The sequence below is a fragment of the Pseudomonas sp. S49 genome (genome assembly GCF_009866785.1).
Classification (GTDB): domain Bacteria; phylum Pseudomonadota; class Gammaproteobacteria; order Pseudomonadales; family Pseudomonadaceae; genus Aquipseudomonas.
Map to the genome: position 1 here is coordinate 1,280,275 of NZ_CP019432.1, position 115,343 is coordinate 1,395,617.

The 115,343-nt window shown below is 59.4% G+C and carries 103 protein-coding genes and 1 pseudogene (2 of these 104 only partly in view); 71 read left to right on the plus strand and 33 right to left on the minus strand.

Going from position 1 to position 115,343, the window contains the following annotated elements; translation table 11 throughout:
- A protein-coding gene (ccsA, locus tag PspS49_RS05480; RefSeq protein WP_150749483.1) for a cytochrome c biogenesis protein CcsA crosses the window boundary here: on the minus strand, positions 1-356 show its start. It extends 457 nt beyond the left edge of the window; the window shows 356 of its 813 coding nt (coding positions 1-356); its start codon is at positions 354-356; its stop codon lies off the left edge, out of view.
- Positions 357-566: 210 nt separating this feature from the next.
- Here ccsA and ffh point away from each other — a divergent pair, with 210 nt between their 5' ends.
- From ffh to PspS49_RS05510, 6 genes are all read left to right on the plus strand, one after another.
- Complete coding sequence (gene ffh / locus PspS49_RS05485; protein WP_008081630.1) at positions 567-1,943, plus strand: signal recognition particle protein; 1,377 nt, start codon at positions 567-569, stop codon at positions 1,941-1,943.
- Between the two features lie 251 nt (positions 1,944-2,194).
- A complete protein-coding gene (rpsP, locus tag PspS49_RS05490) occupies positions 2,195-2,446 on the plus strand; it encodes a 30S ribosomal protein S16 (protein WP_003198088.1) in 252 nt (83 codons plus the stop codon).
- Positions 2,447-2,451: 5 nt separating this feature from the next.
- Positions 2,452-2,988: a ribosome maturation factor RimM gene (gene rimM, locus PspS49_RS05495; protein WP_064393256.1), complete on the plus strand. Its 537-nt coding sequence runs from the start codon at positions 2,452-2,454 to the stop codon at positions 2,986-2,988.
- Positions 2,989-2,990: 2 nt separating this feature from the next.
- Complete coding sequence (gene trmD, locus PspS49_RS05500; RefSeq protein WP_008081628.1) at positions 2,991-3,743, plus strand: tRNA (guanosine(37)-N1)-methyltransferase TrmD; 753 nt, start codon at positions 2,991-2,993, stop codon at positions 3,741-3,743.
- Positions 3,744-3,788: 45 nt separating this feature from the next.
- On the plus strand, positions 3,789-4,139 hold the full coding sequence (gene rplS / locus PspS49_RS05505; RefSeq protein ID WP_003175895.1) for a 50S ribosomal protein L19: 351 nt from the start codon (positions 3,789-3,791) through the stop codon (positions 4,137-4,139).
- Positions 4,140-4,230: 91 nt separating this feature from the next.
- Entirely contained in the window at positions 4,231-4,644 is a 414-nt protein-coding gene (locus PspS49_RS05510) for an acyl-CoA thioesterase (protein ID WP_127925953.1), read from the plus strand.
- Between the two features lie 118 nt (positions 4,645-4,762).
- On the opposite strand, the gene PspS49_RS05515 is transcribed toward PspS49_RS05510, so the two are convergent.
- A complete protein-coding gene (locus PspS49_RS05515; protein WP_160038447.1) occupies positions 4,763-6,571 on the minus strand; it encodes a sodium:proton antiporter in 1,809 nt (602 codons plus the stop codon).
- Positions 6,572-6,679: 108 nt separating this feature from the next.
- On the opposite strand from PspS49_RS05515, the gene xerD reads away from it, so the two are divergent.
- The 7 genes from xerD to PspS49_RS05550 all read left to right on the plus strand — a co-directional run bounded on the left by xerD (position 6,680) and on the right by PspS49_RS05550 (position 13,984).
- On the plus strand, positions 6,680-7,576 hold the full coding sequence (gene xerD, locus PspS49_RS05520) for a site-specific tyrosine recombinase XerD (protein WP_038357750.1): 897 nt from the start codon (positions 6,680-6,682) through the stop codon (positions 7,574-7,576).
- 255 nt (positions 7,577-7,831) lie between these two features.
- The gene (dsbC, locus tag PspS49_RS05525; RefSeq protein ID WP_007908974.1) at positions 7,832-8,563 is read left to right on the plus strand and encodes a bifunctional protein-disulfide isomerase/oxidoreductase DsbC; all 732 of its coding nucleotides are present in this window, start codon (positions 7,832-7,834) and stop codon (positions 8,561-8,563) included.
- A gap of 131 nt (positions 8,564-8,694) precedes the next feature.
- A complete protein-coding gene (locus PspS49_RS05530) occupies positions 8,695-9,999 on the plus strand; it encodes a homoserine dehydrogenase (protein WP_007908972.1) in 1,305 nt (434 codons plus the stop codon).
- Positions 10,000-10,108: 109 nt separating this feature from the next.
- Positions 10,109-11,518 (plus strand): threonine synthase, encoded by a 1,410-nt coding sequence (thrC, locus tag PspS49_RS05535; RefSeq protein ID WP_038357752.1) that lies wholly within the window; start codon positions 10,109-10,111, stop codon positions 11,516-11,518.
- Between the two features lie 120 nt (positions 11,519-11,638).
- Positions 11,639-13,012 carry a transporter substrate-binding domain-containing protein gene (locus tag PspS49_RS05540; protein ID WP_150749481.1) on the plus strand — a complete coding sequence of 458 codons (1,374 nt, stop codon included), beginning with the start codon at positions 11,639-11,641 and terminating at the stop codon, positions 13,010-13,012.
- Positions 13,013-13,128: 116 nt separating this feature from the next.
- Complete coding sequence (locus PspS49_RS05545) at positions 13,129-13,536, plus strand: response regulator (protein WP_127925956.1); 408 nt, start codon at positions 13,129-13,131, stop codon at positions 13,534-13,536.
- A gap of 166 nt (positions 13,537-13,702) precedes the next feature.
- Complete coding sequence (locus PspS49_RS05550) at positions 13,703-13,984, plus strand: DUF3509 domain-containing protein (RefSeq protein WP_127925957.1); 282 nt, start codon at positions 13,703-13,705, stop codon at positions 13,982-13,984.
- Positions 13,985-14,160: 176 nt separating this feature from the next.
- Here the strand turns inward: PspS49_RS05550 and PspS49_RS05555 are convergent, their stop codons facing one another.
- Both PspS49_RS05555 and PspS49_RS05560 read right to left on the minus strand, forming a co-directional pair.
- Positions 14,161-15,141: a TIGR02285 family protein gene (locus PspS49_RS05555; protein ID WP_174245044.1), complete on the minus strand. Its 981-nt coding sequence runs from the start codon at positions 15,139-15,141 to the stop codon at positions 14,161-14,163.
- Positions 15,068-16,267 (minus strand): CaiB/BaiF CoA-transferase family protein, encoded by a 1,200-nt coding sequence (locus PspS49_RS05560; protein ID WP_150749480.1) that lies wholly within the window; start codon positions 16,265-16,267, stop codon positions 15,068-15,070. Before PspS49_RS05560 ends, PspS49_RS05555 begins: the two co-directional genes overlap by 74 nt.
- 146 nt (positions 16,268-16,413) lie before the next feature.
- Between PspS49_RS05560 and PspS49_RS05565 the strand changes: the two genes are divergently transcribed.
- From PspS49_RS05565 to PspS49_RS05575, 3 genes are all read left to right on the plus strand, one after another.
- Positions 16,414-16,956, plus strand: a complete 543-nt coding sequence (locus PspS49_RS05565) for a YaeQ family protein (RefSeq protein WP_007908961.1) — start codon at positions 16,414-16,416, stop codon at positions 16,954-16,956.
- Positions 16,957-17,011: 55 nt separating this feature from the next.
- Positions 17,012-18,721, plus strand: coding sequence for a single-stranded-DNA-specific exonuclease RecJ (gene recJ, locus PspS49_RS05570; RefSeq protein ID WP_160038449.1), 1,710 nt, complete (start codon positions 17,012-17,014; stop codon positions 18,719-18,721).
- Between the two features lie 268 nt (positions 18,722-18,989).
- Positions 18,990-20,096, plus strand: coding sequence for an NADH:flavin oxidoreductase/NADH oxidase (locus PspS49_RS05575; protein WP_095119340.1), 1,107 nt, complete (start codon positions 18,990-18,992; stop codon positions 20,094-20,096).
- 208 nt (positions 20,097-20,304) lie between these two features.
- Here the strand turns inward: PspS49_RS05575 and PspS49_RS05580 are convergent, their stop codons facing one another.
- On the minus strand, positions 20,305-21,933 hold the full coding sequence (locus PspS49_RS05580; protein WP_127925960.1) for a glucan biosynthesis protein D: 1,629 nt from the start codon (positions 21,931-21,933) through the stop codon (positions 20,305-20,307).
- Positions 21,934-22,336: 403 nt separating this feature from the next.
- Here PspS49_RS05580 and PspS49_RS05585 point away from each other — a divergent pair, with 403 nt between their 5' ends.
- Positions 22,337-22,522 (plus strand): hypothetical protein, encoded by a 186-nt coding sequence (locus tag PspS49_RS05585; RefSeq protein ID WP_102357616.1) that lies wholly within the window; start codon positions 22,337-22,339, stop codon positions 22,520-22,522.
- 55 nt (positions 22,523-22,577) lie between these two features.
- On the opposite strand, the gene PspS49_RS05590 is transcribed toward PspS49_RS05585, so the two are convergent.
- Complete coding sequence (locus PspS49_RS05590; protein ID WP_160038451.1) at positions 22,578-23,084, minus strand: Bro-N domain-containing protein; 507 nt, start codon at positions 23,082-23,084, stop codon at positions 22,578-22,580.
- 346 nt (positions 23,085-23,430) lie between these two features.
- Here PspS49_RS05590 and PspS49_RS05595 point away from each other — a divergent pair, with 346 nt between their 5' ends.
- A complete protein-coding gene (locus PspS49_RS05595; RefSeq protein ID WP_064120575.1) occupies positions 23,431-24,012 on the plus strand; it encodes a hypothetical protein in 582 nt (193 codons plus the stop codon).
- 5 nt (positions 24,013-24,017) lie between these two features.
- Positions 24,018-24,575, plus strand: coding sequence for a hypothetical protein (locus PspS49_RS05600; RefSeq protein WP_150775851.1), 558 nt, complete (start codon positions 24,018-24,020; stop codon positions 24,573-24,575).
- A 153-nt stretch (positions 24,576-24,728) separates the two neighbouring features.
- Here the strand turns inward: PspS49_RS05600 and PspS49_RS05605 are convergent, their stop codons facing one another.
- From PspS49_RS05605 to PspS49_RS05635, 7 genes are all read right to left on the minus strand, one after another.
- Positions 24,729-26,153 (minus strand): gamma-aminobutyraldehyde dehydrogenase, encoded by a 1,425-nt coding sequence (locus tag PspS49_RS05605; RefSeq protein ID WP_160038453.1) that lies wholly within the window; start codon positions 26,151-26,153, stop codon positions 24,729-24,731.
- Between the two features lie 167 nt (positions 26,154-26,320).
- Positions 26,321-27,130, minus strand: a complete 810-nt coding sequence (locus PspS49_RS05610; protein ID WP_160038455.1) for an ABC transporter permease — start codon at positions 27,128-27,130, stop codon at positions 26,321-26,323.
- Positions 27,120-28,055 carry an ABC transporter permease gene (locus tag PspS49_RS05615; protein ID WP_160038457.1) on the minus strand — a complete coding sequence of 312 codons (936 nt, stop codon included), beginning with the start codon at positions 28,053-28,055 and terminating at the stop codon, positions 27,120-27,122. Before PspS49_RS05615 ends, PspS49_RS05610 begins: the two co-directional genes overlap by 11 nt.
- Before the next feature lies 1 nt (position 28,056).
- Positions 28,057-29,094, minus strand: a complete 1,038-nt coding sequence (locus tag PspS49_RS05620) for an ABC transporter ATP-binding protein (protein WP_127925966.1) — start codon at positions 29,092-29,094, stop codon at positions 28,057-28,059.
- 278 nt (positions 29,095-29,372) lie between these two features.
- On the minus strand, positions 29,373-30,524 hold the full coding sequence (gene ydcS, locus PspS49_RS05625) for a putative ABC transporter substrate-binding protein YdcS (protein ID WP_150650210.1): 1,152 nt from the start codon (positions 30,522-30,524) through the stop codon (positions 29,373-29,375).
- Positions 30,525-30,607: 83 nt separating this feature from the next.
- Complete coding sequence (locus PspS49_RS05630) at positions 30,608-32,065, minus strand: gamma-aminobutyraldehyde dehydrogenase (RefSeq protein WP_160042468.1); 1,458 nt, start codon at positions 32,063-32,065, stop codon at positions 30,608-30,610.
- Positions 32,066-32,196: 131 nt separating this feature from the next.
- Positions 32,197-33,111, minus strand: coding sequence for a LysR family transcriptional regulator (locus tag PspS49_RS05635; protein WP_160038459.1), 915 nt, complete (start codon positions 33,109-33,111; stop codon positions 32,197-32,199).
- Positions 33,112-33,287: 176 nt separating this feature from the next.
- Here PspS49_RS05635 and PspS49_RS05640 point away from each other — a divergent pair, with 176 nt between their 5' ends.
- The 16 genes from PspS49_RS05640 to PspS49_RS05715 all read left to right on the plus strand — a co-directional run bounded on the left by PspS49_RS05640 (position 33,288) and on the right by PspS49_RS05715 (position 50,255).
- On the plus strand, positions 33,288-34,010 hold the full coding sequence (locus PspS49_RS05640; protein WP_160038461.1) for a tellurite resistance TerB family protein: 723 nt from the start codon (positions 33,288-33,290) through the stop codon (positions 34,008-34,010).
- Between the two features lie 292 nt (positions 34,011-34,302).
- On the plus strand, positions 34,303-35,925 hold the full coding sequence (locus PspS49_RS05645) for a methyl-accepting chemotaxis protein (RefSeq protein WP_160038463.1): 1,623 nt from the start codon (positions 34,303-34,305) through the stop codon (positions 35,923-35,925).
- Complete coding sequence (locus PspS49_RS05650) at positions 35,925-36,461, plus strand: chemotaxis protein CheW (RefSeq protein ID WP_127925971.1); 537 nt, start codon at positions 35,925-35,927, stop codon at positions 36,459-36,461. The genes PspS49_RS05645 and PspS49_RS05650 overlap by 1 nt, the downstream gene beginning before the upstream one ends.
- Entirely contained in the window at positions 36,458-37,729 is a 1,272-nt protein-coding gene (locus tag PspS49_RS05655) for a CheR family methyltransferase (RefSeq protein ID WP_160038465.1), read from the plus strand. Before PspS49_RS05650 ends, PspS49_RS05655 begins: the two co-directional genes overlap by 4 nt.
- Entirely contained in the window at positions 37,726-38,409 is a 684-nt protein-coding gene (locus PspS49_RS05660) for a chemotaxis protein CheW (protein WP_150749471.1), read from the plus strand. Before PspS49_RS05655 ends, PspS49_RS05660 begins: the two co-directional genes overlap by 4 nt.
- The gene (locus tag PspS49_RS05665) at positions 38,406-40,694 is read left to right on the plus strand and encodes a hybrid sensor histidine kinase/response regulator (RefSeq protein ID WP_160038467.1); all 2,289 of its coding nucleotides are present in this window, start codon (positions 38,406-38,408) and stop codon (positions 40,692-40,694) included. The genes PspS49_RS05660 and PspS49_RS05665 overlap by 4 nt, the downstream gene beginning before the upstream one ends.
- On the plus strand, positions 40,691-41,701 hold the full coding sequence (locus PspS49_RS05670; RefSeq protein ID WP_150749469.1) for a chemotaxis response regulator protein-glutamate methylesterase: 1,011 nt from the start codon (positions 40,691-40,693) through the stop codon (positions 41,699-41,701). The genes PspS49_RS05665 and PspS49_RS05670 overlap by 4 nt, the downstream gene beginning before the upstream one ends.
- A gap of 48 nt (positions 41,702-41,749) precedes the next feature.
- Positions 41,750-42,751 carry a PleD family two-component system response regulator gene (locus tag PspS49_RS05675; RefSeq protein WP_077571285.1) on the plus strand — a complete coding sequence of 334 codons (1,002 nt, stop codon included), beginning with the start codon at positions 41,750-41,752 and terminating at the stop codon, positions 42,749-42,751.
- 106 nt (positions 42,752-42,857) lie between these two features.
- Positions 42,858-43,274 carry a hypothetical protein gene (locus tag PspS49_RS05680; protein WP_160038469.1) on the plus strand — a complete coding sequence of 139 codons (417 nt, stop codon included), beginning with the start codon at positions 42,858-42,860 and terminating at the stop codon, positions 43,272-43,274.
- A gap of 51 nt (positions 43,275-43,325) precedes the next feature.
- Positions 43,326-44,421, plus strand: a protein-coding gene (gene prfB, locus PspS49_RS05685) for a peptide chain release factor 2 (RefSeq protein WP_105707287.1) whose coding sequence is annotated in 2 segments (ribosomal slippage) — positions 43,326-43,397 and positions 43,399-44,421 — 1,095 coding nt in all. Because the reading frame shifts where the segments join, the coding sequence is not laid out codon by codon here.
- A 113-nt stretch (positions 44,422-44,534) separates the two neighbouring features.
- Positions 44,535-46,037 (plus strand): lysine--tRNA ligase, encoded by a 1,503-nt coding sequence (lysS, locus tag PspS49_RS05690; RefSeq protein ID WP_016983551.1) that lies wholly within the window; start codon positions 44,535-44,537, stop codon positions 46,035-46,037.
- A gap of 105 nt (positions 46,038-46,142) precedes the next feature.
- Positions 46,143-46,856 (plus strand): TetR family transcriptional regulator, encoded by a 714-nt coding sequence (locus PspS49_RS05695; protein ID WP_127925976.1) that lies wholly within the window; start codon positions 46,143-46,145, stop codon positions 46,854-46,856.
- Positions 46,857-47,013: 157 nt separating this feature from the next.
- Positions 47,014-47,568: a hypothetical protein gene (locus PspS49_RS05700; RefSeq protein WP_127925977.1), complete on the plus strand. Its 555-nt coding sequence runs from the start codon at positions 47,014-47,016 to the stop codon at positions 47,566-47,568.
- Positions 47,569-47,601: 33 nt separating this feature from the next.
- Positions 47,602-48,879, plus strand: coding sequence for a flavohemoglobin expression-modulating QEGLA motif protein (locus PspS49_RS05705; RefSeq protein WP_127925978.1), 1,278 nt, complete (start codon positions 47,602-47,604; stop codon positions 48,877-48,879).
- 144 nt (positions 48,880-49,023) lie between these two features.
- Entirely contained in the window at positions 49,024-49,929 is a 906-nt protein-coding gene (locus tag PspS49_RS05710) for an alpha/beta hydrolase (RefSeq protein ID WP_127925979.1), read from the plus strand.
- The gene (locus PspS49_RS05715) at positions 49,926-50,255 is read left to right on the plus strand and encodes a hypothetical protein (protein ID WP_127925980.1); all 330 of its coding nucleotides are present in this window, start codon (positions 49,926-49,928) and stop codon (positions 50,253-50,255) included. Before PspS49_RS05710 ends, PspS49_RS05715 begins: the two co-directional genes overlap by 4 nt.
- Positions 50,256-50,717: 462 nt before the next feature.
- Here the strand turns inward: PspS49_RS05715 and PspS49_RS05720 are convergent, their stop codons facing one another.
- From PspS49_RS05720 to PspS49_RS05730, 3 genes are all read right to left on the minus strand, one after another.
- Positions 50,718-51,506 (minus strand): OmpA family protein, encoded by a 789-nt coding sequence (locus PspS49_RS05720; protein WP_038357819.1) that lies wholly within the window; start codon positions 51,504-51,506, stop codon positions 50,718-50,720.
- 54 nt (positions 51,507-51,560) lie between these two features.
- Positions 51,561-51,965, minus strand: coding sequence for a DUF4398 domain-containing protein (locus PspS49_RS05725; RefSeq protein ID WP_034154861.1), 405 nt, complete (start codon positions 51,963-51,965; stop codon positions 51,561-51,563).
- Positions 51,966-52,342: 377 nt separating this feature from the next.
- Positions 52,343-52,687, minus strand: coding sequence for a pilin assembly protein (locus PspS49_RS05730; protein ID WP_160038471.1), 345 nt, complete (start codon positions 52,685-52,687; stop codon positions 52,343-52,345).
- Positions 52,688-52,900: 213 nt separating this feature from the next.
- Here PspS49_RS05730 and ppc point away from each other — a divergent pair, with 213 nt between their 5' ends.
- The 7 genes from ppc to PspS49_RS05765 all read left to right on the plus strand — a co-directional run bounded on the left by ppc (position 52,901) and on the right by PspS49_RS05765 (position 60,200).
- Positions 52,901-55,531, plus strand: coding sequence for a phosphoenolpyruvate carboxylase (gene ppc, locus PspS49_RS05735; RefSeq protein ID WP_160038473.1), 2,631 nt, complete (start codon positions 52,901-52,903; stop codon positions 55,529-55,531).
- 300 nt (positions 55,532-55,831) lie between these two features.
- Positions 55,832-56,482 (plus strand): adenylate kinase, encoded by a 651-nt coding sequence (gene adk / locus PspS49_RS05740; RefSeq protein WP_034154864.1) that lies wholly within the window; start codon positions 55,832-55,834, stop codon positions 56,480-56,482.
- A gap of 93 nt (positions 56,483-56,575) precedes the next feature.
- The gene (gene tsaB / locus PspS49_RS05745) at positions 56,576-57,250 is read left to right on the plus strand and encodes a tRNA (adenosine(37)-N6)-threonylcarbamoyltransferase complex dimerization subunit type 1 TsaB (RefSeq protein WP_160038475.1); all 675 of its coding nucleotides are present in this window, start codon (positions 56,576-56,578) and stop codon (positions 57,248-57,250) included.
- Between the two features lie 214 nt (positions 57,251-57,464).
- Positions 57,465-57,776, plus strand: coding sequence for a hypothetical protein (locus tag PspS49_RS05750; protein ID WP_127925983.1), 312 nt, complete (start codon positions 57,465-57,467; stop codon positions 57,774-57,776).
- Positions 57,776-58,636, plus strand: coding sequence for a DUF72 domain-containing protein (locus PspS49_RS05755; RefSeq protein WP_160038477.1), 861 nt, complete (start codon positions 57,776-57,778; stop codon positions 58,634-58,636). The genes PspS49_RS05750 and PspS49_RS05755 overlap by 1 nt, the downstream gene beginning before the upstream one ends.
- 32 nt (positions 58,637-58,668) lie before the next feature.
- Positions 58,669-59,505 carry an isocitrate lyase/phosphoenolpyruvate mutase family protein gene (locus tag PspS49_RS05760; RefSeq protein ID WP_127925985.1) on the plus strand — a complete coding sequence of 279 codons (837 nt, stop codon included), beginning with the start codon at positions 58,669-58,671 and terminating at the stop codon, positions 59,503-59,505.
- A 2-nt stretch (positions 59,506-59,507) separates the two neighbouring features.
- The gene (locus PspS49_RS05765; RefSeq protein ID WP_150776122.1) at positions 59,508-60,200 is read left to right on the plus strand and encodes an extensin family protein; all 693 of its coding nucleotides are present in this window, start codon (positions 59,508-59,510) and stop codon (positions 60,198-60,200) included.
- Between the two features lie 3 nt (positions 60,201-60,203).
- Here the strand turns inward: PspS49_RS05765 and PspS49_RS05770 are convergent, their stop codons facing one another.
- On the minus strand, positions 60,204-60,824 hold the full coding sequence (locus tag PspS49_RS05770) for an energy transducer TonB (protein ID WP_127925987.1): 621 nt from the start codon (positions 60,822-60,824) through the stop codon (positions 60,204-60,206).
- Positions 60,825-60,919: 95 nt separating this feature from the next.
- On the opposite strand from PspS49_RS05770, the gene PspS49_RS05775 reads away from it, so the two are divergent.
- On the plus strand, positions 60,920-61,699 hold the full coding sequence (locus tag PspS49_RS05775) for a class I SAM-dependent methyltransferase (protein WP_174245099.1): 780 nt from the start codon (positions 60,920-60,922) through the stop codon (positions 61,697-61,699).
- 105 nt (positions 61,700-61,804) lie between these two features.
- Here PspS49_RS05775 and PspS49_RS05780 read toward each other — a convergent pair whose 3' ends face one another.
- The gene (locus PspS49_RS05780) at positions 61,805-62,440 is read right to left on the minus strand and encodes a TetR/AcrR family transcriptional regulator (protein ID WP_127925989.1); all 636 of its coding nucleotides are present in this window, start codon (positions 62,438-62,440) and stop codon (positions 61,805-61,807) included.
- Positions 62,441-62,534: 94 nt separating this feature from the next.
- Between PspS49_RS05780 and PspS49_RS05785 the strand changes: the two genes are divergently transcribed.
- The 3 genes and pseudogenes from PspS49_RS05785 to PspS49_RS05795 all read left to right on the plus strand — a co-directional run.
- A complete protein-coding gene (locus tag PspS49_RS05785) occupies positions 62,535-63,635 on the plus strand; it encodes an efflux RND transporter periplasmic adaptor subunit (RefSeq protein WP_160038481.1) in 1,101 nt (366 codons plus the stop codon).
- A 6-nt stretch (positions 63,636-63,641) separates the two neighbouring features.
- Complete coding sequence (locus PspS49_RS05790) at positions 63,642-66,710, plus strand: efflux RND transporter permease subunit (RefSeq protein ID WP_160038483.1); 3,069 nt, start codon at positions 63,642-63,644, stop codon at positions 66,708-66,710.
- Positions 66,711-67,872: 1,162 nt separating this feature from the next.
- A pseudogene (locus tag PspS49_RS05795) lies at positions 67,873-68,088 on the plus strand (DUF6124 family protein); the annotation flags it as partial.
- Positions 68,089-68,148: 60 nt separating this feature from the next.
- Here the strand turns inward: PspS49_RS05795 and PspS49_RS05800 are convergent.
- The 3 genes from PspS49_RS05800 to plsB all read right to left on the minus strand — a co-directional run bounded on the left by PspS49_RS05800 (position 68,149) and on the right by plsB (position 71,909).
- Positions 68,149-68,838 (minus strand): DUF4197 domain-containing protein, encoded by a 690-nt coding sequence (locus PspS49_RS05800; RefSeq protein WP_150749455.1) that lies wholly within the window; start codon positions 68,836-68,838, stop codon positions 68,149-68,151.
- Positions 68,839-68,878: 40 nt separating this feature from the next.
- Positions 68,879-69,277 (minus strand): YbaY family lipoprotein, encoded by a 399-nt coding sequence (locus PspS49_RS05805; RefSeq protein ID WP_160038487.1) that lies wholly within the window; start codon positions 69,275-69,277, stop codon positions 68,879-68,881.
- A gap of 130 nt (positions 69,278-69,407) precedes the next feature.
- On the minus strand, positions 69,408-71,909 hold the full coding sequence (gene plsB / locus PspS49_RS05810; RefSeq protein WP_150749452.1) for a glycerol-3-phosphate 1-O-acyltransferase PlsB: 2,502 nt from the start codon (positions 71,907-71,909) through the stop codon (positions 69,408-69,410).
- Positions 71,910-72,147: 238 nt separating this feature from the next.
- Here plsB and PspS49_RS05815 point away from each other — a divergent pair, with 238 nt between their 5' ends.
- Positions 72,148-72,357 (plus strand): cold-shock protein, encoded by a 210-nt coding sequence (locus tag PspS49_RS05815; protein WP_007908870.1) that lies wholly within the window; start codon positions 72,148-72,150, stop codon positions 72,355-72,357.
- A 126-nt stretch (positions 72,358-72,483) separates the two neighbouring features.
- Here the strand turns inward: PspS49_RS05815 and PspS49_RS05820 are convergent, their stop codons facing one another.
- From PspS49_RS05820 to PspS49_RS05835, 4 genes are all read right to left on the minus strand, one after another.
- Complete coding sequence (locus tag PspS49_RS05820) at positions 72,484-72,861, minus strand: hypothetical protein (protein WP_127925994.1); 378 nt, start codon at positions 72,859-72,861, stop codon at positions 72,484-72,486.
- Positions 72,862-72,936: 75 nt separating this feature from the next.
- Positions 72,937-73,746, minus strand: a complete 810-nt coding sequence (locus tag PspS49_RS05825; RefSeq protein ID WP_160038489.1) for a putative RNA methyltransferase — start codon at positions 73,744-73,746, stop codon at positions 72,937-72,939.
- A complete protein-coding gene (dapE, locus tag PspS49_RS05830; protein ID WP_122591327.1) occupies positions 73,746-74,897 on the minus strand; it encodes a succinyl-diaminopimelate desuccinylase in 1,152 nt (383 codons plus the stop codon). Before dapE ends, PspS49_RS05825 begins: the two co-directional genes overlap by 1 nt.
- A 238-nt stretch (positions 74,898-75,135) precedes the next feature.
- Complete coding sequence (locus PspS49_RS05835; protein WP_160038491.1) at positions 75,136-77,727, minus strand: glycosyltransferase; 2,592 nt, start codon at positions 77,725-77,727, stop codon at positions 75,136-75,138.
- A gap of 213 nt (positions 77,728-77,940) precedes the next feature.
- Here PspS49_RS05835 and tcdA point away from each other — a divergent pair, with 213 nt between their 5' ends.
- Complete coding sequence (tcdA, locus tag PspS49_RS05840; protein ID WP_160038494.1) at positions 77,941-78,759, plus strand: tRNA cyclic N6-threonylcarbamoyladenosine(37) synthase TcdA; 819 nt, start codon at positions 77,941-77,943, stop codon at positions 78,757-78,759.
- Between the two features lie 119 nt (positions 78,760-78,878).
- Here tcdA and PspS49_RS05845 read toward each other — a convergent pair whose 3' ends face one another.
- From PspS49_RS05845 to PspS49_RS05860, 4 genes are all read right to left on the minus strand, one after another.
- A complete protein-coding gene (locus PspS49_RS05845; protein WP_127925999.1) occupies positions 78,879-79,283 on the minus strand; it encodes a SufE family protein in 405 nt (134 codons plus the stop codon).
- Positions 79,280-80,485 carry a cysteine desulfurase gene (locus PspS49_RS05850; RefSeq protein ID WP_160038496.1) on the minus strand — a complete coding sequence of 402 codons (1,206 nt, stop codon included), beginning with the start codon at positions 80,483-80,485 and terminating at the stop codon, positions 79,280-79,282. The genes PspS49_RS05845 and PspS49_RS05850 overlap by 4 nt, the downstream gene beginning before the upstream one ends.
- Before the next feature lie 107 nt (positions 80,486-80,592).
- Entirely contained in the window at positions 80,593-81,627 is a 1,035-nt protein-coding gene (gene dapD, locus PspS49_RS05855) for a 2,3,4,5-tetrahydropyridine-2,6-dicarboxylate N-succinyltransferase (RefSeq protein ID WP_160038498.1), read from the minus strand.
- A gap of 33 nt (positions 81,628-81,660) precedes the next feature.
- A complete protein-coding gene (locus PspS49_RS05860) occupies positions 81,661-82,023 on the minus strand; it encodes an ArsC family reductase (protein ID WP_003222107.1) in 363 nt (120 codons plus the stop codon).
- Positions 82,024-82,317: 294 nt separating this feature from the next.
- On the opposite strand from PspS49_RS05860, the gene PspS49_RS05865 reads away from it, so the two are divergent.
- Positions 82,318-83,949: a Na+/H+ antiporter gene (locus PspS49_RS05865; protein WP_150749447.1), complete on the plus strand. Its 1,632-nt coding sequence runs from the start codon at positions 82,318-82,320 to the stop codon at positions 83,947-83,949.
- Here PspS49_RS05865 and PspS49_RS05870 read toward each other — a convergent pair.
- The 4 genes from PspS49_RS05870 to map form a co-directional block, all read right to left on the minus strand.
- A complete protein-coding gene (locus PspS49_RS05870; RefSeq protein WP_160038500.1) occupies positions 83,942-84,649 on the minus strand; it encodes a M12 family metallopeptidase in 708 nt (235 codons plus the stop codon). The genes PspS49_RS05865 and PspS49_RS05870 overlap by 8 nt on opposite strands.
- A 187-nt stretch (positions 84,650-84,836) precedes the next feature.
- Positions 84,837-86,036 carry a succinyldiaminopimelate transaminase gene (gene dapC, locus PspS49_RS05875; RefSeq protein WP_160038502.1) on the minus strand — a complete coding sequence of 400 codons (1,200 nt, stop codon included), beginning with the start codon at positions 86,034-86,036 and terminating at the stop codon, positions 84,837-84,839.
- A 43-nt stretch (positions 86,037-86,079) separates the two neighbouring features.
- Positions 86,080-88,782, minus strand: a complete 2,703-nt coding sequence (locus PspS49_RS05880) for a [protein-PII] uridylyltransferase (protein WP_123594889.1) — start codon at positions 88,780-88,782, stop codon at positions 86,080-86,082.
- A gap of 41 nt (positions 88,783-88,823) precedes the next feature.
- Positions 88,824-89,606: a type I methionyl aminopeptidase gene (map, locus tag PspS49_RS05885; RefSeq protein WP_127926006.1), complete on the minus strand. Its 783-nt coding sequence runs from the start codon at positions 89,604-89,606 to the stop codon at positions 88,824-88,826.
- Between the two features lie 373 nt (positions 89,607-89,979).
- Between map and rpsB the strand changes: the two genes are divergently transcribed.
- The 22 genes from rpsB to ftsB form a co-directional block, all read left to right on the plus strand.
- The gene (gene rpsB / locus PspS49_RS05890) at positions 89,980-90,717 is read left to right on the plus strand and encodes a 30S ribosomal protein S2 (protein ID WP_003222119.1); all 738 of its coding nucleotides are present in this window, start codon (positions 89,980-89,982) and stop codon (positions 90,715-90,717) included.
- Positions 90,718-90,907: 190 nt separating this feature from the next.
- A complete protein-coding gene (tsf, locus tag PspS49_RS05895) occupies positions 90,908-91,771 on the plus strand; it encodes a translation elongation factor Ts (protein ID WP_150749445.1) in 864 nt (287 codons plus the stop codon).
- A gap of 208 nt (positions 91,772-91,979) precedes the next feature.
- Positions 91,980-92,723: a UMP kinase gene (gene pyrH / locus PspS49_RS05900; RefSeq protein WP_003222124.1), complete on the plus strand. Its 744-nt coding sequence runs from the start codon at positions 91,980-91,982 to the stop codon at positions 92,721-92,723.
- Complete coding sequence (gene frr, locus PspS49_RS05905; protein WP_007908855.1) at positions 92,720-93,277, plus strand: ribosome recycling factor; 558 nt, start codon at positions 92,720-92,722, stop codon at positions 93,275-93,277. The genes pyrH and frr overlap by 4 nt, the downstream gene beginning before the upstream one ends.
- A gap of 14 nt (positions 93,278-93,291) precedes the next feature.
- On the plus strand, positions 93,292-94,047 hold the full coding sequence (gene uppS / locus PspS49_RS05910; RefSeq protein WP_127926008.1) for a polyprenyl diphosphate synthase: 756 nt from the start codon (positions 93,292-93,294) through the stop codon (positions 94,045-94,047).
- Positions 94,047-94,853 (plus strand): phosphatidate cytidylyltransferase, encoded by an 807-nt coding sequence (locus PspS49_RS05915; RefSeq protein ID WP_160038504.1) that lies wholly within the window; start codon positions 94,047-94,049, stop codon positions 94,851-94,853. The genes uppS and PspS49_RS05915 overlap by 1 nt, the downstream gene beginning before the upstream one ends.
- Positions 94,850-96,040, plus strand: coding sequence for a 1-deoxy-D-xylulose-5-phosphate reductoisomerase (gene ispC / locus PspS49_RS05920; protein WP_127926010.1), 1,191 nt, complete (start codon positions 94,850-94,852; stop codon positions 96,038-96,040). Before PspS49_RS05915 ends, ispC begins: the two co-directional genes overlap by 4 nt.
- A gap of 54 nt (positions 96,041-96,094) precedes the next feature.
- Positions 96,095-97,447, plus strand: coding sequence for a sigma E protease regulator RseP (gene rseP / locus PspS49_RS05925; RefSeq protein WP_127926011.1), 1,353 nt, complete (start codon positions 96,095-96,097; stop codon positions 97,445-97,447).
- 74 nt (positions 97,448-97,521) lie between these two features.
- Positions 97,522-99,897 (plus strand): outer membrane protein assembly factor BamA, encoded by a 2,376-nt coding sequence (gene bamA, locus PspS49_RS05930; RefSeq protein ID WP_127926012.1) that lies wholly within the window; start codon positions 97,522-97,524, stop codon positions 99,895-99,897.
- A 45-nt stretch (positions 99,898-99,942) separates the two neighbouring features.
- The gene (locus PspS49_RS05935) at positions 99,943-100,446 is read left to right on the plus strand and encodes an OmpH family outer membrane protein (protein ID WP_007908849.1); all 504 of its coding nucleotides are present in this window, start codon (positions 99,943-99,945) and stop codon (positions 100,444-100,446) included.
- Positions 100,447-100,449: 3 nt separating this feature from the next.
- Positions 100,450-101,505: a UDP-3-O-(3-hydroxymyristoyl)glucosamine N-acyltransferase gene (gene lpxD / locus PspS49_RS05940; protein WP_127926013.1), complete on the plus strand. Its 1,056-nt coding sequence runs from the start codon at positions 100,450-100,452 to the stop codon at positions 101,503-101,505.
- Between the two features lie 106 nt (positions 101,506-101,611).
- Entirely contained in the window at positions 101,612-102,052 is a 441-nt protein-coding gene (gene fabZ / locus PspS49_RS05945; protein WP_003222142.1) for a 3-hydroxyacyl-ACP dehydratase FabZ, read from the plus strand.
- Positions 102,049-102,825, plus strand: a complete 777-nt coding sequence (lpxA, locus tag PspS49_RS05950) for an acyl-ACP--UDP-N-acetylglucosamine O-acyltransferase (protein ID WP_038357910.1) — start codon at positions 102,049-102,051, stop codon at positions 102,823-102,825. The genes fabZ and lpxA overlap by 4 nt, the downstream gene beginning before the upstream one ends.
- A 2-nt stretch (positions 102,826-102,827) precedes the next feature.
- Positions 102,828-103,958: a lipid-A-disaccharide synthase gene (lpxB, locus tag PspS49_RS05955; RefSeq protein WP_150749443.1), complete on the plus strand. Its 1,131-nt coding sequence runs from the start codon at positions 102,828-102,830 to the stop codon at positions 103,956-103,958.
- 11 nt (positions 103,959-103,969) lie between these two features.
- On the plus strand, positions 103,970-104,596 hold the full coding sequence (gene rnhB / locus PspS49_RS05960; protein ID WP_160042470.1) for a ribonuclease HII: 627 nt from the start codon (positions 103,970-103,972) through the stop codon (positions 104,594-104,596).
- A gap of 76 nt (positions 104,597-104,672) precedes the next feature.
- Positions 104,673-108,194: a DNA polymerase III subunit alpha gene (dnaE, locus tag PspS49_RS05965; RefSeq protein WP_127926016.1), complete on the plus strand. Its 3,522-nt coding sequence runs from the start codon at positions 104,673-104,675 to the stop codon at positions 108,192-108,194.
- A gap of 139 nt (positions 108,195-108,333) precedes the next feature.
- Positions 108,334-109,281, plus strand: a complete 948-nt coding sequence (locus PspS49_RS05970; RefSeq protein ID WP_127926017.1) for an acetyl-CoA carboxylase carboxyltransferase subunit alpha — start codon at positions 108,334-108,336, stop codon at positions 109,279-109,281.
- Between the two features lie 132 nt (positions 109,282-109,413).
- On the plus strand, positions 109,414-110,742 hold the full coding sequence (tilS, locus tag PspS49_RS05975; protein ID WP_160038506.1) for a tRNA lysidine(34) synthetase TilS: 1,329 nt from the start codon (positions 109,414-109,416) through the stop codon (positions 110,740-110,742).
- A gap of 274 nt (positions 110,743-111,016) precedes the next feature.
- Positions 111,017-112,648: a CTP synthase gene (locus PspS49_RS05980; RefSeq protein WP_034156321.1), complete on the plus strand. Its 1,632-nt coding sequence runs from the start codon at positions 111,017-111,019 to the stop codon at positions 112,646-112,648.
- A 5-nt stretch (positions 112,649-112,653) separates the two neighbouring features.
- Positions 112,654-113,499: a 3-deoxy-8-phosphooctulonate synthase gene (kdsA, locus tag PspS49_RS05985; protein ID WP_160038508.1), complete on the plus strand. Its 846-nt coding sequence runs from the start codon at positions 112,654-112,656 to the stop codon at positions 113,497-113,499.
- Between the two features lie 157 nt (positions 113,500-113,656).
- Positions 113,657-114,946: a phosphopyruvate hydratase gene (gene eno / locus PspS49_RS05990; protein ID WP_160038510.1), complete on the plus strand. Its 1,290-nt coding sequence runs from the start codon at positions 113,657-113,659 to the stop codon at positions 114,944-114,946.
- A gap of 171 nt (positions 114,947-115,117) precedes the next feature.
- Positions 115,118-115,343 carry the 5' portion of a cell division protein FtsB gene (ftsB, locus tag PspS49_RS05995; RefSeq protein WP_007908838.1) on the plus strand. Its footprint extends 53 nt past the window's final position, so only the first 226 of its 279 coding nucleotides appear in the window; it begins with the start codon at positions 115,118-115,120; its stop codon lies beyond the right edge, outside the window.

Consider the following 115,343-nt stretch of genomic DNA (forward strand, 5'->3'; position numbering starts at 1 on the left):
ACCGTGCCGGTCGGCGCGAACTGCGCAAGCAGCACAGTGACCGCACCGAGCGGGAACAGCAGCACCAGCAGGTTTTCCACCGGAATGCGCGAGCAGGCGATCAGCGTCAGGGCGATCACCGCCGCCGCGATCAGGCTGGAGGCGCTGAAGAAGTCCAGGCCCAGACCGATGGGTGTCAGCAAGTGGGTGAGCAGGCTGGCGGCGTGGGCTACCACGGCGAGAGCGCCGAGGCTAACCAGCAGGCGCTTGTTCGCCTTGGCGCCGGAGGCCAAGCGGGTGCTCTGATAAAGGGTCGCAGCGGCATATAGAAGGGCGGCGGCGAGGGTGGTCAGCAAACTCGGTGACAAGGGGAGCATAAATCCTGTTAGGCAAGCCCGAAAGGGGCTGAGTTTGGCATAGAACCGCCATGGCACGAAAGACTCAGGAAGCTGACAGCGAGGTGTCCGCCAGCCGCAGTCTTCGCTATAATCCGCGACCTGCCCACGCCGCAGGCTCGCCGAGCACATGTTGATTCCGGTCTGGGCCGCCATTATCCCGGTCTACACAGGGCCTGAAAGGATCGCGCAATGTTTGAAAACTTAACCGACCGTCTCTCGCAGACGCTGCGCCATGTCACCGGCAAGGCGAAGCTGACCGAGGACAACATCAAAGACACCCTGCGTGAAGTGCGCATGGCGTTGCTCGAAGCCGACGTCGCCCTGCCGGTGGTCAAGGACTTCGTCAATTCGGTCAAGGAGCGCGCTGTCGGCACCGAGGTGTCGCGCAGCCTGACGCCGGGCCAGGCGTTCGTGAAGATCGTCCAGGCTGAACTCGAAAGCCTGATGGGCGCGGCCAACGAAGATTTGAATCTGAGCGCGGTACCGCCAGCCGTGATTCTGATGGCCGGTCTGCAGGGCGCCGGTAAAACCACTACCGCTGGCAAACTTGCGCGCTTCCTTAAAGAGCGCAAGAAAAAGTCGGTCATGGTTGTGTCGGCGGACGTTTATCGCCCGGCTGCTATTAAACAGCTGGAAACCCTGGCCAACGACATCGGCGTGACGTTCTTCCCGTCCGACCTGAGCCAGAAGCCGGTCGACATCGCCACCGCAGCTATTAAAGAAGCAAAACTGAAGTTCATCGACGTGGTCATCGTCGACACCGCCGGTCGTCTGCACATCGACGAAGAGATGATGGGCGAGATCAAGGCGCTGCACGCCGCGATCAACCCGGTCGAAACCCTGTTCGTGGTCGACGCCATGACCGGCCAGGACGCCGCCAACACGGCCAAGGCCTTCGGTGATGCGCTGCCGCTGACCGGTGTGATCCTGACCAAGGTCGACGGCGATGCCCGTGGCGGTGCCGCGCTGTCGGTGCGCGCCATCACCGGCAAGCCGATCAAGTTCATCGGTATGGGCGAGAAGAGCGAAGCGCTCGATCCGTTCCACCCTGAGCGTATCGCCTCGCGCATTCTCGGCATGGGCGACGTGCTTAGCCTGATCGAGCAGGCTGAAGCGACCCTCGACAAGGACAAGGCCGACAAACTGGCCAAGAAGCTGAAGAAGGGCAAGGGCTTCGACCTCGAAGACTTCCGCGATCAGCTGCAACAGATGAAGAACATGGGCGGCCTCGGCGGGCTCATGGACAAACTGCCGAGCATCGGCGGCGTCAACCTGTCGCAAATGGGCAACGCCCAGAACGCCGCAGAGAAACAATTCAAACAGATGGAAGCCATCATCAATTCCATGACCCCGGCCGAGCGCCGCGACCCTGAGCTGATCAGCGGTTCGCGCAAACGTCGTATCGCCATGGGTTCCGGCACTCAGGTGCAGGACATCGGCCGCTTGATCAAGCAGCACAAGCAGATGCAGAAGATGATGAAGAAATTCACCGCCAAGGGCGGAATGGCGAAAATGATGCGCGGCATGGGCGGAATGTTGCCCGGCGGCGGCATGCCAAAGATGTAAAGAATCCGCGCCGGTCGTCGCACCGGCGCAGACCCTGCAAGGACGCAGGATCAACAGCAAACCCGCACTCGGCGGGAGCTGACTGGCCGTTTTCATCGACGGCTCTATATGCAGATCTGCACGGCATGCCATAGGCGCCGGAAAAAGTCATTTGCAAAAGTCCGGATATTCCTTAGAATATGCGGCCTTTCGGGCACCCATGCCCGCTGTGCATTTAGATTTGCAGCACCGACTACAGGAACGATGTTCACATGCTAACAATCCGTCTTGCCCTTGGCGGCTCCAAAAAGCGCCCGTTTTACCACCTGACCGTAACCGACTCGCGTAACCCGCGTGACGGCTCCCACAAAGAACAGGTTGGTTTCTTCAACCCTGTTGCCCGTGGTCAGGAAGTTCGTCTGTCCGTGAACCAAGAGCGCGTAGCCTACTGGCTGAGCGTTGGTGCACAGCCTTCTGAGCGTGTTGCTCAGTTGCTGAAGGAATCTGCAAAGGCTGCGGCCTGAGCAATATGAACGCGACGCCTGCTGTTGCCGATGATTTGATCGTTATTGGCAAAATTTATTCTGTTCATGGCGTTCGCGGCGAAGTGAAGGTTTATTCCTTTACTGATCCGACTGAAAACCTGTTGCAGTACAAAACCTGGACGCTCAAGCGCGAAGGCAATGTCAAACAGGTCGAGCTGGTCAGTGGACGCGGGAGCGACAAGTTCCTGGTCGCAAAGCTCAAGGGTCTTGATGATCGTGAAGAAGCTCGTCTTCTGGCCGGTTACGAGATCTGCGTGCCGCGCAATCTGTTCGCTGAATTGACCGACGGTGAGTACTACTGGTACCAGCTGGAAGGTCTGAAGGTCATCGACACGCTCGGGCAACTGCTCGGGAAAATCGATCATCTTCTGGAAACCGGCGCCAATGATGTAATGGTCGTCAAGCCTTGCGCTGGCAGCCTGGATGATCGCGAACGTCTGTTGCCCTATACGGAGCAATGCGTGTTGGCCATCGACCTGGCAGCGGGCGAGATGAAGGTGGATTGGGACGCGGACTTCTAAACGTGGCTAATTTGCGCGTAGAAGTGATCAGTTTGTTTCCCGAAATGTTTTCCGCCATCGGCGACTACGGCATCACCAGTCGTGCGGTCAAACAGGGGCTCTTGCAGCTGACCTGTTGGAATCCGCGAGATTACACGACGGATCGGCATCACACTGTGGACGATCGCCCGTTTGGCGGTGGTCCGGGCATGGTGATGAAGATCAAGCCCCTGGAAGATGCTCTGGTTCAGGCCAAGGCAGCAGCCGGGGAGGCGGCGAAGGTGATTTACCTGTCCCCCCAAGGCCGTCAACTGACTCAGTCGGCGGTACGCGAGCTGGCACAATCGGATGCATTGATCCTGATTGCCGGCCGCTATGAAGGCATTGACGAGCGCTTTATTGAGGCTCATGTCGATGAAGAGTGGTCGATTGGTGACTATGTACTGTCTGGCGGCGAGCTGCCGGCGATGGTCCTGATCGATGCGGTTACACGACTGCTGCCTGGAGCTTTAGGGCATGCGGATTCCGCTGAGGAAGATTCCTTTACGGATGGTCTGCTGGATTGCCCGCACTACACCCGACCTGAGGTGTATGCGGATCAGCGTGTTCCCGACGTGTTGCTGAGTGGCAATCACGCGCATATCCGGCGTTGGCGTTTACAGCAGTCCCTTGGTAGGACCTTTGAACGACGCGCCGATCTTCTGGAAAGCCGCTCGCTTTCTGGAGAAGAGAAGAAGCTGCTCGAGGAATACATCCGCGAGCGGGACGATAGTTAACAACGTATCGATGGTAGATCGAACGATTTACCTTAGGAGCACAGCATGACCAACAAAATCATCCTTGCACTCGAAGCAGAGCAGATGACCAAAGAAATCCCTACCTTCGCCCCAGGCGACACTATTGTCGTTCAGGTGAAAGTGAAGGAAGGCGATCGTTCCCGTCTGCAAGCGTTCGAAGGCGTTGTAATCGCCAAGCGTAACCGCGGCGTGAACAGTGCGTTCACCGTTCGTAAAATCTCCAACGGTGTTGGCGTAGAACGTACTTTCCAGACCTACTCCCCGCAGATCGACAGCATGGCTGTTAAACGTCGCGGTGACGTACGTAAAGCCAAGCTGTACTACCTGCGCGACCTGTCGGGTAAAGCAGCTCGCATCAAGGAAAAACTGGCTTAAGTCCAGCTTCCGATGCAGAAAAAAGCAGCCTACGGGCTGCTTTTTTGTTGCCTGCAATTTATTCACCGTACTTTCGTTTCAGGCCAGAACCATGACCACCCGCGACCAGGAAATCCAGCGCCGCACCGAACTCTCGGTGACTCGCGTAACCAAAGCCGTCTTCCCGCCGACCACCAACCACCACAACACCCTGTTCGGCGGCACCGCGCTGGCATGGATGGACGAAGTGTCGTTCATCACCGCCACGCGCTTCTGCCGGTTGCCGCTGGTGACCGTGTCCACCGACCGCATCGACTTCAATCATGCGATCCCGGCCGGCTCCATCGTCGAGTTGGTCGGGAAGGTGATCAAGGTCGGCAATACCAGCCTCAAGGTCGAAGTGGAAGTGTTTGTCGAAAGCATGAGCAGTGATGGTCGCGAGAAGGCGATTCATGGGCAGTTCAGCTTTGTTGCCATTGATGATGACAAGCGGCCGGTGCCGGTGCTGCCGGGTTTTGCGGCCTGATCAAAAACCGCGTCGCGCCCTTCGCGAGCAGGCTCGCTCCCACAGTGATCGGGGTGAACACAAAATTTGTGTCCGGCATAGAACCTGTGGGAGCGAGCCTGCTCGCGAAGGCGTCAGCTCAGGCGCTGGAAGTCTCCGGCTGAATCAACGCCAGAAGCGTCCACCCCGCCCCAGGCTTCAACGCCGTCTCCGGCGTCACCACATGCACCCAGCCACTGTCATCGCGCATGAACAACAATGTGGCGCGATTGCCATGCAGCGCCCGGTAATCCTCCCAGCCAAATCCATCCGTCAGCGTCGTGCTGTACAACTCTGCACCCTGGCCCATCTGGCTGGCCAGCTTCGCGTAAGTGAATGCCTCGCTACCCAACTGATTGCCGCGATGCTCAAGGCTGGCGCGGTGTTTGTCGCTGCGCCGGCTCTCATGACCGCTGGCCAGACCAAACAAGCGTTGATGGCCGAAATCATGCCGAAAGCGCATCGCCGCCAGAGTATTGAGTTCGCCCGACGGCGACAGCGCCAGCAAATGCCCCAGCCCGACCAGATCCAGATGCGCATCGGCATGTTGCGAGGCCGGGTTGCCGAAATATGTCGGCAAGCCTTCCATCCGCGCCGCGCGAATATTTTCCCAACTCGAATCGGTCAACAGCACGCGGCTGCCCAGTTGCTGCAGCGATTTGCCCAGCTCCCGCGCGGGGCCGTTGGCGCCGACGATCAGGAATCCACTCGGCGCTGGCTCCGCGACCTTGAGCAGTCGTGCAAGTGGTCGCGCAGTCGCACTCTGCAGCACAACAGTGCCGATGATCACCGCAAACGTCAGCGGCACCAGCAGCAATGCACCTTCATGCCCGGCTTCATGCAGGCGAATCGCGAAAATCGCCGACACCGCCGCCGCGACGATCCCGCGTGGCGCGATCCAGCACAGCAATGCACGCTCACGCCAGCTCAGGCTGGAACCAGCTGTGCTGAGCAACACGTTCAGCGGCCGGGCAATCAACTGGATTACCAGCAGCAGAATCAGCACCAGCGGCCCCAGTCCGATCAGCGCGTACAAATCCAGGCGCGCCGCCAACAAGATGAACAGTCCGGAAATCAGCAGCACGCTGAGGTTTTCCTTGAAGTGCAGGATGTGCCGCACATCCACGCCCTTCATGTTCGCCAGCCACATGCCCATCAGCGTTACCGCCAGCAGACCGGACTCGTGCATCACTGCGTTGGAGGTAATGAAAATCCCCAGCACCGCCGCGAGCGAGGCGAGGTTATGCAGATACTCCGGCAGCCATTGCCGGCGGATCACCGTGCCGAGCAGCCAGCCACCGAGAATGCCGAACGCAGCGCCGCAGAGAATCACGCCGCCAAAGGTGAACAGGCTTTGCTTGAGACCATGGCCTTCGGCGCTGGCAATGATGAAGCTGTAAACCACCACGGCGAGGAGGGCGCCGATCGGGTCGATGACGATGCCTTCCCAGCGCAGAATGTTGGCGATCGAGGCTTTCGGTCGCACCACACGCAGCATCGGCACGATCACCGTCGGGCCGGTCACCAGCGTCAGGCTGCCGAACAGAATGGCCAGCATCCAGTCGAAGCCGAGCAGGAAATGCGTGGCGACCGCGATGACGACCCAGGTCGAGATCGCACCGATGGTTACCAGGCGATGGACGACGCTGCCGATCTCCTTCCACTCCGAGAGGTGCAGCGTCAGGCTGCCTTCGAACAGAATCAGCGCCACCGCCAGTGACACCAGCGGCATCAGCAGTGGGCCAAACATTTCCTGCGGATCAAGCCAGCCCAGCACCGGGCCGACCAGAATGCCGGTCAGCAACAGAAACAGGATCGCTGGCAACTTCAGGCGCCAGGCCAGCCATTGGCAACCCAGTGCCGCCGCGCCAATCCCGCCAAACGCCAAGAGAATTTGCTGCTCGTTCATTGAAGCTCCCTGTTCCTTGAAATAGCGGGCTATGAAAGACTAGCGCCCATTCCTACAGTTCACTCTACATTTGCGCACAGTCTTTGAGGCTGTGTGACTTGAGCGCCCATGCCTGCCATCGACCATCCGCTGATTGATCAATTCCTCGACGCTTTATGGCTGGAGAAAGGCCTGTCCGATAATACCCGTGGCGCTTATCGCAGTGATCTGGCGCTGTTCAATGGCTGGTTGCAGGAGAAGAACCTGGAACTGATCAATGCCGGACGCGAGTTGATCCTTGATCACTTGGCCTGGCGGCTGGAGCAGAACTACAAACCGCGTTCGACTGCGAGATTTCTCTCCGGTGTGCGTGGCTTTTATCGCTATCTGTTGCGGGAAAAGCTGATCAGCGTTGACCCGACATTGCGCGTCGACATGCCGCAACTCGGTAGGCCATTGCCCAAATCCCTGTCGGAAGCCGATGTCGAGGCGCTGCTCAAAGCACCGGATCTGAGCGAAGCGATCGGCCAGCGTGACCGCGCCATGCTGGAAGTGTTGTACGCCTGTGGTTTGCGCGTGACCGAGTTGGTGAGCCTGACGCTGGAACAGGTCAACCTGCGTCAAGGTGTGTTGCGGGTGATGGGCAAGGGCAGCAAGGAGCGGTTGGTGCCGATGGGCGAGGAGGCAATTGTCTGGGTCGAGCGCTATATGCGTGACGGTCGCGGCGAACTGCTCGGTGGCCGGCCCAGTGATGTGCTGTTCCCCAGTCAGCGCGGCGAGCAGATGACCCGCCAGACCTTCTGGCACCGGATCAAGCATCAGGCCAAGGTTGCCGGGATCGGCAAATCGCTGTCGCCGCACACCTTGCGTCACGCGTTTGCCACGCACCTGCTCAACCACGGCGCGGATTTGCGTGTGGTGCAGATGCTGCTCGGCCACAGTGACCTCTCTACTACGCAGATCTACACCCACGTCGCCCGCGCTCGATTGCAGGACCTGCACGCCAAACACCACCCGCGCGGCTGAAAAAAGTCCCTGTAGGAGTGAGCCTGCTCGCGATAGCGGTATTCCTCACAACACAGTGCTGAATGAAGGACCGCTATCGCGAGCAGGCTCACTCCTACGGGTTCTTCAGTGCTCTCAAAATCTATGGCGACAGGCGCATTCGGCCACCGTGGCCTTATGTGTTAGGCTTTGCCGGTTTGCACGATGGACGGTTATGACCCGGTGTTCCGGCACGGGCGTTCTGATCGTTCCATTTGTCCGCCTTCAGGAGTTCTCATGCGTCTGACCCAGATTTTCGCCGCCGCAGCCATTGCGTTGGTCAGCACCTTTGCCGTCGCCGATGACGCGGCCGACAAAGCCATTCGTCAAAGCCTGGAAAAACTCGAACTCGAGGTTCCGGTAGAAAGTATCAGTGCCAGCCCGTTGCCAGGCATGTACGAAGTCAAGCTCAAGGGCAGCCGCGTGCTCTACGCCAGTGCCGATGGCCAGTACATCGTGCAGGGCTACCTGTTTCAGCTCAAGGACGGCAAACCGGTCAACCTGACCGAGAAGACCGAACGCCTGGGCATCTCCAAGCTGATCAATGCCATTCCGGTTGCCGAAACCGTGGTCTACCCGGCCGTGGGCGAAACCAAATCGCACATCACCGTGTTCACCGACACCACCTGCCCGTACTGCCACAAGCTGCACGCCGAAGTGCCTGAGCTGAACAAGCGCGGCATCGAAGTGCGCTATGTCGCCTTCCCGCGCCAGGGTTTGAACTCGCCGGGTGACGAGCAACTGCAAGCCGTGTGGTGCTCGAAAGACAAGAAAGCCGCCATGGACAAAATGGTCGATGGCAAGGAAATCAAGGCCGCCAAATGCGATAACCCGGTTTCCAAGCAGTTCGCCCTCGGTCAGTCGATCGGCGTGAACGGCACACCGGCCATCGTTTTGGCCGACGGACAAGTGATTCCGGGCTACCAGCCTGCGCCACAAGTCGCCAAACTGGCGCTGGGCGCGAAGTAAATTCGCATCGTCACGGTCAGCCGTGACGATCATGGTCAGGCAGCGACATCGCCGGGCCATTAATAGAGAGCCGCGAGCACGCGGTTGTTTTCCGGCCGACCCCGCGTCGGCCGTTTTATGGGGAGTTCACAGTGAATCCGGTCAAAGTAGGCATCTGTGGGTTAGGGACCGTCGGTGGCGGTACCTTCAACGTACTTCAGCGCAACGCCGAGGAAATTGCTCGTCGTGCCGGGCGTGGAATCGAAGTGGCACAAATTGCCATGCGCACGCCAAAGCCTCAGTTCCAGACGACCGGTATTGCGATTACCAACGATGTCTTCGAAGTGGCCACGAACCCTGAGATCGACATCGTCATAGAGCTGATGGGCGGCTATACCGTTGCCCGCGAGCTGGTACTCAAGGCCATCGAGAATGGCAAGCATGTGGTCACCGCGAACAAGGCTCTGATTGCCGTTCACGGTAATGAAATTTTCGCCAAGGCTCGCGAGAAAGGCGTGATCGTGGCGTTCGAAGCGGCCGTGGCCGGTGGCATTCCGGTGATCAAGGCGATCCGTGAAGGCCTGTCCGCCAACCGCATCAACTGGGTCGCCGGGATCATCAACGGCACCGGTAACTTTATCCTCACCGAAATGCGCGAGAAAGGCCGTACCTTCGAAGACGTGCTGGCCGAAGCGCAGGCACTGGGTTACGCCGAAGCCGATCCGACCTTCGACGTTGAAGGCATCGACGCCGCGCACAAGCTGACAATTCTGGCCTCCATCGCGTTCGGCATTCCGCTGCAATTCGACAAGGCTTACACCGAAGGCATCACCAAACTGACCACCGCTGACGTCAACTACGCCGAAGCGCTGGGCTACCGCATCAAGCACCTCGGCGTGGCGCGCAGCACTGCCGCCGGTATCGAGTTGCGCGTACACCCGACACTGATCCCGGCCGATCGTCTGATCGCCAACGTCAACGGCGTGATGAACGCAGTGATGGTCAACGGTGACGCCGCCGGTTCGACGCTGTTCTACGGCGCTGGCGCCGGCATGGAGCCAACCGCTTCGTCGGTGATCGCCGATCTGGTCGACGTGGTTCGCGCGATGACTTCCGATCCGGAAAACCGCGTGCCGCATCTGGCCTTCCAGCCGGATTCGCTGTCGGCCCATCCGATCCTGCCGATCGAAGCCTGCGAAAGCGCGTACTACCTGCGCATTCAGGCCAAGGACCATCCGGGTGTGTTGGCTCAGGTGGCGAGCATCCTCTCGGAGCGCGGCATCAACATCGAGTCGATCATGCAGAAGGAAGTCGAGGAACACGACGGTCTGGTACCGATGATCCTGCTGACCCACCGCGTGGTCGAGCAGCGCATCAACGATGCCATCGCCGCCCTCGAAGCGCTGGCCGGCGTCAATGGTCCGGTTGTACGGATCCGCGTCGAGCACCTGAACTAAACAGAAGCAGCTGCAAGCTTCGAGCTGCAAGCGGCAAGAGAAAAGCGGTCTGGCTTTTACTTGCAGCTTGTAGCTCGTAGCTTGAAGCTCAAACCGAAGGTTTGAAATCATGCGTTATATCAGTACCCGCGGCCAGGCACCGGCCCTGAATTTCGAAGACGTCCTGCTGGCTGGTCTGGCGACCGACGGCGGTCTGTACGTTCCAGAAAACCTGCCACGTTTCACCCAGGAAGAAATCGCTTCCTGGGCCGGCCTGCCGTATCACGAACTGGCTTTCCGCGTCATGCGCCCGTTCGTCACCGGCAGCATCCCGGATGCGGATTTCAAAAAGATTCTCGAAGAAACCTACGGTGTGTTCGCCCACAGCGCCGTGGCGCCGCTGCGTCAGCTGAACGGCAACGAATGGGTGCTGGAGCTGTTCCACGGCCCGACCCTGGCGTTCAAGGACTTCGCCCTGCAACTGCTCGGTCGTCTGCTCGACTACGTGCTGGAAAAACGCGGTGAGCGCGTAGTGATCGTCGGCGCCACCTCCGGTGACACCGGTTCGGCCGCCATCGAAGGCTGCAAGCACTGCGAAAACGTCGACATCTTCATCCTGCACCCGCACAACCGTGTGTCTGAAGTGCAGCGTCGCCAGATGACCACGATTTTCGGCGAGAACATCCACAACATCGCCATCGAAGGCAACTTCGATGACTGCCAGGAAATGGTCAAGAACAGCTTCGCCGACCAGAGCTTCCTCAAAGGCACGCGTCTGGTCGCGGTGAACTCGATCAACTGGGCGCGGATCATGGCCCAGATCGTTTACTACTTCCACGCAGCCCTGCAGTTGGGCGGCCCAGCGCGTTCGGTGTCGTTCTCGGTGCCGACCGGCAACTTCGGCGATATCTTCGCCGGTTACCTGGCGCGCAACATGGGCCTGCCGATCAACCAGTTGATCGTCGCCACCAACCGCAACGACATCCTGCACCGCTTCATGAGCGGCAATCAGTACGTCAAGGAAACCCTGCACGCCACGCTGTCGCCGTCGATGGACATCATGGTCTCGTCGAACTTCGAACGCCTGCTGTTCGACCTGCACGGTCGCAACGGTGCAGCGATTGCCGGCCTGATGGACTCGTTCAAGCAGGGCGGCGGTTTCAGCGTCGAGCAAGAGCGCTGGACCGAAGCGCGCAAACTGTTCGACTCGCTGGCCGTGGATGACGCGCAGACCTGCGAAACCATCGCCGAAGTCTACGAACAGACCGGCGAAGTGCTGGATCCGCACACCGCCATTGGCGTCAAAGCTGCGCGCGAATGCCGACGCAGCCTGGACATCCCGATGGTCATCCTCGGCACCGCCCACCCGGTGAAATTCCCGGATGCAGTGGAGAAAGCCGGTGTAGGAAAAGCGCTCGAGCTACCTGCACATCTTTCTGATTTGTTTGAGCGAAACGAGCGCTGCACCGTTCTGCCAAACGAGCTGAAAGCCGTGCAAGCCTTTGTCAGCCAGCATGGCAACCGCGGCAAGCCGCTTTAAGCCCGTAAAAGCTGTCACATTTTGAAGCCCGTCTCCTGACGGGCTTTTTTGTTTCTGCTGCCACACTGCTCGGGTTTTCACCCACGAAGGACGGGTGAGTCGATCACGAAGGAAGTGGCAATGCTGTTTTATAGAGGTTTGAAACCGGCACTGAGTGGACTGTTCTTGTTCGGATTGCTGGCTTTGACGCGCAGCAGTGTGGCGGCGCAATTGGCGTTGCACGACGATGCCGTGGCGTTCAAGGTCCAGCCGATCGAGTTGGCCGCGCACGAGCGTCAATGGATTCGCGACAATCCCAAGGTGACGGTGACGTCGGTGCAGTACCCGTTGTATCTGTTTCAGGATGAGCATGGGCAGTGGAGCGGTTTGAACAACGATGTGCTCAAGCGTGTGACGGCAATGACCGGGCTGCAGTTCGTGCATCAGGAGTCGTTTTCCACCGATCACATGCTCGAACGCCTCGAGAGTGGGGCGGCGGATATCAGTACGACCCTGGCCATGAGCGAAGAGCGCAAGACGTTTCTGGATTACAGTCACGCATTCGGTGGCGCGGGCTGGGTGTTCGTCGGTCGTGCTGACGCGCCCCGGCTGGAATCGTTCGAGCAGTTGAGCAAACGAGTGCTGGTGTTGCCGGCCCGGCATGCGCTGGAAGACATGATCAGGCGTGACTTTCCCTCGATCGAGATCCGCTCGGTCAAGACTTATGCCGAGGCGCGGGCGCTGGTCGAAAGCGGTGAGGCCTACGCCACCATCGAAAACGAAATCGGTGCGCAGCTTTATCCCTTGGGCTTGCTCAAGGTAGGCGGGCTGGTCGAAGGCAAATGGGAGGCCGATAACCTCGCTGTACGCAAAGGCATGCCAGTGCTGCTGAGTATTCTCAACAAGGCCCTTGAGGCATTTCCTGCGGCGGAACTGCGGGCGATCCGCCTGAAGTGGCTGGAAGGTATTGCGCCGGCGCCGGTGCCGTCGTTCTGGCAGCAGCTGCTCGAATGGGGTTGCTGGGGCATGGGCGGACTTGGCGTGTTCGGTCTGCTGTCGCTGGTGTGGAATCGGCGACTGACAGCGGTGATCAAACTGCGGCGCGTGGCGGAAAAGGATCTGGGCGATCAACTCGCATTCCAGCATGCATTGATCGACTCCATGCCGGACCCAGTATTCGTCCGTGATCTGCAAGGGCGGCTGATCATGTGCAATCGCAGCTATGAGGAGGCGTTATCGGTGCGACTGGATCAGGTGCTGGGCCGATTGCTGATCGAAGTCGATGCGTTGCCCGAGGCGACGGCGCTGATGCTGCACGACGAGTTCATGGTGCAATTGCGCACGCGCAAATCACGTTTCAGCAAACGGCGATTGCAATTCAATAGCGGTCCCCGTGAGGTGTATCAGTGGACGGTGCCGTTCTACAGTGCCGACGGTCAACTGCGCGGGCTTTTGGGTGGCTGGACGGACATCACTCAGCGTCGCACAGAGAGCGGGTGTCGATGTCCGCATTGAAGATGGGAAATGTCCTATACGACGCGGCTACTTTTCCGATGGGAGGCTTAGGACGGCTGCCCTAGAGTGACAACCACTGCGGTGAGAGTCCGCGATTGTCGCTTCAGAGGTCGCTTATGCGCTCGCTTAAAGTCCTGATACTTGAACCCAATCCGTTCCAGCTGATGGCATTGCATCAAATGCTCAATGCCATTGGCATCTATGACGTACTGACGGCGCCGTCGCTGGCATCGGCCCTGTCTTCGCTGAGCCATCGTGGCGTGGTCGACATTGCGATTTGCGATCCGCAGCTCAAGGGTGGCGATGGTCTGGCGCTGATCCATCATCTGGCGGTTCAGCATGAGGCGCGTGCACTGATCCTGCTGGGAACGGTCGCGCCGAGCCTGCTGAACGATCTCGAACCCTTGCTGTGCGAGCACCACCTGCGGCTGCTGGGGCGTCTGCAAACCCCGGTGTCGGCGGTGCTCATGCGCGGTTTGCTCGACAGTTACCTGATCGCTGCTTCGCCACCGCTCGGGATTTGACGAGGGCCGTTATTTTACTGTCATCTTCGCCGTGCATGCTCTGACAGACCGGTGACACTCCAGGGTGGGGGCGATCGGTATGCAGAACTTTCTTCTCGGGCCGGTGGTCATTTATTGTGAACACGCCCCAGGCACACAGTTTTCGGACTATTGAGTGGAGATCGAGATGGAAAGTATCAGTCTATTGCTCGGTGAGGCTCTGAGCCCGTATCAGGTTTCGTTGTCTCCAAGCGGTTGCCATGGCGAATGCCTGTTGACCTTGAAGAACAGCAGCGGCGCCATTGTGGTGGAACGCGAATTCAATCACGCGCAACTCAACGACAAGCGGCAGCTGACCGACGTCGTCGACGGCTTGCACCGTGACGTGCTGATCGCTGAAGGACGGCTGGAGCCTTGTGTGATCGCGGCATTGCGCAACGCGGCACTGGATAAACGTGCGGCGCTGTAAAGATGAAATATTTTTTGTGGGAACCTTCCTGCATCCCTGTCAGTCAGACCCCGTAACAGCAGGATCAAGCATTGTGCTCCGGTGCTTGTCGCTTGCTGCTACTGGTCTTTATGTAGGCCACGTTTAACCCCGAGTCGTCTCCCCACTTCTCGGGGTTTCTTTTGTCTGCGATTTGCCTACTGCGCGGCCTGGCGTTCGAAGAACGCGCGGGCCTGTTCCAGATAATCCGCTTGTCGCTCGGGGTCCAGCCATGCGGCGTAGAGCTGATTGAGATGCTCGTGGGGCAGGGTGCGCAGCAGTTGGTTGATCTCGCTGATGGCCTGGCGTCCCTGGGTGGTGTCGGAACACGCCACGTAGCCTGAGAGATATTTTCCCGTGCCGCGAATCGGATAAAACTCCAGTTCATCCTCGGCGATCTGCGCCTGCCTGGCCTGATAGCGGATTTCCGGCCAGTAACCCAGCACCACCTGCAGCCGGCCCAGACGCTGCATCGACAGCAGATTGGTCAGTGCCTCGTTACCGTAATGGGGCGTCAGTGCGCCGCTGGGTGCCTGATGCAGAATGTTGTCGATAAATTCGCCATAACTGCGCTCAGCGACCACGCCGACTTTTCTGTCGGTGGCGGTCAGCAACGCCGACAGGTCGACTTCGCCGTCCACCAGATAAGGTTCAAGGACCGAGCGATCTTGCAGGCGCACCACCAGACCATTGCTCACGGCGCGGATCGCCGGAATCGAATACGCAACCCACTGCGCGCGCTCCTTGTTCCACAGCAGTGCGGGATCACAGGCAAACGGGTTTTCATGAAGCATCTGCAGACCACGGGCGCGATTGACCCGCATCAGCGTGTGTTCGTATTGCGGCATGCCGGCGATCAGCAACGGCATCAGTTGGTCAATCACCCCCTGACCCTTTTTCGGACCTTCGAAAATGGTCAGTGGAGGCAAGTCGCGCAGCAGCCATATGAGCGTCGGCTTCGCCTGCGCTCCCGTCGACAGGACGAGCAAAAACAACAGGCCGAACAGCCGCCACGTCCACCAATGATGGGCGCGGTTGGCGTGCGATGGCGGCCGACGTTTCAGCTTAAATGGCTCCGTCTTCGCGCAGCTTGGCGATCTGTTGCTCGTCGTAGCCAAGGTCGTGAAGTACCTGCGCATTGTGTTCACCCAATTGCGGCCCGACCCATTCTGAACTGCCCGGTGTCTCAGAGAGTTTCGGCACAATGCCCGGCATCTTGAAATCTTTGCCGTCGGGCAGTTTGGCCTGCAGGAACATCTCCCGGGCCAGGTACTGCGGATCGTTGAACATGTCCTCGGCGCTGAAGATCCGGCTGACCGGTACTTCGGCTTGATTGAGCAGGTCGAGCACGGTTTGCAATGGCAGCGAATTGACCCAGCGATCAATCACGCCATACAGCTCGTCGCGGCGATTATCGCGTCCGTCGTTGCTGGCCAGCGTCGGATCGTTGGCGAGATCGTCGCGGCCGATGATCAGCATGAAACGTTTGAATATCGCGTCACCGTTGGCGCCGATCTGCACATGTTTGCCGTCAGCGCTGGTATGAATCGAAGAGGGTGTAATGCCCGGCATGATGTTGCCGGTGCGTTCGCGGATAAAACCGAACACATCGAACTCCGGCACCATGCTTTCCATCATCGCGAAAATCGCTTCGTACAACGCCACGTCAACTACTTGGCCAAGGCCGCCGTTGACTTCGCGATGACGCAGCGCCATTAACGCGCCGATCACGCCCCACAGCGCGGCAATCGAATCGCCGATGGAAATGCCGGTGCGCACCGGCGGCCGGTCTTCGAAACCGGTGATGTAGCGCAGACCGCCCATGGACTCGCCAACCGCGCCGAAGCCTGGCTGATCTTTCATTGGTCCGGTCTGACCGAAACCGGACAGGCGCACCATCACCAGTTTCGGGTTCAGCGCGTGCAGGGTTTCCCAGCTCAGGCCAAGCTTTTCCAGCACGCCGGGGCGGAAGTTCTCGATGAGGATGTCAGCTTCGCTGAGAAGTTTTTTCAGGATCGCCAAGCCGTCAGGGTGTTTGAGGTTCAGCGTCAGCGACTTTTTATTGCGCGCCTGAACGAACCACCACAGCGACGTGCCTTCGTACAGTTTTCGCCATTTGCGCAAGGGATCACCGCCGTCTGGCGACTCGATTTTGATCACTTCAGCGCCGAACTCGCCGCAAATACGCGAGGCAAACGGCCCGGCAATCAATGTACCCAATTCAATGACTTTCACACCGCTGAGCGGTTTGTTGGCGAACGGCATACTGAATCCTGTAGGACAAGGCTAAGCAGATACAGCGTTTTAACATAGCCGGCTGTCAGACGCCGCAGGTTGATCGCCATCAATTCGATGATTGCCTACCGCATCGGTTAGACTTGCCGACTTTCCTCGTATCAAGAAGCCCGTTCATGGCCCAGCCGTCCACTACCTACAAGTTTGAACTGAACCTCACCGACCTCGACCGCAGTGTCTACGAGAGCGTCAAGCAGACCATCGCCCGTCACCCTTCGGAAACCGAAGAGCGCATGACCGTGCGCCTGCTGGCCTACGCCCTCTGGTACAACGAGCAGTTGTCGTTTGGTCGCGGTCTGTCAGACGTGGACGAACCCGCGCTGTGGGAAAAGAGCCTGGACGACCGTGTTCTGCACTGGATCGAAGTCGGCCAGCCAGACGCCGACCGTCTGACCTGGTGCTCGCGTCGCACCGAGCGCACCAGCCTGCTGGCCTATGGCAGCCTGCGCGTCTGGGAAACCAAAGTGATCCCGGCGATCAAGAACCTGAAGAACGTCAACATCGCCGCCGTCCCGCAGGAAGTGCTGGAGACGCTGGCCAAGGACATGCCCCGCGTCATCAAGTGGGACGTGATGATCAGCGAAGGGACGATCTTCGTCACCGACGACCGTGGTCAGCACGAAGTCCAGTTGCAATGGCTGCAAGGTGAGCGCGGCTGATCCTGCGCCCTCAACTGATTAATCCCACGTATTAAAGAGAAGTCTCCGTCACCCCATGCGTATCGAACCTCGTCAACTGCCCGAAACTCTGCCTTTTCTCGGTGATATTCCGCCACTGCTGACCCGCCTGTATGCGGCGCGGGGCGTGCAATCCGAGGCAGAACTGGACAAGAGCCTGGCGCGGTTGATCCCGTTTCAGCAGCTCAAGGGCATTGATGCGGCGGTGGACTTGCTGGTGACGGCGCTGGAGCAACGTCAGCGCATCCTCATCGTCGGCGACTTCGATGCGGACGGTGCGACGGCCAGCACGGTTGGCATGCTTGGCTTGCGTCTGCTCGGTGCTGCACATGTCGATTATCTGGTGCCGAACCGCTTTGAATATGGCTATGGCCTGACCCCGGAAATCGTCGAAGTTGCGATGACCCGCGAGCCGCATTTGCTGGTCACCGTGGACAACGGCATCTCCAGCGTCGAAGGCGTGGCCGCCGCCAAACGCCATGGCCTCAAAGTGCTGATCACCGACCACCACTTGCCCGGCGATGAACTGCCACTGGCCGATGCGCTGGTCAATCCGAATCAGCCCGGTTGCGAGTTTCCGAGCAAGGCACTGGCCGGTGTCGGGGTGATTTTTTATGTGTTGATGGCGTTGCGCGCGCGTTTGCGCAGCCTCGGCTGGTACGAGAACAAGCCGCAGCCGAACATCGGTGAACTGCTGGATCTGGTGGCGCTGGGCAGCGTTGCCGACGTGGTGCCGCTGGACGCCAACAACCGGATTCTGGTGCATCAGGGGCTTGAGCGAATTCGCGCCGGTCGCGCACGGCCGGGGATCAAAGCGATCCTTGAAGTGGCCAAGCGTGACGCTGCACGCATTACCTCCACGGATCTGGGTTTTATCGTCGGCCCGCGCCTGAATGCCGCCGGGCGTCTGGATGACATGAGTCTGGGCATCGAATGCCTGCTCACCGCCGACGCCAATCTGGCCCGGGAAATGGCCGCGCAACTCGACGGCATGAACCAGGACCGCAAATCCATCGAGCAGGGCATGCAGCGTGAAGCGCTGGCGCAGCTCAAGGAATTGCCGGTCGAGTCGATGCCGTTTGGTCTGTGCCTGTTCGATCCGGAGTGGCACCAGGGCGTGATCGGCATCCTCGCGTCACGCATGAAAGAGCGTTATTTCCGCCCGACCATTGCCTTCGCCGATGCGGGCGATGGTTTGCTCAAGGGCTCCGGCCGCTCTGTTCAGGGCTTCCATATTCGTGATGCCCTGAGTGTGGTCGCGGCGCAGCATCCGAACCTGATCGCCAAATACGGTGGCCATGCGATGGCGGCCGGACTGACCTTGCCACAAGAGAATTTTCCGCTTTTCGCTGAAGCATTCGACGCTGAAGTGCGTAGGCAACTTCGCGAAGACGACCTGACCGGGCGCATGCTGACCGATGGCACGCTGGCGGTTGAAGAGTTCCACCTCGAACTGGCCCGCGCCCTGCGCCACGCCGGGCCTTGGGGACAGCACTTTCCTGAGCCGCTGTTTCATGGTGTGTTTCAGCTGGTTGAGCAGCGGGTAGTGGGTGAGCGGCACCTGAAAGTGGTGCTGAAGAGCGAGTGTGGCTCGGTGAAACTGGACGGTATTGCGTTTGGTATTGACCGGGATATCTGGCCGAATCCGACAATCAAGTGGGTTGAACTGGCTTATAAGCTCGACGTTAATGAGTTTCGTGGGAATGAGACGGTTCAGTTGATGATTGCCCACATCGAACCGCGCTAAGCCCTTCGCGAGCAGGCTCGCTCCCACAGGTACGGTGTTGTCCTTGTGGGAGCGAGCCTGCTCGCGAAGGCGGACTTTCACACACAGAATCACTCTGAACCCTCCCTCATCCCCCGTTGTCGACTAGGCTCTAAGCACTGCTTGATTGGCCTTGTGACGTCTTGTCGAATTTTTTGCCCGCGGGGGCGGGTGCTGCATCTTTTTCCTGTCACTCGTCGACTATTCAAACAGAACCCTGGAGCCTGCCCACTGATTTGAGAGGTGCCCCATGAGTCTGCTGCTTGAACCCTTCACCCTGCGCCAACTGACCCTGCCCAACCGCATCGCCGTGTCACCGATGTGCCAGTACTCCAGCGTCGATGGCCTGGCCAACGACTGGCACTTGGTGCACTTAGGCAGTCGTGCGGTGGGCGGCGCCGGTCTGGTCTTCACCGAAGCCACGGCGGTCACGGCCGACGGACGGATCACCGCCGAAGACCTTGGCCTGTGGAACGACGAACAGATCGAACCTCTACAGCGCATCACCCGATTCATTACGTCCCAAGGCGCGGTCGCCGGTATTCAACTGGCCCACGCCGGGCGCAAGGCCAGCACCCATCGGCCATGGATCGGCAAGCATGGCAGCGTTAAACCCGATGATGGCGGCTGGACCCCGGTCGGGCCGTCGCCGATTGCCTTTGACCCGCAACACACTCAACCGAAACAGCTCGACGAAGGGCAGATTGCTGACGTCATTCAGGCCTTTGTCGATGCCGCGAAACGCGCGTTGAAGGCCGGTTTCAGTGTGGTTGAGGTGCATGCGGCGCATGGTTATCTGTTGCATCAGTTTCTCTCGCCGTTGAGTAATCAACGCCGCGATCAGTACGGTGGTTCGTTTGAAAACCGCATTCGTCTGGTGCTGCAAGTCACTGAAGCGGTGAGGGCGGTCTGGCCTGAGGAGTTGCCGGTGTTTGTTCGCGTGTCGGCGACTGACTGGGTGGAAGACGGCTGGAATCCGGACGAAACCGTGGAGCTGGCGCGACGTCTGCACACTCTGGGCGCCGATCTTATCGACGTATCGTCGGGCGGGACGGCGGCCAACGCTGAAATCCCCGTCGGGCCGGGTTATCAGACGCGTTTCGCCGAACGCGTACGCAAAGAGTCAGGCATCGCCACCGGCACTGTGGGAATGATTACCGAGCCGGCGCAGGCCGAGCACATTCTGCGCACCTGTCAGGCCGACATTATCTTCCTTGCCCGCGAGCTGTTGCGTGATCCGTATTGGCCGCTGCATGCCGATGATGATCTGGGTGGACGCAAAGCGGTGTGGCCGGCGCAGTATCAGCGCGCGACGCATCGGGATCAGCCGATTCATGAATCTGATTTGCGCGATTGAGTCAGTCGCAATAAAGCAAAAAAGCCCCGGTCAGTGATGGCCGGGGCTTTGTTTTTTGTCTGCTGAATGTTGTATTGCCTGGGCCGACTTCGCGAGCAGGCTCGCTCCCACATTGAATCAATGCCGGTCATGACTTTTGTGATCGGCCGAGATCAACTGTGGGAGCGAGCCTGCTCGCTAAGAGGCCTGCCCAAACGCTAGAGAATCCTCAAGGGTACTTACGCTTGTCCGGCGCCGGCGGGAAGTACTGGTACAACCAGGTCTCGCTCAACGTGCGGTCATTGGTGCGAATAAACAACCGCAGCTCCACCGGCTCCACGCTGTCATTGGTCGGGTACCAATCGAACAGAATCCGGTAACCCTTGATGTCATCCAGCACCAGCACGCTGAAGTCCTGCACCTTACCGTTCGAGCACGTCACCACTGGCTCAATCCCGGTGCCCTGTGGCAATCGATCCAGCCCGCCGCCGGTGAAGTCCACGGCAAAACGACGTGCCCACACCGGCGGATAATGCTCGCCCGGGGCCCAGCCTTCGACGAAACCGCCCATGCCCGAACGGGTTGCCTGCACCCGCGCCAACGGCGTACTCACCGGCGGCAGTGCGCTCCAGTAAAGCTTGTAGCCGTAGTTCAGCGAATCGCCGGCAGCCACCGGTTTTTTCGGTGTCCAGAACGCCACGATGTTATCGAGGGTCTCGCCGGTGGTAGGAATTTCCAGCAGATCGATAGAGCCTTCGCCCCACGCGGTGGTCGGTTCTACCCATAGACTTGGGCGTTTGCTGTACCAGTCGACAGTGTCTTGGTAGTTGGCGAACTCGTGGTCGGTCTGCACCAGACCGAAACCTTTCGGATCGGTATCGGCAAACGCGTTGAACTGCAAGGTCGCCGGGTTGTTCAGTGGACGGCAGATCCACTCGCCGTTGCCGCGCCACATGGCCAGGCGATCCGAGTCGTGGATTTGCGGATGGATGGTGTCGCACATGCGGCGTTCGTGGTTGCCGCAGCTGAACATGCTGGTCATCGGCGAGATGCCCAGTTGCTCGATCGCGGTGCGCGCGTTGATGTGCGCATCGATCTCCATCACCACGCGCTCGGCCTGGCAATCGATGTCGAAGCGGTAAGCACCGGTCGCGCTCGGCGAGTCGAGCAGGGCATAGACCACAAAACGCGTGGCGTTCTTGTCCGGGGTCTCGAACCAGAACTTGGTGAAGTCAGGGAATTCTTCGCGTTTCTTCGCATAAGTGTCGATCGCCAGACCGCGAGCGGAGAGGCCATATTGGCCAGTCGCATCCACCGCACGGAAATAGCTGGCGCCGAGGAACGACACCACGTCATGGCGATCCAGTTCCGGTGCCTTGAACAGCTTGAAGCCGGCAAAACCCAGATCGCCCTTGAGTTGCTGGGTGTCGACCGAAGTGTTCTCGTAGTTGAACAGCGTCGGGCGGAAATGCACTTCGCGTGCAGTGCGGGTCTTCGGGTCGACGCTGTACATGCGCACCGGCTGGCGGAAACCCATGCCGACGTGGAAGAACTGCACGTCGAGCTGGCCTTTGTTTTCCTTCCACAACGAATGGTCGCCGTCGTAACGGATCGCATTGAAATTCTGCGGAGTCATGGTCGCCAGCGTCGGCGGCAGCACCTGTTTAGTGTCCTGATAGGCGCTGCCAGCGAGCTGCTTGGCCTGGCGCTTGAGCGCCTCGAAATCGAACGCCTGCGCCTCGCCATCAGCGGCGCCGCCACTGGCCGCCCACGCGCGGGTAGCCAGCAGGCCAGTGGCCGAAAGACCGGTGTAAGCCGCAATGGCCATGGACGCTTTGAGCAAATTCCTGCGGTGCATAAATACAACCTGTCGTGTGCAATCCCGCGCCGTTCCTGGCACGTGCTGGATCAGAAATAACGGTTCGGACATGCCTTCGGCCAAACGCAACGGACTATAAACAGATACCCGCTAGCTTAAACCGTTCGCTCGCAATGCAAAATTCGTTGATTCACTGCGCGAGTGTGTCAATGAAACAAGACATGTCGGTTAAAAGTCTTACGGGAATTTCTGATTTACACGGCATATCTGCTTTTCTCGACTAATTACTCTAAAAACCGCTTTTCAGCGCCGAATTAATTTCTATTCTATGGGCATGACCGGTGCGACCCATCTGACCGGTAGGGCACACGGCGCTGCTGTAAGGGGCAGGGCGATGTGGTGTTTAAGCAATTCTTTGCAGTATTAGAGAAGGACATCGTCCATGGCAAAAATCCAAGGCATCACCGACATGTTGGGCATCTTTCCTTGCCTGGGCAGCGGCCGCAGAAGGCGTCGGCTCAGCTCTGACGAACTGAAACTGGTGGAGCGCTATCGAGAGCTTTCGGAAAGTGACCGGATCGCGATGCGGTATCTGGTGGATGCGATGCGGAGTGTTTCGCGGTTTTAAGAGAAGATAAAAAGGGGCGGACTGAGAAGTCCGCCCCTTTTTTATGGAATCAGCTTTACGTTTCCAGTACGGGATATGGCCGCTGGCCTTGCATCAACTCCGGCACATCCCGCCATTTGACCCACGCCTGCTGTTGCCAGTGCAGCAGCGGCACGGTGACGCCCGCCCAATGCATCGAGCTCAGGCTCGGGTGGTTTTCCACAGGGCTTGATTGGGTTTCGCGCAGCATCGGGATGACTTCATGGCTCAGCCACTGGCGCAGGTGTCGGTTTTCCGGGAGGAAGTGATGGACGAGCAGGGCGAACAGGCCAGACTCGCTGACCATCGCGCAATCGATGATTTCGCCGTCCCGACGCAGAAGGACATGGCGACGCTGATCGGGATCGAGTTTCAGGGTGAGGCGTTCGTTCAGGGGGTAACCCATCAAGCGACCGAGATCTTGCACGCAGAACCAGGCTTCGTGGTCTTGCATGAAGGCATGGAGGAAGCGGTTGTGGCGGGTGAAGATGATGGGGGTGAAGAAAGCAGAGCTTTCAGAAGGAATTTGTACGTCGTTAGGCATTTGTCGACTCCAATATCGAGAATAGAGCCGCCACTCAAATGAGCGCGGTTGCGCCATGTTGATTTTGTTCCGGCTTCGACACCGGGCCGCTGATTTCGCCGCCGAGCGAAAGCCTATCGGCTAGCCACCTACTACGCCAAGTCGGCTCTGTCGATACCTTCTGTAGGAAAGAGGATTTATCGCTGAGGGTCGTATCTGTAGGAAATGCCTGTTTTTGCAATGGCGCCAGCGAGACCGCCCCTCACCAGTGTTTTTTCCGTTATTTGTTTGAATCTTACGCATCGCTGCAGATGCCTGGCCCCTGGTTTCAGGGCTCAAAGGATTGCTATGAATAAAGGAGAATTCAATGAAGGTGTCTCTCAAGCAGATCAACGGCCCTTGGGATCAGGGCTGGGTGCTGGACAAACACATGGTAAGTAGTACCTTTCTTGGCAACGATGATCGCGGACACCCATGCTTCGATAATCAGCGTACTGAGATTGGTGAGGCGACCTACCAGCTCAAATACCAGAAGGATTGGACTCAGGTCAGTCCACTTGCCCAGGCAGTAGCGACAAATGTGTTCCCAAAACTGAACCAGGTCGGGTTTGTAGTGCCTATGCCCGCTTCAAATATTCGTCAGCGACAACCGGTGACTGAAGTTGCCCTGGCGTTGGGACGAATTATCGGTCGGCCGGTTTTCACGGATTTGCTTCGAAAAGCGACCACGGGAAAGTCGCTCAAGGATTTACATTCCAAAGCCGACAAGGTTGCCGCGATTGGAGACAGTTTCACTGTCAATGATGAAATCACCACCGATGGATGCTGGAATGTTTTGGTTGTAGATGATTTGTTTGATAGCGGAGCGTCGATGGACGCGGCCTGCGCTGTTCTGCGTAAATATCCGAAAGTAGGGAAAATTTACGTCGCAGCGCTAACTTGGAAGTGAATTCAATGACCACTGTATTTATTGCTGGCTCTATCAACATCAAGAACCTTGATCCGAAGGTTAAAGAGCGCATCAATAATATCGTCGCGTCAGATTTTGAGGTGGTGGTTGGGGATGCAGGTGGCGCCGATACCTCCATTCAGGAGTACCTGCTGAGTCTCGAACGATCCAGAACCACGGTGTTCTGCAGCGGTTCGGCGCCGAGGAACAACCTTGGGCATTGGCCCGCCAGAACAGTCGAGTCCAAACATTCGAAAGGGTCGAGAGCTTTCTTCACCGAGAAAGACGTCGTCATGGCCGAAGCAGCCGACTACGGTTTGATGATCTGGGACGCAAAGAGCACCGGCACGCTCAGCAACGTCATTGAGTTGTTGTCGAGAAAGAAGAAGACGCTTGTTTTCGTCAACAAGGAAAAGGAATTCAAAGTGGTCGGAGACGTCAATCAGCTCGAAGAGTTGATTGCATTCATGTCCGATCACGCCAAGCAAAAAGCCAACGAAAAAATCAAACTGTTCGATCGTATTTCCTTGCTGAAGCACGATCAGGCAGAGCTTTCTTTTTGATGGTTTTTCTCGGCTTTCCTGAACCCCGGCACCTTGTCGGTGCCGAGGTCAAAAACTCTTAGCGACTCACCTTCCAGGCATCCCCAGCCGGCGCCTTGCCATGGTCATACGGCTTGCCAATCCACATATAAACCAGGCCTGCTGGCGATGCTTTTAGTGCTTGAACATCACATGCCGAACCGTGGTGTAGTCCTCCAGCCCATACATGGACATGTCTTTCCCGTAGCCGGACAATTTCTGACCGCCATGGGGCATTTCGCTGACGAGCATGAAGTGCGTGTTCACCCACGTGCAGCCGTACTGCAAACGCGCCGACATGCGATGCGCGCGTCCTACATCCGCTGTCCACACCGAGGACGCGAGTCCGTAGTCCGAATCGTTGGCCCATTCCAGTGCCTGCGCTTCATCGGTGAACTTGGTCACGGAAACCACCGGCCCAAACACTTCGCGGCGGACGATCTCGTCGTCCTGCTGGGCATCGGCCAGCACGGTCGGCTCGAAGAAGAAACCATTGCCATCAACAGCCTTACCACCAGTGATCAAACGAATGTGCGACTGCGCCACAGCACGCTCGACAAACCCGGCAACGCGGTCGCGATGTTGCGCGGTGATCAACGGCCCCAGTTCAGTCGACGGATCATCCTGCAAGCCATACTTGATACTGCTGACCGCCGCGCCAAGCTTCTCGACAAACTTGTCGTAGATGCCTTGCTGCGCATAGATCCGGCACGCGGCAGTGCAATCCTGCCCGGCGTTGTAGAAGCCGAAGGTACGAATGCCCTCAACCGCCGCATCGATATCCGCGTCGTCGAAGATGATTACCGGCGCCTTGCCGCCCAGTTCCATGTGCATGCGTTTGACGCTGTCGGCGGTGCTGGAAATGATGTTGGCGCCCGTGGCGATGGAGCCGGTCAGCGAAACCATGCGCACTTTCGGATGCGTGACCAACGGACTGCCGACGGTAGGACCGCGACCAAATACCAGATTGAGAACACCAGCCGGGAAGATTTCCGACGCCAGTTCGGCCAGACGCAACGCAGTCAGCGGCGTTTGTTCCGACGGCTTGAGCACCACGGTATTACCGGCAGCCAGCGCCGGGGCGATTTTCCAGGCGACCATCATCAGCGGGTAGTTCCATGGCGCGATGGAAGCGATCACGCCGACCGGGTCGCGACGGATCATTGAGGTGTGGCCGGGCAGGTATTCGCCAGCGGCCGAGCCGCTCATGCAACGGCTGGCGCCGGCGAAGAAACGGAACACGTCGGCAATCGCCGGGATCTCGTCGTTGAGTGCGGCGCTGTAGGGTTTGCCGCAGTTGTCGGATTCCAGTTTGGCCAGTTCTTCGCCGTGGACCTCGATGGCATCGGCGAGTTTGAGCAGCAGCAACGAACGGTCTTTCGGCGCGGTTTGCGACCACTCGGCGAAGGCGTTGTCGGCGGCGCGCACGGCGGCATCGACTTGGGCTTCAGTGGCTTCGTTGATCTCTACCAGGACTTCGCCAAGTGAAGGGTTGAGCACCGGTTGCGCGGGGCCTTCGCCGTTGACCAGTTGGCCGTTGATCAAGAGTTTGGTTTGCATGGGTTTGTCCTCACTAACACTTTTATTGTTCTGCCGAAACCGGATTAAAACTGTGGGAGCGAGCCTGCTCGCGAAAGCGGTGTATCAGTCGACATCGATGTTGGATGTGACGGCCTCTTCGCGAGCAGGCTCGCTCCCACAGGGGATTTTTGGTGTTTGTTAGATATTTATTTACCGCCGCTACCGGCGACGCTCTCGCCACCGCGCGTCAGGTAATACGCGCCGAGGATCGGCAGCATCGTCACCATCATCACCAGCATCGCGACGACGTTGGTCACCGGCACATCCCGTGGTCGGCTCAGTTGATTGAGCAGCCACAACGGCAACGTGCGTTCATGCCCGGCGGTAAACGTGGTAACAATGATCTCGTCGAACGACAGCGCAAACGCCAACATGCCGCCAGCGAGCAACGCCGAGCTGAGATTCGGCAGGATGATGTAGCGAAAGGTCTGCCAGCCATCGGCGCCGAGATCCATCGAGGCCTCGATCAAACTGTGCGAAGTACGGCGCAGGCGGGCGATAACATTGTTGTAAACGATCACCACGCAGAAGGTCGCGTGGCCGACGATGATGGTGAACATCCCCGGCTCGATGCCCAGGGTCTTGAACGTCGCCAGCAAGGCGATCCCGGTGATGATCCCCGGCAGCGCAATCGGCAAAATCAGCATCAGCGAAATACCTTGTTTGCCGAAGAAATCGCGGCGGTACAACGCTGCTGAAGCCAAGGTGCCGAGCACCATCGCAATCAACGTGGCAATGGCGGCGATTTGTAGCGACAGCTTGATCGAATCCAAAACATCCGGCCGCGAAAACGCCACGCTGAACCAGTGCAACGTGAAGCCCTTCGGCGGAAAACTGAACGCGGCTTCCTCAGTGTTGAAGGCGTAAAGGAAGATGATCAGGATCGGGAAGTGTAGAAACACCAACCCGCCCCAGGCCGCGATCTTTAAGCCTAATGATGCTTTCTCAGAGTGCATCGAAAGCCCCCAGTCGTTTGACGATGGACAGGTAAACCGCGATCAACACAATCGGCACCAACGTAAACGCCGCCGCCATCGGCATATTGCCGATCGCACCTTGCTGCGCGTACACCATGCTGCCGACAAAGTAGCCCGGCGGCCCGACCAGTTGCGGCACGATGAAGTCGCCCAAGGTCAGCGAAAACGTGAAGATCGAACCGGCGGCAATGCCCGGAATCGACAGCGGCAAAATCACCTGCATAAAGGTCTGACGCGGCTTGGCACCAAGGTCGGCGGAGGCCTGCAACAGCGACGGCGGCAGACGTTCCAGCGAAGCCTGAATCGGCAAAATCATGAACGGCAGCCAGATGTACACAAACACCATGAACCGCCCCAGGTGCGAGGTCGACAAGGTGCTGCCGCCCACCCCGGGAATCCCCAGAATGAACTGCAACACCGGTTCCAATCCCAGGTGCTGCACGAACCACTGTGCCACGCCGCCCTTGGCCAGCAGCAACGTCCACGCATAGGCCTTGACGATGTAACTGGCCCACATCGGCATCATCACCGCGATGTAGAAAAACGCCTTGGTCTTGCCCGTGGTGTAGCGCGCCATGTAGTAGGCAATCGGAAACGCGACGATGGCACTGGCGATCGACACGACGATGGCCATGCTCAGTGTGCGCAGGATGATGTCGAAGTTCGACGGCTGAAACAGTGCGGCAAAATTCACCAGGGTCAGGTCAGGCGTGACCACCATGGTGAAGTCGTCAAAGGTGTAGAAACCCTGCCACAACAGCACCAGCAGCGAGCCGAGATAAATCGCGCCAAACCACAGCAGTGGTGGAACCAGCAGCATCGACAGATACAGGTTCGGCTTGCGGTAGAGCAGGTTGGAAAACCGGCGCAATGGCGGCGATGCAGTCATCGCGAGTGTGCTCATGTCACACCCCGCTCGCCACGGTGTCGTGCAACGGAATCATCGCTTCCCGCGCCCAACGCGCGCTCAGGCGCTGGCCGGTCTGGTGTTGTGCGCTGCTGTCGATCCACTGATTGTTGGCGTGGCTGATGCTCAGGGTCTGGCCGTTTTCCAGCTTCAATTCATAGCGCGTGGCGCTGCCCTGATATTGGATGTCATGGAGCAGGCCGCTGACTTCGATTTCGTGACTGGCGAGCGGGCCTTCGGCAAACCGCACGTGTTCCGGGCGGATCGAAAACGGCTGCGGATGGCCGCTGATTTCCCGGGCCAGATCGCCGCGAATCACGTTCGAGGTGCCGACGAATTCAGCGACAAACGTGGTGGTCGGTTTCATGTACAGATTGCGTGGTGTGTCGACTTGTTCGATGCGGCCCTTGTTGAATACGGCGACGCGATCGGACATCGACAGCGCTTCGGTTTGATCGTGGGTGACGAAGATGAAAGTGATGCCGAGCTGGCGTTGCAACTTCTTCAATTCACTTTGCATTTGCTCGCGAAGTTTCAGATCGAGCGCACCCAAAGGCTCATCGAGCAACAGCACGCGCGGACGATTGACCAAGGCGCGGGCGAGGGCGACACGCTGGCGCTGACCACCGGACAACTGCACCGGTTTACGTGCGCCGTAACCGCCGAGGGCGACCATGTCCAAGGCTTCTTCGGCGCGCTTGTGACGTTCGGTTTTGCCGACGCCTTTGACCTTCAAACCGTAGGCGACGTTGTCGAGGACGTTCATGTGCGGGAACAGTGCGTAATCCTGAAACACCGTGTTGACGTCACGTTGATACGGCGGCAAGCCGGCCGCTTCAGCACCGTGAATGCGGATCGAGCCGGCGCTCGGTTGTTCGAACCCGGCGATCAGGCGCAGGCAGGTGGTTTTGCCCGAGCCGGATGGGCCGAGCATGGAAAAGAACTCGCCGTCCTCGATATCGATGGAAACCCGGTCAACGGCCTTCACTTCGCCGAACTGCCGGGAAACGTTGGTGAACTGGACTGCAAGCGTCATGGTGCGGTGCTCCAAAAAGGCGAAGGCCGTCGCAGCGGCCCTGCCTGGACTTCTGAAAAATCTGAAACGTTTTACGGTTTGCTTAGCTCACACATTCGGCGGACGAGATGCGATCCGCTTTTAGCTCCCTCTCCCTCCGGGAGAGGGCGGGGGGTGAGGGTGGCTTTATTGGCCGTAGCTCTGAAATCAAGGGCAAGATCAAAAGCTACCCCCTCACCCCAGCCCTCTCCCCCAGGGGGGCGAGGGGGAAAGGGAGCTAGACCGAGGTGCTCCCGGGCTTAGCGGCCACCCATGATCGCGATGTAGTCCTGAGTCCAGCGGCTATACGGCACGAACTTGCCGCCTTCAGCCTGCGGGGTTTTCCAGAAGGCGATCTTGTCGAACTGGTCGAAACCGTTGGTCTTGCAACCTTCAGCGCCAAGCAATTCGCTCTCTTTACACGCCGCGGGAACGGCTGGCAACGAACCAAACCAAGCCGCCACATCACCCTGGACTTTCGGCTTCAGCGACCAGTCCATCCACTTGTACGCGCAGTTCGGGTGCTTGGCCTCGGCGTGTAACATGGTGGTATCAGCCCAACCCGTGGCGCCTTCTTTCGGAATGGTCGACGCGATGGGCTGCTTCTCGTTCATCAAACCGTTGACCTGATACGGCCATGCGCTCGACGCCACTACGCCTTCGTTTTTGAAGTCGCTCATCTGCACCGTGGTGTCGTGCCAGTAGCGGTGGATCAGCGGCTGCTGCGCGCGCAGCAGGTCGAGCACGGCTTTGTACTGATCTTCGGTGAGTTGGTACGGATCCTTGATGCCCAGTTCAGGCTTTGTCGATTTCAGATACAGCGCCGCATCGGCGATGTAGATCGGGCCGTCATACGCTTGCACGCGACCCTTGTTCGGCTTGCCGTCGGGCAGATCCTGCGCGGCGAACACCACGCTCCAACTGCTCGGTGCGGTCTTGAATACGTTGGTGTTGTACATCAGCACGTTCGGGCCCCACTGGTACGGGGTGCCGTAAGTCTGCTGGTTGACCACGTACCACGGCGCATCTTTGAGGCGCGGGTCGAGGGTGTTCCAGTTCGGGATCAACGCGGTGTTGATCGGTTGCACACGCTTGCCGACGATCAACCGCAGCGACGCATCGCCCGACGCGGTGACCAGGTCATAACCGCCCTTGGCCATCAGGCTGACCATTTCGTCGGAGGTTGCAGCGGTCTTCACATTGACCTTGCAGCCGGTTTCTTTTTCGAAACCGGTGACCCAGTCGTAAGCCTTGTCGCTCTCGCCACGTTCGATGTAACCCGGCCACGCAACGATATCCAGCTGACCTTCGCCAGCGCCGACAGCCTTAAGCGGCTCGGCAGCTTGCAGGCTGGCGCTGGCCAGCAGGGCCGTGGTGATTGCACTGAGCAATGCGGTCTTGTGCACGAACATGGTTGAACCCTCTTCTTTAAATTATGGTCGGGGCAGTTGTGAACGCGGTGAAGCATGCCGTTGACGGCTTGTTATTAGCGTAGTCAGAGATGCTGGCCGTGGCGGGCCATGATGTGCCGCACCACGCTGTAGTCCTGCAGCGAATCACTGGATAAGTCTTTGCCGTAACCCGAACGTTTCAGACCGCCGTGGGGCATTTCGCTGACCAGCATGAAATGACTGTTGATCCACGTGCAGCCGTACTGCAAGCGCGCGGCGACTTGCATCGCCTTGTCCAGGTTCTGTGTCCAAACAGATGAGGCGAGGCCGTATTCGGAGTCGTTGGCCCAGTCGACGGCTTGCGCGAGTTCGTCAAAACGGGTCACGGTGACCACCGGGCCGAACACTTCGCGCTGAACGATTTCGTCGCTCTGTTTGCAACCGGCGAGCAACGTCGGTTGATAGTAGAAACCGGCGCCGGAATGCACCGCCGCACCGGTCACGCGTTCAATGTGCGGCTGACCGAGGGCGCGCTCGACGAAACTGGCCACGCGGTCACGCTGGCGGGTGCTGATCAGCGGGCCGATCTCGTTGTCAGCGTCGCGTTTGCCGGCGAAGCGCAGGCTGCTGACGGCGGCGCCGAGTTCGGCGACCAGCTTGTCGTGAATCCCGGCCTGCGCGTAGATCCGGCACGCGGCGGTGCAGTCCTGCCCGGCGTTGTAGTAACCGTAAGTGCGCACGCCCTCGACCACAGCCTGGATGTCGGCGTCATTGCAGACGATCACCGGGGCTTTGCCACCGAGTTCGAGGTGCGTGCGTTTCAGGGTTTTCGCCGCGGCTTGCAGGATTTTCTGGCCGGTGACGATATCGCCGGTCAGCGAGACCATGCGCACTTTCCCGTGGCCGACCAAATGACTGCCAACGCCTTCGCCGCCACCGCAGATGATGTTGATCACCCCGCGCGGGAGGATTTCGGCCAGCGCTGGCGCCAGGGCGAGGATCGACAGAGGTGTGTGTTCGGACGGTTTGAACACCAGCGTGTTGCCGGCGGCGAGGGCCGGGGCGATTTTCCACGCGGCCATCATGATCGGGTAATTCCACGGTGCGATCGAGGCGACCACGCCAATCGGATCGCGACGGACCATGCTGGTGTAGCCCGGCAGGTACTCGCCGCTGAGCTGACCGGTCTGGCAACGCACGGCGCCGGCGAAGAAACGGAACACATCGACAGTCGCCGTCAGATCGTCCTGACGCGCCAGGTGCAAAGGTTTGCCGCAATTCAGCGATTCGAGACGGGCGAGGTGGTCAGCGTGTTTTTCAACGGCGTTGGCGATGTCGAGCAGCAGGTTGGAACGTTGCTGCGGCGTGGTGCGGGACCACTCGGCAAAGGCTCGGTGGGCAGCGAGGATGGCGGCTTCGACTTGCTCGTTGCTCGCCTCGGCGATGTGCGTGAGAATTTCACCGGTCGCCGGGTTGAGAATCGGCTCGACAAAACCTTCCCCAGCGACCAGTTCGCCATCGATCAACAACGCGGTACACATCGGGGTCTGCGCGCCAGCCATTTTCCGCGATCTCTTTTCTTGTGTGGCCATTGTTGCTCCCTGATATCGGGAGCCGACCGTCTTATAGATGCAGCAAGACTAGTGCGCGGCTCCGAGGTCGACAAATTCTAAATACTGAAGGCAGCATTCGATTAAATAGATGGCTTGCGCCCGCCGTGAGGTTGTTCGCGGGCCACGGTCAGGAAGGGGTCGACCAATGCGGGGCGCGCGGTGCCGCGGCGCCAGGCCAGGCCAACGTCCAGCGTCTGGTTGAGGTCGGCGATGGGCCGCGCTTCGATGATGTCGCCTTCCAGTGACCAGGGGCGATAAGTCATGTCCGGCTGAATCGACACGCCCAAACCGGCGGCGACCAGACTTCGCACGGCCTCGGTGGACGCGGTTCTCAGGGTTATTTTTGGTTGCAGCCCGACGCCGCGCCACAAGCGTTGGGCATTGCGATCCATTTCATCGACGTTGAGTTGAATCAACGGTTCGCGGGAGACGTCGGCGAGGTTGATGCTGTCGTGCTCCAGCAGTGGATGCTGGGCCGGGAGCCACAAACGGTGCGGTGAGTGGGTCAGTACTTCAGTCTGCAAAGCGTGGCGATCTTCGAGGTTGGAGAGGATCAACACGCCGACATCGATCTCGCCACTGACCAGCAAATGCTCGATGTAAGGGCGCTCGTCTTCCATCACGCGGATTTCGACGTTGGGGTAGGCACGTTGAAACCGGGTAAGCAAATCTGCCAGGTAATAACCGGCGACCAGACTGGTCACGCCGACGATCAACTGCCCGGCGACCTGATCGGTGCTCTGTTGCAGGCTGCGCTTGGCGTTGTCCACGGTCGCCAGAATCAGGTGCGCTTGGCGTAGGAATTGATGACCTTGGTGTGTCAGCGTCATGCCCTTGGCGTGGCGGCTGAACAGGCTGACGCCGATTTCCTCCTCCAGTTGCTGGATCGCCAGGGTCAGGGTCGATTGGGAAATGAATGCGGTTTGCGCAGCGGCGGAGATCGAGCCCGTTTCGGCCACGGCGATGAAGTGACGGATCTGACGCAGGGTCATCATGAGAAGGGTACCCAGTGGGCGGTTTTTATAGATTGGCCTGAGTGTATATCTATTTTCACGAAGGGCCGCTGCGGGGCAAGCAACATCTGGAAGCACACTCGCAGGTCGGACAGGGGCACTTTCGAACTAGGCTGAGGGCCATATAGATCCGGATAACCCCTGTTTGGAGGCGGAACATGAACACCCGTGGATTGCTCGATCAACTGCTCAAGTCTGGGCAGGATCTTTTGCAGAACAAGGCTGGCGGAGCGCAGAACAAAACGGCTGGCGGTGGCTTGGGCGGTTTGCTCGGCGGCGCTTCAGGCTCCAGTGGCCTCGGCAGTCTGCTGTCAGGTGCAGGTGGCGGTGCATTGGCGGCTGGCGCGATGGGCCTGTTGCTCGGTAACAAGAAAGTGCGCAAGGTCGGCGGCAAAGTTGCGATCTACGGCGGGCTCGCAGCGCTTGGCGTACTGGCCTACAAAGCCTACGGCAACTACAACGCCCAGAAAGGCACCGCTCCACAAAGCGAACCGCAAACCCTCGATCGCTTACCGCCGGCGCAAGCCGAGCAGCACAGTCAGGCCATTCTCAAAGCGCTGGTCGCTGCTGCCAAAGCCGACGGCCATATCGATGATCGCGAGCGCCAACTGATCGAAGGCGAATTCACCAAGCTCGACAACGATCAGGAGCTACAGCACTGGCTGCACGCGGAACTCAACAAACCTCTCGACCCGACTGACGTGGCCCGCGCCGCGAGTACGCCGGAGATGGCGGCTGAGATGTACATCGCCAGCGTGATGCTGGTGGATGAGGAGAACTTCATGGAGAAGAGCTATCTGGATGAACTGGCGCGCCAGTTGAAGCTCGAGCCGGGTTTGAAGGTGGAGCTGGAAAAGCAAGTGCGCATCGCATCGGTGTAAACCTGGTTGGCCCCTTCGCGAGCAAGCTCGCTCCCACCGGGTATTGCCTTCCGGTGTGGGAGCGAGCTTGCTCGCGAAGGCATTTTCCGCCGCACAGCGACGGCAATGACCATTCCATCGCCCCTTTTTGCCATTACCCCACTGGCACGCCCACCCGCAATTGTCGGACATTCCCACCCCAGAGCCTTCCCGCAAACCACTGCGGACAGGCCCGAGGGTCAAAAGCGTCTTATAAATGAAACACCGCCCTCGGCTATACTCCCCGCATTTCGATCAGGCACGAGGAATCACTGTGAAGAACTGGACGTTGCGCCAACGCATTTTGGCGAGCTTTGCGGTGATTATCGCCATTATGTTGCTGATGGTCGTCGTCTCTTATTCGCGACTGTTGAAGATTGAAACCAGTGAAAACAGCGTGCGCGATGACGCGATTCCCGGCGTCTATTACAGCTCGATGATCCGTGGCGCCTGGGTCGACAGCTATCTGCAGACGCAAGAGTTGCTCGGGCTCAAGGAAGGCGAGGGGATTTCCAGCGAGGACGCGGCGGACTACAAAGCCTTCGAGGCGCGTTTGCAGGAGCAGATGGCCAACTATCGCAAGACCATGGCGACCGACGAGGATCGTGTCGAGTTCGCCGCGTTCGAGAAGTATCACGACGCCTACATCCAGATTCAGGATGCCGTGCTGGATCTGCACAAACGCAACCTGGAAGCGGACGCGGTCAGGATGTTCCACGACAAGCTCACGCCAGCCTGGTATTCCGGGCGTATGAAGCTCAACGACATCATCGGCGAAAACAAGAAAGTCGCCGACCAGGCCATGAACAATATCGATGACGCTGTGGCCGCGGCCAAAGTCAGCATGTTCATTTCCCTGTTGGTCGCGGTTCTGGCCGCCGGCCTGTGCGGCCTGTTGTTGATGCGCGCAATCATGGCGCCGATGAACCGCATCGTGCAGATCCTCGAAACCATGCGCACTGGCGACCTCAGTTCGCGCCTGAACCTTGAGCGCAAGGACGAGTTCGGCGCCGTCGAAACCGGCTTCAACGACATGATGACCGAGCTGACTGCGTTGGTGTCGCAGGCACAGCGCTCGTCGGTGCAGGTGACCACCTCGGTGACCGAGATCGCCGCCACCTCCAAGCAACAACAAGCCACCGCCACCGAAACCGCCGCGACGACCACTGAGATTGGCGCGACCTCCCGTGAGATTGCGGCCACTTCGCGCGATCTGGTGCGCACCATGACCGAAGTCTCCACCGCCGCCGATCAGGCCTCGGTGCTGGCCGGCTCCGGCCAGCAAGGTCTGGCGCGCATGGAAGACACCATGCACTCGGTGATGGGCGCAGCGGACCTGGTCAACGCCAAACTGGCGATCCTCAATGAGAAGGCCGGCAACATCAACCAGGTGGTGGTGACCATCGTCAAGGTTGCCGACCAGACCAACCTGTTGTCGCTCAACGCGGCGATTGAAGCCGAGAAGGCCGGTGAGTACGGTCGCGGCTTTGCCGTGGTCGCCACGGAAGTTCGGCGTCTGGCGGATCAGACCGCGGTCGCCACCTACGACATCGAACAAATGGTTCGCGAGATCCAGTCGGCGGTGTCGGCGGGTGTCATGGGCATGGACAAATTCTCCGAAGAGGTGCGTCGCGGTATGTCCGAAGTGCAGCAGGTCGGTGAACAGCTGTCGCAGATCATCCATCAGGTGCAGGCGCTGGCGCCACGGGTGCTGATGGTCAACGAAGGTATGCAGGCTCAGGCCACCGGTGCCGAGCAGATCAACCACGCGCTGGTGCAATTGGGCGACGCCAGCAGCCAGACCGTCGAGTCGTTGCGTCAGGCCAGTTTCGCCATCGACGAACTGAGCCAGGTGGCCGTCGGGCTGCGCAGCGGCGTTTCGCGATTCAAAGTCTGATGAGCGACATCATCGCCAAACGCAGCGCCGCGCAGGTGGCGAAGCCGGCGTTGTTCCTGCTGTTTCGCATCGGCAGCGAGCGTTACGCCCTGCGCGCCACCGAAGTGGCGGAGGTGCTGCCACGTCTGCCGTTGAAGCCGATCGCGCGGGCGCCACAGTGGGTGGCCGGCGTGTTCGCCTATCGCGGCGCGGTAGTTCCGGTGATTGACCTCAGCGCATTGACCTTCGGCCATCCCGCCGAAGCGCGCACCAGTACGCGGCTGGTGCTGGTGAATTACCAGCCTGATGAGTCGCAACCGGCGCAATGGCTCGGACTGATTCTGGAACAGGCCACCGACACCCTGCGCTGCCATCCTCATGAGTTTGCGCCCTACGGCCTCGACAACCGCGAGGCGCCCTACCTCGGCCCGGTTCGCGAAGATGCTCAGGGGTTGGTGCAGTGGGTACGGGTCAATGACCTGCTTGATGATGCCGTGCGCCGTTTGCTGTTCCCCGATCCGCCGCTCAATCCGGCGCAGCTTGAGGCGCAGGCATGAATAGCGATCAGCGCTTTTTCGACTTTCTCAAGGAACGCATCGGTCTCGATGTCACCTCGGTCGGCCCGGCGATCATCGAGCGCGCCGTGCGTCAGCGCACGACGCTCTCGCAAGCGGCGCATGCCGATGAGTATTGGCTGTTGCTGCAAGGCTCGCGGGAAGAACAGCAAGCGCTGATCGAGGCGGTGATCGTCCCGGAAACCTGGTTTTTCCGCTATCCGGAATCCTTCGCGACGCTGGGCAAACTGGCGCGTAAACGCCTTGGCGAACTGAACAATATGCGTGCGCTGCGCATCCTCAGTTTGCCGTGTTCCACGGGCGAAGAACCCTATTCGATTGCCATGGCCTTGCTCGATGCCGGGCTCAAGCCGCATCAGTTCAAGGTCGACGGCATGGATGTCAGCCCGCTGTCGGTGGACAAGGCTCGACGTGCGTTGTACGGCAAGAATTCGTTTCGCGGCCAGGATCTGGACTATCGCGAGCGGCATTTCACGCCTGAGCAGGACGGTCATCGGGTCAACGAGAATGTCCGTGAGCAAGTGCGTCTGCAGGTCGGCAATGTGCTCGATCCAACGCTGTTGGCCAGTGAGCCGGCGTTCGATTTCGTGTTCTGCCGCAATCTCTTGATCTACTTCGATCAGCCGACCCAGAAGCAGGTGTTCGAAGTGCTCAAACGCCTGACTCATGTCGATGGCGTGCTGTTTATCGGTCCGGCCGAGGGCAGTCTGCTCGGGCGTTTGGGCATGCGTTCGATCGGCATCCCGCAATCCTTTGCCTTCAGCCGCCACAGCGACCCGCACCCCGAGCCGTTGCCGACGCCTAAACCCGTCACATTGCCTGTCAGCCTACCGCCGCGCAGCACACCGCCAGCGGTGGTGCGCCAGCGACCGTTTGCCTCCGTGACGCCTTTGCCTGTTTCCGGCAAAGCGAGCAACCCGGACGCAGCGACCTTGCTGGCCAGTATCGCCGCGCTGGCCAACGAAGGCAAAAGCGCCGAAGCCCGGGCTGCCTGCGAACAGTATCTGCGCAGTCATGAACCGGTGGCTCAGGTGTTTTACTGGCTCGGCTTGCTCAGCGATGTCGCTGGCCTGACGCTGGAAGCCCAAGGTTTCTACCGCAAGGCGCTGTATCTCGAACCGCAACATCCCGAAGCGTTGATGCACCTGGCCGCGTTGCTGCAGGCTCAGGGCGACAGCGTCGGAGCCAGACGATTGCAGGAGCGCGCCGCCCGCAGTGGCCGCACCGCTGACAGTGAGCGTAACCGATGATCCCGTCCGACACCTTGAACGTCACCCACGAAGACGCCCGGGCCATCGATGATTGCTGGAATCGCATCGGCATCCATGGCGACAAGTCCTGTCCGCTGCTGGACGAGCACATTCATTGCCGCAACTGCTCGGTGTATTCCGCCGCTGCCACGCGTCTGCTCGATCGATATGCGTTGCAGCAGGACGAGCGCGATCCGGTGGCCACGGCCGTTGAAACGGACGTGAAAACCCGTTCGCTGTTGATGTTCCGTCTCGGCGAAGAATGGCTGGGGCTGGCGACACGCAGCCTCGTTGAAGTCGCGCCGCTGCAGGCGATTCACTCGTTGCCGCACCAGCGCTCGCGAGCCTTGCTTGGCGTGGCGAATGTGCGCGGCGCGCTGGTGGCGTGTCTGTCACTGGTCGAACTGCTCGATCTGGATGGCAGCGTTACGCCGACCACCAGCGGGCGAATCATGCCGCGTATGTTGATCATCGCCGCCCATGGCGGGCCAGTCGTGGTGCCGGTGGATGAGGTCGACGGTATTCATGCCATCGACGAGCGAATCCTCGACGCTGCATCGCAGTCCGGCGCGCAAACCAGTGCCAGATACACCCGTGGCGTTCTGCAATATCGCGGTCGCAGCCTGCGCTGGCTGGATGAAGAACAGCTGTTGTCCGCCGTGACCCGGAGCCTCACATGACCCCCGAGCAAATGCGCGACGCCTCCTTGCTGGAGCTGTTCAGCCTCGAAGCCGAAGCCCAGACCCAGGTGCTCAGCGCCGGGCTGCTGGCGCTGGAGCGTAATCCGACCCAGGCCGATCAACTGGAATCGTGCATGCGTGCGGCGCACTCGCTCAAAGGTGCGGCGCGAATCGTCGGCATCGACAGCGGCGTCAGCGTTGCTCATGTGATGGAAGATTGCCTGGTCAGCGCACAGGAAGGGCGCTTGTTGCTGCGGCCAGAGCACATTGATGCGCTGTTGCAGGGCACCGATTTGCTGATGCGCGTTGCTACGCCGACGAATGCGCCGCAGCCAAGTGATATCGAAGCTTACGTGGCATTGATGGCGGGTTTGCTTGACCCTTCGACGCCGCCGGCAACGCTCGCAGCGCCGCCGATGGCCGAGTTGCAATTTCAAGCGCCGCCGGTGTTTGAACCCGCGCCAGCTCCGATCATGGACGCGCCGGTCGAATCCTCCGAATCGGCGCCACGCAAGAACAAACGCACCACCGAAGGTGGCGAACGCGTCTTGCGTGTCACCGCCGAGCGTCTGAACAGCCTGCTCGATCTGTCGAGCAAATCGCTGGTGGAAACCCAGCGCCTCAAGCCGCATCTGGCGACCATGCAACGCCTCAAACGCATGCAGAACAACGGTCTTCGCGCGTTGGAAAACCTCAACGTGCACCTCAAGGAACACGCGCTGAGTCTGGAGGCGCTGGAAGCCTTGGAAGACGCGCGGCGTTTGCTCGCCGAATCCCAGCAACTGCTGAGCGAGAAAAACGCCGAACTCGACGAATTTGCCTGGCAGGCCAGCCAGCGCGCGCAAGTGCTCTACGACACCGCGCTGGCGTGCCGCATGCGGCCCTTCGCCGATGTGCTGACCGGTCAAGTGCGCATGGTGCGGGATCTGGGTCGCAGCCTCGGCAAACAGGTACGCCTGGAGATCGAAGGCGAAAAGACCCAGGTCGACCGCGACGTGCTGGAGAAACTCGAAGCACCGCTGACGCATTTGCTGCGCAACGCCGTTGATCACGGCATCGAAACCCCTGAGCAGCGTCTGCTTAAAGGCAAATCAGAAGAGGGCCTGATCCGCCTGCGCGCCTCGCATCAGGCTGGTCTGCTGGTGCTGGAACTGAGCGATGACGGCAACGGTGTCGATCTGGAAAAAGTCCGCCGCAGCATCGTCGAACGGCAGCTATCCCCAGCTGAAACCGCCGCGCAGTTGAGCGAAGAAGAACTGCTGACCTTCCTGTTCCTGCCCGGCTTCAGCCTGCGCGACACGGTCACTGAAGTGTCCGGGCGCGGCGTCGGCCTCGATGCCGTTCAGCATATGGTTCGTCAGTTGCGCGGTGCGGTGGTGTTGGAGCAGGCGGCGGGCGAGGGCAGTCGCTTTCATCTGGAAGTGCCGCTCACCTTGTCGGTGGTGCGCAGCCTGGTCGTCGAAGTCGGCGAAGAGGCGTATGCCTTCCCACTGGCGCACATCGAGCGCATGTGTGATCTGGCCCCGGACGACATCGTGCAGGTCGAAGGCCGTCAGCATTTCTGGCACGAAGGCCAGCACGTCGGGCTGGTCGCGGCCAGCCAGTTGCTCAACCGCCCGGCCAGCCAGAACAGCGGCGAAACCCTTAAAGTCGTGGTGATTCGCGAGCGCGATGCAGTTTACGGCGTTGCCGTCGAACGCTTCATCGGCGAGCGCACCCTGGTGGTCTTGCCACTCGATGAGCGTCTGGGCAAAGTGCAGGACATCTCCGCGGGGGCGTTGCTCGACGACGGCTCGGTGGTGCTGATCGTCGATGTCGAAGACATGCTGCGTTCGGTGGACAAACTGCTCAATACCGGGCGCCTTGAGCGCATCGCCCGCCACGGCAATCAGGCTGCTGAGGCAGCGCGTAAACGGGTGCTGGTGGTCGACGATTCGCTGACCGTGCGCGAGTTGCAACGCAAGCTGCTGCTCAATCGCGGCTACGACGTCGCGGTGGCGGTGGACGGTATGGACGGGTGGAACGCGCTGCGTTCAGAGGACTTCGATTTGCTGATCACCGACATCGATATGCCGCGCATGGACGGCATCGAGCTGGTCACATTGCTGCGTCGCGACAACCGTCTGCAATCGCTGCCGGTGATGGTCGTGTCGTACAAGGATCGCGAAGAGGATCGCCGCCGTGGACTCGATGCCGGGGCGGACTATTATTTAGCCAAAGCCAGTTTTCATGACGACGCCCTGCTCGACGCAGTGGTCGAGCTCATCGGAGGAGCGCGCGCATGAAGATCGCAATCGTCAACGATATGCCCATGGCGGTCGAGGCGTTGCGCCGAGCGCTGGCCTTCGAGCCGGCGCATCAGGTGCTCTGGGTCGCCAGAAATGGCGCAGAGGCAGTGCAACTGTGCGCTGAAAACACCCCGGATCTGATTCTGATGGACCTGATCATGCCGGTGATGGACGGTGTCGAAGCCACTCGCCGGATCATGGCCGAAAGCCCGTGCGCCATCGTTATCGTGACCGTTGACCGTCAACAGAACGTGCACCGTGTCTTCGAAGCCATGGGTCACGGCGCGCTGGACGTGGTCGATACTCCGGCCCTCGGCGTCGGTGATGCTCGGGAAGCAGCAGCGCCTTTGTTGCGCAAAATTCTCAATATTGGCTGGCTGATCGGCGATAAGCCGCAACGTTCGCGGCCGGCGCCGACGGCTCAGCGCAGCTCTGCCTCATGTAAGCGGCTGGTGGCGATCGGCTCATCGGCAGGTGGGCCAGCGGCGCTGGAGGTGTTGCTCAAGGGCTTGCCGAAGGATTTCTCGGCGGCGATCGTACTGGTGCAGCATGTCGACCAGGTGTTTGCTGCCGGCATGGCCGAATGGCTGGCCAGCGCCAGCGGCCTCGATGTGCGTCTGGCCCGCGAGGGCGAACCGCCGCAGGCCGGCGCCGTGTTGCTGGCCGGCACCAACCACCATATTCGCTTATTGAAAAACGGCACGCTGGCCTACACCGCCGAGCCGGTCAACGAGATCTACCGACCCTCGATCGACGTGTTTTTCGAGAGTGTTGCCAGCTATTGGAATGGCGACGCGATCGGGGTTTTATTGACCGGGATGGGACGTGACGGCGCGCAAGGGCTTAAGCTCATGCGCCAACAGGGTTATCTGACCATCGCGCAGGATCAGCAAAGCAGTGCGGTGTATGGCATGCCCAAGGCCGCTGCGGCCATTGATGCCGCCGTAGAAATACGTCCACTGGAAAGAATAGCGCCACGATTGCAGGAGATTTTCCCCAAATGATCAGGTCAATCCGCAATCCTGGCCCCCGCAGTACTCAGGTGACCGCCCATGAATGACTTACAGATCGACGACATTAAAACCGACGAAAACGCCGCCATGGTGTTGTTGGTGGACGATCAGGCGATGATCGGCGAAGCCGTGCGCCGTGGGCTGTCGAATCAGGAAAATATCGACTTCCACTTCTGCTCCGACCCGCAGCAGGCCATTGCCCAGGCGGTGCGGATCAAACCGACGGTGATCCTGCAGGACCTGGTGATGCCCGGCCTTGATGGCCTGAGCCTGGTGCGCGAATACCGCAATCACCCGGCGACCAAGGACATCCCGATCATCGTCCTGTCGACCAAGGAAGACCCGCTGATCAAAAGCGCGGCGTTTTCCGCCGGGGCCAACGATTATCTGGTGAAACTGCCAGACACCATCGAACTGGTGGCGCGCATCCGCTATCACTCGCGGTCTTACATGACGTTGTTGCAGCGCGATGCCGCGTACCGCGCGCTGCGGGTCAGTCAGCAGCAGTTGCTCGACACCAATCTGGTGCTGCAACGCTTGATGAACTCCGATGGCTTGACCGGGCTGTCCAACCGCCGCCATTTCGACGAGTACCTGGAACTGGAGTGGCGCCGCTCGTTGCGCGATCAGAGCCAGTTGTCGCTGCTGATGATCGACGTCGATTACTTCAAGTCCTACAACGACAGCTTTGGTCACGTTGAAGGCGATGAAGCGCTGCGCAAGGTCGCCACGGCGATCCGCGAGGCCAGCGCACGACCGTCGGATCTGCCGGCGCGTTATGGCGGTGAGGAATTTGTGCTGGTGCTGCCGAACACCTCGCCGGGCGGCGCGCGGCTGGTGGCGGAGAAACTGCGCCAGACCGTGGCCTCGCTGAAAATTCCGCACAACACCCCGGCGGAAGGGGCGAGTCTGACCATCAGTATTGGTCTGGCGACCATGGTGCCGCAGGCGGGCAGTGATTGCCGGTTGCTGATTTCGGCGGCGGATCGTGGCCTGTACCTGGCGAAGAACAATGGCCGTAATCAGGTCGGAATCGAGTAAGCGCTTACCCTCACCCCAGCCCTCTCCCGGAGGGAGAGGGGGCCGATCGAGGTGTCTGGCGCTGTACATCGACCTGATCGACCGAGTCGATCATGGATCTTCAAGCGTGGCGATTCCGGATTCGGCATTACCATTTCAAGTCGGCGTACCTCTTGAATATCCCCCAATCAGTCCCCTCTACCTCTGGGAGAGGGCTAGGGTGAGGGCAGGCCCACACGCCAATTTCCGCCTGAAAGCCTTGGCGATCATGGATTCGGCAAAGTCCTTTCACGTCGGCGTATCTCCCGAACATCCACCGATCGGTCCCCTCTACCTCTGGGAGAGGGCTAGGGTGAGGGCAGGCCCATACGCCAATTTCCGCCTGAAAGCCTTGGCGATCTTGGATTCGGCAAAGCCCTTTCACGTCGGCGTACCTCCCGAACATCCCCCAATCAATCCCCTCTACCTCTGGGAGAGGGTTAGGGTGAGGGCAAAGGCTTTAATGATCCCCACACCCGCCAGACGGGCTGCCGTCACAGCCTGATTACGTTATACTCGCCGGCTTTCAAAAGTTCGCCAACGAGTGCTGCCCGTCATGGAAATCAACCCGATCCTGAACACCATCAAGGACCTGTCCGAGCGCTCCGAAACTATTCGGGGGTATCTTTGACTACGATCAAAAGCATGAGCGTCTGACTGAAGTCAATCGCGAGCTTGAAGATCCGAGCGTCTGGAACAAACCTGAATACGCCCAGGAACTGGGTCGCGAGCGCGCTGCGCTGGCACAGATCGTCGACACCCTCGATGAACTGAACGCCGGTCTGGCCGATTGCCGCGACCTGCTGGACATGGCCGTCGAAGAAAACGACGAAGGCGCAGTGGGCGATGTCGTCGCCGAGCTGGCCCGTCTCGAGGAAAACCTGGCCAAGCTGGAATTCCGCCGCATGTTCAGCCATGAAATGGACCCGAACAACGCGTACCTGGACATCCAGGCCGGTTCCGGCGGCACTGAAGCCCAGGACTGGGCCAACATCCTGCTGCGCATGTACCTGCGCTGGGCGGACAAACGCGGTTTCGATGCCACCATCATGGAACTGTCCGCCGGTGAAGTCGCCGGTATCAAAGGTGCGACCGTGCACATCAAGGGCGAATACGCCTTTGGCTGGCTGCGTACCGAGATCGGCGTACACCGTCTGGTGCGCAAGAGCCCGTTCGACTCCGGCAACCGTCGTCACACTTCGTTCTCCGCGGTTTTCGTTTCGCCAGAGATTGACGACAAGGTGGAAATCGAAATCAACCCGGCAGACCTGCGGATCGACACCTATCGTTCCTCGGGTGCCGGTGGTCAGCACGTAAACACCACAGACTCGGCTGTACGTATCACCCACGTACCGACCAACACCGTGGTCAGCTGCCAGAACGAACGTTCCCAGCACGCCAACAAGGACACCGCCATGAAAATGCTGCGGGCCAAGTTGTACGAGCAGGAAATGCAGAAACGCAACGCCGCGTCGCAAGCGCTGGAAGACACCAAGTCGGACATCGGCTGGGGTCACCAGATTCGCTCGTATGTGCTCGATGCGTCGCGGATCAAGGATCTGCGCACCAACATCGAACGCAGCGACTGCGACAAGGTACTCGACGGCGACATCGACGAATACCTGTATGCCAGCCTGAAATCCGGGCTGTAAAAGACGCAATACAGCATCGGCTGATTCAACCCGATCCCTGTAGGAGCCAGCCTGCTGGCGATCCCCGGGCCGCAAGGCCCGGGGGCAACGAACCTGATGGAATATCTAAAGACATGAGCGACCAACAACTCGACCCGCAAGCCCTGCAACAGGAAGAAAACTCCCTGATCGCCCTGCGCAAGGAAAAGCTGGCTGCCGAGCGCGCCAAGGGCAACGCCTTCCCGAACGACTTCCGCCGCGAAAACTACTGCGAAGATCTGCAGAAGAAATACGCGGACAAGACCAAGGAAGAGCTGGCAGAGGCTGCAATCCCGGTCAAGGTTGCCGGTCGCATCATGCTCAACCGTGGCTCGTTCATGGTGATCCAGGACATGACCGGTCGCATCCAGGTCTACGTCAACCGTAAAACCCTGTCGGAAGACACCCTGGCCGCGGTGAAAACCTGGGACATGGGCGACATCATTGCCGCCGAAGGCACCCTGGCGCGTTCCGGCAAGGGCGACCTGTACGTTGAGATGACCAGCGTGCGTCTGCTGACCAAATCGCTGCGTCCGCTGCCGGACAAGCACCACGGCCTGACCGACACCGAACAGCGCTACCGCCAGCGCTACGTTGACCTGATCGTCAACGAAGAAGTGCGTCAGACCTTCCGCGTCCGTTCGCAAGTGATCGCGCACATCCGCAGCTTCCTGATGAAGCGCGACTTCCTCGAAGTCGAAACGCCGATGCTGCAAACCATTCCGGGCGGCGCCGCGGCCAAACCGTTCGAAACCCACCACAACGCGCTGGACATGGAAATGTTCCTGCGTATCGCGCCAGAGCTGTATCTGAAGCGTCTGGTGGTCGGTGGCTTTGAAAAGGTTTTCGAGATCAACCGCAACTTCCGTAACGAAGGCGTTTCGACTCGTCACAACCCTGAATTCACCATGTTGGAGTTCTACCAGGCGTACGCCGACTACGAAGACAACATGGACCTGACCGAAGAACTGTTCCGTGAGCTGGCGCAGCTGGTTCTGGGCAGCACCGACGTGCCGTACGGCGACAAGGTGTTCCACTTCGGCGAGCCGTTCGTGCGCCTGTCGGTGTTCGACTCGATCCTCAAGTACAACCCTGAGCTGACTGCCGATGATCTGAACGACATCGACAAGGCTCGCGCCATCGCCAAGAAGGCCGGCGCCAAGGTGCTGGGCTTCGAAGGTCTGGGCAAGCTGCAGGTGATGATTTTCGAAGAACTGGTCGAGCACAAGCTGGAACAGCCGCACTTCATCACCCAGTACCCGTTCGAAGTGTCGCCGCTGGCGCGTCGTAACGATGACAACCCGAACGTCACCGACCGTTTCGAACTGTTCATCGGTGGCCGCGAAATCGCCAACGCCTACTCCGAGTTGAACGACGCAGAAGACCAGGCCGAGCGCTTCATGGCGCAGGTGGCCGACAAGGACGCCGGTGACGACGAAGCCATGCACTACGACGCCGACTTCGTTCGCGCGCTGGAGTACGGCATGCCGCCAACGGCCGGTGAAGGCATCGGCATCGATCGTCTGGTGATGTTGCTGACCAACTCGCCGTCGATCCGCGATGTGATCCTGTTCCCGCACATGCGACCGCAAGCGTAAACGTTTCAGTTAAAAAGCCGCCTAAAACAGGCGGCTTTTTATTGCCTGTCTGGTACAAATGTATCAATTGGTTAATTTTGCAATAGCAGAGGAAGTTCTGTCGTGATGGGTGCAATAGCTCAAGAGGGTGCAGCGGGTATCGCCACTGCGGTCGCTGAAAGTGTTCAGTACCAGGGTCGCAAGGCCAGCCGACAGGGCAGTGAGCAGCGTCGACAGGACATTCTCGACGCGGCGATGAGGATTGTCGTGCGTGACGGCGTACGTGCCGTGCGCCACCGCGCAGTGGCCGCCGAGGCCGGCGTGCCGTTGTCGGCGACCACCTACTACTTCAAGGACATCGACGACCTGCTCACCGATACCTTCGCCCAATATGTCGAGCGCAGTGCGGCGTACATGGCCAAGTTGTGGGTCAACAACGAAGGTTTGCTGCGCGAGATGGTGGTCAGCGGTGATGGCAGCCCGGAGTCGCGTTCGCAACTGGCCGACGACATTGCGCGGTTGATGGCGGATTATGTGCACCGTCAATTGCTTAACCGTCGCGAGCATTTGATGGCCGAGCAGGCGTTTCGCCAGGAAGCGCTGCTCAATCCGCGTCTGGCAATTCTGGTGCGCTCGCATCAGCAGATTCTGTTGCAGGGCACCTGCCAGTTGTTTCAGGTATTGGGCTCGCGTGAACCGCAGCAAGATGCCAAGGTGTTGACGGCGATTATCGGACGGATGGAATATCAGGGCCTGCTCAACGACGCCGAGCCTTTGGCCGAAGAGGACATGCTCGGCATTCTGACGCGCTACATGCACCTGGTGCTCGCGTCGGTGTAATCCGCTGTTGCTTCACTCTGTGGGAGCGAGCCTGCTCGCGAATGCGGTCTGACATTCAACATCTTTGTTGCCTGACACACCGCTTTCGCGAGCAGGCTCGCTCCCACAGGGGACTGCAGTGATATTCAGGGCGGCGCATGTTCATAGGGAGTATTGAATGAAAGCCTGGCGTGGCGTGCTGATCGCCTTGTCGTTCCTGCTGCTCAGTGGCTGTCTGGTGACCTTCAAGGAACCGCTGGCCACCAGTGACCCGGCGCCCAAGGGCTTGCTCGGCAAATGGTCGAGCACCAATGCCTGGGGCGAGCCGATGAACCTTGAGCTGACGCGCCTGGGCAATGACCGCTATCAGGCCGTCACCTACTTCAAGGCCAAGCCCCGTGAACGCGAAGCCTATCCGTTCACCGTGTCGCGCCATGGCAACCGCTGGTATCTGTCGGCGAAAGTCCCGGCGCGGTTTGGCGGCCACTACACCATCGCCGGTTTCGAACTCACCGATAAACACGAACTGGTGGTTTATAACCTCGACCTCGAGCAGATCAATCAAGCGATCAAACAAAAAGCCCTCGACGGCCAGGCCTTCCAGACCGACGATGGCGACGGCGTGCATGTCGACAGTAACCTCGACAAGGTCTTTGCTTACCTCGACGATCCGGCCAATTCCGATGTCTTTGTCGAAGCCGTGCGCTACCAGCGCCAGGCCCGCGCCCAATAATTCACTACGTCAGGTTTTCTACAGGAGTTCCGGGTGGACGATTACCAGCAGTCGATACGCATATTGTCCGACCGCATTGTGCTGGCGCAGACACCGATCCGTGTGCTCGACGCGGTCAAGTGGGACGAGAACATCCGCAAGGGCTTCCTCAAGGCCAAAGGCAAGGAAATGCCGGCGGTGGATCGTGACTACTACCTCAATCGGCCGCTGAGTTTCGATTCGAGCAAGGTCAAACTGGAATTCCAGAACATCGAGCGTGACATCACCCGTCAGCTCGGCCAGTTCAACCCGGTCGGGCAGATCATGCGGCGCATGTGCAAGGAATACCGCATGGTGGTGCGCATGCTCGAAGCGCGCGGCACCGAGGATTTCGGGTTGATCTCGCAAGAGCTGTACGGCGCTGCGTCCGATGCCTTCCACGCCGGTGACCCGACGCTGGCCGACCTCGGCCTGATGATGTCTGACTATCTGAACAATATCGACGGCCGTGGCGACCTCAAGGACGAACCGAAAACCCTCACCGCCAAGGACGCCGTGCACTTGCTGCAAACCCGTCTGAACAAGGTGTTCGGCGAGGCCGAGGAAACCATCCGCGTGTTCGAGTCCGACGGCATCGTCGCCGACGCAGCGGCCGGCGCGGACTACATCAAGATCCGTACCGACGCGATGTTCAACGATCGCGACGTGCGCGCGCTGGAAGTCCACGAGGGTCTGGTCCACGTCGGCACCACGCTCAATGGTCTCAATCAGCCGATCTGCACCTTCCTCTCCAAAGGCCCGCCCTCGTCGACGGTGACTCAGGAAGGCCTGGCGATCCTGATGGAAATCATCACTTTTGCCTCCTACCCGAGTCGTCTGCGCAAACTGACCAACCGCACCCGCGCGATTCACATGGTCGAGGAGGGCGCGGACTTCCTGCAGGTGTTCGAGTTCTTCCGCGAACAGGGTTTCGAGATGGCCGAAAGCTACGGCAACGCCAGCCGGGTTTTCCGTGGATCGACGCCGACCGGTCTGCCATTTACCAAAGACTTGTCCTATCTCAAGGGCTTTATCATGGTTTACAACTACATTCAGTTGGCCGTGCGTAAAGGCAAGCTTGAGCAGATTCCGTTGTTGTTCTGCGGCAAGACCACGCTGGAAGACATGCGTACCTTGCGCCAGTTGGTGGATGAAGGATTGGTAGTGCCGCCGAAGTATCTGCCGGACCAGTTCCGCGATTTGAATGCGTTGTCGGCGTGGATGTGCTTCTCCAACTTCCTCAACCATTTGAGCCTGGACCGGATCGAAGCGGATTACTCCAATATCCTCTGATACCACACCGATCGTTCCCATGCTCTGCGTGGGAATGCCGCCATGGACGCTCCGCGTCCACTGTGACGCAGAGCGTCACAGGATGCATTCCCACGCAGAGCGTGGGAACGATCTAAACCCGAATTTTTTGCGAGGTTTCACCGGATGAGAATCCTCGGCATCATCTGCCTGCTCCTGACCCTCGGCGGTTGCAGCTCTTTGTTGTTCTACCCCGAGCCGGGCCAGATTTTCACCCCGGAAAAAGCCAAACTCGAATACCGCACCGTCACGCTGGTCACGGCTGACGGGTTGAAGCTCAACGCCTGGTGGCTGCCGGCCAAACCCGGTGTCGAGGTCAAAGGCACCGTCCTGCATCTGCACGGCAACGGCGGTAATCTGCCGATGCACCTGGGTGGCAGTTGGTGGCTGCCGAAAAATGGCTATCAAGTGCTGCTGGTGGACTATCGCGGCTATGGCTTGTCCGAGGGCGAGCCGAGTTTGCCGGCGATCTATCAGGACATCGACGCCGCGTTCGCCTGGCTCGACAAGTCGCCGGAAGTCAAAGGCAAGCCATTGGTGTTGCTCGGCCAAAGCCTCGGCGGTTCGATGGCGGTGCATTGGCTGGTACAACATCCTGAAAGACAAAAGCAGCTCAAGGCTTTGGTGCTCGACGGCGTGCCCGCCAGCTATCGCAGCGTCGGCCAATACGCCCTCAGTACCTCGTGGCTGACCTGGCCATTTCAGGTGCCGTTGTCGTGGCTGGTGCCGGACGGCGACAGCGCGATCAACTCGATGCCGCAGCTCAACGGCGTGCCGAAACTGATTTTCCACAGCATCGACGATCCGCTGGTACCACTTTCCAACGGCATCCGCCTGTATCAGGCTGCGCCGCCACCGCGCGTGCTGCAACTGACTCGCGGCGGTCATGTGCAGACCTTCGGCGACCCGGTGTGGCGTCAGGTCATGCTGCGCTACCTCGACGATCCCGAGCACTTCAACGGCCTGCGCCGTCTCGGCGAAATCCCCAATTACCCGACCCCCCCGAATTCTGAAGACGAGAGTCCGCAATGACTGAAGAACGTAACGCCATCCCGCTGATCATCACCGGTATCTGCAGCATCCTCGGCACCGTCGGGGCGCTGTGGTACTACGGCTACCTGCACTTTGCCAAACCCGAGGATGCGTTGTTGCTCAATGAATTCACCATGCTCAAGACCGTGCCGGGCGAAGACTACAAAGTCTCGCTCACCCCGGCGCCGCAAGTGGCGCAGTGCATTGATGGCGTGCTGGTGTTGTTCGATACCGAGCAGAAAGGGTTGACCGGTGTGCTGATTAACGCTCAGAAAAAAGCCGTGCGCTGCATGGGCGAAGAGACCCCGCAGAAGCTGCAAGAGTGATTCTGCAGGTTCAGCCCTCACCCTAACCCTCTCCCAGAGGGAGAGGGGACTGACCGAGGTGTTCTTTCGCTATACGCCGACCTGATCCATCGTGTCGAACACAAATTCTGAAAGCACTACGAATCGGCTCCCTCTCCCTCGGGAGAGGGCTGGGGTGAGGGGCTGCGATTTCAGCCCGCACAAAAAAAGCCCAGCCTGATCCATCGTGTCGAACACAAATTCTGAAAGCACTACAAATCGGCTCCCTCTCCCTCGGGAGAGGGCTGGGGTGAGGGGCTGCGATTTCAGCCCGCACAAAAAAAGCCCAGCCTGATCCATCGTGTCGAACACAAATTCTGAAAGCACTACAAATCGGCTCCCTCTCCCTCGGGAGAGGGCTGGGGTGAGGGGCCGCGATTTCAGCGCCACAAAAAAAGCCCCGCCTGATCACTCAGACGGGGCTTTTGCGTTACAGCCTGAAGCTTAGTTCGAGCTGACTGCCGAACGTGGCATCACTGGCTGGTTGTCGTTGGAAATGGTCACTTCCACACGACGGTTCATCGCACGGCCGGAAACACTGCCGTTCTCGGCAACCGGGTATTCCTTGCCATAGCCTTGGGTGACGATACGCGCTGGATCAACGCCCATTTTCACCAGCGCGGTGCGCACGGAGTTGGCGCGACGCTCGGACAGCGACTGATTGTGGCTGGCAGTACCGGTGCTGTCGGTGTAACCCTCGACGATCACTTTGCGATCCGGGTTTTCCTGGAGGAATTGCGCCAGTTTGTTGATGTTGACCAGGCCGCTGGATTTCAGGTCGGCACGGTCAGTGGCGAACAGCACGTCACCGAAAGTCACCAGCGTACCGCGATCGGTCTGCTTGGCGTTCAGGCTGTCCTGCAGCTGTTTGATCTGCTGATCACGCGCATCCAGACGCGCCTGGGCACGTTGGGCTGCAGCATTCTTCAGATTGTTTTCAGCGGTGCGCAGGGCGATGGTCTGCTTGGCCACTTCCACACGCTGGTTGGTCAGGTAGGCCAGTTGGTCGACCTTGGCCGCGTCTTGCTTGTCCAGATAAGCCTTGTCGGCCTTGTCCAGGTAGTCGCTGGCGTCTTTGGTTTCCAGTGCTGCGACTTTGCTAGCCTGTGGGTTGGCTTGCAGGCCGGCGTAGTTGGTGCGCGCCTGTTCCAGGTTCGGGTTAGGCGGGGTAGAGCAGGCAGCCAGAGCGACGCTTGCGGCCAAAAGAGCTGGGATCATCAGTTGCTTACGCATAATTTTCGTCCTTTCTATCGATAAAAGTTTCAGCGTTGCTATCGGGATGCGCGCTTACTGCACAGTGCGCTGACTTTCCTGACGCAGTTCCTGAACACCTTTCTGGGAATCCTTCACGGCTTGTTCGGCCTTGGCTGCCTGAGCCTTGCGTTCGGCGACGCGAGCGTCCCACTCGGCTTGCTCGGACAGGGTGCGAGCCTCGTCATACTTCTTGTCGTGCATGGCGATTTCGGCTTGCTTCAGCTTGTCCTGCGCCTGCTTCATCTCAACCGCAGCGAACTCGGTACCGCCGGCGCTGACTGCGCTGTTCACGGCCGATTGGGTCACGGCGTATTGCTCGGTCGGTGGGTTACCGGCGCAACCGGCCAGTACGAAGCTGGTGCCGATCGCCAGAGCAGCCAGTTTCAGACCGCGCAGGTGGGTAAACGAGGTTTGGTTTTTCATGGTCTTCAACTCCATTAGGCATCTCCTGAATACATCTGAATCCATCCTGGTCGAGGAGCCGCAAGCGACGTGTGAAAGCGCGTTTTTGAAACGCTCGTTCCAGGCGTGGTTACAGGTTCCGACCGGCGGGATTTTTCAAAAGTTCAGAAAAGATGGCCTATCGCCAAAAAATATTTTGACCGAATGGACAAGGCTCTAAAGCGGGAACTTTGGCGGCAGAGAGTGGTACGCGCGGGGTTTCAAGACGCCGAAAGCACATCGATTTTCAGCTTGAAATACCATCCCTGTAGGAGTGAGCCAGCTCGCGATGGCGTTGTATCAGACAACAAAAATGTTGAATGAAAAACTGCTATCGCGAGCAGGCTCACTCCTACAGTTTGATCTAGGTTGTGTCAGTGTTTTTGCTTGCCGGCAGCCGCCGACAGGTCATGCAAATGCCGGCGCGACAACGCCAGAAAACGTGGCGTAGGCCCAACATCCTCATACAACGGATCACCTTCCTCATCGGTCGCCACCACCGTCGAACCCTTCACATACGGCAGGCTCGCTTCAAACTCTTCAAGGGCTGCGCCGATCAGTTCGCCGAGCAGCTCTTCGGCATGCCGTTTGGGGTACATCTCGGCAATCGCTGCCAGACGCGCAGCGGCCTCGACGTCCAGATGAATCGTGTAGCGAGTGTCGGTCAGGCGACCCTTGGCGTTTTCTTCCCAATGCTGGGCGAGTTCACGAATTTTCATGATGACCTCATTTCGCGCCTGCTCATGGCAGGCCTGGGTGAGTGTCCGGCAGCGCCGGCGGCAAGCCGTTGTACGGCTTACTGTTGAGACTAGCTTTTGTCAGTAAGGTTTAAAGTCCCTTGGTCGGCTGCTTGTAAGAAGCGTCGTAGAGCGGCACTCTCTAGGTCATGCACTTGTTTCTAAGCCGTCCGGATTACTGCTGGGGAATTGCTGATGACCGATATTGATGCACGCTTGCGCGAAGACGTTCACCTGCTCGGAGAGCTGTTGGGCAACACCATTCGAGACCAGTACGGCGAGGCCTTCCTCGACAAGATCGAGCAGATTCGCAAGGGCGCCAAGGCTGACCGGCGGGGCTCGATGGACGCTGAGCTGAGCGCCAGCCTCAATCAATTGAGCGAAGACGAATTGCTCCCGGTGGCGCGGGCGTTCAACCAGTTTCTCAATCTGGCAAACATCGCCGAGCAGTATCAGCTGATCCATCGCCGCGAAGAATCGCAGCCGGCGCCGTTCGAATCCCGTGTGCTGCCGGAATTGCTCGCCCGTTTGCGCAATGAAGGCCACAGCGCCGAATCCCTGGCGAGGCAATTGTCGCGACTGGAAATTGAATTGGTGCTGACCGCGCACCCGACCGAAGTGGCGCGGCGCACGCTGATCCAGAAGTACGACGCGATCGCCGGGCAACTCGCTGCGCAGGATCATCGCGACCTGACCACAGCCGAACGCGAACAGATTCAAAACACCCTGCAACGGCTGATTGCCGAAGCCTGGCACACCGAAGAAATCCGCCGCACGCGCCCGACGCCGGTCGACGAAGCCAAGTGGGGCTTCGCGGTGATCGAACATTCGCTGTGGCAGGCGATTCCCAACCATATGCGCAAGGCCGACAAGGCTTTGCATGAAGCGACCGGCCTGCGCCTGCCATTGGAGGCTGCACCGATTCGCTTCGCGTCGTGGATGGGCGGCGACCGTGACGGCAACCCCAACGTCACCGCCGCGGTGACTCGCGAAGTGCTACTGCTGGCGCGCTGGATGGCCGCCGATTTGTACCTGCGCGATGTCGACCATCTCGCGGCTGAACTGTCGATGCAGCAGGCCAGCGATGCCCTCAAAGCCAAGGCCGGCGACAGCGCCGAACCGTATCGTGCGGTGCTCAAACAACTGCGCGAACGCCTGCGCGCGACGCGCAACTGGGCACACGCCGCGCTGACCGCACCGACGCCAGCGCCGTCTGATGTGCTGAGCAACAACCGTGATCTGCTCGATCCGCTGGAGCTGTGCTTCAACTCGCTGCACGAGTGTGGCATGGGTGTGATCGCCGATGGCCCGCTGCTTGATTGTCTGCGTCGGGCGGTGACATTCGGCTTGTTCCTCGTGCGTCTGGATGTGCGTCAGGACTCGTCGCGCCACAGCTCGGCGATGACCGAAATCACTGATTACCTCGGCCTCGGCCGCTACGAAGACTGGGACGAAGAGCAGCGCATCGCTTTCCTCACCCGCGAACTGAGCAACCGTCGGCCATTGCTGCCGGCGCACTTCAAGCCTTCTGCTGATACCGCTGAAGTACTCAACACCTGCAAGGAAATCGCCGCCGCGCCGGGTGCGTCGCTCGGTTCCTACGTGATCTCCATGGCCGGCGCAGCTTCCGATGTGCTCGCCGTACAACTGCTGCTCAAAGAGTCCGGCGTGTTGCGGCCGATGCGTGTGGTGCCGCTGTTCGAAACCCTCGCCGACCTCGACAATGCCGGGCCGGTAATGGAGCGACTGTTGCTGCTGCCGGGTTATCGTGCACGGCTGCAAGGTCCGCAGGAAGTGATGATCGGCTATTCCGACTCGGCCAAGGACGCCGGCACCACCGCAGCGGCTTGGGCGCAATATCGCGCGCAGGAACGTTTGGTGGAAATCTGCCGCGAGCAGCAAGTCGAATTGTTGTTGTTCCATGGTCGCGGCGGCACTGTTGGTCGTGGCGGTGGCCCGGCGCACGCGGCGATTCTGTCGCAGCCGCCGGGATCGGTGGCGGGGCGTTTCCGCACCACCGAGCAGGGCGAAATGATTCGATTCAAATTCGGCCTGCCAGATATCGCCGAACAAAACCTCAATCTGTATCTGGCGGCGGTGCTTGAAGCGACTTTGCTGCCGCCACCGCCGCCAACGCCTGAGTGGCGCCATCTGATGGATGAGTTGGCGGCGGACGGTGTCAGCGCTTATCGCCAGGTGGTGCGGGAAAATCCGCAATTCGTCGAGTACTTCCGTCAATCCACGCCGGAGCAGGAACTGGGGCGTTTACCGCTCGGTAGTCGCCCGGCCAAGCGTCGCGCGGGCGGCATAGAAAGTCTGCGAGCGATCCCGTGGATTTTTGGCTGGACGCAAACGCGGTTGATGCTGCCAGCGTGGCTGGGTTGGGAGTCGGCGCTGAGCAAAGCACTGGAGCGCGGCGAAGGCGAATTGCTCGGGCAGATGCGTGAACAATGGCCGTTCTTCCGCACTCGTATCGACATGCTCGAAATGGTCTTGGCCAAGGCTGATGCGGATATCGCATTGTCCTACGATCAGCGTCTGGTCGAGCCGGACTTGCTGCCGTTGGGCGCGCAGTTACGCGACCTATTGTCGCAGGCGTGTGCGGTGGTGCTCGGCCTGACTGGCCAGTCGCAGCTGCTGGCACATAGCCCTGACACCCTCGAATTCATCCGTTTGCGCAACACCTACCTCGACCCGCTGCATCTTTTGCAGGCCGAATTGCTGGCCCGCTCGCGGCAACAGGAGGTCGAGCAGGGCAGCCCGGTGGAACAGGCATTGCTGGTGTCTGTGGCGGGGATTGCCGCCGGTTTGCGAAATACCGGCTAACGTTTTTGTCGTGGCGTGCGGCATCGGCAACAAACGCCGGATGCCGCTTTGCCTCTCGGCGCAAAGTGCCGCCAGGCGACAGTTAATGATGGGGTTGCGACTTGGGTTACCGCGTCGCAAGGTCGCGGGGGGCTTCGGTTTCTCCGACTTTTGGCGTCTTGTGTGGGCGCAGCCTGCTGTGTATCTTGATCAGCCTTTGGCCGTTTGTGCGGCCACGACCCGTATTTTCAGGATTCGTCCCAAGCGGCGAATCCTTTGTTTTGTAAAAGCTTTTTATAAAAAAATTGAGGAGCACATCTAATGCGCGTCATTCTGCTGGGAGCTCCCGGGGCCGGTAAAGGTACTCAGGCTAAGTTCATCACCGAAAAATTCGGCATTCCACAAATTTCCACCGGCGACATGCTGCGTGCAGCGGTCAAGGCCGGTACTCCACTGGGCGTTCAAGCCAAGAGCATCATGGATGCCGGCGGTCTGGTGTCGGATGACCTGATCATCGCACTGGTTCAGGACCGTATCGCTCAGCCAGACTGCGCCAACGGCTTCCTGTTCGACGGCTTCCCGCGCACCATTCCGCAGGCTGAAGCCCTGGTGACTGCCGGTGTTGAGCTGGATGCCGTGGTTGAAATCGCTGTTGAAGACGAAGAAATCGTTCAACGCATCGCCGGTCGTCGTGTTCACGAAGCCAGCGGCCGCGTTTACCACATCGTCTACAACCCGCCGAAAATCGCTGGCAAAGACGACATCACCGGCGAAGAGCTGGTACAGCGCAAGGACGACACCGAAGAAACCGTGCGTCATCGCCTGTCGGTCTACCATTCGCAGACCAAGCCGCTGGTGGAGTTCTATCAGAACCTGTCCGCGAAAAACGCTGGCAAGCCGAAGTACAGCCACATCCCGGGCGTTGGTTCGGTCGATGCGATCACCGCCAAGGTGCTGGCCGCGCTGAGCTGAAAAGTCTGAACCGCAGCATCATCCACGGCCCGCTTGCGGGCCGTAGTTGTTTATACTGACGCACTTTTTCCCACCCCTGTTTTGGAAACATCGATGAGCACCTTGCTGGCCCTGGACACCGCGACTGAAGCTTGCTCCGTTGCTTTGCTGCATGACGGCAAGGTCACGAGCCATTACGAGGTGATCCCGCGCCTGCACGCGCAGAAGCTGCTGCCGATGATTCAGCAACTGCTGGCCGGCGCCGGCACCACGTTGCAAGCGGTCGATGCGATTGCCTTCGGTCGCGGGCCGGGTGCATTCACCGGGGTGCGGATTGCCATTGGTGTGGTGCAAGGTTTGGCGTTTGCGCTGGATCGTCCGGTGTTGCCGGTGTCCAACCTTGCCGTATTGGCCCAGCGCGCGTTGCGTGAGTACGGTGTGAGCCAGGTTGCGGCGGCCATCGATGCGCGGATGGATGAAGTGTATTGGGGCTGCTACCGCGAGACGGCAGGGGAGATGCGTCTGGTGGGCGCCGAAGCGGTGCTGCCGCCGGAAGTCGCGGCGCTGCCGGCCGATGCCAGTGGCGAGTGGTTCGGTGCCGGCACCGGTTGGGGTTATGCCGAGCGGATCGCGGTCAATCTGAGCGGCTCGGATGCAGGCATGTTGCCCCACGCCGAGGATCTGCTGACTCTGGCGCGCTTCGCTTGGGAGCGTGGCGAATCGGTTCCGGCGGATGACGCGCAACCGGTTTACCTGCGCGATAAAGTCGCCACCCCGAAAGCCCGCTAACTCCTAAAAGATCGCAGCCTTCGGCAGCTCCTACATGTGTACCTCTGCAGGAGCTGCCGAAGGCTGCGATCTTTTGATCTTCTGAAGCCAATCGTCAGTTTCTAACCCCTCGCTTTAAACCTTTTGCGCTTTATGTGTTCTAGTTATCACTCGGCGATTTGCTAAGTCGGTCAGGTGCCGCTAAATTGCCATCATCGATACCGAGCATGAAATTATGCGTATAGACGGCCTTTCCTCTCAGTCCTACCCCATCAAGCGCAAGCCTCGTAAAGGCAATGCGGCGCTGGATGAGTCCGTCGACGATATCGACGGCGAGCTGGAATTTCCGACTGAAGAGCAAATGGCTGCCCGCGCTGCTGCCAAAGCCGCCGCGCAACGCCTGAGCAATCTGCCCGCCCGTCAACAAGACATGATTTACCACCGTGCGATGAAAAAGAGCGTAGCCATGGCCCTGGCCAGCTACCTGAGCACCGCCGGGTTTGTCGATTGGGATGCAGACGTGCTGGGCCTCGATCTGTACATCTGATGGATCTGCCTTACTACCTCGGTTGCCCGTCCTGGAGCGAAAACGCCTGGCGCGAGTATCTGTACCCGGTAGACGCCAAAACTTCTGACTTCCTCAGTCTCTATTCGCAAGTGTTCAACGCCGTTGAAGGCAACACGACCTTCTACGCTAGCCCGTCGCCGGCCACCGTGCAGCGTTGGGCCGAGGTGATGCCCGAACACTTTCGCTTCACCGCCAAATTTCCCGGCGACATCAGCCACAGCGGTGATCTGCGCGAGCAACTGACCGCCGCCGATACCTTCCTGCAATTACTCAAACCCCTCGGCCAGCGTGTCTCGCCGCTGTGGTTGCAACTGTCGAAAAGCTTTACGCCGCATCGCCTGCCGGAACTGGCAGCGTTCTTCGATGCGCTGGATTGCCCGTTGGCGGTGGAAGTGCGGCATGAACAGTTCTTCGCCAAGGGCGAGAGCGAACGCCTGCTGAATCGCCTGCTGCTGGATCGTGGTGTCGAGCGCATTTGCCTTGATCCGCGTGCGCTGTTCAGCTGCCTGTCGACCGAGTCTTCGGTGATTCACGCGCAATCGAAAAAGCCGCGAGTGCCGACACGCCCGGCGGCATTTACGCAATTTCCGCAGGTGCGCTTCATTGGCCATCCAGAGCTTGAGGCCAACGACCCGTTTCTGCTGCCGTGGGTGGCTAAAATCGCCGAGTGGATCGAAGAGGGGCGCACGCCGTACATCTTCCTGCACACCGCCGACAACCTGTTGGCGGCAAAACTGGCGCAACGTTTTCACACGCAACTGATGCAACGTTTGCCTGGCCTGCCAGCGCTGCCTGAGCTATACAGAGAACCCGCCGCCGAGCAACTTGACCTGCTCTGAGGCGGATTTTTATCCTGCCAGGGAGCCTGCCGATGGACGCCTCAGCCCTTCAAGAACAAACCCGTAAAGCCCACGCCTTCAAAGTCCTGCATGAGCGTCCGGGGATTTTTGTCATTCCCAATCCGTGGGATGCAGGTTCGGCGAAAATGCTCGCCAGCCTGGGGTATCAGGCCTTGGCGACCACCAGCGCCGGGTATGCGTTTTCCCAAGGCAAGGCTGACGGTGCCTTGAGCCTTGATGAGACCTTGGCCAATGTCCGCGCAATCGTCGCCGCGACGGATCTGCCGGTGGCGGTGGATCTGGAAAACGGTTTTTCCGATGACCCGGCCGAAGCCGCGAAAAGCCTGCTTCGCGCAGCCGAGGCGGGCGCGGTGGGTGGCTCGATCGAAGACGCCACAGGCCGCGCGGATGCGCCGATCTATTGTTTCGAACACGCCGTGGCGCGCATCGAAGCCGCTGTTGCTGCGGTGCGCACGCTACCATTTCCCTTCATTCTCACCGCGCGTGCGGAAAACTATCTGCACGGTAATCCCGACATCAACGACACCATCCGCCGCTTGCAGGCCTTCGCCGAAGCAGGCGCCGACGTGCTGTACGCGCCAGGTTTGCGCAACGCCGAAGAAGTGCTGGCGGTGGTGCGCGCGGTGGCGCCGAAACCAGTCAACGTGCTGATGTCTGGCGGCTTGAAACTGACCGTGCAGGAGCTGGAGGAAATGGGCGTGCGCCGCATCAGTACCGGTTCGGCGCTGGCGTTGGCGGCGTTCGGCGAATTTTTTCGCGCCGCTGAAGAGATCCAGCAATCGGGCACGTTCGGCTTTACCTCGCAGTCGATGCCGTACGCCAAGGCCAATCAGTTCTTCAAGGGTTGAGCATGGGGCGATGGATTGCGCTAAGCGTCCTGTTGATCATCGGCGGCGCGTTGATCAGTGTCTGGCGCGGTTGGCTGGACGTGCCGCCAGAATGGAATCCATGGGCGCCGCTGGATGTGCAAGCCGCGCCCAACTGGCTGACCGGTTACAAGCTGATGCGCTTGCGCAGTGATCCTGAGCTCTGCGCCCAGGCGTTAAGCAGTTCCGATCTGCGCGTCACACGTCAATCCGACAGTCCTGACGCCAAGTGCCCACTGATCGGTGCATTACGCGTACAGGGCGGTGAGGTGGCGCTGAGCAGCAGTTTCCTCGCCAGTTGCCCGTTGGCGGTCGCCTACGCGATGTTCGAGCACCATTCGCTGCAACCCGCCGCACAGTCGGTTTACGGTCAGAAAGTCGCGCGAGTTGATCACCTCGGCAGCTTCGCCTGTCGCAATGTCTACAACCGCGAGAGCGGGGCGCTCAGCCGTCACGCCAGCGCCGATGCATTGGACATCGCCGGGTTTCGTCTGGCCGATGGCCGCACGGTCAGCGTACTCAAGGACTGGCCGAAGCAAAATCAGGACGCGCAGTTTCTCCGTCAGGTGCGCGACGGTGCCTGCGAGGCGTTCAGTGTGGTGTTGAGTCCGGATTACAACGCCGCCCATCGCAATCACTTTCATGTCGATGTCGGGCGCTGGAGCGTGTGTCGCTGAGGTTTAGGCGGCGAGGCGCAGGTTCTGCAGAACGATCGGGCGCGCCCAGCCATTATCGAAGTCCAGCGCCTTCTGTTGCTCGACGATTTCTTCTGGCGGGAACGGCGGGTAAGGCTTCTGCATCAGGTCGAGGTCGAACTCGGCAATCGGCAGGTACAGCGGTTTCTTCTGCGGGGCCGGGCCAGGCTCTGGAACAGGCTGACCATTGTTGATCACAACCGGACGCACCCAACTGCTGTCGAAATCCTGTTGCTCTTGCTGAGCTTTCAGTTCTTCTGGCGGGAATGGCGGGAATGGTTTGTCCAGCAAGTCCATTTCGAATTCGGCGATCGGCAGGAACAGCGGCTCCGGCGGGCGCACCTCGGTTTCCACCACATCGCATTCGCGCTGGCTGACGATGTGCGCGTGCAACTCGCTGCCGATGGTCGGTTCTTCCGGGCTGCTCAGGTCAACCGGCGGAAACGTACCGCAGGCAGGCACCACTTCACTCGTCTGTTCGGCCAGCGCCTGGGCAAAGAAATCCTGCCACAGATGACTGACGCCGCTCAGTGCTTGAGTGTTGTGACGGCTAAAGTCGCCATGGGGCGAGATGTAGCCAATCGATGTGGGAAGAATGCCTGACATTTTTTTCGGTTGACGCTCAGCTCTGGCAAAATGCGCGTTGAATGAGTTATCGGCGGTTTTTGCCGGTCCTTGAATTTTTGAGCGTGTTTTCCATGATTGAGCAACCCGCGGCCTGCCGCATCCATGTTCAGGCCCTCGGCCCGACGTTTGAAGCGCAAGCCGAGCAGTGGGCCGAGCGTCTGGGCCTGCCGCTTGAAGTGGCGGACGGCGAATTTGCCTTGCAGGTCGGCGAGCAGGGTTTGCAGCTGCAACAGCTCGGCCCGGACGCACCGGGGCCGGTGCGCGTCGACTTCGTTGAAGGCGGCGCGGCGCATCGGCGTTTATACGGGGGCGGCAGCGGGCAGATGATCGCCAAGGCTGTCGGCATTGCTCAAGGCGTGCGCCCGCGGGTGCTGGATGGCACGGCGGGGTTGGGCAAGGATGCGTTCGTGCTGGCCAGTCTGGGTTGCGAGATGAGTCTGATCGAGCGCCAGCCGCTGATCGGGGCGTTGCTGGAGGATGGCCTGGCACGCGCTGCGGAAGATTTCGATGTCGCGCCGATCGTGGCGCGAATGAAATTGCTCAAGGGCAATTCCATCGAAGTCATGCGGAACTGGGAAGGTGAGCCGCCGCAGGTGATTTATCTCGACCCGATGTTTCCGCATCGCGAGAAGACCGCGCTGGTGAAGAAGGAAATGCGTCTGTTCCGGCCGCTGGTGGGCGATGATCCGGATGCGCCGGCGTTGTTGCAGGCGGCGCTGGCCTTGGCGACGCACCGGGTAGTGGTCAAGCGACCGCGCAAGGCGCCGTGCATTGAGGGGCCGAAGCCGAGTCATGCGCTGGATGGCAAATCGAGCCGCTATGACATCTATCCGAAGAAAGCGCTAAAACCCTAAGACCGAGTCGCTGCTATTCGCGAGCAGGCTCGCTCCCACCTTGGAATGCATTTCAACTGTGGGAGCGAGCCTGCTCGCGAAGGCGTCCCCCCAGACACCACAGAATCAGGGGCGATAGGCGCGCATAAACAAAGCCACCACTTCCTCGATATGGCTCTCTGCAGCCTCTTCGCTCAACGGCTCCCCACACCCATACAACAGCCGGAAATTTCCCGCACCCTTGATCAGGCAAAAGAAATGCTCGGCGGCATTGCGCGGCAGATCGATGCTCAGCACGCCCGTCTCGTGGATGCGCGTCAACAGCCGCTCCATGCCCTGCACCATGCGCTGCGGGCCGGCCTCGAAGAAGATCAGTGACAGCTTCGGGTCCTGACTGCCGAGGGCCATGATCAAGCGGTGCAAGTTCACCGATTCATCGCTGTTGATCAGGTGATGAAAGCCTCGCGCAATGTTCAGCAACACATTTTCCACGGCGATGCCTTCAGGCAATTCGAAGAACAGTGGCGGTAATTGCTCTTCGCATTTGGCCACCACGGCGGCGGAGAACAGCGTCTCCTTGTCGTTGAAATGGCTGTAGACCGTCAGCTTCGACACGCCGGCCTCGCTGGCGACCGCGTCCATGCTGGTGTTGGCGTAGCCATGACTCAGAAACAGAATTTTCGCCGCGTCGAGGATGGCCTGGCGCTTGGCCAGATCCTTGGGGCGGCCCGGACCGTTTGGAGCTGAAAGATTGTTCGACATTCTTCGCTTTTAATACTGGACTGGTGAGTTTGCTATTAATACCATACCCGCCAGTATAATTATTCCAAGCACCATTAGCGAAAGGTCCGTCACCATGTTCCGCCATGCGTTGTCCCTCGCGTTGCCAGTGAGTCTGGCGTTCCTTTTGTCAGCGTGTGGTCAGGAAGAGGCGACGCAAGTCACCGTGCGACCGGCCATGGTGGTGCAGCCAGAGCCTTCGGCGCAGGCGATGGAAAGTTATCCGGGCGAGGTTCGCGCTCGCTACGAACCCGATCTGGCCTTCCGCATTGGCGGCAAAGTCAGCCGACGACTGGTCGATGAGGGCCAGCGGGTGAATGCTGATCAGCCACTCGCCGAGCTCGATCCGCAGGACGTGCGCCTGCAACTGGAAGCCACCCGCGCCCAGGTCGCCGCCGCCGAAGCCAATCTCAATCTGGTGCGTGCCGAGCGCGATCGCTACAAGACCCTGATGGATCGGCAGATGGTCAGCCGCTCGGCTTACGACAATGCCGAAAATCTTTACCGCTCCGGTGAAGCCCGCCTCAAACAAATCAAAGCCGAATTCAACGTATCGACCAATCAGGCCAGTTACGCCGTGCTGCGTGCGCCGCAGGATGGCGTGGTGGCCAAGCGTTCGGTCGAGGTGGGGCAGGTGGTTGCCGCCGGGCAAACCGTATTCACCTTGGCCACTGATGGCGAGCGCGAAGTGTTGATCAGCCTGCCGGAGCAGAGCTTCGGGCGCTTCAAGGTCGGTCAGCCAGTGACGGTTGAATTGTGGACGCAGCAAAACCAGCGTTTCGCCGGGCAGATCCGCGAACTGTCGCCCGCCGCCGATCCACGCTCACGCACCTTTGCTGCACGTATTTCCTTCACCGGCGGCAAAGTCCCGGCCGAACTGGGCCAGAGCGCCCGGGTGTTTGTGCAATCGGCTGACAGCGTTTCCCTGTCGGTGCCGCTCTCGGCACTCACCGCGGAAAACAGCGCGACCTACGTGTGGGTCGTCAACGGCAACAACACCTTGAAGAAAACCCCGGTGCGCATCGGCCCGTTCGGCGAGAAAACCGTGCCGGTGCTCGAAGGCTTGAACGCCAGCGACTGGGTGGTGGCCGCCGGTGTGCATGTGTTGCTTGAAGGGCAGCAGGTGCGTCCGGTGGATCGCTCCAACCGTGTGGTCAATCTGGCGGACAAGGAGTAAGCCACGATGCGCTTCAACCTTTCCGAATGGGCGCTGCGTAATCGCCAGATCGTACTGTTCCTGATGCTTTTGCTGGCCATCGTTGGTGCGTTGTCCTACACCAAACTCGGCCAGAGCGAAGACCCGCCGTTTACTTTCAAAGCCATGGTGATTCAAACCCGTTGGCCGGGGGCGACCGCGCAGGAAGTCTCGCGCCAGGTTACCGAACGCATCGAAAAGAAGCTGATGGAAACCGGTGAGTACGAACGCATTGTGTCGTTCTCGCGCCCCGGTGAATCCCAGGTGACATTCATTGCCCGCGACTCGATGCACTCCAAGGAAATTCCCGACCTCTGGTATCAGGTGCGCAAGAAGGTCAGTGATATTCGCCAGACCTTGCCGCCGGACATACAGGGGCCGTTCTTCAACGATGAATTCGGTACCACGTTCGGCAATATCTATGCGCTGACCGGCGACGGTTTCGATTACGCGGTGCTCAAGGATTACGCCGACCGTATCCAGATCCAGCTGCAACGGGTCAAGGATGTTGGCAAGGTTGACCTGCTTGGTTTGCAGGATGAGAAAATCTGGGTCGAGCTGTCCAACGTCAAACTGGCAACGCTCGGCTTGCCGCTGGCGGCGGTGCAACAAGCGCTGCAAGAGCAGAACGCGGTGTCGACCGCGGGGTTCTTTGAAACCGGTAGCGAGCGTTTGCAACTACGAGTCTCGGGGAATTTTCAGACGGTCGAGGAGATAAAAAACTTCCCGATCCGCGTCGGTGATCGTACGTTCCGCATCTCCGATGTCGCCGATGTGCGTCGCGGGTTCAACGATCCACCGGCGCCGCGCATGCGCTTCATGGGCGAAGACGCGATTGGTCTGGCGGTAGCGATGAAGGATGGCGGCGACATTCTGGTGCTGGGTAAAGCGCTGGAAGGCGAGTTCTCGCGCATCCAGAAAAACCTCCCGGCCGGTATGCAATTGCGCAAGGTTTCCGACCAGCCGGCGGCGGTGAAAACCGGAGTCGGCGAGTTTGTTCAGGTACTGGTCGAAGCGCTGGCGATTGTCTTGCTGGTGAGCTTCTTCTCCCTCGGCGTGCGCACCGGCATGGTGGTGGCGCTGACCATTCCGCTGGTGCTGGCGATGACTTTCGCCTGCATGTATTACCTCGGCATCGGCCTGCACAAGATCTCCCTTGGCGCGTTGGTGCTGGCGCTGGGCTTGCTGGTGGACGACGCGATCATTGCTGTGGAAATGATGGCGATAAAAATGGAGCAGGGTTTCGACCGCATCCGCGCGGCGAGCTACGCCTGGACCAGCACCGCGTTCCCGATGCTCACCGGCACATTGATCACTGCCGCCGGGTTTCTGCCGATTGCCACGGCGCAGTCCGGCACTGGCGAATACACCCGTTCGATCTTTCAGGTGGTCACGATTGCGCTGCTCGCTTCGTGGGTGGCGGCGGTGATGTTTGTGCCGTATCTGGGGGAAAAACTCCTGCCGGATCTGGCGAAAATTCATGCGGCCAAACATGGCACTGGCGATGGTCAGCCGGATCCGTATGGCACGCCGTTCTATCAGCGGGTTCGGCGTTTGGTGGAGTGGTGCGTGGCGCATCGCAAGACCGTAATCGTGCTGACGGTGGGGCTGTTTATCGCCTCGGTGATGTTGTTCCGCTTCGTCCCGCAGCAGTTCTTCCCGGCCTCCAATCGACTGGAGTTGATGGTCGATCTGAAATTGGCTGAAGGCGCGTCGCTGGCCAATACCACCGGTGAGGTGAAACGGCTGGAGGCGATGCTCAAGGATCATGCGGGCATCGACAATTATGTGGCCTATGTTGGCACCGGTTCGCCGCGTTTCTACCTGCCGCTGGATCAGCAGTTGCCGGCGGCGAGCTTCGCGCAGTTTGTGGTGTTGGCGAAAACTATCGAGGAGCGGGAAGCACTACGCAGCTGGTTGATCGAGACGCTTAACGAGCAATTTCCTGCATTGCGTTCGCGGGTTACACGCTTGGAAAACGGTCCGCCGGTTGGCTATCCGGTGCAGTTCCGCGTCACCGGCGAACACATCGAAGAGGTCCGCGCGTTGGCGCGCAAAGTGGCGGCCAAGGTTCGCGAGAATCCGCATGTGGTCAATGTGCATCTGGATTGGGAAGAGCCGAGCAAAGTGGTGTACCTGAATATCGATCAGGATCGCGCCCGGGCATTGGGTGTAAGCACGGCGAATCTGGCGAAATTCCTGCAGAGTTCGTTGACCGGGTCGAGTGTCAGCCAGTATCGCGAAGACAACGAATTGATCGAGATTCTGCTGCGCGGCACGGTGCATGAGCGTACCGAGTTGTCGTTGTTGCCGAGTCTGGCGGTGCCGACGGATAACGGCCGCAGTGTGGCGTTGTCGCAGATTGCTACCCTTGAATATGGCTTTGAGGAGGGGATTATCTGGCACCGCAATCGTCTGCCGAACGTGACCGTACGGGCGGATATTTATGGCAAGGAACAGCCGGCGACGCTGGTGAAGCAGATCATGTCGACGCTGGATTCGATTCGCGCCGAGTTGCCCGATGGTTATCTGTTGGATGTCGGTGGCACGGTGGAGGATTCCGAGCGTGGGCAGAAGTCGGTGAATGCCGGGGTGCCGATGTTCATCGTCGTGGTGCTGACGCTTTTGATGGTGCAGTTGCGCAGTTTTTCGCGCACGGCGATGGTGTTTTTGACGGCGCCGTTGGGGTTGATCGGGGTGGTGCTGTTTTTGATGGTGTTCCGCCAGCCGTTCGGGTTTGTGGCGATGTTGGGGACGATTGCGTTGTCCGGGATGATCATGCGCAATTCGGTGATTCTGGTGGATCAGATTGAGCAGGATATCAAGTCCGGGCTTAAGCCTTGGCAGGCGATTATCGAGGCTACGGTTCGACGCTTCAGGCCGATTGTGTTGACGGCGTTGGCGGCGGTGCTGGCGATGATTCCGTTGTCGCGGAGTGTTTTTTTTGGGCCGATGGCGGTGGCGATCATGGGCGGGTTGATTGTGGCTACGGCGTTGACGCTGTTGTTTTTGCCGGCGTTGTATGCGGCTTGGTTCAGGGTTCGGCGCGAGGCTTGATCCTTTGTTTGACGTGGCGGCCTTCGGGCCGACCATGTTCTTGGGGTTTGGGTGAATATCCGTTTCTGCGGGCGCTGCCGCTGGCGGTTTCGCTTTTACAGCGAGTCCCTTTGGCAAACGCCCCAAAGGAACCAAAGGTCTGCGCCCTGACGTTCGGCCCGCTCGCTGGGGCTCGGGGTTCCTTCGCTCCGGGATCGATCCGGGGGCATCGCTTCCGGTTTGCTTCGCTGCACCTCCTTTCGATGTGTTCGACTTCGTCGAACGGTCGCTGCGCTCCCACCCCCGGATCAATCCCTCCACTCAGCCTGCCGACGGGCTTCCAGATCAAGATCAAAAGCTGCAGCCGAGCTAACGCTCATCCTGTTGAGTGGTGAGGAGCAGAAGCGATCTGCTCTTGCTCTTTTGTGGGAGCGAGCTTGCTCGCGAAGGCGGCCTGATAGCCGACCTGTTTTTTGCAGATGTACGCAATCCAACTGTAGGAGTGAGCCTGCTCGCGATGAGGTCCTGACAGCCGCCCAATCTCTACCGGCATACACCCAATCCAATTGTGGGAGCTGGCTTGCCAGCGATGGCGGCCTGACAGCCGACCTGTTTTCTGCAGGTGTACTCAATCCAACTGTAGGAGTGAGCCTGCTCGCGAAGGCGGCCTGACAGCCGACCTGTTTTCTGCAGGTGTACTCAATTCAACTGTGGGAGCGAGCCTGCTCGCGAAGGCGGCCTGACAGCCGACCCGTTTTTTGCAGGTGTACTCCATTTAACTGTAGGAGTGACCCTGCCGGCGATGACGATCGGACAGGCAAAATTGTTTAACCGTGTTGCGAAAATACAGAACCTTCCCACAAGGTTTTCAGGTTGTCCGTCGGAAGCGCGATCTCTAGGCTAGGTCTGTCGCTGCAAAAATCAGCGACCGGGTTTCGCAGCCCGGTTAAACTTCAGACGCACAGCGTCCACCATCCGAAAGCGGGCGCTTTTTTATGCCTGTGTCATGGCGGTTGTGCGCGGGATACCTTCGGGTATGCCGGGTGCCTGAAGTCCCGGTCTGCGAACCTGCGTACAGCTGCCACCTAACTTTCGTTTCGCAGCGAACGGTGGCGGCTCCACTACTTCAGGAGATTTCGCCATGTTCAAAACCACACCCAATCCCCCCAAACCCGTCAGCCATCCCAGCACAATTTTTACCGTCCTTCCCGAAGTCGATTCCGAAACATTACTCGCTCACGCCTGTGAAACCCTGGCCTCAGCCAACATCATGGCCAGCGAACTGGCGTTCACCCTGAATGGCCCGACGTGTAGTCAGCTTCTGGGTATTCAGCAGATGATTTCCCTCGCTGAGCTGTCGGTGAATCGCGTCCTCGATCAAGTCGATCCGCAAAACTGACGCCCACAAAAAAGCCCGCTGAACCGGTAAAGGTCAGCGGGCTTTTTGTCGTTCAGCACATTACAACGTGCCGAACACCTTCTTCGCCAGACTGGTCGCCGCTGCGGCCGGGTTCTGGCGGATGGTTTCTTCCTGTTTGCCGATCATCTCGAACAGGCCGTTGAGCGCTTGCTCGGTGACGTAGTTTTCAACGTTGGCGCTCTTCGCGTCTACCACACCAAACGTCGCGGCCTGGCCGGCGAAGGCGTTGTACTTCTGCGCCACGCCAACCTTGTCGGTCGCTTGTTTGACGATCGGCAGGAACTTGGCGCGGATCTGTTCGCGGCTGGATTTGTCGAGGTATTGCGTGGCCGAGTCCTTGCCGCCACTGAGGATGCCTTTGGCGTCTTCCACGCTCATTTTCTTCACGGCATCGACGAGGATTGGCTGGGCCTGAGTCACCGCGGATTCGGCAGCCTTGTTCATGGCGGTTTCCAGTTCTTCGACCTGGGCGCCCATGCCGAAGGCTTTCATTTTGCTCGCGGCTTTGCCGAGTTTGCCCGGCAGTTCGATCTTCACGTCGGGGTTGTTGCTGAAACCGCCGGGTGTGCCGAGTTGTTTGACGGCGATTTGCGCACCCTGGGTCAGGGCATCCTTGAGGCCGCCGGTCGCGTCTTTTTGCGACAGGTCACTCAGCGACAAAGCCATGGCGCTGGCGGAGATCATCAGGCCTGCACACAGGCCGGCGAAGCGAAGGGTAGGGCGGAACATGGCGGCTTCCTTGTTGCGGAAAAGGGCTGCGGAAAATGAATTAACGAACGGCGTCGACGCGGATTTTCAGCGGCTGCGGGTCGTTGCCGTCGAGTTGCACGGCGTGGTTTTCGGTGGTGATGAACATCAGTTCGCCGTTCACTTCAATGCGCGCGCTGACCGAGTAACGGTGGCCCGGTTTGACCTGCGCCGGATCGTAGCTCAAGTGGAAGGGCAGTGGCACTTGACCTTTGACCGGGCCTTTCTGCTCGTCCAGCACCACGGCTGGCGCATCGGCCAAGGAAACGTCCTGCAGGCTGACGCTGAGGGTCGCGCTCGGTGGCAGGGCGATGCGCTGCAGGTAGAACACTTCACCGTCGAGGCTGACCTTGCCGGCAGGTGTGGTCGATTGGCAGGCGCTCAACAGCGTAGCGGCGGCGAGGGTTAGTAGTTTCTTCAAGGTACATCTCCTTTCAATGTGGGAGCGACGTTGCGACGATTCGACCTGCTCGCGAAAGCGGTATTTCAGTCACTGAGATGTCGACTGACACTCCGCCTTCGCGAGCAGGCTCGCTCCCACAGGGTTTGCATCAGGTCTCGGGTTGGGCGACGACCTGATCGGCAGCATCTTCACTGCGATGCAGTGCAACCTGGCGGATCGACAAACGAATCTCCGCCGGCAACACGCGCTTGGCCGCACCTTCGGCGAGTTCGCCAAGCAGCTCGTGGTAACTCAGTTTTCCGGCTTCGTCGCGGCGCAGCACGTCGAGGTCGAGCATCGTCTGGATGAAGTGACGGAACAGGCTCTTGTCGAAGAACTCCGGCGCATTCAGACCGTGGAGGATCGACAGGCGCTGGGCCATGACCGTGCAGAGATCTTCCAGCTCTTCGGCGCTGACGGTGTTCTGGCCGCTGTTGAGCAGCAAGGACACGGTCATGTAGAAGCGCTGCAAGGTCTGGGCGATGCTCTTCGACAGCAGCGTCAGCAGGACGAAATGCCGCGAACTTGGCGCCGGACGCAGGTAGACGTCCTTCTCGAAGCGCAGCAGGCCTTGCTCGACGAACGCTTCGAGCCACTGATCAACCACACCGTCCAGTTCGTCCAGCGTCCAGCGAATGAACAGCTCCGATTGCAGGTACGGATAGAGCGCGCGGGTGTAGCGCAGGATCTGTTCGCGGCTCATGCGCGAAGCGCTCTGGAAGAAACTCGCCAGCAGCGCAGGCAACGCGAAGATGTGCAGCACGTTGTTGCGGTAGTAGGTCATCAGGACGGCGTTCTGCTCATCCAGATAGAGAATCTTGCCCAGCGCATCGTTCTGCTCAGCGAGCAGGTCCATGTCCTTCACATGCTCGATCAGCGCACGACCATCGCCTTCCGGCAGCGTGGTGTGCGGCGAATACGGGACTTTGCGCAGCAGCGCCAGGTACAGGTCCAGCACCCGCGCCATGGCGCGATCGTCCAGCGCCAGACGTGTGGTCGACAGCAGCGCCAGCGCGACAAGGTTGACCGGGTTGATCGCCGCCGCTTCGTTCAAATGCTGCGCGACTTTCTCGCCAAGGCGATTGGTGGTTTCGTTGAGCCACGCCGGTTTGTACTGCGGGCCGAGTTCCTGCTGGCGCCAGTCCGGTTGCTCGGCATCAAGGAATTCCGCCAGTTTGATCGGCTCGCCGAAGTTCACCGCGACCTGACCGAAGCGCTGCTTGAGCGCACCGATGACTTTGAAAATGTCGAAGATCGATTCTTTCTTCTTGCTCGCGCCGCGCAGTTCGCCGAGGTAGGTGCGACCTTCCAGCACGCGCTCATAACCGATGTACACCGGCACAAACACGATCGGCATCCGCGACGAACGCAGGAAGCTGCGCAGGGTGATGGCGAGCATGCCGGTTTTCGGCTGCAGCATGCGCCCGGTGCGCGAGCGGCCGCCCTCGACGAAGTACTCGACCGGGAAACCTTTGGTGAACAGGGTGTGCAGGTATTCGTTGAACACTGAGGTGTACAGCGGATTGCCCTTGAATGTGCGACGCATGAAGAACGCGCCGCCGCGACGGAGCAGGCTGCCGATCACCGGCATGTTCAGGTTGATCCCGGCGGCGATGTGCGGCGGGGTCAGGCCGTTGCGGAACAGCAGATACGACAGCAGCAAATAGTCGATGTGGCTGCGGTGGCACGGTACGTAGATCACTTCGTGACCCTGGGCGACCTTCTGCACGCCTTCGATGTGGTTGACCTTGATGCCGTCGTAGATCTTGTTCCAGAACCAGCTGAGCACCACTTCGAGAAAGCGGATCGCGGTGTAGGTGTAGTCCGAGGCGATCTCGTTGCCGTAGCGCAAGGCCTGGGCCTTGGCTTTCTCCGCGGAGATGTTTTCGCGCTCGGCTTCGTCGAGGATCGCTTGCTTGACCAGTGGCTGGTTGAGCAGACCTTTGACCAGGTTGCGACGGTGGGAAATGTCCGGGCCGATCACCGCTGCTTTCAGATTACGGAAGTGTACGCGCAGGATTCGCTGGGCCATGCGCACGGTGCGTTCGTGGCCCTTGTTGTGCTCGATCAGCTCGCGCAGGTGAATCGGCGCCGAGAATTGCACGCGGGTTTTACGCCCGAGAACAATGATGCTCAACAGACGACGCAGGCGCCCGGTGACGGCCCAGCTGTCGGCGAACAACAGCTTCCACGGACTGTTTTCGCTGTCCGGCGATTGGCCCCAGAACACGCTGACCGGAATGATCTGCGCATCTTCAGCAGCGTTCTGCGTCAGTGCGCTGACCAGGCGAGTCAGGGTTGGCGGCGCGCCGCGTTTGTCCTGGCGACCGAGCCAGTCTGGATCCGGCGTCAGGTAAAAAAACGCCGCCGGTTCGATCAGCGAACCCACCGACACCGGCAGCACCGGACGCGGCAGGCCGGCCTTGGTGCACTCGGTGTCGAGCACGGCCAGATCGGTCAGCGAAGGGTTTTGCAGGACGTAGAACACCGGACGACTGCGGTCGAGGTTGAGGGTGAACGACGACTGGTTGATCGTTTCCGAGCGGACCCAGAGGTACAACAGTCGGCGCAAGGTGCCAAACACAAGACGGCGGAACGGGGAACGGGTCATACGGCTTCTGCGTGAGTGGATAAAACCGAGCATTTGCTCGGGAGGTCGACAGTTTGCCGTATTCACCGAAAATCGGCAAAAAAGCGGCGAAGTAATCTCCTGTTGAGAGTTTTCGCGCCTGTCATATACTCGGCGGTCTGTCGCCGGGGCCCTTTTATGGACGTCGGACGCAGGCTGACGTTCCGCAAAGGCTTTCCTGCGAAAAGCCTGTTCAATAATAAAAAAGGAGTACGAACAGATGGCAACACGTGAAACCGGCAACGTGAAGTGGTTCAACGACGCCAAAGGCTACGGCTTTATCCAGCGCGAAGACGGGGTGGACGTGTTCGTGCACTACCGCGCGATTCGCGGCGAAGGGCATCGGTCGCTGACCGAGGGCCAGCAGGTCGAGTACGCGGTGATTACCGGCGAGAAGGGTTTGCAGGCTGAGGATGTTGTAGGCCTGTAAGTCGCTGAAAACCACTGTGGGAGCGAGCCTGCTCGCGAATGCGTAGTGTCAGTCGATATGAATGGTGACTGATACACCGCATTCGCGAGCAGGCTCGCTCCCACATGGGATCTATGTTGCCTGTTGTTACGCGGTTTTCCAGGTGATTTCTTCTTCACCGTCTTCGCTGATGCGCATCCAGCGATCCGCCGTTTCCTCACCTTCTTCTTCAACCCACGTGCCCGGCGCGCAACGCACTTCCACGTTCAGCGCAGCGAATGCGGCGCGGGCGCAGGCGATGTCGTCGTCCCATGGCGTCTGGTCGCTTTCCAGGTACAGGCTGTTCCATTTGCCCACGGCTTTCGGCAGCCAGGTCACCGGCACGTTGCCGGCCTTGCACTTCCAGGTCTGGCCTTTCTGAACCCAGTCGGTGCACGGGCCCAGCGCGGCGCCCAGCCAGGCCGAAATGGCCTTGTGGTCGACGTCGGCGTCTTTCAGGTAAATCTCGATATCCGGTTGGCGCATGGATGTCCTCACTGCGGGTCTGAAAAATCCATTCGCGGATTTAGCCGGCCCCGGGCACTCGCCCGAGACCAAAAGTTATTGAAGAACGAAATAATCGTAGCGCATCGACACAGTGGTCTCGAACGGCTCGGCCTGTTCGATCACCGCCGCACGACGCTCGGCACTGGCGCGCCAGCCGTGGGGCGTCATCGCCAACAGGTTGGCGCGATCCTCGGGCTTGTCCAGCGTCAGCTTGAATTCCAGGGTTTCACTGTGCGCCATCGCCATGCCTTCCGGCACCAGGGCCAGATGCTTGTCGTCGGTGTACTCGCGCACTTCGTCGTACAGGCGTTCGCGCAACTCCATCAGGTGGCCGCTGGTCGGGCCGACTTTCATCAGACCGCCGCCGACACTGAGCAAGCGCTTGGCCTCTTCCCAATCCAAAGGACTGAAAACACTGGCGAGAAACTGGCAACTGCCCGACGCCAACGGCACGCGGGCCATGCTGGCGATCAACCAGGTGATTGCCGGGTTGCGTTTGCAGGCGCGTTTGACCGCTTCACGGGAAATATCCAGCGCGTAGCCATCAGCGTTCGGCAGGGCCTCGGCGATCTGCGCGGTGTAATAACCCTCGCCGCAACCGATATCGACCCAGCGATCCGGCGCATAACTCGCTGCCAGTTCGGCCAGACGCTTGGCTACCGGCGCGTAATGGCCAGCGTTCAAGAAGTCGCGGCGCGCTTCGACCATGGCCTGGTTGTCGCCAGGATCACGGCTGTTTTTGTGCTGCACCGGCAGCAGGTTGAGGTAACCCTGTCGCGCACGGTCGAAACGATGGCCGGCGGGGCAGACCACGCCGTTATCCACCGCATTCAGCGGTTCACTGCAGATGGGGCAAGCGAGCATCAGGCGAGCAACTTGATCAGGGTCTGGTAGTAGATTTCGGTCAGCACATCGAGATCTGCTGCCAGCACGCGTTCGTTGACCTGGTGAATGGTCGCGTTGACCGGGCCCAGTTCAACCACCTGCGTACCCATGGTCGCGATGAAACGGCCATCGGAGGTGCCGCCGCTGGTCGACGCCTTGGTCTCGCGGCCGGTGATGTCCTTGATGCTCGCCGACACCGCGTCGAGCAGCGCGCCAGGTTCGGTGAGGAACGGCAGACCGGACAGCGCCCAGTCGATGTGCCAGTCCAGATCATGCTTGTCGAGAATGTCAGCCACGCGCTTCTGCAGGCCTTCAACGGTCGATTCGGTGGAGAAACGGAAGTTGAAAACCGCCACCAGATCGCCCGGAATCACGTTGGTCGCGCCGGTGCCGGAGTTGACGTTGGAAATCTGGAAACTGGTTGGCGGGAAGAAATCGTTACCGTGATCCCAGTGCTCGGCGGCCAGTTCGGCCAGCGCCGGAGCGGCGAGGTGGATCGGATTCTTTGCCAAGTGTGGATAGGCGACGTGGCCCTGAATGCCTTTGACCGTGAGCTTTGCACCCAGCGAGCCGCGACGACCGTTTTTCACCACGTCGCCAACCAGTGTGGTGCTCGACGGTTCGCCGACGATGCACCAGTCCAGACGCTCGTTGCGCGCGGCCAAGCGCTCGACCACTGCTTTGGTGCCGTGATGCGCCGGGCCTTCTTCGTCGCTGGTGATCAGGAACGCGACCTTGCCCTTGTGGTTCGGGTAGTCGGCGACGAAACGCTCAGCGGCGACGGTCATCGACGCCAGGCTGCCTTTCATGTCCGCCGCGCCACGGCCGCAGAGCATGCCGTGTTCGTCGATCAGTGCGTTGAACGGGTCGATCTGCCACGCGGTGACCGGGCCGGTCGGCACCACGTCGGTGTGGCCGGCGAAGCACAGTACCGGGCCGTCGTTGGTGCCGTGGGTCGCCCAGAAGTTATCCACATCTTCGATGCGCATCGGCTCGAGGCTGAAACCGGCATCGCCCAGGCGCTGCATCATCTGCTTCTGGCAATCGGCGTCGACCGGCGTCACGGACGGACGGCGGATCAGGTCGATGGCGAGTTGGAGGGTCGGCGAAAGGTCGGCGTGGGCCGTCATGGAAAACTCCGGGATCATGAATTTGAGCGAGGGCCACTGTGGGAGCCAGCCTGCTCGCGAATGCGGTGTATCAGGCAACATAAGGGTTGAATGTTACAAAGCCTTCGCGAGCAAGCTCGCTCCCACAGGGATTGGGTTCGGTCGGTTACACCGCGTATCACGCCAAGCCCCGCAAAATGGCGGTTATCTTAAAGCAAAACGGCGACCATTGGCCGCCGTTTAGTGCATCGATGAGGATTTAGACGACCGGCGCCGGCTCAGGCGCAGCCGCAGGTTTTGGCAGCGACGACAGGAACGCCATGATCAGCGCCGCCAGATACGGCAGCGACTGCACCAGCAACATCACCACCCAGAAACGCATGTCGTTGCTCGGCATGCCGTTGACCAGGTAGATCCCCAGCGCCGCGCCCCACAACAACAGCATGATGAACAGCTCTTCCCGCGCTTCGGAAATCGCCACCCAGAAACCATGGTTGTCGGCGTTTTTCGGCGTGCGGAAGAACGGAATGCTGCTGGTAAAGAAGCCGTAGAGCACCGCTTTGGCGATGGTGTGCGACAACGCCAGCCCGGCCAGTGCCGCGCAGAAGGCATCTTTCAGGTTCACGCCAACTGCTCGGCGATACAGGAAGATGATCTTGCCGACCTTGAACACGAACAGTGCCAACGGCGGAATCGCGAAAATCAGCAGCGGCGGATCGACCCGCTGCGGCACGATGATCATCGCCGCCGACCACAACAGCGCACCGACGGTGAAGAAGATGTTCATGCCGTCCGCCACCCACGGCAACCAGCCCGCGAGGAAATGGTAACGCTGGCCGCGCGTCAGCTCGGTGTCCTTGCCGCGCAGCAGGCTGCCGGTGTGACGCTTGATGATCTGGATCGCGCCGTACGCCCAACGGAAACGCTGCTTCTTGAAGTCGATAAACGTATCCGGCATCAGGCCCTTGCCGTAGCTGTCGTGGTAATACGCCGCCGACAGGCCTTTCTCGAATACGCGCAGACCGAGTTCGGCGTCTTCACAGATGCACCAGTCGGCCCAACCCAATTCTTCCAGCACCGAACGGCGGGTCATGGTCATGGTGCCGTGCTGAATGATCGCGTCACGGTCGTTACGGGTGACCATGCCGATGTGGAAGAAGCCTTTGTATTCGGCGTAGCAGAGCTTCTTGAAGGTGCTTTCGTTCTGGTCGCGATAATCCTGCGGCGACTGCACCACGGCGATTTTCGGGTCGGCGAAGTGCGGCACCATGTGCTTGAGCCAGTTCGGGTGCACGCAGTAATCGGAGTCGATCACCGCGATCACTTCGGCGTCCTTGGCGGTGTGCGGAATCAGGTAGTTCAGCGCGCCGCCCTTGAAACCGGCCAGCGGCGAGACGTGGAAGAACTTGAAGCGCGGGCCGAGGGTTGCGCAGTAGTCACGCACCGGTTCCCACACCGCCGGATCCTTGGTGTTGTTGTCGATGATCAGGACTTCGTAGTCTGGATAATCGAGGGCGGCGAGGGCGTCGAGGGTCTGTTTGACCATCTCCGGCGGCTCGTTGTAGCACGGCACGTGGATCGACACTTTCGGGCGATAGCTGGAGTCGCCTTCCACCGGCAGGAACTCGCGCCGACGCTTGTGAATCCACACCGCTTCAGCCAGTTCATGCGCCTCCGTCAGCAAGACGATAAACACCCCGAGCGCGCCGAGCGCCAAGAGGAAGCCCACTGTCAGACTGAACCACGTGCTGTATTGCAGGCTGTAGTCGTAACCGATCCACACCAGCACGGACCCGCAAAGGAACGCGATAAAGGTCAGGAAGATCCGCCCACGCTGACGCAGGGCCGAGCCGTCGATCATCAGCAAGGTCAGCGACAACAGCGCCAGCACCACCGAACCGATCGCCAGCACGCGCCATTGCGGGATCGCGACCACCGGGCCTTCGAAGTTGAATTTCTGCTGACGCGCGGCGTTGAACACGCCCCAGTAGGCGCCGACCGAACCTTCGTCACTGGCCTTCCACGGCTGGTCGAAGGCTTCGATCACGAAGTAGTTGAAGCCTTGGCGGTTGAGCTTGTTGACCAAGGTCCGCAGGTAGATCGCCTGATCCGCCGGCGACGCATCGGCGCCGCCACGCATGCGGCCGTTGCTCGGCCAGCCGACCTCGGAGAGTAGCAGCGGTTTTTTCGGGAACAGCTTTTTCAGATCGCGGGCACGGTCGAACACGAACTGGCCGGCCTTGTCGACCGGGATGAATTCCCAGTAAGGCAGAACGTGCGCAGCGATCAGGTCAACGTGCTTGGCCAGTTCCGGGTGTTCTTCCCAGACGTGCCATTGCTCGGACGTGGTCACCGGCACTTTCACCGCAGCGCGCACGCGATCGAGCAATACGCTCAGCTCTTGGGCGGTGATTTCCTTACGGAAAATCGCTTCGTTACCGACCACCACACGAACCACGCTGCGCGAAGTGTTGGCCAGTTCGATGGCGCGGGTGATTTCCCGTTCGTTGCGTTCCTGGTCGGGGCTGATCCAGATCCCCAGGGTCACGCGCAGGCCGAATTCCTCAGCCAGTTTCGGGATGTCTTGCAGCGAGCCGTCGACCGAGTAGATACGGATGTTGTCCGTCAGCTTGCTCATGATCTCCAGATCACGGCGCATTTCGTCGTCAGACGGATACTGATCCTTCTGCGGGAATTGTCCTTGCTGGAACGGCGAATAGGAGAAACCGGAGATCTGCTCCGGCCAGTTCGGCGCGGAAACCGGGCGATTGATCAGCGCCCAGAAACCGGTGAACAGGGCAGCGATTGCCAGAACCACCACCAGGTTGAGTCCAAATTTACGCGATGACATAGCTATTTCGGGTTCCAAAGGCTGTGGAACGAAGGATCGGTCGGCTAGACGCCCGAGGGGCGCGCATCCTACACCGGCAGTTCACAAGTCGTACATCAGACAGGGAAATGCCCGACATTGGGCAGCCGACTTTGACTTAAGTTCTTACACTTGTAGCTGATGTTTAGAACTTGTCGCCGCGTAGCCCTATAATGCGCGCCGGTTTTTGGGGTAATGGTCATGAGTACAGAAGATCCGCGGTTTGCAGGCATCGCCCGTTTGTATGGCATTGAAGGCCTGGAGCGCCTGCGCGCGGCCCATGTGGCGATTGTCGGCGTCGGTGGTGTCGGTTCCTGGGCGGCGGAAGCCATGGCCCGCTGTGGCGTCGGCGCGATTTCGCTGTTCGACCTCGATGACGTCTGCGTCAGCAACGCCAACCGCCAGTTGCACGCACTGGACAGCACCGTCGGCAAACCCAAGGTCGAGGTGATGGCCGAGCGTCTGCGCGGGATCAACCCGGATTGCACCGTGCACGCCGTGGCGGATTTCGTTACTCGCGAGACCATGGCTGAATACATCACGCCGAACATTGATTGCGTGATCGACTGCATCGACGCGGTCAACGCCAAGGCTGCGCTGATCGCCTGGTGCAAGCGCCGCAAGATCCAGATCATCACCACGGGTGGTGCGGGCGGGCAGATTGACCCGACGCTGATTCAGGTGTGCGATCTCAACCGCACGTTCAACGACCCGTTGGCGTCGAAAGTGCGCTCGACGTTGCGGCGTGATTATGGCTTTTCGCGCACCGTGACCCGGCATTACAGCGTGCCGTGCGTGTTTTCCACGGAGCAACTGCGTTATCCGAAACCGGATGGCAGCATTTGTCTGCAGAAGAGTTTTGTCGGCGATGGCGTGAAGCTCGACTGCGCCGGTGGGTTTGGCGCGGTGATGATGGTCACGGCAACGTTCGGCATGGTCGCGGCGACCAAGGCAGTGGACAAGATTGTCGCGGGGGTTCGGCGTCCGGCTGACCGGGTCAAATCTGACGCCTGACCGGTTGATCGTTCCCACGCTCCGCGTGGTAATGCAGCCCGGGACGCTCCGCGTCCCATCCAGAGCCGAACGCGGAGCGTCCGTTGAGGCATTCCCACGCAGAGCGTGGGAACGATCAGTCAGCGAGCCAGCTCATTCATCCGCTGGAGCACGGCATTGAGGCCATTGCTGCGCGATGGCGATAGCTGACGCGAAAGGCCTAGCTGATTGAACCAGTCCGGCAAATCAACCTGCTGCAATTCAGCCGCCGACAACCCGTTAACCCGTAACAGCAACAACGCCACCAACCCGCGAATCATCCGCGCATCGCTGCTGGCGCTGAACTGCCAGTGACCGTCGTGCAATGCCCCAACCAGCCACACCTGACTCTCACAGCCATGCACTCGGTTGGCATCGCACTTGTCGGCGTCACTCAACGGCGGCAGACGATCACCAAACTGCATCAGCAACCGCGCCCGCTGTTCCCAGCCGGCTGCGTTCTGAAAAATGTGCAGCGCTTCAGCAGCCGCGACCGGCAAACTCATCGCAACAACTCCAGCGCCTGATCCAGCGCCTCAAAGAAGCGCTCCAGATCCTCGGAGTCGTTGTACAGCGCCAGCGACACCCGAATCGCTCCGGCCAACTCGAAGCTTTTCAGCAGCGGCATCGCGCAGTGATGCCCGGCGCGCACGGCGATTCCTTGCTCGGTCAGCAAGTGCGCCAGATCAGCGTTATGCACACCCTCGACAACAAAACTCGCCAGTGCCAGTTGCGGCTTGCCGAGCAGACGGATGCCGTTACGAGCGGCGAGTCCACGCAGCAGATAGTCATGCAGCGCCGCTTCATGGGCCGACACCGCGTCCTGATCCAGATCGGCCAGATAATCGAGCGTTGCGCCGAGGCCGATCACACTGGCAATCGGCGGCGTGCCCGCTTCAAAACCCAGCGGCGCAGGGCGGAAACGCGCGTCGTGATAGTTGGCTTCCAACACCATCTCGCCACCGAACTGCCATGGTTTCAGTTGCTCAAGTGCTGCGTTGCGCCCGAACAATACGCCGAGGCCATCGGGGCCATACAGTTTGTGGCTGGAAAACACATAGAAGTCGCAACCCAGCGCCTGCACGTCATGCCGACCATGGACCACGCCTTGCGCGCCATCGACTACAGTGAGCGCGTTCTGCGCCTTGGCCATGCCCAGCAAGGCCGGCAATGGCTGCCATGCACCGAGCACGTTGGACAACTGACTGACTGCCAGCAAACGCGTGCGCGGACCGATCAAATGTACCGCGGCAGCAAGGTCGATCAGACCGTCGGCATCCAGCGGCAGGATCACCAGTTTCAGGTTGCGACGTTGCGCCAGTTGCTGCCACGGCAGCAGGTTGGCGTGATGCTCCAGGGCGCTGATGACAATTTCATCGCCCGGGTGGAAAAGATGTTCCAGGCCATAAGCCAGGAGATTCAGCGCACTGGTGGCGCCGTGGGTGAAGATGATCTGCCCGCTGTCACCGACATTGAGCCACTGGGCGACCTTGAGCCGACTGTCTTCGAACGCCTGCGTCGCGTGAGCGCCGGGCAGGTGTTGCGCACGATGCACATTGGCTGCGCCATTGGCGTAGTAATGCGTCAACGCGTCGAGCAGGGCTTGGGGTTTTTGCGTGGTGGCGGCGTTGTCCAGATAAGTCTGGTCTTGCCGTTGCAGCGCGGCGATGGCCGGGAAATCGGCACGCCAGGGGGAGGGAATCATCATGTGGTATACGCCTGACCCTGTGGGAGCGAGCCTGCTCGCGAAGGCGTCCTTGAGGACGCTAAAAGCTTCGCGAGCAGGCCCGCTTCCACAGGTTATCAATGTGCTGCTTAGTTGTGAGCGTGCAGCGCTTCGTTCAGTTCGATCGCCGATTTGTGGGTTTTGCACTCCACAGCACCGGTTTCCGAATTGCGACGGAACAGCAGATCAGTCTGACCGGCCAGCTCGCGCGCCTTCACAACCTTGACCAGGTTGTTGTTTTCGTCGAGCAGGGCAACCTTGGTGCCAGCGGTCACGTACAGGCCCGACTCAACGGTGTTGCGGTCACCCAACGGGAAACCGATACCGGCGTTGGCGCCGATCAGGCAGCCTTCGCCAACCTTGATCACGATGTTGCCGCCGCCCGACAGGGTGCCCATGGTCGAGCAACCGCCGCCCAGGTCCGAACCCTTGCCGACGAACACTCCAGCGGAAACGCGGCCTTCGATCATGCCCGGGCCTTCGGTGCCAGCGTTGAAGTTGATGAAACCTTCGTGCATCACGGTGGTGCCTTCACCGACGTAAGCGCCCAGACGAAGACGCGCGGCGTCAGCGATACGCACGCCAGCCGGAACCACGTAGTCGGTCATTTTCGGGAACTTGTCCACCGAGAACACTTCCAGCAGCTCGCCACGCAGGCGGGCTTCCAGTTGCATTTCCGCCAGTTCGCTCAGGTCGATTGCACCCTGGCTGGTCCACGCTACGTTTGGCAGCAGCGGGAAAATACCGGCCAGGCTCACGCCGTGTGGCTTGACCAGACGGTGCGACAGCAGGTGCAGCTTCAGATACGCCTCAGGCGTCGAGGTCAGCTGTGCGTCTTCGGCCAGCAGGGTGGCGACCAGCGGCTTGTGGCTTTCAGCCAGACGGGTCAGCAGCTTGCCTTGCACGGCGTCGATGCCTTTCACGGCTTCAGCCAGTTGTGCAGCCTGGGCGGTGGTGAAAGTGATGGCCTGGTTGCCTTCGGTGTAACCGAGGATTGGCGCAACTGCCGCGACCAGTTCGGCCGATGGGTTGAGCAGTGGCTGTGCGTAGAACACTTCCAGCCACGCGCCTTGACGGTTCTGAGTGCCGACACCAAAGGCGATGCTGAACAGGGAATTGGACATGTAAATACACCTCTACAAAGAGTGACGGGCTGCTTACTTCAGAGCGGCCGCGTAGATATCTGGCTTGAAGCCAATCAGGGTTCGGTCACCGAGATCGAGCACCGGGCGCTTGATCATCGAGGGTTGAGCGAGCATCAGTTCGATGGCTTTCGACTGGTCGAGATCGGCTTTGCGTTCGTCGTCGAGTTTGCGAAAGGTCGTGCCTGCGCGGTTCAACACCGTTTGCCAGCCGTGTTCGTCACACCATTGGGTCAGGTGTTCACGGTCGATGCCGGCGGTTTTGTAATCGTGAAAGTCGTAGCTGACAGCGTGTTCATCGAGCCAGGTGCGCGCCTTCTTCATGGTGTCGCAGGCTTTGATGCCGAAAAGGTGCAACGTTTTACTTGAAACGGTCAAGGAATTGCCCCCTTTACAGGTGCTGGAGAAAAATGGTGTCGGATTATGCCATGACCAAACCGGTTCGCGGCGCCTCAGGTCGATTTGGCAATGCAAAACCCTGTGGGAGCGAGCTTGCTCGCGAAGTGGTCGTGTCAGTCAATATCTCTGTTCGGTGAATGACCGCATTCGCGAGCAGGCTCGCTCCCACAAGGGACTGCAATCGGGCAGTGCTACATAGGTGCAACGGTCAGACACAGCCTAAGCGGCTAATATGGCAGTTCAACGCTGTCGATTGTCTGAGATTTCCGCTTTATGCAAACTGCTTATACCGTCCTGATCCTGCTGATGCTGGTCAGCGTTTCGCGTCTGGTCGGACGGGTCATCCCGCTGCCGCTGCCCCTGGTGCAAATCGCCGCTGGCGCCTTGCTCGCCTGGCCGACCCTCGGTCTGCACGTGGCCCTTGATCCCGAATTGTTCCTGTTTCTGTTCCTGCCGCCATTGTTGTTCTCCGACGGCTGGCGCATGCCCAAGCGCGAGTTCTGGCACTTGCGCGGACCGATCCTGACCCTGGCGGTCGGGCTGGTGCTGTTCACCGTGGTCGGCGCCGGCTACTTCATTCATTGGTTATTGCCGTCAATTCCGTTACCGGTAGCCTTTGCCCTCGCGGCGGTTTTGTCGCCCACCGACGCCGTGGCGGTGTCGGCCATTTCACAAAACCGCTTGCCGACCCCGCTGATGCATATATTGCAGGGCGAGGCGCTGATGAACGATGCCTCGGGTCTGGTGACCTTCAAGTTCGCCCTGGTGGCGGCCATCACGGGCGTGTTCTCGCTGACCAACGCCAGCCTGACCTTTGTCGTGGTGGCGCTCGGCGGACTGGCGGTCGGGGTGGCATTGAGCTGGCTGGTCGGGCGCTTGCGGGCGTGGATGATCGCCCGTGGCTGGGACGATCCGGCCACTCACGTGGTGTTCATGTTGCTGTTGCCGTTCGCCGCTTATGTGTTGGCCGAACGCCTCGGCGTCTCGGGCATTCTCTCGGCGGTAGCGGCGGGGATGATGCAGAGCTGGCTTGATCTGCTGCCACGACAGACCAGCACTCGCTTGCTCAATCGCAGCGTCTGGTCGCTGCTGGAATTCGCCTTCAACGGTCTGATCTTCCTGCTGCTCGGCCTGCAATTGCCGGACATCATCAAAGCCGTGGTCAGCCACGAGCCAACCTTGTGGCCGACGCTGTTCTATCGCTGCCTTGATGTCGTGGCGATTTTCCTCGCGTTGGTGTTGCTGCGGTTTATCTGGGTGCAGAGTATCTGGCGCTTGTCGGTGTTGCTGCGACGTTTGCGCGGCAAGGGCGAGCTGACACAAGTGCCGACCGCGCGCTCCTGTTGGTTGCTGACTGTCGGAGGGGTGCGAGGTGCGGTGACACTGGCGGGTGTGATGTCGGTGCCGATGTTGATGGGGGCGGACGCGTTCCCCGAGCGTGATCTGCTGATCTTCATTGCTGCCGGGGTGATTCTGCTGTCGCTGATATCGGCGTGTATCGCTCTGCCGCTGTTGTTGCGCGGGATCGAAAAGAGCCCGGACGACAAACGGCGCCAGGAAGTGCGCGATGCCTGGCGCAAAACTGCGGAAGCGGCGATTCATGCGCTGGAAACAGAAGAAACGTCTCCGCAGGACGCTGCTCAAGCCGCGCTGTCGGCCGAGCTGAAGGCACGGATCATGTCCGAGTATCGCCATCAACTCGATGTCTTCAACGATTCCGCCGAAGCTCAGGCCTTGGCGTTCCAGATGGATCTGCTCGAGCGACGCCTGCGCTTGAAGGCGCTCAGGGCACAGCGTCTGGAACTCTATAGCCTCAGTCGTCATCACCAGATCGGTGATGACGTCCTGAGAGAGGTGTTGGCTGATCTTGACCTGAGTGAAGCCAATCTGGGGCAGGTCAAATAGACACATCCTGATAGTTGATGGGCGGATAAGCTATTCTCGCTAATTGCTTGTCGCCTTCACTGATGTGTTTATTGATGGGGATCTCGAAGTTGTTGGTAGTCAAAAAAGATTGAATCGGGTAGTGCATGATGGAGTGCTTGTCGTAGTTGCCCAGAACAAGCCCGCCGGTCGTGTCGAGATCAAAGAGATTCAAATCGACCTCATCTTTTTCCCAGCCGACGACTTCGACGAAATATTGGTATACGGCATCTTTATCCCATGGAATGTTCGCATCGGGATGAAGGTGAGCGTGATGGAAGCCCAGCGCATGGCCAAATTCATGAATCAGTGAGATTTCGAAGGATGGTGTATCTGATCGTTCTGTGACTACTAACGTAGGTTCGTCGGATGCGATCGTCAGGGCATTCGTCCCTAGTGCCGAATAATTGCCGGAGCCCTCCAGATCGATACGAATCTGGCCGGGGCCATCCTCAACCCGTTCGAAGGCAAGGCTGACAAAGGGTTCCCATTGTCGAATGCAACGTTCAACGCGGTATTTCATTTCCTCAGGTAGCGCGCGCATGAACGAAAAACTGACAGTGCTGGCGTTTTTCCAGAACTTTTCCGAGTAAGCCACTGAACGTTTGGTGCGTGCCGGTAAATACAGGTTATCTGCATCCAGCCTGGGTTTTAGTATTTTTACGTAGTGGTAATTTTGCATGGTTAATATCCATATTTTTATGACTTGTCGGTAAGTGCACTGAACCTGGTATTTAAAAAGTGTTGTCAAATTCGCTGCGACTTAAAGACTAACTTTGCCGGGTAAAGGCAGGAAGACGAGAAATAATTGGATATGTAACTTGCAATCGAGCCTGCGCGCCAGATTGCCTGGCGCGGGCATGTGATGTTTACTTTTGTCGCGTTGCAAACGCGCGAATTCGCTCCGCCGCTTCTACGCACTCTGCCAATGGTGCAACCAGCGCCATGCGCACGCGGCCAGCCCCCGGGTTGACGCCATCGACGTCACGGGACAGGTAAGAACCTGGCACCACGGTCACGTGCTCCTGCTCGAACAGATCGCGGCAGAACGCGGCGTCGTCGCCTTGCACGTTCGGCCACAGATAGAAACTGCCATCCGGGCGCTGCACGTCCATCACCGGGCTGAGGATTTCCAGCACCGCATCGAATTTTTCGCGATACAGCGCACGGTTGGCGCGCACATGCACTTCGTCGTTCCACGCAGCAACGCTGGCCAGTTGCGTTTGTACCGGCATCGCGCAGCCGTGGTAGGTGCGATACAGCAGGAAGCCTTTGAGGATGTCGGCATCACCGGCGACAAAACCCGAGCGCAGCCCCGGCAGGTTGGAACGCTTGGACAGGCTATGGAATACCACGCAACGCTTGAAGTCCTTGCGGCCCAGTTCGACGCAGGCCGTCAGCAGACCCGGCGGCGGGGTTTGCTCATCGAAGTACAACTCGCTGTAGCACTCGTCGGCGGCGATCACGAAATCGTACTCGTCGGCCAGGGCGATCAGCTTTTTCAGGGTTTCGACCGGGATCAGTGCGCCGGTCGGGTTGCCTGGCGAGCAGAGGAAGAGGATCTGGCAGCGTTTCCAGATGTCTGGCGAAACGGCATCGAAATCCGGATTGAAGCCGTTCTCGTCGAGGCATGGCAGGTAGTGCGGCTTGGCCCCGGCGAGGAACGCGGCGCCCTCGTAGATCTGGTAGAACGGATTCGGGCTGACCACCAGTGCGTCGTCGCCACGGTTGACCACAGTCTGGGTGAACGCGAACAGGGCTTCACGGGTGCCATTGACCGGCAGCACGTTGCGCGCCGGATCGATCCAGCCGCTTGGCACGCCGAAACGACGCTCGCACCAGCCGGCGATGGCTTCGCGCAGGGCGGGGATACCGAGGGTGGTCGGGTACACGGCCATCTGATCCAGACTGTTGGCCAGAGCCTCGGCGACAAAGCTTGGCGAACGGTGTTTCGGCTCGCCGATCGACAGAGCGATCGGGCGTTTGTCCGGGTTCGGGGTCACGGTGCCGAGCAGGGCGCGGAGCTTTTCGAACGGGTACGGCTGGAGCTGGTTCAGAGCATTGTTCATTGGGGCAGGGTCTCTCGCAAAGCCATTTGAATCCGGGGCGCCATCAGATACTGATGCGCGACAGTTTGATATCGGGTTCCTGATTGACGCTCAGTTGCTCAACGATCGCATCCTGCAAACGGCTGCACAGCAGCGGGTCGGACAACGGTTGGTTGTGGGCGTCGGTGATGAAGAACACGTCTTCCACGCGCTCGCCCAGGGTCGCAATCTTGGCGTTTTGCAGCGACAGGTCGAACTCGAGAAAAATCCCGCCGATCCGCGCCAGCAGGCCCGGGCGATCAGGCGCGGTCAGTTCCAGTACGGTCACCGGACGTTGCGCGTCGTTATGAATGGTTACCTGCGGCGCAAAGGCGAAATGCTTGAGCTGGCGCGGCACCCGGCGTTGAATGATCGTCGGGTAATCGTCGGGATTGCGCAGGGCTTCGGTCAAGCCTTCGCGGATCTGTTTGACCCGCGCCGGGTTGTCGCCGATGGACTCGCCTTCGTTGTCGAGCACGATGTAGGTGTCGAGGGTGAACTGGCTGCTCGAGGTGATAACCCGGGCGTCATGAATGTTCAGGTTCAGCTGATCCATAGCCGCCACGGTCACCGCGAAGAAATCATGCTGGTCCGGTGCATAAATGAAGATCTGCGTGCCACCCTCGAACTCGCGTTGGGTGGTTTCCTTGATCAGCACCAGCGGCCCGCCATCGACGGGTTGCTGGAGGATCGCGTCGCTGTGCCAGGCCACGTCACCGGCGGTATGGCGCAGGAAATAGTCATCGCCCAACTGCGCCCACAACTGCTCGACATCGTCCGGATCGGTGCCGCCGCGCACCAGAATATCCAGTGCGGCGCTTTGGGTCTGGCGGATCTGCTCTTCGCGATCCACCGGGTTTTCCAAGCCGCGACGCAGCGCGCGTTTGGTCTCGGTGTAGAGCTGACGCAACAGGCTGGCGCGCCACGAGTTCCACAGCGTCGGGTTGGTGGCGTTGATGTCGGCCACGGTCAGCACGTAGAGATAGTCGAGACGGGTTTCATCGCCGACAGCCAGGGCAAAGTCGTGGATCACTTGCGGGTCGGACAAATCCTTGCGCTGAGCGGTGGTCGACATCACCAGATGGTTCTGCACCAGCCAGACGATCAGGCGGCTGTCCCACACCGGCAACTGATGGCGCTGGCAGAACGCCTCGGCATCGACCGCGCCGATCTCCGAGTGATCGCCATGCCGGCCTTTACCGATGTCGTGGTACAGGCCCGCCATGTAGATCAGTTCGGGCTTGGGCAGCTTGGCCATCAGCTTGGCGGCCAGCGGGAATTTCTCCGAGACCTGGGTGTACTGCAATTTGCGCAGGTGCTTGATCAGGTTCAGCGTGTGCGCATCGACCGTGTAGATGTGAAACAGGTCGTGCTGCATCTGCCCGACAATAAAGCCGAACTCCGGCAGATAACGCCCGAGAATGCCGTAACGGTTCATCCGCCGCAGGTTGCGGTGGATGCCTATCTTGCACTTGAACAGTTCAATGAACAGGCTGGTGTTGCGAATATCGTTGCGGAAGTTGTCGTCGATCAGGTGACGGTGCTCGCGCAGCAGACGAATGGTGTCGGCGCGCACGCCTTTGATTTCCGGCTGCTGGGCCATCAGCACGAAAATCTCCAGCATGGCGAACGGCGTGCGGCGAAACACGTTGTCGTTGCGTGCCTCGATATAGCCGTCGTGGAGCTGGAAGCGCGAGTTGATCGGCTGCGGCGGCGCTTCGTCTTCCGGCGCGAGGATGACTTCCTCGAAATGCTGGATGATCAGGTCGCTGAGCTGGGCGATGCTCATCACTACGCGGAAATACTGTTGCATGAAGTTTTCGACGGCCTGCTTGGCGTCGTCGCCTTCAAAACCCAGTAGTCCGGCGATGGTGCGCTGGTGGTCGAACAGCAAGCGGTCTTCGGAGCGGCCGGCGAGCATGTGCAGGGCGTAGCGAACCTTCCAGAGAAATTCCTGAGAGGAGGCGAGCAGGGCGTTTTCACTCTCGACCAGGAAACCTTCGCCGGCGAGGGCGCGCAGGTTCAGGGTGCCGTATTGGCGACGCGCAACCCAGAGAATCGTCTGAATATCCCGCAGTCCGCCGGGCGAGCCTTTGACGTTGGGTTCCAGGTTGTATTCGGTGTCGTTGTATTTGTGGTGGCGGGCTTTTTGTTCGGCACGCTTGGCCAGGAAGAACTCCTTGGCCGGCCACATGTGTGCGGTGCTGGTGACGTCGAGCATGCGTTGGCGCAGACGCTCGGGGCCGCAGATGGTGCGGCTTTCCATCAGGTTGGTGACCACGGTCAGGTCGGCGCGGGCCTCTTCGGCGCATTCATCGACCGAGCGCACGCTCTGACCGACTTCCAGGCCAATGTCCCACAACAGCGTCAGAAAACGCTCGATGGAGTCGCGGAAGACCTCGTGATCGGCGCTGTCCAGCAGGATCAGCAGATCGATATCGGAATAAGGGTGCAGCTCACCGCGACCATAACCGCCGACCGCGACCAGTGCGATGTCGGCGTCTTCACTCCAGTTGAACTGCTCCCAGGCCTTTTGCAGGATGTTGTCGACGAACCAGGCACGGTCTTCGATCAGCCGGCGAATGTCGCGACCCTGGCGAAAACGCGTGTCGAGCACCTCGCGAGCCTGGCGGATCGCCTTCTTGAACGCCGCGATAGGACTCGCTTTGAGAGCCAGTTCGGCCTGGAACTGACCGCGGTCGAAGAGTTCGGGATCCACCTGCGGCATCGATTGGCATTCCTTCTATAAGGCTGGGAGCGTTGTGTGGATCAGGCCGAGATGCGCGGGATGGTGTCGTCGGCGCGCAGGGTGAAGATCTCGTAGCCAGTGTCGGTCACCAGCAGGGTGTGTTCCCACTGTGCTGACAGCTTGCGATCCTTGGTGATCGCGGTCCAGCCGTCACCCAGTACTTTGGTGTCGGCCTTGCCCTGGTTGATCATCGGCTCGATGGTGAAGGTCATGCCGGCCTTCAGTTCCATGCCGGTGCCGGCGCGGCCGTAGTGCAGGATCTGCGGCTCTTCGTGGAAAACCTTGCCGATGCCATGACCGCAGAACTCGCGAACTACCGAGAAGCCGTTCTTCTCGGCGTGCTTCTGAATGACTTCGCCGATGTCGCCGAGGCGGCAGCCGGGTTTGACGATCTCGATCGCCTTGTACATGCATTCCTGGGTGATCTGCGACAGGCGTTCGGCCCAGACGGGTACTTCGCCGACATGGAACATGCGGCTGGTATCACCGTGGTAACCGTCCTTGATCACGGTCACGTCAATGTTCAGGGTGTCGCCGTTTTTCAGCGGCTTTTCATTCGGGATGCCGTGGCAGACCACGTGGTTGATCGAAGTGCAGATCGACTTCGGATAACCCTTGTAATTGAGCGGGGCAGGGATGGCTTGCTGCACATTGACGATGTAGTCGTGGCAGATCTGGTTCAGCTCATCGGTGGTGACGCCCGGTTTGACATGTTCGGCAATCATTTCCAGCACATCGGCGGCCAGTTTGCCGGCGACACGCATGCCAGCGATGTCCTCGGGGGTTTTGAGGTTGACGGTCATACAGGCTCTCTCTGCGCTCGGCGGCGCTTGCTGATACGAATAGGGCGGCAGGTGATCGTTTTGCGACCCTGAAAAACGCGATTCTAACAGACGCACGGCGCAATTCAGCGCCCGCGTGCATCGCTTCTCTCTATACAATGGTGCGTTCGGGGCCGATTCCAAGGGGGCTGCGCCCATGTCCTTGGTGCGAATACAGATTCCGGGTTCCGTTTCTGCGCACCCTGTGGTATAAAATGCGCCGCTTTCCGGGGATACCCCGAAAAGCTTAAATCCACACACGTGTCGACACGATGACCTGGGTGCTTTTGGCTTTATGCCACTGGTTGGTCATTGGGATACGTGGAGGCCAAACCCGACTTATTAAGGAACTATCATGTCCCAAGTCAATATGCGCGATATGCTGAAGGCCGGTGTGCACTTCGGTCACCAAACCCGTTACTGGAATCCGAAAATGGGTAAGTACATTTTCGGCGCGCGTAACAAGATTCACATCATCAACCTTGAAAAAACCCTGCCAATGTTCAACGAAGCTCTGACTTTCGTAGAGCGTCTGGCCCAGGGCAAAAACAAGATTCTGTTCGTCGGCACCAAGCGTTCCGCTGGCAAGATCGTTGCTGAAGAAGCAGCACGTTGCGGTTCGCCGTACGTCGATCACCGCTGGTTGGGCGGCATGCTGACCAACTTCAAAACCATTCGTGCTTCGATCAAGCGTCTGCGTGACCTTGAAGTTCAAGCCGAAGACGGTACTTTCGCCAAGCTGACCAAGAAAGAAGCGCTGATGCGCTCCCGTGACCTGGAAAAGCTGGATCGTTCGCTGGGCGGCATCAAGGACATGGGCGGTCTGCCTGACGCACTGTTCGTGATCGACGTTGACCACGAGCGCATCGCGATCACCGAAGCCAACAAGCTGGGCATCCCGGTAATCGGCGTTGTCGACACCAACAGCAGCCCGGAAGGCGTTGACTACATCATCCCAGGCAACGATGACGCAATCCGCGCTATCCAGCTGTACATGGGTTCGATGGCTGACGCAGTTATCCGTGGTCGCAACAATGTTGCTGGCGGTACTGTTGAATTCGCAGCTGAAGAAACTCAGGCTGCAGCTGAGTAATTGACGCCCTGGCGTTGACTCAGTAAGCAAAAAGGGGGCTTGGCCCCCTTTTTGCCACCTCGAAAACCATTTGTCGGCGCCCACGGCACTGTTTGTAATGTGCGGCAGCTAACAAGGGTGGTTCGGGAAGAATTGAACGCCCGTTCGATCGGGTGGAATGGTTGAAAACCTATCCAAGAGGAATTTGAAAATGGCAGCAATTACTGCAGCGTTGGTTAAAGAACTGCGCGAGCGTACCGGCGAAGGCATGATGGACTGCAAGAAAGCCCTGGAAAAGGCTGACGGCGACATCGAAAAAGCCATTGATGACATGCGTGCTTCGGGCGCGATCAAGGCTGCGAAGAAGGCTGGCAACGTTGCCGCTGAAGGCGCAATCGCAATCAAGGACGACGGTAAAGCTGCCGTTATCCTGGAAGTGAACTCGCAGACCGACTTCCTGGCTCTGCAAGACGACTTCAAGAACTTCGTTGCTGCCAGCGTTGAAAAAGCTTTCGCTGACAAGCTGACCGACGCTGCTCCACTGATCGCTTCGCAAGAAGCCGCTCGTGAAGCACTGGTTGCCAAAGTAGGCGAGAACGTCAACATCCGTCGTCTGGCCCGTATCGAAGGTGACGTTGTAGGTTCGTACCTGCACGGCAACAAGATCGGCGTTGTTGTGGCTCTGAAAGGCGGTGACGTCGAGCTGGCCAAAGACATCGCGATGCACGTAGCGGCAAGCAACCCTGAGTTCCTGCTGCCATCGGAAGTTTCGGCTGAAGCGATCGAGCGCGAAAAAGCTGTGTTCCTGCAGCTGAACGAAGAAAAAATCAAAGGCAAGCCAGAAAACATTGTTGAAAATATGGTCAAAGGCCGTATCAGCAAGTTCCTGGCTGAAGCGAGCCTGGTTGAGCAGGCGTTCGTCAAGAACCCTGAAATCAAGGTTGGCGAACTGGCCAAGAAAGCCGGTGCTGAAATCGTTTCCTTCACTTACTACAAAGTAGGCGAAGGCATCGAGAAGCCGGTCGACAACTTCGCTGAAGAAGTTGCTGCCCAGCTGGCTGCCGCCAAGCAATAAGACGGTTTTTCAACTGTCGCCCGAAAGAGGCTGCCCGCTTACGCGCGCAGCCTCTTTTCAGATGGGGTTGCCAATTTTTATTGGTTTCCACTTGGAACTGACTTACAAAGCCATGTTCCGATGGCGCTGAAGCAGCGCCAAGCTAGAGTGAACGCCAGCTGTAAACAGCTCGCAAAGAATTTTAAATACGCCGCAGGAGAGATTCGCAATGGCTCAGCAGGGCAGTGGTTATCAGGCTCGCTATAAACGCATTCTACTCAAGCTTAGCGGCGAGGCCCTGATGGGCTCGGAAGAGTTCGGGATCGATCCAAAAGTGCTGGATCGCATGGCGCTGGAAGTCGGCCAGCTGGTCGGTATCGGCGTACAGGTCGGTCTGGTGATCGGCGGTGGCAACCTGTTCCGCGGCGAAGCCTTGAGCAAAGCCGGTATGGATCGGGTTACAGGCGACCACATGGGCATGCTGGCCACTGTGATGAACGCTCTGGCCATGCGCGATGCGCTGGAACGTGCCAACATCTCGGCCATCGTGATGTCGGCGATTTCCATGGTGGGTGTGACCGATCACTACGATCGCCGCAAAGCCATGCGTCACCTGAACTCCAAAGACGTCGTGATCTTCGCTGCCGGTACCGGCAACCCGTTCTTCACCACGGATTCGGCAGCCTGCCTGCGCGCAATCGAAATCGATGCCGACGTCGTGCTGAAAGCGACCAAGGTCGATGGCGTCTACACCGCTGACCCGTTCAAAGACCCACATGCCGAGAAGTTCGATCATCTGACTTATGATGAAGTACTGGATCGCAAGCTGGGCGTGATGGATCTGACCGCTATCTGCCTGTGCCGCGACCACAAGATGCCGTTGCGCGTATTCAACATGAACAAGCCCGGTGCCCTGCTGAACATCGTCCATGGCGGCGCTGAAGGCACCCTGATCGAGGAAGGTCAACAATGATCAACGAAATCAAGAAAGACGCTCAAGAGCGCATGCAGAAATCCCTGGACTCTCTGGCTCACGCTTTTGGTCAGATTCGTACCGGCAAGGCTCACCCAAGCATTCTGGGTAGCGTGATGGTGCCGTACTACGGCGCAGACACCTCCATCACTCAAGTGGCCAACATCACTGTAAAAGATTCGCGCACCCTGCAAGTCGTCGCCTTCGAGCGCAACATGCTCGCAGCGGTCGACAAGGCAATCCAGAGCGCTGGCCTGAACCTCAATCCGACCAACCTGGGCGAATTGTTGCTGATCTCCATGCCTGCCCTGACTGAAGAAACCCGCAAGGGCTTCACCAAGCAGGCGCGCAGTGCCGCCGAAGACGCGCGTGTTGCTGTGCGCAACATTCGTCGTGACGCCTTGGGCGAGCTGAAGAAACTGGTCAAGGACAAAGAAATCAGCGAAGACGAAGAGCGTCGTGCCGCTGCCGATATTCAGAAACTCACCGACAAGGCTGAAGCTGATATCGACACGGCTACCAAGCAAAAAGAAGCGGATCTGATGGCCGTATAAGGTTCGAGCTTTTAATGGACAAGACCAAGCAGACTGCGCCGTCCGCGGTGCCGCGCCATGTCGCGATCATCATGGATGGCAACAATCGCTGGGCGAAAAAACGCTTTATGCCGGGTGTCGCCGGGCATAAAGCGGGCGTGGATGCTGTGCGTGCCGTGATCGAGGTGTGTGCTGAGGCCAAGGTCGAAGTGCTCACCCTGTTCGCGTTTTCCAGTGAGAACTGGCAGCGCCCGGCCGATGAAGTCAGTGCCTTGATGGATCTGTTCTTCAAGGCATTGCGTCGAGAGGCCAAGCGCCTCAACGACAACAACATCAGCCTGCGCATCATTGGCGATCGTTCGCGCTTCCACCCTGAGCTTCAGGCGGCGATGCGCGAAGCCGAGGCCATGACCGCCGGCTCCAACCGCTTCATTCTGCAGATCGCCGCCAATTACGGCGGTCAGTGGGATATCGCCCAAGCGGCTCAGCGTCTGGCGCGTGAAGTTCAGGCCGGACACCTGCGTCCGGAAGACATCACCCCGGATCTGCTGCAAACCTGTCTGGCGACCGGCGATCTGCCATTGCCCGACTTGTGCATCCGCACCGGTGGCGAGCACCGCATCAGCAACTTCCTGCTGTGGCAACTGGCCTACGCCGAGTTGTACTTCTCCGACCTGTTCTGGCCGGACTTCAAACACGATGCCATGCGTACTGCGCTGGCCGATTTCGCTTCGCGTCAGCGTCGCTTCGGTAAAACGAGCGAACAGATCGAAGCTGGAGCCCGGGTTTAATGCTTAAACAACGAATCATCACTGCGCTGATCCTGCTGCCGGTTGCCTTGTGCGGGTTTTTCCTGCTCGAAGGCTCCGGTTTTGCGCTGTTCATCGGTCTGGTCGTGAGCCTGGGGGCTTGGGAGTGGGCGCGTCTGGCTGGCTTCGCCGCACAGTCGTTCCGTGTCGGCTATGCCGCTGTCGTTGCGCTGATGTTGTTCGTCATGTACGTGCTGCCGGGCCTCGCCCCTTGGGTGTTGGGCGCTTCGGTGTTGTGGTGGGCAGTGGCAACGTACCTGGTGCTGACGTATCCGCGTTCGAGCGAGCGCTGGTCCACGGCGGCCACCAAACTGGTGATCGGCCTGCTGATTCTGCTGCCGGCCTGGCAAGGTCTGGTACAGATCAAGCAGTACCCGCTGGGTAACTGGCTGATCATGGCGGTGATGGTGCTGGTTTGGGGCGCCGATATCGGTGCCTATTTCTCTGGTCGAAAATTCGGCAAGCGCAAGCTGGCCCCGCAAGTCAGTCCGGGTAAAAGCTGGGAAGGCGTCTACGGTGGTCTGGCGCTGAGTTTGCTGATTACAGCGATTGTCGGTCTCGTGCGTGACTGGACCGTCGCCGAGCTGCTTAAAGGCTTGATTGGCGCTGCGCTGATCGTCTTCATCTCCGTTGTCGGCGACCTGACCGAAAGCATGTTCAAGCGTCAGTCCGGCATCAAGGACAGCAGTAATCTGCTGCCCGGTCATGGTGGGGTGCTTGATCGTATCGACAGTCTGACAGCGGCAATCCCGGTGTTTGCAGTGCTACTGTGGATGGCGGCACCGTGAGTCGTCCTCAACAGATTACCGTTCTCGGTGCGACGGGCTCGATCGGTCTGAGCACGCTGGATGTCATTGCCCGACATCCTGAGCGTTATCAGGTGTTCGCGTTGAGTGGTTTCACGCGTCTCAGTGAGCTTTTCGCCTTGTGCGTGCGCCACGTGCCGCAATTTGCCGTGGTTCCCGAGGCTGCTGCCGCGCGTGGCTTGCAGGACGATTTGCGTGCCGCCGGTTTGCCGACCCGTGTGCTGGTGGGGGAGGAGGGCCTGTGCCAGGTCGCTGCTGCTCCGGAAGTCGATGCGGTGATGGCTGCGATCGTCGGTGCAGCAGGTTTGCGTCCGACCCTGGCGGCTGTCGAAGCTGGCAAGAAGATTCTCCTGGCCAATAAAGAAGCGCTGGTGATGTCCGGCGCCTTGTTCATGCAGGCGGTGCGCAAGAGCGGTTCGGTGTTGTTGCCGATCGACAGTGAACACAACGCGATTTTCCAGTGCATGCCACAGGATTTTGCCCGTGGATTGAGCTCGGTGGGTGTTCGTCGGATTTTGCTCACAGCCTCTGGCGGCCCGTTCCGACAGACGCCGATGAGTGAGTTGGCGCATGTTTCACCTGACCAGGCGTGTGCGCACCCGAACTGGTCCATGGGGCGCAAGATTTCGGTCGATTCGGCCAGCATGATGAATAAGGGGCTCGAGCTGATCGAGGCCTGTTGGTTGTTTGATGCCAAGCCGTCGCAGGTCGAGGTAGTGATTCACCCGCAGAGCGTCATTCACTCGCTGGTCGATTATGTCGATGGCTCGGTGCTGGCGCAGTTGGGTAATCCCGACATGCGTACGCCGATCGCCAACGCCCTGGCCTGGCCGGAACGCATTGATTCGGGCGTGGCACCGCTGGATCTGTTTGCTGTCGCGCGTCTGGACTTCGAAGCGCCGGATGAAGAGCGCTTCCCTTGTCTGCGTCTGGCACGGCAAGCTGCCGAGGCTGGCAACAGTGCACCGGCGATGCTCAATGCGGCCAACGAAGTGGCGGTGGCAGCGTTTCTCGACGGACGGGTCCGTTACCTGGAAATCGCGAGTATCATCGAGGAGGTCTTGAGCCTCGAGCCGGTCGTTGCACTGACAGATCTCGATGCCGTGTTTACGGCTGATGCCAAGGCGCGAGCTCTGGCTGAGCAATGGTTGAAGCGTCACGATCGATAGAATTTGCAACACAATGGCTACACGCGACACTGAACAGGATTGCGGAGAAAGTAGATGAGCGCGCTCTATATGATTGCCGGCACCCTGATCGCCTTGGGTGTGCTGGTCACCTTTCACGAATTCGGCCACTTCTGGGTCGCGCGTCGCTGTGGCGTCAAGGTTCTGCGTTTCTCCGTAGGCTTCGGCATGCCGCTGCTGCGCTGGCACGACAAGCAGGGCACTGAGTTTGTGGTCGCGGCGATACCGCTGGGCGGCTACGTCAAAATGCTCGATGAGCGCGAAGGCGAAGTGCCGGTCGATCAGCTTGATCAGTCGTTCAACCGCAAATCCGTGCGTCAGCGTATCGCTATTGTTGCGGCCGGCCCGATTGCCAACTTCCTGTTGGCGTTGGTGTTCTTCTGGGTCTTGGCCATGCTCGGCAGCGAGCAGGTGCGCCCGGTCATCGGTGCGGTTGAATCCGGCAGTATCGCTGCCAGTGCCGGTTTGAGTGCAGGTGAGGAAATTGTCGCGGTCGATGGTGAACCGACTTCCGGTTGGGCGGCGGTCAATCTGCAATTGGTCCGACGCCTTGGCGAAAGCGGTTCTCTGCAATTGCTGGTGCGTGAACAGGGTTCTACTGCGGATTCGCCGCGTGAGCTGAAGCTGGATAACTGGCTCAAAGGCGCTGATGAGCCGGATCCGATCCGCTCGCTGGGTATCCGTCCATGGCGCCCGGCTTTGCCGCCGGTGCTCGCCGAGCTCGATCCGAAAGGCCCGGCCCAGGCGGCTGGCCTGAAGACCGGTGACCGCCTGTTGGCTCTCGATGGTCAGGCGCTGAATGACTGGCAGCAGGTGGTCGACACCGTTCGTACGCGTCCTGATACCAAAATCATGCTGCGCATCGAGCGCGACAGTGCTCAAATCGACGTCCCGGTGACGCTGGCGGCGCGTGGTGAAAGCAAATCGCCAAGCGGTTATCTGGGGGCGGGCGTAAAAGCTGTCGACTGGCCGCCGGAGATGATTCGCGAGGTCAGTTACGGGCCTCTGGCTGCGATTGGCGAGGGTGCCCGTCGCACTTGGACCATGAGCATTCTGACGCTCGATTCGCTAAAGAAAATGCTGTTCGGCGAGCTCTCGGTAAAAAACTTGAGTGGACCGATAACCATTGCTAAAGTGGCGGGCGCTTCTGCCCAGTCGGGCGTCGCTGATTTCCTGAATTTCCTTGCTTATCTGAGTATTAGCCTGGGCGTTCTGAATTTGCTGCCCATTCCTGTATTGGATGGGGGGCATTTGTTGTTTTATCTGATCGAGTGGGCGCGTGGTCGTCCCTTGTCGGATCGGGTGCAAGGTTGGGGGATACAGATCGGTATCAGTTTGGTGGTCGGGGTGATGTTGCTTGCTCTGGTCAACGATCTGGGTCGACTGTAACGCTTCGCTGAATTGCGAATCTGCCGCATTTTGCGGCAGTTTGTTTATTGCCAGTTGGAATAAGAAAGGACTTCATGAAACGTCTGCTGCTAACTGCGGTTCTCACCGTATTGATGATCGCCGAAGTTCACGCCGAGTCCTTCACTATCTCTGATATTCGCGTCAATGGCCTCCAGCGGGTCTCCGCGGGTAGCGTTTTTGGTGCCTTGCCGTTGAACGTCGGTGAGCAGGCGGATGATCGTCGCCTGGTGGAATCCACTCGTGCGTTGTTCAAAACCGGTTTCTTTCAAGATATCCAGCTGGGTCGCGAAGGCAACGTTCTGGTCATCACGGTCGTCGAACGTCCGTCGGTCGCCAGTATCGAGATCGAAGGCAACAAGGCGATCTCCACTGAAGACTTGATGAAAGGTCTCAAACAATCCGGTCTGGCCGAAGGCGAGATCTTCCAGCGCGCCACCCTTGAGGGTGTGCGTAACGAACTGCAGCGTCAGTACGTCGCGCAAGGTCGCTACTCGGCTACGGTCGATACCGAAGTGGTCTCGCAACCGCGTAACCGCGTTGGTCTGAAAGTGAAGATCAACGAAGGTACCGTTGCCGCCATTCAGCACATCAACGTGGTGGGCAACACGGTTTTCCCCGAGGAAGACCTGACCGACCTGTTCGAACTGAAAACCACCAACTGGCTGTCGTTCTTCAAGAACGACGACAAGTACGCCCGTGAAAAGCTTTCCGGTGACCTGGAACGTCTGCGTTCCTACTATCTGGACCGTGGCTATATCAACATGGATATCGCTTCGACCCAGGTGTCCATCACCCCGGACAAGAAGCACGTCTACATCACTGTCAACGTCACTGAAGGCGAGAAATACACCGTTCGTGACGTCAAGCTCAGCGGTGACCTGAAAGTTCCTGAAGATCAGGTCAAGTCCCTGCTGCTGGTGCAGAAAGGCCAGGTGTTCTCGCGCAAGCTGATGACCACCACATCCGAGCTGATCACCCGCCGTCTGGGTAACGAGGGTTACACCTTCGCCAACGTCAACGGCGTACCGCAGCCGCATGATGATGACCACACCGTCGACATCCTGTTTGCTGTTGATCCGGGCAAGCGTGCCTATGTCAACCGCATCAACTTCCGTGGCAACACCAAGTCCGAGGACGAAGTGCTGCGTCGTGAAATGCGTCAGATGGAAGGTGGCTGGGCTTCGACCTACCTGATCGACCAATCCAAGACTCGTCTTGAGCGTCTGGGCTTCTTCAAGGAAGTCAACGTTGAAACCCCGGCTGTGCCAGGTGTCGACGACCAGGTTGACGTGAACTATGCCGTTGAAGAACAGGCTTCCGGTTCGATTACCGCCAGTGTCGGTTTCGCCCAGAGTGCCGGTCTGATCCTCGGTGGTTCGATCACCCAGAACAACTTCCTCGGTACTGGTAACCGCGTCAGCATCGGCCTGACCCGCAGCGAATATCAGAGCCGCTACAACTTCGGCTACGTTGACCCGTACTGGACCGCCGATGGCGTGAGCCTGGGTTACAACGCGTTCTATCGCACCACTGACTACAAAGACCTCGACGTCGATGTAGCAAGCTATGCGGTAGACAGCCTGGGTGCCGGCGTCAACGTTGGCTACCCGATCAGCGAAACTTCGCGTCTGACCTTTGGCCTGTCGGTTCAACAGGACGAGATCAAGACCGGTACCTACACCGTTGACGAGATTTTCGACTTCGTTAACAAGGAAGGCGACAAGTACCTGAACTTCAAGGCGTCGGCCGGCTGGTCCGAGTCCACCCTGAACAAAGGCGTACTGCCGACCCGTGGCCGTTCCCAGAGCCTGACCCTGGAAACCACCGTGCCGGGCAGCGACCTGTCGTTCTACAAGCTTGATTATCGCGGTCAGCTGTTCCAGCCGATCAGCGAGAACTACACCCTGCGCCTGCATACCGAGCTGGGTTATGGCGACGGCTACGGTGGAACCGACGGCTTGCCGTTCTATGAAAACTACTATGCTGGTGGTTTCAACTCGGTTCGTGGCTTCAAGGACAGCACCCTCGGTCCACGCAGTACGCCGAGCCGTGGTACCAACCCGGGCACGCTTGCTGACCCCGACCAGGATCCGCTGCCGTTCGGTGGTAACGTCCTGATCCAGGGTGGTGTCGAGGTTCTGTTCCCGCTGCCATTCGTGAAAGATCAGCGCTCCTTGCGTACTTCGGTATTCTGGGACGTGGGTAACGTATTTGACTCGCAGTGCAAGGACACTACCAATGCGAACGGCTCGACGTCGAACACCAAGTGCAACGACATCAGCCTGAGCAACATGGCCAGTTCCGTCGGTGTGGGTGTGACCTGGGTCACCGCACTGGGTCCTCTGAGCTTCGCGTTGGCCATGCCGATCAAGAAGCCGGATGAGGCTGAAACTCAAGTGTTCCAATTCTCCCTCGGCCAGACGTTCTAAGCGTCTGACCCAAGATAACGACAATGGATTTTGTAGGAGTGCATCGTGCGTAAGTTGACTCAATTGGTTCTCCTGGCCTCCTTGATGGTGGCAGGCCCGGCATTTGCCGACATGAAAATCGCTGTTCTGAACTATCAGATGGCCTTGCTCGAATCCGACGCAGCGAAGAAGTACGCCGTGGATGCCGAGAAGAAGTTCGGTCCGCAACTGACCAAGCTGAAAACCCTGGAAAGCAGCGCCAAGGGTATTCAGGACCGTCTGATGGCCGGTGGCGACAAAATGCAGCAAGGTGAACGTGAGCGTCTGGAGCTGGAATTCAAGCAAAAGGCCCGTGACTTCCAGTTCCAGTCCAAGGAACTGAACGAAGCCAAAGCTGTTGCCGACCGCGAAATGCTCAAGCAACTGAAGCCGAAACTGGATAGCGCAGTGGAAGAAGTCATCAAGAAAGGTGGTTTTGACCTGGTGTTCGAGCGTGGCGCAGTGATTGATGTCAAACCACAGTACGACATCACGCGCCAGGTTATCGAGCGCATGAATCAGCTGAAGTAACCCATGACCGTGACTATCAAGCTCGGCCAGTTGGCCGAGTTCCTCGGCGCCACCCTGCGTGGCGACCCTGAGAAGCAAATTACTGGGCTAGCCACTTTGCAAGAGGCTGGCCCAGCTCAGTTGAGCTTTCTGGCAAACCCTCAATATCGCAAATACCTGGCAGGCTCGCAGGCAGCAGCACTGCTGCTCAAAGAGGCCGATGCCGAGGGTTTTGCCGGTAATGCGTTGGTGGTGCCTGATCCTTATCTGGCTTACGCACGCATCTCACACTTGTTCGATCCCAAGCCAAAAGCCACTGCGGGTATCCATCCTTCGGCGGTCATTGCGGCGGACGCAGTGGTTGATCCAACCGCCAGCGTCGGTCCTTTCGTGGTGATCGAGGCCGGCGCGCGGATCGGTGCGCAAGTGACACTGGGCGCGCATTGCGTCATCGGTGCACGCAGCGAAATCGGTGAGGGCGGCTGGCTCGCTCCACGCGTGACGCTGTATCACGATGTACGCATCGGCAAGCGCGTAGTGATTCAGTCCGGTGCCGTGCTTGGTGGTGAAGGCTTCGGCTTCGCCAACGAAAAAGGTATCTGGCAGAAGATCGCTCAGATCGGTGGCGTGGCCATCGGCGACGATGTCGAGATTGGCGTGAATACCGCCATCGACCGTGGCGCTCTGGCCGATACCGTAATCGGTAATGGCGTGAAGCTCGACAACCAGATCCAGATTGCCCACAACGTTCAGGTCGGTGATCACACCGCGATGGCAGCGTGCGTCGGGATCTCCGGCAGCACCAAAATCGGCAAGCATTGCATGCTCGCCGGCGGTGTCGGGCTGGTCGGCCACATTGATATTTGCGACAACGTTTTCCTGACCGGGATGACCATGGTGACCCACTCGATTACCGAGCCGGGTGCCTATTCTTCCGGCACAGCCATGCAACCGGCGGCCGAATGGCGCAAAAGCGCGGCCCGCATTCGTCAGCTCGATGATATCGCGCGGCGTTTGAAACAGCTGGAAAAGCGCGTAGGGGAAGTGACCCCTGACGGCAATGCTTCATCAGATGGCTGATACCATTTCCATATCAAGTGTGCACAGCCGCTAGACTGCCTCCTTGATTTGCTAGAGGAGTGCGCGTCAGTCGCGCTCCCAATCTTTACATAGGCTTCCCCCCGAAATGATGGACATCAACGAGATTCGCGAATACCTGCCTCACCGTTACCCGTTCCTGCTGGTGGACCGGGTGGTGGAACTGGACACTGAAGGCAAGCGCATTCGCGCCTACAAGAATGTCAGCATCAATGAGCCGTTCTTCAATGGTCACTTCCCTGCGCATCCAATCATGCCGGGCGTGCTGATCATCGAAGCGATGGCTCAGGCTGCCGGGATCCTCGGTTTCAAAATGCTTGATGTGAAGCCTGCCGACGGCACGCTTTACTACTTCGTCGGTTCCGACAAGCTGCGCTTCCGTCAACCTGTGTTGCCGGGCGATCAGCTGATCCTCGAAGCCAAGTTCATCAGTTGCAAGCGCCAGATCTGGAAGTTCGAATGCCAGGCTTCGGTCGATGGCAAGCCGGTCTGCTCGGCTGAAATCATCTGTGCGGAACGCAAGCTATGAGTTTGATTGACCCTCGCGCAATCATCGATCCGTCGGCCGTTCTGGCTGACGGCGTCGAGGTCGGCCCGTGGTCGATCATCGGCGCAGGTGTGGAAATCGGCGAGGGTACCGTGATCGGGCCTCATGTAATCCTCAAAGGCCCGACCCGCATCGGTAAGCACAATCGCATCTACCAGTTTTCCTCGGTAGGCGAAGACACGCCCGATCTGAAGTACAAAGGCGAAGAAACCCGCCTGGTGATCGGTGATCACAATGTCATCCGTGAAGGCGTGACCATTCACCGTGGCACCGTGCAAGACCGTTCGGAGACCACGCTGGGCGATCACAACCTGATCATGGCCTATGCCCACATCGGGCATGACAGCGTCATCGGCAATCACTGCATTCTGGTCAACAACACCGCGTTAGCCGGGCATGTACATGTGGATGACTGGGCGATCCTTTCCGGATTCACCCTGGTTCACCAGTATTGCCACATCGGCGCTCACAGCTTTTCCGGTATGGGCACGGCGATCGGCAAGGACGTTCCGGCGTTCGTCACCGTGTTCGGCAATCCCGCAGAAGCGCGCAGCATGAACTTCGAAGGCATGCGCCGTCGCGGTTTCAGCGAAGACGCGATTCATACCCTGCGTCGCGCTTACAAAACCGTCTATCGCCAAGGCCTGACGGTTGAGCAGGCGCTGGCCGAACTGGCTGAACCCGCTGCGCAGTACCCGGAAGTGGCGATATTCCGCGACTCCATCCAGTCGTCGACTCGCGGCATCACGCGCTGATCATGGCCAATCTGCGTATTGCGCTGGTGGCGGGTGAAGCTTCCGGTGACATTCTCGGCGCCGGTCTGATGCGCGCCCTCAAGGCACAGCATCCGGCGGTCGAGTTCATCGGCGTCGGCGGGCCGTTGATGCAGGCTGAAGGCCTGACTTCGTACTTTCCCATGGAGCGTCTGTCGGTGATGGGACTGGTGGAAGTCCTTGGTCGCCTGCGCGAGTTGCTCAAGCGCCGCAAGGATCTGATCGCCACGCTGATCGCCGAGAAGCCGGACGTATTCATCGGTATCGATGCACCGGACTTCAATCTCAACATTGAATTGAAGCTGCGTCAGGCCGGGATCAAAACCGTGCATTACGTCAGCCCTTCGGTGTGGGCATGGCGGCAGAAGCGTGTACTGAAGATTCGCGAAGGTTGCGATCTGATGCTGACGCTGTTGCCATTCGAAGCCAGATTTTACGAAGAGAAAGGCGTACCGGTACGGTTCGTCGGCCACACGCTGGCCGATACCATCCCACTGGAAGCTGATCGCGCTGCGGCCCGTGCCGAACTGGGCTTGCCCGACGGCCCGCTGGTGGCGTTGATGCCCGGCAGCCGTGGCGGTGAAGTGTCCCGCCTCGGCGCGCTGTTCCTCGATACTGCCGAACGTCTGCGTGCGATGCGCCCGGGTTTGCGCTTTGTCATTCCGTGCGCCAATGCGGAACGCCGCGCGCAAATCGAAGAGCTGCTCGCTGGCCGGGATCTGCCGGTGACCCTGCTCGATGGCAAGTCTCACCTGGCCTTGGCGGCGTGCAACGCCGTGCTTATCGCCTCCGGCACCGCCACCCTCGAAGCGCTGTTGTATAAGCGGCCGATGGTGGTGGCTTATCGCTTGGCGCCGCTGACGTTCTGGATCCTCAAACGCATGGTCAAGAGCCCGTACGTGTCCTTGCCGAATCTGCTGGCCCAGCGTCTGCTGGTCCCGGAATTGTTGCAGGATGATGCGACGGTCGAAGCGCTGGCCCAGACGCTGTCGCCGTTGATCGACGGTGGCGAAGAACAAACACGCGGTTTCGACGAGATCCATCGCACGCTGCGGCTGGATGCCTCCAATCAGGCGGCGGACGCCGTCCTTAACCTGATCGGTCAGACACGATGAGCAAGACAAGCATGCAGATGGGCCTGGATTTCACCCTGGTCGCCGAAGTCGACGAACTGGTCGCCGGCGTCGATGAAGTCGGTCGCGGCCCGTTGTGCGGGGCCGTGGTCACGGCAGCGGTGATCCTTGATCCGAAACGCCCGATCCTCGGCCTCAACGATTCGAAGAAACTCACCGAAGCCAAACGCGAAAAGCTCTACGACGAAATCATCGAGAAATCCCTGAGCTGGTGCATCGCCCGCGCCGAAGTCGAAGAAATCGACGAGCTGAACATTCTCCACGCGACCATGCTGGCCATGCAGCGCGCGGTCGCCGGCCTGCACATTCAGCCGAAACTGGCGATGATCGACGGCAACCGCTGCCCGCAGTTGCCGATGCGCGCCGAAGCGGTGGTGCAGGGCGACGGCAAGGTGCCGGCGATTGCTGCTGCGTCGATTCTCGCTAAAGTCAGTCGCGACCGCGAAATGGCTGCTTTCGAATTGATCTACCCGGGTTACGGCATCGGCGGCCATAAAGGCTACCCGACGCCCGTTCATCTGGAAGCCTTGGTACGTCTCGGCCCGACGCCGATTCACCGACGCTCGTTCGCCCCGGTGCGTCAGGCTTATGAAGCGCTCGAAGGCCTGACACAGGTTTAGTCGCAAGGCTGATGTTTTGTTCGAGGCCCGGTACAATCCGGGCCTTGTTGTCTCTATGTAACTGGACAGGATCACTATGCCGGCTTCATTCGTTCATCTACGCCTGCACACTGAATACTCGCTGGTCGACGGGCTGGTGCGGATCAAGCCACTGGTCAAGGCGCTGACCGGCATGAACATGCCTGCCGTCGCGGTCACCGACCAGAACAACATGTGTTCCCTGGTCAAATTCTATAAAAACACCATGGGCGCAGGCATCAAGCCGATCTGCGGCGCCGACCTGTGGTTGTCGAACAAAGACCCGGATGCACCGCTGAGCCGGCTCAGCCTGTTGGTGATGAACGCCAAGGGTTATCGCAACCTCACCGAGTTGATCTCGCGCGGCTTCATCGAAGGCCAGCGCAACGGCATGATCATCGTCGAACGCGAGTGGGTCGCCGAAGCCAACGAAGGCCTGATCATGCTGTCCGCCGCCAAAGAAGGCGAGATCGGCATGGCCATGATCGGCGGCAACCCCGCTGAGGCCGAAGCCTTGGCGCGCGAGTGGATGGCGGTGTTCCCGGATCGTTTCTATCTGGAAATCCAGCGCACCAACCGTCCCAACGATGAAGAGCAATTGCACGGCGCCGTTGCCCTCGCCGACAAGCTCGGCGCGCCGCTGGTGGCGACCAACGATGTGCGCTTCATCAAGCAGGAAGACTTCGCCGCCCATGAAACCCGCGTGTGCATCGGTGAGGGCCGCGCCCTCGACGATCCGCGGCGCTCGAAGAATTACAGCGATCAGCAATACCTGAAAAGCGCCGAGGAAATGATCGAGCTGTTCAGCGATATTCCTGACGCGATTGAAAACACCGTCGAGATCGCCAAGCGCTGCAACATCGAAGTGAAGCTGGGCACTCACTTCCTGCCCAACTTCCCGATCCCCGATGGCATGACCATCGATGAATATTTCCGCAAGGTGTCCTTCGACGGTCTCGAAGAGCGCCTGTCGGTGCTGCTGCCCAAAGACACCACCGAAGACTACGAAGCCAAGCGTCAGGTCTACGTCGACCGCTTGAATTTCGAGCTGGATATCATCATCCAGATGGGCTTCCCAGGTTACTTCCTGATCGTGATGGACTTTATCCAGTGGGCCAAGAACAACGGCGTGCCGGTAGGTCCTGGCCGTGGATCGGGTGCCGGGTCGCTGGTGGCTTACGTGCAGAAGATCACCGACCTCGACCCGCTGGAATACGACCTGCTGTTCGAACGTTTCCTTAACCCGGAACGGGTATCCATGCCCGACTTCGACGTCGACTTCTGCATGGACGGTCGTGACCGGGTGATCGACTATGTGGCCGAGAAATACGGCCGCAACGCGGTAAGCCAGATCATCACCTTCGGTTCCATGGCCGCAAAAGCGGTGGTGCGTGACGTGGCGCGGGTGCAGGGCAAGTCCTACGGCCTGGCGGATCGTCTGTCGAAGATGATTCCGTTCGAAGTCGGCATGACCCTGGAAAAAGCCTACGAGCAGGAAGAAATCCTCCGTGACTTCATCAAGGTCGATGAAGAGGCGGCAGAAATCTGGGAGATGGCGCGCAAGCTCGAGGGCGTCGTGCGTAACGTCGGTAAACACGCCGGTGGTGTGGTTATTGCCCCGACCAAGCTGACTGACTTCTCGCCGATCTATTGCGACGAGGCCGGTGACGGTCTGGTAACCCAGTTCGACAAGGACGACGTTGAAGCCGCTGGTCTGGTGAAGTTCGACTTCCTCGGTCTGCGCACGCTGACGATCATCGACTGGGCGCTGAAAACCATCAACCGCGACCGCGCCAAGGTCAACGAGCCGCCGCTGGATATCGCGTTTATCCCGCTGGACGACAAACCGACGTACTCGTTGTTGCAGAAAGCTGAAACCACTGCGGTGTTCCAGCTTGAATCGCGCGGCATGAAAGAGCTGATCAAAAAGCTCAAGCCCGACTGCCTGGAAGACTTGATCGCACTGGTGGCCCTGTTCCGTCCGGGCCCGCTGCAGTCCGGCATGGTGGACGACTTCATCAACCGTAAGCACGGTCGCGCCGAATTGGCGTACCCGCACTCGGATTACCAGTACGAAGGCCTCAAGCCAGTATTGGCACCGACTTACGGCATCATCCTGTATCAGGAACAGGTGATGCAGATCGCTCAGGTCATGGCCGGTTACACCCTCGGCGGTGCGGACATGCTCCGTCGCGCCATGGGTAAGAAAAAGCCCGAAGAGATGGCCAAGCAGCGCGGCGGTTTCATTGAGGGTTGCGCGACCAACAATATCGACGCCGACCTTGCCGGTAACATCTTTGACCTGGTAGAAAAATTCGCCGGTTACGGCTTCAACAAATCCCACTCCGCCGCTTACGGTCTGGTGTCGTACCAAACGGCATGGCTGAAAGCCCACTACCCGGCGCCATTCATGGCCGCGGTACTCTCGGCGGATATGCACAACACCGACAAGGTCGTGACCTTGATCGAAGAAATTCGCACCATGAAGCTGCGTCTCGACGCGCCGGATGTGAATACTTCGGAGTTCAAGTTCACGGTGAACGACGATGGCCGCATCGTGTATGGCCTCGGCGCGATCAAGGGCGTTGGTGAGGGTCCTGTTGAGGCGATTACCGAAGCGCGTCAGGAAGGTCCGTTCAAGGATCTGTTCGACTTCTGCGCGCGGGTCGACCTCAAGCGCATCAACAAACGCACGCTGGACGGTCTGATCCGCAGCGGTGCGCTGGATCGTCTGGGCCCGTACTTCCACGACGAGCAAAAGGCTTATCAAGCCAACATCGACCGTAACCGCGCCGTGCTGCTGGCGGCGATGGAAGAGGCGATCAAGGCTGCCGAACAGACCGCCCGCACCCACGACAGCGGCCACGCCGACCTGTTTGGCGGGTTGTTCGTCGAGGCGGATGCCGACGTTTACGCGTCCCATCGCAAGGCCAAGGAGCTGACCCTCAAGGAACGCCTCAAAGGTGAAAAAGACACCTTGGGCCTGTACCTGACCGGTCACCCGATCGACGAATACGAAGGCGAGATCCGCCGTTTCGCCCGTCAGCGCATCATCGACCTGAAGCCGGCCCGGGATACACAAACCGTGGCGGGGATGATCATTGCCCTGCGGGTGATGAAGAACAAGAAGGGCGACAAGATGGGTTTCATCACCCTCGACGACCGCTCGGGGCGGATCGAGGCGTCGCTGTTCGCCGATGCGTTCCATTCTGCGCAGTCGTTGTTGCAGACTGACGCGATGGTGGTGGTCGAAGGTGAAGTCAGCAACGACGACTTCTCCGGCGGCCTGCGCTTGCGGGTAAAGCGCGTGATGAGCATGGAAGATGCGCGCACCAACCTGGCCGAGAGCCTGCGCCTGAAGCTGCAAACCCAGGATCTGAAAGGCGATCAGCTACGCTGGTTGGGTGATTTGCTCAAGCGTCATCGCGGCGCGTGCCCGATTACCATGGAGTACACCAGCCCGGATGCGAAGACCTTGCTGCAGTTTGGCGAGACGTGGCGGATCGACCCGGCAGATGCCTTGATTCAGGCTCTGCGTGACCAGTTCGGGCGAGACAACGTCTTCCTCCAATACCGTTGACCGGCGAGTGCCATTACTGCGCTTGCCCGCAACCTGAATTTTTAATCTCGACCTCAGCGCGCCTCTCCCTTAAGGTAGGGCGCGAATAGACAACCGGCCGGCCCAAGCTCATTTGGGACACGACCCAAGACGGACGCCTATGAACCCGAATTTTCTAGATTTCGAACAGCCGATCGCCGACCTGCAAGCCAAGATCGAAGAGTTGCGCTTGGTCGGTAATGACAATTCGCTGAATATCGGCGATGAGATCTCCCGCCTGCAGGACAAGAGCAAGACGCTGACCGAAGACATCTTCGGCAAGCTGACCAGCTGGCAGATCGCACGCCTGGCGCGTCACCCGAAACGCCCCTATACCCTCGACTACATCCAGCACATCTTCACCGAGTTCGACGAACTGCACGGCGACCGTCACTTCTCTGACGACGCCGCCATCGTTGGCGGCATCGCCCGTCTGGACGATCAGCCGGTGATGATCATCGGTCACCAGAAAGGCCGTGAAGTGCGCGAGAAGGTTCGCCGCAACTTCGGCATGCCGCGTCCGGAAGGCTACCGCAAGGCTTGCCGTCTGATGGAGATGGCCGAGCGTTTCAAGATGCCGATCCTGACCTTCATCGACACCCCGGGTGCCTACCCAGGTATCGACGCTGAAGAGCGTAACCAGAGCGAGGCGATTGCCTGGAACCTGCGCGTGATGTCGCGTCTTAAGACCCCGATCATTGCCACCGTTATCGGTGAAGGCGGTTCTGGCGGTGCATTGGCGATCGGCGTCTGCGACCAACTGAACATGCTGCAGTATTCGACCTACGCGGTGATCTCGCCGGAAGGTTGCGCTTCGATTCTGTGGAAAACCGCAGAAAAAGCGCCGGATGCTGCTGAAGCGATGGGTATCACCGCCGAGCGTCTGAAAGGTCTGGGCATCGTCGATAAAGTTATCGGCGAGCCTCTGGGCGGCGCACACCGTGATCCGGCTGCCGCCGCTGCATCGATCCGTGCCGAGCTGAGCTCGCAACTGGCGATGCTGAAGAAGTTCGATAACGAAGCGCTGTTGAAGCGCCGTTATGATCGACTGATGAGCTACGGTCTCTAAGTCGAACGCAATACCTCTGTAGGAGTGAGCCTGCTCGCGATGAGGGCGTAACATTCAACCAATGTGTTGGCTGTCACACCGCTATCGCGAGCAGGCTCACTCCTACATTTGTTTTGGGGCAAAGAGTTAAATATGGGTCAGTCCATGATTGATTTGCCTTCGCGCTTGTTGCGGGTTCTTGAGCCTTGGCGCAATGCCGCTCATTGGCGCATCGCCTTCTCTGGTGGCCTGGATTCCACCGTCCTTCTGCATCTGCTGGCCTCTCTTGCAACGAGCGAATCCCTCCCACCGCTAAGCGCAGTTCATATCCATCATGGCCTCCAGGCTGCAGCCGATGCGTGGCCGTCACATTGCCAATCCGTATGCGATGCGCTGGGGGTGCCGTTGCTGATTGAGCGGGTGAGGGTGCAACCGGGCGCGAGTCTGGAGCGGGCGGCGCGGAATGCGCGATACGCCGTGTTCAGTGCGCTGACGCAAGCCAATGACGTGTTGCTCACTGGCCAGCATCGTGATGATCAAGCGGAAACGCTGTTGTTTCGATTCATGCGTGGTGCGGGTGTGCGCGGATTGGCGGGGATGCCCAAGCAGCGACCAGTCGGGCAGGGCACACTGATTCGTCCGTTACTGGATGTCTCTCGTTCCGAGCTGGAAGCGTATGCGCAGGCTCATCACTTGAACTGGATCGAAGACCCATCGAATCAGGATCGGCAGTTCTCGCGCAACTACTTGCGCCATCAAGTCATGCCGCTGCTGACCGGGCGCTGGCCGCAAGCGCAGGTGAGCATGGCCCGCAGCGCCGCGCATCTGCGTGAAGCGCAGGGCTTGCTCGATGAGCTGGCGCAGATTGATCTGGCGCAGGCGGCAACCGCCCATGATTTCCAATGGCTGGGATTGCCGTCGCTGGCGTTGGCGCCGCTGGCGGCGTTGTCTGCCGCCCGCCAGCGAAACGCCCTCAGTCACTGGCTCGAACCGCTGACGCGCCTGCCGGACACCGACCATTGGTCGGGTTGGACGGATCTGTGCGATGCCGCCCCTGATGCCTCACCGATCTGGCGTCTGGCCGATGGCGAGTTGCACCGCAGTGCCGGTCGTCTGTGGTGGCTCAGCGGTGACTGGCTACGCACGCCAGTGATCGGCTGCGAGTGGCAGAGCCCCGCGTCAGCGCTACGCTTGGGCGATAACGGACGTGTCATGTTCAGCGGGCAAACTCCCGTCGGGCCTTTGCAGATTCGCTATCGGCAGGGCGGCGAAGTCATGCATCTGGCGGATCGCGGCCACCGCGATCTCAAGCGCCTGCTCAATGAGCGCGCGGTGCCGGGCTTTGTCCGTGGCAGATTGCCGCTGCTGTTTCGCGGCGATGAATTGCTCGCGGTGGCGAACCTGCCGGGACTTGATGGTCATGTGCAGGACGGCTGGAAATTGCATTGGCTGCCAACAGACGAAGATCAAGGTTTGAGCTGAAAGGAGCATTCCGGTAGACTACGCTCCCTTCTTGATACAACTTCTGTGGATTCGCCTGAATTGCAGGAGTTGCCGATTACCAAGCAGTCTTTGCTGGGCGATTCCAAAAAATGTGTAGCGAGCAACGTACCGGTATTTTCACTTCCGGTCTGTCCCAACGCGGCGGTTTTTTTGAAAGGTGCACTGTGATTAATGCAGGTGATCGGGGGCTTCGGCCTTCCTTCGCTTTCCCCGGCGGCTCGTACCGCTTTAACGCAGACTTCTAGGGTTTTTCATGACGCGCTACATATTCGTCACGGGCGGTGTTGTTTCTTCATTGGGGAAAGGCATTGCATCGGCTTCATTGGCGGCCATCCTGGAGGCGCGGGGACTTAAGGTCACCATGCTGAAGCTGGACCCGTACATCAACGTCGACCCGGGCACCATGAGCCCGTTCCAGCACGGTGAAGTGTTCGTCACCCACGACGGCGCCGAGACCGACCTGGACCTGGGCCACTACGAGCGGTTCATCCGCACGACCATGACCCAGAACAACAACTTCACCACTGGCCGTGTCTACGAGCACGTGCTGCGCAAAGAGCGCCGTGGTGACTACCTGGGTGCAACCATCCAGGTGATCCCGCACATCACCGACGAAATCAAGCGCCGCATCATCAAGGGTGCCGGTGACGCTGACGTGGCAATGGTCGAGATCGGTGGCACCGTCGGTGACATCGAGTCGCAACCGTTCCTCGAGGCCATCCGTCAACTGCGTTTCGAAATCGGCGCCAAGCGCGCGATGCTGATGCACTTGACACTGGTGCCGTACATCGCCACTGCCGGCGAAACCAAAACCAAACCAACTCAGCACTCGGTAAAAGAGTTGCGTTCGATCGGCCTGCAGCCAGACGTGCTGGTGTGCCGTTCCGATCACCCGATCGACATTTCGTCGCGTCGCAAGATCGCCCAGTTCACCAACGTTGAAGAGCGCGCGGTGATCGGTCTGGAAGACGCCGACACCATCTACAAGATCCCGGGCATCCTGCACTCGCAGGGTCTGGACGATTTTGTTGTCGAGCGTTTCGGCCTGCAATGCGGCAGCGCTGATCTGTCCGAGTGGGAAGCCGTGGTTGACGCCAAGCTGAACCCGGAACACGAAGTGACCATCGCCATGGTCGGCAAATACATGGAGCTGCTGGACGCCTACAAGTCGCTGATCGAAGCGATGAGTCATGCCGGCATCAGCAACCGCACCAAGGTCAACCTGCGTTACATCGATTCCGAAGACATCGAAAACCAGGGCACTGCGCTGCTCGAAGGTGTCGACGCGATCCTCGTACCGGGCGGCTTCGGTCTGCGCGGCGTGGAAGGCAAGATCACTGCCGTTCAGTACGCTCGTGAAAACAAGGTTCCTTACCTGGGTATCTGCCTAGGTATGCAAGTGGCAGTGATCGAGTTCGCTCGTAACGTCATGGGCTGGAAAGACGCCAACTCCACCGAATTCGACCGCGCCAGCGGCCATCCGGTTGTCGGTCTGATCACTGAGTGGGAAGACGCAACCGGTGCCGTTGAAGTGCGTACCGAATCGTCCGACCTGGGCGGCACCATGCGTCTCGGCGCACAGGAATGCCTGCTTGAAGCCGGCTCCAAGGTGCACGACTGCTACGGCAAGGACGTGATTGTTGAACGTCACCGTCACCGTTATGAAGTGAACAACAACCTGTTGCCACAAATCATCGAAGCCGGCCTGAAGATTTCCGGTCGCTCCGCTGACGCGGCATTGGTTGAAGTGGTTGAAGCTCCGGATCATCCATGGTTCGTCGCTTGCCAGTTCCACCCTGAGTTCACCTCCACACCACGTGATGGCCACCCGCTGTTCAGCGGCTTCGTCAAAGCAGCGTTGGCTCAACACCAGAAGAAGGCGTAACCCCGATGGCACAGAAGATCATCCGCGTCGGCGACATCGAGATTGCCAACGACAAACCCATGGTGCTGTTCGGCGGCATGAACGTGCTGGAAAGCCGTGACATGGCCATGCAGGTTTGCGAGGAGTACGTGAAGGTCACCGAAAAACTCGGTATCCCTTACGTGTTCAAGGCCAGCTTCGACAAGGCCAACCGTTCTTCTGTGACCTCCTATCGTGGTCCTGGCCTGGAAGAGGGCATGCGCATCTTCCAGGACATCAAACAAGCCTTCGGCGTACCGATCATCACCGACGTCCACGAGCCTGATCAGGCCGCGGTCGTCGCTGATGTCTGCGACATCATTCAACTGCCGGCCTTCCTGTCGCGCCAGACCGATCTGGTCGTCGCGATGGCCAAGACCAATGCAGTGATCAACATCAAGAAAGCCCAGTTCCTCGCGCCTCAGGAGATGAAACACATCCTGAACAAGTGCGTGGAAGCGGGTAACGATCAATTGATCCTCTGCGAGCGTGGTTCGAGCTTCGGCTACAACAACCTCGTGGTCGACATGCTCGGCTTCGGCATCATGAAGCAGTTCGAGTACCCGGTATTCTTCGACGTGACCCACGCGCTGCAAATGCCGGGTGGTCGTGCCGACTCCGCGGGCGGTCGCCGTGCGCAGGTTCTGGATCTGGCCAAGGCGGGCATGAGCCAGTCGCTGGCGGGTCTGTTCCTCGAAGCGCATCCGGATCCGGACAACGCCAAATGCGACGGCCCTTGCGCCTTGCGTCTGGACAAACTGGAGCCATTTCTGGCCCAGCTCAAAGCTTTGGACGAACTGGTGAAGAGTTTTCCGACGGTAGAAACCGCGTAAGACTCAATTCTCCGGTAAAGTACCGCACGATTTGTCGCTCATGCCCTCGGGCATGAGCGTTATCGTCTGCAAGTCTGCCCGCTGCACACCCCTTGCCGACGGTAAAAAGATTTCCTCTAGCTGCGTCGTTTTCGTCAACTTTGGAGTGTTTACAACAATGGCAAAAATCGTCGACATCAAAGGTCGTGAAGTTCTCGACTCCCGTGGCAATCCCACCGTGGAAGCGGACGTGCTTCTCGACAACGGCATCATCGGCAGCGCTTGCGCGCCGTCCGGTGCATCCACTGGCTCGCGTGAAGCGCTCGAGCTGCGTGATGGCGACAAGAGCCGTTACCTGGGCAAGGGCGTGCTCAAAGCGGTAGCCAACATCAACGGTCCGATTCGCGATCTGCTGCTGGGCACCGACCCAAGCGACCAGAAAGCCCTGGATCACGCGATGATCAAGCTCGACGGTACCGAAAACAAGGCAACCCTGGGCGCCAACGCCATCCTCGCCGTGTCCCTGGCTGCGGCCAAGGCTGCTGCACAGGATCAGGACCTGCCGCTGTACGCACACATCGCCAACCTCAACGGCACGCCGGGTGTTTACTCGATGCCGGTGCCGATGATGAACATCATCAACGGTGGCGAGCACGCCGATAACAACGTCGACATCCAGGAATTCATGGTGCAGCCGGTTGGCGCCAAGTCGTTCTCGGAAGGTCTGCGCATGGGCACCGAGATTTTCCATCACTTGAAAGCTGTGCTGAAGGCCCGTGGCCTGAGCACTGCCGTTGGCGACGAAGGCGGTTTCGCACCGAACCTGGCGTCCAACGAAGACGCGCTGAAAGTGATCTCCGAAGCGGTGGCCAACGCCGGTTACAAGCTGGGCACCGACGTGACCCTGGCCCTGGACTGCGCGGCCAGCGAATTCTTCGAAGACGGCAAGTACAACCTGTCCGGCGAAGGCCAGGTGTTCACCGCTGAAGGTTTCGCTGATTACCTGAAAGGTCTGACCGAACGTTATCCGATCATCTCGATCGAAGACGGTCTGGACGAGTCCGACTGGGCTGGCTGGAAAATCCTCACTGACAAGATCGGCGAGAAGGTTCAACTGGTAGGCGACGACCTGTTCGTCACCAACACCAAGATCCTGAAAGAGGGCATCGACAAAAAGATCGCCAACTCGATCCTGATCAAGTTCAACCAGATCGGCACCCTGACCGAAACCCTGGAAGCCATCCAGATGGCCAAGGCTGCCGGTTACACCGCAGTGATCTCGCACCGTTCGGGCGAAACCGAAGATTCGACCATTGCCGACCTGGCTGTGGGCACTTCGGCTGGCCAGATCAAGACCGGTTCGCTGTGCCGTTCCGACCGCGTTTCCAAGTACAACCAACTGCTGCGTATCGAAGAGCAGTTGAATGGCAAGGCCAAGTACAACGGTCGCAGCGAGTTCCGCGGCTAAGTACGAATCGATGGAAGGACACCGGATTGTGTCGAAAAAGTCGTGACAGCGATGGATTTGCCACTAATCTGATGCCTTAACAGCACAAGCCTGGGTCTTCCAGGCTTCGTGCTATCAGATGCTTCAAAGTTTTGGCGTGGCTGTCTTTTTTCACTGGATACCTGATATTCGATGCGCAGTCCTTACTGGTTGTTTCTCGTTTTGCTCTTGCTACTGGCCGGTCTGCAGTACCGCCTGTGGGTGGGCAATGGCAGTCTGGCGCAGGTCGCCGAGCTGAATCAGCAGATTGCTGATCAACACGCCGAGAACGAAGGTTTGCTGGAGCGCAACCGAGTGATGGACGCTGAAGTCAGCGAGTTGAAAAAGGGCATGGAGACCGTTGAAGAACGGGCTCGTC

Coding starts and splice junctions, on each gene's coding strand:
- ffh (WP_008081630.1), top strand. CDS start 567: ATGTTTGAAAACTTAACCGACCGTCTCTCGCAGACGCTGCGCCATGTC.
- rpsP (WP_003198088.1), top strand. CDS start 2,195: ATGCTAACAATCCGTCTTGCCCTTGGCGGCTCCAAAAAGCGCCCGTTT.
- rimM (WP_064393256.1), top strand. CDS start 2,452: ATGAACGCGACGCCTGCTGTTGCCGATGATTTGATCGTTATTGGCAAA.
- rplS (WP_003175895.1), top strand. CDS start 3,789: ATGACCAACAAAATCATCCTTGCACTCGAAGCAGAGCAGATGACCAAA.
- PspS49_RS05510 (WP_127925953.1), top strand. CDS start 4,231: ATGACCACCCGCGACCAGGAAATCCAGCGCCGCACCGAACTCTCGGTG.
- PspS49_RS05515 (WP_160038447.1), bottom strand. CDS start 6,571: ATGAACGAGCAGCAAATTCTCTTGGCGTTTGGCGGGATTGGCGCGGCG.
- xerD (WP_038357750.1), top strand. CDS start 6,680: ATGCCTGCCATCGACCATCCGCTGATTGATCAATTCCTCGACGCTTTA.
- dsbC (WP_007908974.1), top strand. CDS start 7,832: ATGCGTCTGACCCAGATTTTCGCCGCCGCAGCCATTGCGTTGGTCAGC.
- thrC (WP_038357752.1), top strand. CDS start 10,109: ATGCGTTATATCAGTACCCGCGGCCAGGCACCGGCCCTGAATTTCGAA.
- PspS49_RS05540 (WP_150749481.1), top strand. CDS start 11,639: ATGCTGTTTTATAGAGGTTTGAAACCGGCACTGAGTGGACTGTTCTTG.
- PspS49_RS05545 (WP_127925956.1), top strand. CDS start 13,129: ATGCGCTCGCTTAAAGTCCTGATACTTGAACCCAATCCGTTCCAGCTG.
- PspS49_RS05550 (WP_127925957.1), top strand. CDS start 13,703: ATGGAAAGTATCAGTCTATTGCTCGGTGAGGCTCTGAGCCCGTATCAG.
- PspS49_RS05555 (WP_174245044.1), bottom strand. CDS start 15,141: ATGCGCAGGTACTTCACGACCTTGGCTACGACGAGCAACAGATCGCCA.
- PspS49_RS05560 (WP_150749480.1), bottom strand. CDS start 16,267: ATGCCGTTCGCCAACAAACCGCTCAGCGGTGTGAAAGTCATTGAATTG.
- PspS49_RS05565 (WP_007908961.1), top strand. CDS start 16,414: ATGGCCCAGCCGTCCACTACCTACAAGTTTGAACTGAACCTCACCGAC.
- recJ (WP_160038449.1), top strand. CDS start 17,012: ATGCGTATCGAACCTCGTCAACTGCCCGAAACTCTGCCTTTTCTCGGT.
- PspS49_RS05575 (WP_095119340.1), top strand. CDS start 18,990: ATGAGTCTGCTGCTTGAACCCTTCACCCTGCGCCAACTGACCCTGCCC.
- PspS49_RS05580 (WP_127925960.1), bottom strand. CDS start 21,933: ATGCACCGCAGGAATTTGCTCAAAGCGTCCATGGCCATTGCGGCTTAC.
- PspS49_RS05585 (WP_102357616.1), top strand. CDS start 22,337: ATGGCAAAAATCCAAGGCATCACCGACATGTTGGGCATCTTTCCTTGC.
- PspS49_RS05590 (WP_160038451.1), bottom strand. CDS start 23,084: ATGCCTAACGACGTACAAATTCCTTCTGAAAGCTCTGCTTTCTTCACC.
- PspS49_RS05595 (WP_064120575.1), top strand. CDS start 23,431: ATGAAGGTGTCTCTCAAGCAGATCAACGGCCCTTGGGATCAGGGCTGG.
- PspS49_RS05600 (WP_150775851.1), top strand. CDS start 24,018: ATGACCACTGTATTTATTGCTGGCTCTATCAACATCAAGAACCTTGAT.
- PspS49_RS05605 (WP_160038453.1), bottom strand. CDS start 26,153: ATGCAAACCAAACTCTTGATCAACGGCCAACTGGTCAACGGCGAAGGC.
- PspS49_RS05610 (WP_160038455.1), bottom strand. CDS start 27,130: ATGCACTCTGAGAAAGCATCATTAGGCTTAAAGATCGCGGCCTGGGGC.
- PspS49_RS05615 (WP_160038457.1), bottom strand. CDS start 28,055: ATGAGCACACTCGCGATGACTGCATCGCCGCCATTGCGCCGGTTTTCC.
- PspS49_RS05620 (WP_127925966.1), bottom strand. CDS start 29,094: ATGACGCTTGCAGTCCAGTTCACCAACGTTTCCCGGCAGTTCGGCGAA.
- ydcS (WP_150650210.1), bottom strand. CDS start 30,524: ATGTTCGTGCACAAGACCGCATTGCTCAGTGCAATCACCACGGCCCTG.
- PspS49_RS05630 (WP_160042468.1), bottom strand. CDS start 32,065: ATGGCTGGCGCGCAGACCCCGATGTGTACCGCGTTGTTGATCGATGGC.
- PspS49_RS05635 (WP_160038459.1), bottom strand. CDS start 33,111: ATGATGACCCTGCGTCAGATCCGTCACTTCATCGCCGTGGCCGAAACG.
- PspS49_RS05640 (WP_160038461.1), top strand. CDS start 33,288: ATGAACACCCGTGGATTGCTCGATCAACTGCTCAAGTCTGGGCAGGAT.
- PspS49_RS05650 (WP_127925971.1), top strand. CDS start 35,925: ATGAGCGACATCATCGCCAAACGCAGCGCCGCGCAGGTGGCGAAGCCG.
- PspS49_RS05655 (WP_160038465.1), top strand. CDS start 36,458: ATGAATAGCGATCAGCGCTTTTTCGACTTTCTCAAGGAACGCATCGGT.
- PspS49_RS05660 (WP_150749471.1), top strand. CDS start 37,726: ATGATCCCGTCCGACACCTTGAACGTCACCCACGAAGACGCCCGGGCC.
- PspS49_RS05665 (WP_160038467.1), top strand. CDS start 38,406: ATGACCCCCGAGCAAATGCGCGACGCCTCCTTGCTGGAGCTGTTCAGC.
- PspS49_RS05670 (WP_150749469.1), top strand. CDS start 40,691: ATGAAGATCGCAATCGTCAACGATATGCCCATGGCGGTCGAGGCGTTG.
- PspS49_RS05675 (WP_077571285.1), top strand. CDS start 41,750: ATGAATGACTTACAGATCGACGACATTAAAACCGACGAAAACGCCGCC.
- lysS (WP_016983551.1), top strand. CDS start 44,535: ATGAGCGACCAACAACTCGACCCGCAAGCCCTGCAACAGGAAGAAAAC.
- PspS49_RS05695 (WP_127925976.1), top strand. CDS start 46,143: ATGGGTGCAATAGCTCAAGAGGGTGCAGCGGGTATCGCCACTGCGGTC.
- PspS49_RS05700 (WP_127925977.1), top strand. CDS start 47,014: ATGAAAGCCTGGCGTGGCGTGCTGATCGCCTTGTCGTTCCTGCTGCTC.
- PspS49_RS05710 (WP_127925979.1), top strand. CDS start 49,024: ATGAGAATCCTCGGCATCATCTGCCTGCTCCTGACCCTCGGCGGTTGC.
- PspS49_RS05715 (WP_127925980.1), top strand. CDS start 49,926: ATGACTGAAGAACGTAACGCCATCCCGCTGATCATCACCGGTATCTGC.
- PspS49_RS05720 (WP_038357819.1), bottom strand. CDS start 51,506: ATGCGTAAGCAACTGATGATCCCAGCTCTTTTGGCCGCAAGCGTCGCT.
- PspS49_RS05725 (WP_034154861.1), bottom strand. CDS start 51,965: ATGGAGTTGAAGACCATGAAAAACCAAACCTCGTTTACCCACCTGCGC.
- PspS49_RS05730 (WP_160038471.1), bottom strand. CDS start 52,687: ATGAAAATTCGTGAACTCGCCCAGCATTGGGAAGAAAACGCCAAGGGT.
- ppc (WP_160038473.1), top strand. CDS start 52,901: ATGACCGATATTGATGCACGCTTGCGCGAAGACGTTCACCTGCTCGGA.
- adk (WP_034154864.1), top strand. CDS start 55,832: ATGCGCGTCATTCTGCTGGGAGCTCCCGGGGCCGGTAAAGGTACTCAG.
- tsaB (WP_160038475.1), top strand. CDS start 56,576: ATGAGCACCTTGCTGGCCCTGGACACCGCGACTGAAGCTTGCTCCGTT.
- PspS49_RS05750 (WP_127925983.1), top strand. CDS start 57,465: ATGCGTATAGACGGCCTTTCCTCTCAGTCCTACCCCATCAAGCGCAAG.
- PspS49_RS05755 (WP_160038477.1), top strand. CDS start 57,776: ATGGATCTGCCTTACTACCTCGGTTGCCCGTCCTGGAGCGAAAACGCC.
- PspS49_RS05760 (WP_127925985.1), top strand. CDS start 58,669: ATGGACGCCTCAGCCCTTCAAGAACAAACCCGTAAAGCCCACGCCTTC.
- PspS49_RS05765 (WP_150776122.1), top strand. CDS start 59,508: ATGGGGCGATGGATTGCGCTAAGCGTCCTGTTGATCATCGGCGGCGCG.
- PspS49_RS05770 (WP_127925987.1), bottom strand. CDS start 60,824: ATGTCAGGCATTCTTCCCACATCGATTGGCTACATCTCGCCCCATGGC.
- PspS49_RS05780 (WP_127925989.1), bottom strand. CDS start 62,440: ATGTCGAACAATCTTTCAGCTCCAAACGGTCCGGGCCGCCCCAAGGAT.
- PspS49_RS05785 (WP_160038481.1), top strand. CDS start 62,535: ATGTTCCGCCATGCGTTGTCCCTCGCGTTGCCAGTGAGTCTGGCGTTC.
- PspS49_RS05790 (WP_160038483.1), top strand. CDS start 63,642: ATGCGCTTCAACCTTTCCGAATGGGCGCTGCGTAATCGCCAGATCGTA.
- PspS49_RS05800 (WP_150749455.1), bottom strand. CDS start 68,838: ATGTTCCGCCCTACCCTTCGCTTCGCCGGCCTGTGTGCAGGCCTGATG.
- plsB (WP_150749452.1), bottom strand. CDS start 71,909: ATGACCCGTTCCCCGTTCCGCCGTCTTGTGTTTGGCACCTTGCGCCGA.
- PspS49_RS05815 (WP_007908870.1), top strand. CDS start 72,148: ATGGCAACACGTGAAACCGGCAACGTGAAGTGGTTCAACGACGCCAAA.
- PspS49_RS05820 (WP_127925994.1), bottom strand. CDS start 72,861: ATGCGCCAACCGGATATCGAGATTTACCTGAAAGACGCCGACGTCGAC.
- PspS49_RS05825 (WP_160038489.1), bottom strand. CDS start 73,746: ATGCTCGCTTGCCCCATCTGCAGTGAACCGCTGAATGCGGTGGATAAC.
- dapE (WP_122591327.1), bottom strand. CDS start 74,897: ATGACGGCCCACGCCGACCTTTCGCCGACCCTCCAACTCGCCATCGAC.
- PspS49_RS05835 (WP_160038491.1), bottom strand. CDS start 77,727: ATGTCATCGCGTAAATTTGGACTCAACCTGGTGGTGGTTCTGGCAATC.
- tcdA (WP_160038494.1), top strand. CDS start 77,941: ATGGTCATGAGTACAGAAGATCCGCGGTTTGCAGGCATCGCCCGTTTG.
- PspS49_RS05845 (WP_127925999.1), bottom strand. CDS start 79,283: ATGAGTTTGCCGGTCGCGGCTGCTGAAGCGCTGCACATTTTTCAGAAC.
- PspS49_RS05850 (WP_160038496.1), bottom strand. CDS start 80,485: ATGATGATTCCCTCCCCCTGGCGTGCCGATTTCCCGGCCATCGCCGCG.
- dapD (WP_160038498.1), bottom strand. CDS start 81,627: ATGTCCAATTCCCTGTTCAGCATCGCCTTTGGTGTCGGCACTCAGAAC.
- PspS49_RS05865 (WP_150749447.1), top strand. CDS start 82,318: ATGCAAACTGCTTATACCGTCCTGATCCTGCTGATGCTGGTCAGCGTT.
- PspS49_RS05870 (WP_160038500.1), bottom strand. CDS start 84,649: ATGCAAAATTACCACTACGTAAAAATACTAAAACCCAGGCTGGATGCA.
- dapC (WP_160038502.1), bottom strand. CDS start 86,036: ATGAACAATGCTCTGAACCAGCTCCAGCCGTACCCGTTCGAAAAGCTC.
- PspS49_RS05880 (WP_123594889.1), bottom strand. CDS start 88,782: ATGCCGCAGGTGGATCCCGAACTCTTCGACCGCGGTCAGTTCCAGGCC.
- map (WP_127926006.1), bottom strand. CDS start 89,606: ATGACCGTCAACCTCAAAACCCCCGAGGACATCGCTGGCATGCGTGTC.
- rpsB (WP_003222119.1), top strand. CDS start 89,980: ATGTCCCAAGTCAATATGCGCGATATGCTGAAGGCCGGTGTGCACTTC.
- tsf (WP_150749445.1), top strand. CDS start 90,908: ATGGCAGCAATTACTGCAGCGTTGGTTAAAGAACTGCGCGAGCGTACC.
- pyrH (WP_003222124.1), top strand. CDS start 91,980: ATGGCTCAGCAGGGCAGTGGTTATCAGGCTCGCTATAAACGCATTCTA.
- frr (WP_007908855.1), top strand. CDS start 92,720: ATGATCAACGAAATCAAGAAAGACGCTCAAGAGCGCATGCAGAAATCC.
- uppS (WP_127926008.1), top strand. CDS start 93,292: ATGGACAAGACCAAGCAGACTGCGCCGTCCGCGGTGCCGCGCCATGTC.
- PspS49_RS05915 (WP_160038504.1), top strand. CDS start 94,047: ATGCTTAAACAACGAATCATCACTGCGCTGATCCTGCTGCCGGTTGCC.
- rseP (WP_127926011.1), top strand. CDS start 96,095: ATGAGCGCGCTCTATATGATTGCCGGCACCCTGATCGCCTTGGGTGTG.
- bamA (WP_127926012.1), top strand. CDS start 97,522: ATGAAACGTCTGCTGCTAACTGCGGTTCTCACCGTATTGATGATCGCC.
- lpxD (WP_127926013.1), top strand. CDS start 100,450: ATGACCGTGACTATCAAGCTCGGCCAGTTGGCCGAGTTCCTCGGCGCC.
- fabZ (WP_003222142.1), top strand. CDS start 101,612: ATGATGGACATCAACGAGATTCGCGAATACCTGCCTCACCGTTACCCG.
- lpxA (WP_038357910.1), top strand. CDS start 102,049: ATGAGTTTGATTGACCCTCGCGCAATCATCGATCCGTCGGCCGTTCTG.
- lpxB (WP_150749443.1), top strand. CDS start 102,828: ATGGCCAATCTGCGTATTGCGCTGGTGGCGGGTGAAGCTTCCGGTGAC.
- rnhB (WP_160042470.1), top strand. CDS start 103,970: ATGCAGATGGGCCTGGATTTCACCCTGGTCGCCGAAGTCGACGAACTG.
- dnaE (WP_127926016.1), top strand. CDS start 104,673: ATGCCGGCTTCATTCGTTCATCTACGCCTGCACACTGAATACTCGCTG.
- PspS49_RS05970 (WP_127926017.1), top strand. CDS start 108,334: ATGAACCCGAATTTTCTAGATTTCGAACAGCCGATCGCCGACCTGCAA.
- tilS (WP_160038506.1), top strand. CDS start 109,414: ATGGGTCAGTCCATGATTGATTTGCCTTCGCGCTTGTTGCGGGTTCTT.
- PspS49_RS05980 (WP_034156321.1), top strand. CDS start 111,017: ATGACGCGCTACATATTCGTCACGGGCGGTGTTGTTTCTTCATTGGGG.
- kdsA (WP_160038508.1), top strand. CDS start 112,654: ATGGCACAGAAGATCATCCGCGTCGGCGACATCGAGATTGCCAACGAC.
- eno (WP_160038510.1), top strand. CDS start 113,657: ATGGCAAAAATCGTCGACATCAAAGGTCGTGAAGTTCTCGACTCCCGT.